The sequence below is a fragment of the Pseudomonas sp. SWRI111 genome, from assembly GCF_014268555.1.
GTDB classification, from domain to species: Bacteria; Pseudomonadota; Gammaproteobacteria; order Pseudomonadales; family Pseudomonadaceae; genus Aquipseudomonas; species Aquipseudomonas hamedanensis.
In genome coordinates this window covers 57,672-169,059 of sequence record NZ_JABWQQ010000010.1, presented here as the reverse complement: position 1 = coordinate 169,059, position 111,388 = coordinate 57,672, and the positions used below count along the sequence as shown (strand labels likewise).

120 protein-coding genes, 1 tRNA gene and 1 pseudogene (2 of these 122 only partly in view) are annotated in these 111,388 nt (G+C 58.7%); 75 read left to right on the top strand and 47 right to left on the bottom strand.

Translation table 11 applies throughout. The features are described from left to right. The 4 genes from HU755_RS14315 to puuE form a co-directional block, all read right to left on the bottom strand. On the bottom strand, positions 1-391 hold the 5' portion of the coding sequence (locus HU755_RS14315) for an ureidoglycolate lyase (RefSeq protein ID WP_007913973.1). Its footprint begins 113 nt before the window's first position; the window shows 391 of its 504 coding nt (coding positions 1-391); it begins with the start codon at positions 389-391; the stop codon falls past the left edge of the window. Positions 392-510: 119 nt separating this feature from the next. Further along, entirely contained in the window at positions 511-1,506 is a 996-nt protein-coding gene (gene alc, locus HU755_RS14310) for an allantoicase (RefSeq protein ID WP_186551910.1), read from the bottom strand. A gap of 87 nt (positions 1,507-1,593) precedes the next feature. Beyond that, a complete protein-coding gene (gene uraD, locus HU755_RS14305; protein ID WP_186633636.1) occupies positions 1,594-2,109 on the bottom strand; it encodes a 2-oxo-4-hydroxy-4-carboxy-5-ureidoimidazoline decarboxylase in 516 nt (171 codons plus the stop codon). Continuing rightward, positions 2,106-3,032, bottom strand: coding sequence for an allantoinase PuuE (puuE, locus tag HU755_RS14300; protein ID WP_101157499.1), 927 nt, complete (start codon positions 3,030-3,032; stop codon positions 2,106-2,108). Before puuE ends, uraD begins: the two co-directional genes overlap by 4 nt. A 420-nt stretch (positions 3,033-3,452) precedes the next feature. On the opposite strand from puuE, the gene uraH reads away from it, so the two are divergent. After that, positions 3,453-3,806, top strand: a complete 354-nt coding sequence (gene uraH, locus HU755_RS14295) for a hydroxyisourate hydrolase (protein WP_186633633.1) — start codon at positions 3,453-3,455, stop codon at positions 3,804-3,806. A gap of 133 nt (positions 3,807-3,939) precedes the next feature. On the opposite strand, the gene HU755_RS14290 is transcribed toward uraH, so the two are convergent. The 5 genes from HU755_RS14290 to HU755_RS14270 all read right to left on the bottom strand — a co-directional run bounded on the left by HU755_RS14290 (position 3,940) and on the right by HU755_RS14270 (position 12,455). Next, positions 3,940-5,787 (bottom strand): hypothetical protein, encoded by a 1,848-nt coding sequence (locus HU755_RS14290; protein ID WP_186633630.1) that lies wholly within the window; start codon positions 5,785-5,787, stop codon positions 3,940-3,942. Positions 5,788-5,861: 74 nt separating this feature from the next. Continuing rightward, the gene (locus HU755_RS14285; protein ID WP_186633628.1) at positions 5,862-9,449 is read right to left on the bottom strand and encodes a calcium-binding protein; all 3,588 of its coding nucleotides are present in this window, start codon (positions 9,447-9,449) and stop codon (positions 5,862-5,864) included. A gap of 201 nt (positions 9,450-9,650) precedes the next feature. After that, the gene (locus tag HU755_RS14280; RefSeq protein WP_186633625.1) at positions 9,651-10,280 is read right to left on the bottom strand and encodes a LysE family translocator; all 630 of its coding nucleotides are present in this window, start codon (positions 10,278-10,280) and stop codon (positions 9,651-9,653) included. Positions 10,281-10,368: 88 nt separating this feature from the next. Beyond that, entirely contained in the window at positions 10,369-11,718 is a 1,350-nt protein-coding gene (locus HU755_RS14275) for an NCS2 family permease (RefSeq protein WP_186551904.1), read from the bottom strand. 290 nt (positions 11,719-12,008) lie between these two features. Beyond that, on the bottom strand, positions 12,009-12,455 hold the full coding sequence (locus HU755_RS14270; protein ID WP_186633622.1) for a MarR family winged helix-turn-helix transcriptional regulator: 447 nt from the start codon (positions 12,453-12,455) through the stop codon (positions 12,009-12,011). Between the two features lie 81 nt (positions 12,456-12,536). Here HU755_RS14270 and HU755_RS14265 point away from each other — a divergent pair, with 81 nt between their 5' ends. Further along, the gene (locus HU755_RS14265) at positions 12,537-13,703 is read left to right on the top strand and encodes a PLP-dependent aminotransferase family protein (RefSeq protein WP_186633619.1); all 1,167 of its coding nucleotides are present in this window, start codon (positions 12,537-12,539) and stop codon (positions 13,701-13,703) included. A 156-nt stretch (positions 13,704-13,859) separates the two neighbouring features. Here the strand turns inward: HU755_RS14265 and HU755_RS14260 are convergent, their stop codons facing one another. The 8 genes from HU755_RS14260 to HU755_RS14225 all read right to left on the bottom strand — a co-directional run bounded on the left by HU755_RS14260 (position 13,860) and on the right by HU755_RS14225 (position 18,857). Beyond that, positions 13,860-14,231 (bottom strand): glutathione S-transferase N-terminal domain-containing protein, encoded by a 372-nt coding sequence (locus HU755_RS14260; protein ID WP_186551901.1) that lies wholly within the window; start codon positions 14,229-14,231, stop codon positions 13,860-13,862. Between the two features lie 103 nt (positions 14,232-14,334). Then, positions 14,335-14,880, bottom strand: a complete 546-nt coding sequence (gene folE / locus HU755_RS14255) for a GTP cyclohydrolase I FolE (protein WP_205970537.1) — start codon at positions 14,878-14,880, stop codon at positions 14,335-14,337. 22 nt (positions 14,881-14,902) lie between these two features. After that, positions 14,903-16,111 (bottom strand): site-specific integrase, encoded by a 1,209-nt coding sequence (locus HU755_RS14250; protein WP_186633617.1) that lies wholly within the window; start codon positions 16,109-16,111, stop codon positions 14,903-14,905. Between the two features lie 301 nt (positions 16,112-16,412). Then, positions 16,413-17,021, bottom strand: a complete 609-nt coding sequence (locus tag HU755_RS27470) for a hypothetical protein (RefSeq protein ID WP_238349998.1) — start codon at positions 17,019-17,021, stop codon at positions 16,413-16,415. Continuing rightward, on the bottom strand, positions 17,018-17,437 hold the full coding sequence (locus tag HU755_RS14240) for a hypothetical protein (protein ID WP_186633614.1): 420 nt from the start codon (positions 17,435-17,437) through the stop codon (positions 17,018-17,020). The genes HU755_RS27470 and HU755_RS14240 overlap by 4 nt, the downstream gene beginning before the upstream one ends. A 58-nt stretch (positions 17,438-17,495) precedes the next feature. Next, positions 17,496-17,813 carry a pyocin activator PrtN family protein gene (locus HU755_RS14235; RefSeq protein WP_186633611.1) on the bottom strand — a complete coding sequence of 106 codons (318 nt, stop codon included), beginning with the start codon at positions 17,811-17,813 and terminating at the stop codon, positions 17,496-17,498. A gap of 158 nt (positions 17,814-17,971) precedes the next feature. Next, positions 17,972-18,256 (bottom strand): phage antirepressor KilAC domain-containing protein, encoded by a 285-nt coding sequence (locus HU755_RS14230; RefSeq protein ID WP_186633608.1) that lies wholly within the window; start codon positions 18,254-18,256, stop codon positions 17,972-17,974. Positions 18,257-18,266: 10 nt separating this feature from the next. Continuing rightward, positions 18,267-18,857, bottom strand: coding sequence for a hypothetical protein (locus tag HU755_RS14225; RefSeq protein WP_186633605.1), 591 nt, complete (start codon positions 18,855-18,857; stop codon positions 18,267-18,269). Between the two features lie 326 nt (positions 18,858-19,183). On the opposite strand from HU755_RS14225, the gene HU755_RS14220 reads away from it, so the two are divergent. Both HU755_RS14220 and HU755_RS14215 read left to right on the top strand, forming a co-directional pair. After that, entirely contained in the window at positions 19,184-19,699 is a 516-nt protein-coding gene (locus HU755_RS14220; protein ID WP_238349997.1) for a hypothetical protein, read from the top strand. Then, the gene (locus HU755_RS14215; RefSeq protein ID WP_186633602.1) at positions 19,696-20,064 is read left to right on the top strand and encodes a hypothetical protein; all 369 of its coding nucleotides are present in this window, start codon (positions 19,696-19,698) and stop codon (positions 20,062-20,064) included. The genes HU755_RS14220 and HU755_RS14215 overlap by 4 nt, the downstream gene beginning before the upstream one ends. A gap of 7 nt (positions 20,065-20,071) precedes the next feature. Here the strand turns inward: HU755_RS14215 and HU755_RS14210 are convergent, their stop codons facing one another. After that, positions 20,072-20,803: a LexA family transcriptional regulator gene (locus HU755_RS14210; RefSeq protein WP_186633600.1), complete on the bottom strand. Its 732-nt coding sequence runs from the start codon at positions 20,801-20,803 to the stop codon at positions 20,072-20,074. Positions 20,804-20,882: 79 nt separating this feature from the next. On the opposite strand from HU755_RS14210, the gene HU755_RS14205 reads away from it, so the two are divergent. The 34 genes from HU755_RS14205 to HU755_RS14040 all read left to right on the top strand — a co-directional run bounded on the left by HU755_RS14205 (position 20,883) and on the right by HU755_RS14040 (position 49,386). Continuing rightward, positions 20,883-21,143 (top strand): hypothetical protein, encoded by a 261-nt coding sequence (locus HU755_RS14205; protein WP_103520664.1) that lies wholly within the window; start codon positions 20,883-20,885, stop codon positions 21,141-21,143. A gap of 331 nt (positions 21,144-21,474) precedes the next feature. Beyond that, positions 21,475-21,993 (top strand): phage regulatory CII family protein, encoded by a 519-nt coding sequence (locus HU755_RS14200; protein ID WP_186633597.1) that lies wholly within the window; start codon positions 21,475-21,477, stop codon positions 21,991-21,993. Continuing rightward, positions 21,986-22,216, top strand: coding sequence for a TraR/DksA family transcriptional regulator (locus HU755_RS14195; protein ID WP_186633594.1), 231 nt, complete (start codon positions 21,986-21,988; stop codon positions 22,214-22,216). Before HU755_RS14200 ends, HU755_RS14195 begins: the two co-directional genes overlap by 8 nt. Further along, a complete protein-coding gene (locus tag HU755_RS14190) occupies positions 22,206-24,422 on the top strand; it encodes a VapE domain-containing protein (protein ID WP_186633592.1) in 2,217 nt (738 codons plus the stop codon). The genes HU755_RS14195 and HU755_RS14190 overlap by 11 nt, the downstream gene beginning before the upstream one ends. Beyond that, positions 24,415-24,774, top strand: a complete 360-nt coding sequence (locus tag HU755_RS14185; protein WP_102902284.1) for a hypothetical protein — start codon at positions 24,415-24,417, stop codon at positions 24,772-24,774. The genes HU755_RS14190 and HU755_RS14185 overlap by 8 nt, the downstream gene beginning before the upstream one ends. A gap of 527 nt (positions 24,775-25,301) precedes the next feature. Beyond that, positions 25,302-25,646, top strand: coding sequence for a phage holin family protein (locus tag HU755_RS14180; protein ID WP_186633590.1), 345 nt, complete (start codon positions 25,302-25,304; stop codon positions 25,644-25,646). Positions 25,647-25,792: 146 nt separating this feature from the next. After that, a complete protein-coding gene (locus HU755_RS14175; protein ID WP_142579929.1) occupies positions 25,793-26,395 on the top strand; it encodes a terminase small subunit in 603 nt (200 codons plus the stop codon). A 4-nt stretch (positions 26,396-26,399) separates the two neighbouring features. Then, a complete protein-coding gene (locus tag HU755_RS14170; RefSeq protein ID WP_186633587.1) occupies positions 26,400-28,424 on the top strand; it encodes a phage terminase large subunit family protein in 2,025 nt (674 codons plus the stop codon). A 1-nt stretch (position 28,425) separates the two neighbouring features. Next, on the top strand, positions 28,426-28,632 hold the full coding sequence (locus HU755_RS14165) for a phage head-tail joining protein (protein WP_186633584.1): 207 nt from the start codon (positions 28,426-28,428) through the stop codon (positions 28,630-28,632). Next, entirely contained in the window at positions 28,632-30,113 is a 1,482-nt protein-coding gene (locus HU755_RS14160; protein ID WP_186633582.1) for a phage portal protein, read from the top strand. The genes HU755_RS14165 and HU755_RS14160 overlap by 1 nt, the downstream gene beginning before the upstream one ends. Continuing rightward, a complete protein-coding gene (locus tag HU755_RS14155) occupies positions 30,110-31,264 on the top strand; it encodes a head maturation protease, ClpP-related (RefSeq protein WP_186633579.1) in 1,155 nt (384 codons plus the stop codon). Before HU755_RS14160 ends, HU755_RS14155 begins: the two co-directional genes overlap by 4 nt. Then, positions 31,261-31,605 carry a head decoration protein gene (locus tag HU755_RS14150; protein WP_186633576.1) on the top strand — a complete coding sequence of 115 codons (345 nt, stop codon included), beginning with the start codon at positions 31,261-31,263 and terminating at the stop codon, positions 31,603-31,605. The genes HU755_RS14155 and HU755_RS14150 overlap by 4 nt, the downstream gene beginning before the upstream one ends. 64 nt (positions 31,606-31,669) lie before the next feature. After that, complete coding sequence (locus HU755_RS14145; protein WP_101158498.1) at positions 31,670-32,665, top strand: major capsid protein; 996 nt, start codon at positions 31,670-31,672, stop codon at positions 32,663-32,665. Positions 32,666-32,667: 2 nt separating this feature from the next. Further along, the gene (locus HU755_RS14140; protein WP_186622938.1) at positions 32,668-32,988 is read left to right on the top strand and encodes a hypothetical protein; all 321 of its coding nucleotides are present in this window, start codon (positions 32,668-32,670) and stop codon (positions 32,986-32,988) included. After that, a complete protein-coding gene (locus HU755_RS14135; RefSeq protein ID WP_186633573.1) occupies positions 32,985-33,650 on the top strand; it encodes a hypothetical protein in 666 nt (221 codons plus the stop codon). Before HU755_RS14140 ends, HU755_RS14135 begins: the two co-directional genes overlap by 4 nt. Continuing rightward, complete coding sequence (locus HU755_RS14130) at positions 33,643-34,155, top strand: hypothetical protein (protein WP_186633570.1); 513 nt, start codon at positions 33,643-33,645, stop codon at positions 34,153-34,155. Before HU755_RS14135 ends, HU755_RS14130 begins: the two co-directional genes overlap by 8 nt. Beyond that, positions 34,152-34,718, top strand: a complete 567-nt coding sequence (locus tag HU755_RS14125; RefSeq protein WP_186633567.1) for a phage baseplate assembly protein V — start codon at positions 34,152-34,154, stop codon at positions 34,716-34,718. Before HU755_RS14130 ends, HU755_RS14125 begins: the two co-directional genes overlap by 4 nt. 52 nt (positions 34,719-34,770) lie before the next feature. Beyond that, complete coding sequence (locus tag HU755_RS14120; protein WP_238349996.1) at positions 34,771-35,019, top strand: hypothetical protein; 249 nt, start codon at positions 34,771-34,773, stop codon at positions 35,017-35,019. A 5-nt stretch (positions 35,020-35,024) separates the two neighbouring features. Continuing rightward, positions 35,025-35,351 (top strand): GPW/gp25 family protein, encoded by a 327-nt coding sequence (locus HU755_RS14115; protein ID WP_186633565.1) that lies wholly within the window; start codon positions 35,025-35,027, stop codon positions 35,349-35,351. Then, on the top strand, positions 35,348-36,229 hold the full coding sequence (locus tag HU755_RS14110) for a baseplate J/gp47 family protein (RefSeq protein ID WP_186633562.1): 882 nt from the start codon (positions 35,348-35,350) through the stop codon (positions 36,227-36,229). The genes HU755_RS14115 and HU755_RS14110 overlap by 4 nt, the downstream gene beginning before the upstream one ends. 1 nt (position 36,230) lies before the next feature. Further along, positions 36,231-36,839 (top strand): phage tail protein I, encoded by a 609-nt coding sequence (locus HU755_RS14105; protein ID WP_137215306.1) that lies wholly within the window; start codon positions 36,231-36,233, stop codon positions 36,837-36,839. After that, entirely contained in the window at positions 36,832-38,787 is a 1,956-nt protein-coding gene (locus tag HU755_RS14100; protein WP_186633559.1) for a phage tail protein, read from the top strand. Before HU755_RS14105 ends, HU755_RS14100 begins: the two co-directional genes overlap by 8 nt. Positions 38,788-38,796: 9 nt before the next feature. Beyond that, on the top strand, positions 38,797-39,186 hold the full coding sequence (locus HU755_RS14095; RefSeq protein ID WP_238349995.1) for a phage tail assembly chaperone: 390 nt from the start codon (positions 38,797-38,799) through the stop codon (positions 39,184-39,186). A gap of 103 nt (positions 39,187-39,289) precedes the next feature. Continuing rightward, positions 39,290-40,456 carry a phage tail sheath family protein gene (locus HU755_RS14090; RefSeq protein ID WP_186633556.1) on the top strand — a complete coding sequence of 389 codons (1,167 nt, stop codon included), beginning with the start codon at positions 39,290-39,292 and terminating at the stop codon, positions 40,454-40,456. Positions 40,457-40,469: 13 nt separating this feature from the next. Beyond that, on the top strand, positions 40,470-40,973 hold the full coding sequence (locus HU755_RS14085; protein WP_186633553.1) for a phage major tail tube protein: 504 nt from the start codon (positions 40,470-40,472) through the stop codon (positions 40,971-40,973). A gap of 13 nt (positions 40,974-40,986) precedes the next feature. Next, positions 40,987-41,586 (top strand): phage tail assembly protein, encoded by a 600-nt coding sequence (locus tag HU755_RS27790; protein ID WP_186633550.1) that lies wholly within the window; start codon positions 40,987-40,989, stop codon positions 41,584-41,586. A 150-nt stretch (positions 41,587-41,736) separates the two neighbouring features. Next, entirely contained in the window at positions 41,737-44,391 is a 2,655-nt protein-coding gene (locus HU755_RS14075; RefSeq protein ID WP_186633547.1) for a phage tail tape measure protein, read from the top strand. 9 nt (positions 44,392-44,400) lie between these two features. Continuing rightward, on the top strand, positions 44,401-45,246 hold the full coding sequence (locus HU755_RS14070) for a phage tail protein (RefSeq protein ID WP_186633544.1): 846 nt from the start codon (positions 44,401-44,403) through the stop codon (positions 45,244-45,246). Then, positions 45,221-45,427: a tail protein X gene (locus HU755_RS14065; protein ID WP_064596196.1), complete on the top strand. Its 207-nt coding sequence runs from the start codon at positions 45,221-45,223 to the stop codon at positions 45,425-45,427. The genes HU755_RS14070 and HU755_RS14065 overlap by 26 nt, the downstream gene beginning before the upstream one ends. 98 nt (positions 45,428-45,525) lie before the next feature. Continuing rightward, complete coding sequence (locus HU755_RS14060) at positions 45,526-46,575, top strand: phage late control D family protein (RefSeq protein WP_186633541.1); 1,050 nt, start codon at positions 45,526-45,528, stop codon at positions 46,573-46,575. 49 nt (positions 46,576-46,624) lie between these two features. Then, positions 46,625-47,188 carry a glycoside hydrolase family 19 protein gene (locus tag HU755_RS14055; protein ID WP_186633538.1) on the top strand — a complete coding sequence of 188 codons (564 nt, stop codon included), beginning with the start codon at positions 46,625-46,627 and terminating at the stop codon, positions 47,186-47,188. Further along, positions 47,170-47,709, top strand: coding sequence for a lysis system i-spanin subunit Rz (locus HU755_RS14050; RefSeq protein ID WP_186633535.1), 540 nt, complete (start codon positions 47,170-47,172; stop codon positions 47,707-47,709). Before HU755_RS14055 ends, HU755_RS14050 begins: the two co-directional genes overlap by 19 nt. A gap of 150 nt (positions 47,710-47,859) precedes the next feature. Then, positions 47,860-48,654: a DNA adenine methylase gene (locus tag HU755_RS14045; RefSeq protein ID WP_186633532.1), complete on the top strand. Its 795-nt coding sequence runs from the start codon at positions 47,860-47,862 to the stop codon at positions 48,652-48,654. Between the two features lie 486 nt (positions 48,655-49,140). Further along, the gene (locus HU755_RS14040; RefSeq protein WP_186633529.1) at positions 49,141-49,386 is read left to right on the top strand and encodes a hypothetical protein; all 246 of its coding nucleotides are present in this window, start codon (positions 49,141-49,143) and stop codon (positions 49,384-49,386) included. A 19-nt stretch (positions 49,387-49,405) separates the two neighbouring features. Here HU755_RS14040 and HU755_RS14035 read toward each other — a convergent pair whose 3' ends face one another. From HU755_RS14035 to HU755_RS14010, 6 genes are all read right to left on the bottom strand, one after another. Then, positions 49,406-49,660 (bottom strand): DUF6555 family protein, encoded by a 255-nt coding sequence (locus HU755_RS14035; RefSeq protein WP_186633525.1) that lies wholly within the window; start codon positions 49,658-49,660, stop codon positions 49,406-49,408. A 127-nt stretch (positions 49,661-49,787) separates the two neighbouring features. After that, positions 49,788-50,411 (bottom strand): chemotaxis protein CheB, encoded by a 624-nt coding sequence (locus HU755_RS14030; protein WP_186633522.1) that lies wholly within the window; start codon positions 50,409-50,411, stop codon positions 49,788-49,790. Positions 50,412-50,612: 201 nt separating this feature from the next. Further along, positions 50,613-50,861: a hypothetical protein gene (locus HU755_RS14025; RefSeq protein WP_186633519.1), complete on the bottom strand. Its 249-nt coding sequence runs from the start codon at positions 50,859-50,861 to the stop codon at positions 50,613-50,615. Beyond that, the gene (locus HU755_RS14020; RefSeq protein ID WP_186633516.1) at positions 50,858-51,121 is read right to left on the bottom strand and encodes a hypothetical protein; all 264 of its coding nucleotides are present in this window, start codon (positions 51,119-51,121) and stop codon (positions 50,858-50,860) included. The genes HU755_RS14025 and HU755_RS14020 overlap by 4 nt, the downstream gene beginning before the upstream one ends. Then, positions 51,118-51,435 (bottom strand): hypothetical protein, encoded by a 318-nt coding sequence (locus HU755_RS14015; protein WP_186633513.1) that lies wholly within the window; start codon positions 51,433-51,435, stop codon positions 51,118-51,120. Before HU755_RS14015 ends, HU755_RS14020 begins: the two co-directional genes overlap by 4 nt. Before the next feature lie 682 nt (positions 51,436-52,117). After that, the gene (locus tag HU755_RS14010) at positions 52,118-52,336 is read right to left on the bottom strand and encodes a hypothetical protein (RefSeq protein ID WP_186633686.1); all 219 of its coding nucleotides are present in this window, start codon (positions 52,334-52,336) and stop codon (positions 52,118-52,120) included. A gap of 614 nt (positions 52,337-52,950) precedes the next feature. Between HU755_RS14010 and HU755_RS14005 the strand changes: the two genes are divergently transcribed. Next, positions 52,951-56,553: an SIR2 family protein gene (locus HU755_RS14005; protein WP_186633510.1), complete on the top strand. Its 3,603-nt coding sequence runs from the start codon at positions 52,951-52,953 to the stop codon at positions 56,551-56,553. 285 nt (positions 56,554-56,838) lie between these two features. Here HU755_RS14005 and HU755_RS14000 read toward each other — a convergent pair whose 3' ends face one another. The 5 genes from HU755_RS14000 to HU755_RS13980 form a co-directional block, all read right to left on the bottom strand. Beyond that, a complete protein-coding gene (locus tag HU755_RS14000) occupies positions 56,839-57,222 on the bottom strand; it encodes a hypothetical protein (protein WP_186633507.1) in 384 nt (127 codons plus the stop codon). Between the two features lie 670 nt (positions 57,223-57,892). Then, on the bottom strand, positions 57,893-58,411 hold the full coding sequence (locus tag HU755_RS13995) for a DUF2846 domain-containing protein (RefSeq protein WP_186633504.1): 519 nt from the start codon (positions 58,409-58,411) through the stop codon (positions 57,893-57,895). Between the two features lie 346 nt (positions 58,412-58,757). Further along, positions 58,758-59,315: a Smr/MutS family protein gene (locus tag HU755_RS13990; protein WP_071171525.1), complete on the bottom strand. Its 558-nt coding sequence runs from the start codon at positions 59,313-59,315 to the stop codon at positions 58,758-58,760. A 74-nt stretch (positions 59,316-59,389) separates the two neighbouring features. Next, positions 59,390-59,710, bottom strand: a complete 321-nt coding sequence (locus HU755_RS13985; RefSeq protein ID WP_186551899.1) for a hypothetical protein — start codon at positions 59,708-59,710, stop codon at positions 59,390-59,392. Positions 59,711-59,841: 131 nt separating this feature from the next. After that, positions 59,842-60,432, bottom strand: a complete 591-nt coding sequence (locus HU755_RS13980; RefSeq protein ID WP_186534065.1) for a cysteine hydrolase family protein — start codon at positions 60,430-60,432, stop codon at positions 59,842-59,844. A 240-nt stretch (positions 60,433-60,672) separates the two neighbouring features. Here HU755_RS13980 and prmB point away from each other — a divergent pair, with 240 nt between their 5' ends. Then, positions 60,673-61,581 carry a 50S ribosomal protein L3 N(5)-glutamine methyltransferase gene (prmB, locus tag HU755_RS13975; RefSeq protein ID WP_186622804.1) on the top strand — a complete coding sequence of 303 codons (909 nt, stop codon included), beginning with the start codon at positions 60,673-60,675 and terminating at the stop codon, positions 61,579-61,581. A 134-nt stretch (positions 61,582-61,715) separates the two neighbouring features. On the opposite strand, the gene HU755_RS13970 is transcribed toward prmB, so the two are convergent. Further along, positions 61,716-62,507, bottom strand: a complete 792-nt coding sequence (locus tag HU755_RS13970; RefSeq protein ID WP_186622805.1) for a hypothetical protein — start codon at positions 62,505-62,507, stop codon at positions 61,716-61,718. Between the two features lie 99 nt (positions 62,508-62,606). Beyond that, entirely contained in the window at positions 62,607-63,560 is a 954-nt protein-coding gene (locus HU755_RS13965) for an alpha/beta hydrolase (protein WP_186633501.1), read from the bottom strand. A gap of 130 nt (positions 63,561-63,690) precedes the next feature. Here HU755_RS13965 and aroC point away from each other — a divergent pair, with 130 nt between their 5' ends. The 5 genes from aroC (at position 63,691) to mtnC (ending at position 67,910) form a co-directional block, all read left to right on the top strand. Next, entirely contained in the window at positions 63,691-64,782 is a 1,092-nt protein-coding gene (aroC, locus tag HU755_RS13960; protein ID WP_186633498.1) for a chorismate synthase, read from the top strand. Between the two features lie 34 nt (positions 64,783-64,816). Further along, positions 64,817-65,962, top strand: a complete 1,146-nt coding sequence (locus HU755_RS13955) for an MFS transporter (protein ID WP_186633495.1) — start codon at positions 64,817-64,819, stop codon at positions 65,960-65,962. Next, complete coding sequence (locus tag HU755_RS13950) at positions 65,959-66,585, top strand: methylthioribulose 1-phosphate dehydratase (RefSeq protein WP_186633492.1); 627 nt, start codon at positions 65,959-65,961, stop codon at positions 66,583-66,585. The genes HU755_RS13955 and HU755_RS13950 overlap by 4 nt, the downstream gene beginning before the upstream one ends. A 91-nt stretch (positions 66,586-66,676) precedes the next feature. Then, positions 66,677-67,222, top strand: a complete 546-nt coding sequence (locus HU755_RS13945; RefSeq protein WP_186622808.1) for an acireductone dioxygenase — start codon at positions 66,677-66,679, stop codon at positions 67,220-67,222. 4 nt (positions 67,223-67,226) lie between these two features. Beyond that, on the top strand, positions 67,227-67,910 hold the full coding sequence (gene mtnC / locus HU755_RS13940; RefSeq protein WP_186633489.1) for an acireductone synthase: 684 nt from the start codon (positions 67,227-67,229) through the stop codon (positions 67,908-67,910). Positions 67,911-68,034: 124 nt separating this feature from the next. On the opposite strand, the gene HU755_RS13935 is transcribed toward mtnC, so the two are convergent. Then, entirely contained in the window at positions 68,035-68,313 is a 279-nt protein-coding gene (locus tag HU755_RS13935) for a DUF3509 domain-containing protein (protein WP_016773780.1), read from the bottom strand. 389 nt (positions 68,314-68,702) lie between these two features. On the opposite strand from HU755_RS13935, the gene HU755_RS13930 reads away from it, so the two are divergent. From HU755_RS13930 to HU755_RS13885, 10 genes are all read left to right on the top strand, one after another. Continuing rightward, positions 68,703-70,541, top strand: a complete 1,839-nt coding sequence (locus HU755_RS13930) for a long-chain-acyl-CoA synthetase (protein WP_186633486.1) — start codon at positions 68,703-68,705, stop codon at positions 70,539-70,541. A gap of 95 nt (positions 70,542-70,636) precedes the next feature. Continuing rightward, positions 70,637-71,155 carry an ankyrin repeat domain-containing protein gene (locus tag HU755_RS13925; RefSeq protein ID WP_186622811.1) on the top strand — a complete coding sequence of 173 codons (519 nt, stop codon included), beginning with the start codon at positions 70,637-70,639 and terminating at the stop codon, positions 71,153-71,155. Positions 71,156-71,345: 190 nt separating this feature from the next. Beyond that, positions 71,346-71,876 (top strand): hypothetical protein, encoded by a 531-nt coding sequence (locus tag HU755_RS13920; protein WP_186633483.1) that lies wholly within the window; start codon positions 71,346-71,348, stop codon positions 71,874-71,876. A gap of 71 nt (positions 71,877-71,947) precedes the next feature. Then, positions 71,948-72,139, top strand: coding sequence for a PLDc N-terminal domain-containing protein (locus HU755_RS13915; RefSeq protein WP_016773784.1), 192 nt, complete (start codon positions 71,948-71,950; stop codon positions 72,137-72,139). Positions 72,140-72,369: 230 nt separating this feature from the next. Further along, on the top strand, positions 72,370-73,245 hold the full coding sequence (speE, locus tag HU755_RS13910; protein WP_186551887.1) for a polyamine aminopropyltransferase: 876 nt from the start codon (positions 72,370-72,372) through the stop codon (positions 73,243-73,245). Between the two features lie 206 nt (positions 73,246-73,451). Further along, positions 73,452-73,685: a hypothetical protein gene (locus HU755_RS13905; RefSeq protein WP_186622600.1), complete on the top strand. Its 234-nt coding sequence runs from the start codon at positions 73,452-73,454 to the stop codon at positions 73,683-73,685. A 209-nt stretch (positions 73,686-73,894) separates the two neighbouring features. After that, positions 73,895-74,242 carry a ribonuclease E inhibitor RraB gene (locus HU755_RS13900; RefSeq protein WP_186633480.1) on the top strand — a complete coding sequence of 116 codons (348 nt, stop codon included), beginning with the start codon at positions 73,895-73,897 and terminating at the stop codon, positions 74,240-74,242. A gap of 486 nt (positions 74,243-74,728) precedes the next feature. Continuing rightward, positions 74,729-76,138, top strand: a complete 1,410-nt coding sequence (locus HU755_RS13895) for a circularly permuted type 2 ATP-grasp protein (protein WP_186633477.1) — start codon at positions 74,729-74,731, stop codon at positions 76,136-76,138. A gap of 12 nt (positions 76,139-76,150) precedes the next feature. After that, complete coding sequence (locus tag HU755_RS13890; protein ID WP_007914063.1) at positions 76,151-77,101, top strand: alpha-E domain-containing protein; 951 nt, start codon at positions 76,151-76,153, stop codon at positions 77,099-77,101. Next, positions 77,098-77,901, top strand: coding sequence for a transglutaminase family protein (locus HU755_RS13885; protein WP_186622603.1), 804 nt, complete (start codon positions 77,098-77,100; stop codon positions 77,899-77,901). The genes HU755_RS13890 and HU755_RS13885 overlap by 4 nt, the downstream gene beginning before the upstream one ends. A 118-nt stretch (positions 77,902-78,019) precedes the next feature. On the opposite strand, the pseudogene HU755_RS13880 reads toward HU755_RS13885, so the two are convergent. Together HU755_RS13880 and HU755_RS13875 are read right to left on the bottom strand one after the other, a co-directional pair. Next, a pseudogene (locus HU755_RS13880) lies at positions 78,020-78,842 on the bottom strand (cytochrome c). Positions 78,843-78,937: 95 nt separating this feature from the next. Beyond that, positions 78,938-79,090 (bottom strand): hypothetical protein, encoded by a 153-nt coding sequence (locus tag HU755_RS13875; protein ID WP_186551608.1) that lies wholly within the window; start codon positions 79,088-79,090, stop codon positions 78,938-78,940. 334 nt (positions 79,091-79,424) lie between these two features. On the opposite strand from HU755_RS13875, the gene HU755_RS13870 reads away from it, so the two are divergent. The 3 genes from HU755_RS13870 to HU755_RS13860 all read left to right on the top strand — a co-directional run bounded on the left by HU755_RS13870 (position 79,425) and on the right by HU755_RS13860 (position 83,614). After that, a complete protein-coding gene (locus tag HU755_RS13870; protein ID WP_186633474.1) occupies positions 79,425-80,630 on the top strand; it encodes an acetyl-CoA C-acetyltransferase in 1,206 nt (401 codons plus the stop codon). 24 nt (positions 80,631-80,654) lie between these two features. Next, entirely contained in the window at positions 80,655-82,799 is a 2,145-nt protein-coding gene (locus HU755_RS13865; protein ID WP_186633471.1) for a 3-hydroxyacyl-CoA dehydrogenase NAD-binding domain-containing protein, read from the top strand. A 92-nt stretch (positions 82,800-82,891) separates the two neighbouring features. After that, positions 82,892-83,614: an amidotransferase gene (locus HU755_RS13860; protein WP_186633468.1), complete on the top strand. Its 723-nt coding sequence runs from the start codon at positions 82,892-82,894 to the stop codon at positions 83,612-83,614. Between the two features lie 90 nt (positions 83,615-83,704). Here the strand turns inward: HU755_RS13860 and HU755_RS13855 are convergent, their stop codons facing one another. The 3 genes from HU755_RS13855 to HU755_RS13845 form a co-directional block, all read right to left on the bottom strand. After that, positions 83,705-84,676 carry a magnesium and cobalt transport protein CorA gene (locus HU755_RS13855; RefSeq protein ID WP_186551602.1) on the bottom strand — a complete coding sequence of 324 codons (972 nt, stop codon included), beginning with the start codon at positions 84,674-84,676 and terminating at the stop codon, positions 83,705-83,707. A 133-nt stretch (positions 84,677-84,809) separates the two neighbouring features. Continuing rightward, positions 84,810-85,532, bottom strand: a complete 723-nt coding sequence (locus tag HU755_RS13850; RefSeq protein WP_186633465.1) for a 1-acyl-sn-glycerol-3-phosphate acyltransferase — start codon at positions 85,530-85,532, stop codon at positions 84,810-84,812. 215 nt (positions 85,533-85,747) lie between these two features. Next, positions 85,748-86,437: a crotonase/enoyl-CoA hydratase family protein gene (locus tag HU755_RS13845; RefSeq protein ID WP_186633462.1), complete on the bottom strand. Its 690-nt coding sequence runs from the start codon at positions 86,435-86,437 to the stop codon at positions 85,748-85,750. A 296-nt stretch (positions 86,438-86,733) separates the two neighbouring features. Between HU755_RS13845 and HU755_RS13840 the strand changes: the two genes are divergently transcribed. The 4 genes from HU755_RS13840 (at position 86,734) to HU755_RS13825 (ending at position 88,344) form a co-directional block, all read left to right on the top strand. Next, positions 86,734-86,823, top strand: a tRNA-Ser gene (locus HU755_RS13840). A gap of 504 nt (positions 86,824-87,327) precedes the next feature. Further along, positions 87,328-87,582: a type II toxin-antitoxin system HicA family toxin gene (locus tag HU755_RS13835; protein ID WP_186633459.1), complete on the top strand. Its 255-nt coding sequence runs from the start codon at positions 87,328-87,330 to the stop codon at positions 87,580-87,582. Then, positions 87,579-87,911 carry a toxin-antitoxin system HicB family antitoxin gene (locus HU755_RS13830; RefSeq protein ID WP_186633456.1) on the top strand — a complete coding sequence of 111 codons (333 nt, stop codon included), beginning with the start codon at positions 87,579-87,581 and terminating at the stop codon, positions 87,909-87,911. The genes HU755_RS13835 and HU755_RS13830 overlap by 4 nt, the downstream gene beginning before the upstream one ends. A gap of 112 nt (positions 87,912-88,023) precedes the next feature. Continuing rightward, positions 88,024-88,344 (top strand): YbjQ family protein, encoded by a 321-nt coding sequence (locus HU755_RS13825; protein WP_186551599.1) that lies wholly within the window; start codon positions 88,024-88,026, stop codon positions 88,342-88,344. On the opposite strand, the gene HU755_RS13820 is transcribed toward HU755_RS13825, so the two are convergent. Continuing rightward, a complete protein-coding gene (locus tag HU755_RS13820; protein ID WP_186633453.1) occupies positions 88,345-88,695 on the bottom strand; it encodes a YceK/YidQ family lipoprotein in 351 nt (116 codons plus the stop codon). Positions 88,696-88,805: 110 nt separating this feature from the next. Next, positions 88,806-89,084: a hypothetical protein gene (locus tag HU755_RS13815; RefSeq protein ID WP_186633451.1), complete on the bottom strand. Its 279-nt coding sequence runs from the start codon at positions 89,082-89,084 to the stop codon at positions 88,806-88,808. A gap of 242 nt (positions 89,085-89,326) precedes the next feature. On the opposite strand from HU755_RS13815, the gene HU755_RS13810 reads away from it, so the two are divergent. The 5 genes from HU755_RS13810 (at position 89,327) to HU755_RS13790 (ending at position 91,936) form a co-directional block, all read left to right on the top strand. Next, positions 89,327-89,515, top strand: coding sequence for a hypothetical protein (locus HU755_RS13810; protein ID WP_186551596.1), 189 nt, complete (start codon positions 89,327-89,329; stop codon positions 89,513-89,515). A gap of 329 nt (positions 89,516-89,844) precedes the next feature. Beyond that, the gene (locus HU755_RS13805; RefSeq protein WP_186622613.1) at positions 89,845-90,216 is read left to right on the top strand and encodes a bacteriocin; all 372 of its coding nucleotides are present in this window, start codon (positions 89,845-89,847) and stop codon (positions 90,214-90,216) included. A gap of 135 nt (positions 90,217-90,351) precedes the next feature. Continuing rightward, the gene (locus HU755_RS13800) at positions 90,352-90,774 is read left to right on the top strand and encodes a YMGG-like glycine zipper-containing protein (RefSeq protein ID WP_186551594.1); all 423 of its coding nucleotides are present in this window, start codon (positions 90,352-90,354) and stop codon (positions 90,772-90,774) included. Positions 90,775-90,898: 124 nt separating this feature from the next. Continuing rightward, complete coding sequence (locus HU755_RS13795; RefSeq protein ID WP_186551593.1) at positions 90,899-91,066, top strand: hypothetical protein; 168 nt, start codon at positions 90,899-90,901, stop codon at positions 91,064-91,066. 174 nt (positions 91,067-91,240) lie between these two features. Continuing rightward, positions 91,241-91,936, top strand: coding sequence for an HAD-IA family hydrolase (locus HU755_RS13790; RefSeq protein ID WP_186633448.1), 696 nt, complete (start codon positions 91,241-91,243; stop codon positions 91,934-91,936). 71 nt (positions 91,937-92,007) lie between these two features. On the opposite strand, the gene HU755_RS13785 is transcribed toward HU755_RS13790, so the two are convergent. Beyond that, complete coding sequence (locus tag HU755_RS13785; RefSeq protein ID WP_186551591.1) at positions 92,008-92,754, bottom strand: 3-oxoacyl-ACP reductase family protein; 747 nt, start codon at positions 92,752-92,754, stop codon at positions 92,008-92,010. 125 nt (positions 92,755-92,879) lie between these two features. Between HU755_RS13785 and HU755_RS13780 the strand changes: the two genes are divergently transcribed. Then, complete coding sequence (locus HU755_RS13780; RefSeq protein WP_186633445.1) at positions 92,880-93,803, top strand: LysR family transcriptional regulator; 924 nt, start codon at positions 92,880-92,882, stop codon at positions 93,801-93,803. A gap of 106 nt (positions 93,804-93,909) precedes the next feature. On the opposite strand, the gene HU755_RS13775 is transcribed toward HU755_RS13780, so the two are convergent. The 3 genes from HU755_RS13775 to HU755_RS13765 all read right to left on the bottom strand — a co-directional run bounded on the left by HU755_RS13775 (position 93,910) and on the right by HU755_RS13765 (position 97,539). After that, complete coding sequence (locus tag HU755_RS13775; RefSeq protein WP_186551589.1) at positions 93,910-94,638, bottom strand: aspartate/glutamate racemase family protein; 729 nt, start codon at positions 94,636-94,638, stop codon at positions 93,910-93,912. A 53-nt stretch (positions 94,639-94,691) separates the two neighbouring features. Further along, positions 94,692-96,224 (bottom strand): NCS1 family nucleobase:cation symporter-1, encoded by a 1,533-nt coding sequence (locus HU755_RS13770; protein ID WP_186633442.1) that lies wholly within the window; start codon positions 96,222-96,224, stop codon positions 94,692-94,694. 574 nt (positions 96,225-96,798) lie between these two features. Continuing rightward, the gene (locus HU755_RS13765) at positions 96,799-97,539 is read right to left on the bottom strand and encodes a phosphoadenylyl-sulfate reductase (RefSeq protein WP_186633439.1); all 741 of its coding nucleotides are present in this window, start codon (positions 97,537-97,539) and stop codon (positions 96,799-96,801) included. Between the two features lie 164 nt (positions 97,540-97,703). Between HU755_RS13765 and thrH the strand changes: the two genes are divergently transcribed. Then, on the top strand, positions 97,704-98,321 hold the full coding sequence (thrH, locus tag HU755_RS13760) for a bifunctional phosphoserine phosphatase/homoserine phosphotransferase ThrH (protein WP_150594587.1): 618 nt from the start codon (positions 97,704-97,706) through the stop codon (positions 98,319-98,321). Between the two features lie 86 nt (positions 98,322-98,407). Here the strand turns inward: thrH and pabB are convergent, their stop codons facing one another. The 4 genes from pabB to HU755_RS13740 form a co-directional block, all read right to left on the bottom strand. Next, entirely contained in the window at positions 98,408-99,751 is a 1,344-nt protein-coding gene (gene pabB, locus HU755_RS13755; RefSeq protein ID WP_186633436.1) for an aminodeoxychorismate synthase component I, read from the bottom strand. Positions 99,752-99,965: 214 nt separating this feature from the next. Continuing rightward, a complete protein-coding gene (locus HU755_RS13750; protein WP_186551584.1) occupies positions 99,966-100,952 on the bottom strand; it encodes an alpha-L-glutamate ligase-like protein in 987 nt (328 codons plus the stop codon). After that, entirely contained in the window at positions 100,952-102,487 is a 1,536-nt protein-coding gene (locus HU755_RS13745; protein ID WP_186551583.1) for an inactive transglutaminase family protein, read from the bottom strand. Before HU755_RS13745 ends, HU755_RS13750 begins: the two co-directional genes overlap by 1 nt. Before the next feature lie 5 nt (positions 102,488-102,492). Then, complete coding sequence (locus HU755_RS13740; protein ID WP_016983749.1) at positions 102,493-103,029, bottom strand: ATP-dependent zinc protease; 537 nt, start codon at positions 103,027-103,029, stop codon at positions 102,493-102,495. Between the two features lie 402 nt (positions 103,030-103,431). Here HU755_RS13740 and HU755_RS13735 point away from each other — a divergent pair, with 402 nt between their 5' ends. From HU755_RS13735 to prpD, 6 genes are all read left to right on the top strand, one after another. Further along, positions 103,432-104,154 (top strand): GntR family transcriptional regulator, encoded by a 723-nt coding sequence (locus HU755_RS13735; RefSeq protein WP_186551606.1) that lies wholly within the window; start codon positions 103,432-103,434, stop codon positions 104,152-104,154. Continuing rightward, positions 104,151-105,044, top strand: coding sequence for a methylisocitrate lyase (gene prpB / locus HU755_RS13730; RefSeq protein ID WP_186633434.1), 894 nt, complete (start codon positions 104,151-104,153; stop codon positions 105,042-105,044). Before HU755_RS13735 ends, prpB begins: the two co-directional genes overlap by 4 nt. Before the next feature lie 131 nt (positions 105,045-105,175). Continuing rightward, positions 105,176-106,303 carry a 2-methylcitrate synthase gene (gene prpC / locus HU755_RS13725; protein ID WP_186633430.1) on the top strand — a complete coding sequence of 376 codons (1,128 nt, stop codon included), beginning with the start codon at positions 105,176-105,178 and terminating at the stop codon, positions 106,301-106,303. Positions 106,304-106,498: 195 nt separating this feature from the next. Next, positions 106,499-109,093: a Fe/S-dependent 2-methylisocitrate dehydratase AcnD gene (gene acnD / locus HU755_RS13720; RefSeq protein WP_186633427.1), complete on the top strand. Its 2,595-nt coding sequence runs from the start codon at positions 106,499-106,501 to the stop codon at positions 109,091-109,093. Between the two features lie 55 nt (positions 109,094-109,148). Next, positions 109,149-110,351, top strand: coding sequence for a 2-methylaconitate cis-trans isomerase PrpF (gene prpF / locus HU755_RS13715; RefSeq protein ID WP_186633424.1), 1,203 nt, complete (start codon positions 109,149-109,151; stop codon positions 110,349-110,351). A 186-nt stretch (positions 110,352-110,537) separates the two neighbouring features. Next, positions 110,538-111,388 carry the 5' portion of a 2-methylcitrate dehydratase gene (prpD, locus tag HU755_RS13710; protein WP_186633421.1) on the top strand. 634 nt of this gene lie beyond the right edge of the window, so 851 of the gene's 1,485 nt are visible here — the first part of the coding sequence; the start codon lies at positions 110,538-110,540; its stop codon lies off the right edge, out of view.

Here is a 111,388-nt window from a genome sequence, read left to right as displayed (position 1 = left end):
TCAGCACCGGGTGGTGCCAGACGCCGCGATGGTAATTGATGCCCTGCCTGCCGTTGGTGACGAAGGCGCGGACCAAGCCTGATACAGGTTCATCGCCAAGTGGCGCGACCACGATCAGAAAGGGGTTGCCGAGCAGCGGAATGAAAGCCTGGCTGCCCAGCGGATGGCGTTCCAGCATGCAAACGGTCAGCGGCATGTCCTGCGCGTCGGCGCGGAAAATGCTGATGATCGCGTTGTCCTCAGGCTGTGCGGTTTCGACCGTCGCCAGTTTGTGGAAGCGCATGGTCGAACCGTTGTTGATCATGAAGTGATCGCTGCCGTCGGTTTCGATCACGTCACCGAAAGGGGCGAAGGCTTCTTTGGTCAGCGGTTCAATCTGTAGTGTGCGCATGCTGTTCTTCTTATCCAGATCTGTGTTGACTGTTCTGACGCCTTCGCGAGCAAGCTCGCTCCCACAGGGGAATGCATTCCAAATGTGGGAGCGAGCTTGCTCGCGAATGGCTTCACTGCTTATTTAGCGACCTTGCCCAGTACTCGCAGGCGACTCACGCCGCCGTCCGGGAACACGTTCAGGCGGATGTGGGTGATCGGGCCGAGTGCCTTGATCTGCTCGACGAAGGTGTGTTCGGCGTGCATTTCCAGCTTCTGGCTTGGCAGCAATTCGCGCCAGAACAGCGACTGCGTTTCGATCTGGCTGTCAGTGCCGCCCTTGACGAACGCGCCCTGGATCGAGCAAGTGTCCGGGTAGTTGCCTTTGAAGTGCAGGGTGTCGACGACGATCTTTTCGATCTCGCCCGGATGGCCCAGCGCGACGATGACCCAGTCATTGCCCGGCGTGCGACGACGCGCGGTTTCCCAGCCGTCGCCCATGTTGATGCCACGGCCCGGGTTGAGGATGTTGCTCATGCGGCCGAAGTGTTCGTCGGAGCAGGCGAGGGCGCGACCGCCGTTCAGGGCAGCAGCCAGATCCACTTGTTCGTTATCGCCAACCGCCGACCAGTCGCGGAACGGAACGCCGTACACGCGCAGACGCGCAACACCGCCGTCCGGGTAGATGTTGAAACGCAGGTGGCTGAACGCCTCGGTGTTGCTGATTTCATGGTAGTGGTGGCTGTTGCCTTGCAGCTCGACGGCCGACAGCACTTCAGTCCACTGGGTGTTTTCATCAGGCTCGCCCGAAGCCAGGAAGCAGGCTTCCAGCGAGGCCGACGGCGGGTAGTTGCCGGTGAAGAATGAAGTGTCGATGTCCACGCCTTTGATCGAGCCCGGTACGCCCAGACGGATCACCGCGCTGTCGAAACCTTCGAAGCGCTTGCGGCGCGATTCCCAGCCGTCCATCCACTTGCCGTTGTCATCGAACACGCCCTCCTTCCACACGGCCGGAGTCGGTTGAAACAGACGATTGGCGTCTGCGAACCAGTCATCGGTGACCGAAATGATCTTGGTGCCCAGACGGGCATCGGCCAGGTTGACGTATTTTTCGAAAGGTACGGCGTAAGCTTTCATTCTTCTTGTCTGCCTTTGATAAGTTGGCTGGGGATGCTTGCAGGGCCCTGGGCGATTACGCGTTCATTCACGCTCGGGCCAGGCTTGCTAAAGGGTCAGTAAACGGAACAGGGCAATCTTGTTGATCTCCGCCAGCGCGCACTTGAACTCGGCTTCCACCGAATGGTTGATGCGCGTTTCGAACGCCGCGAGGATCTGATGCCGGTTGCTGCCTTTTACCGCCATGATGAAGGGAAACTTGAACTTGGCTTTGTAGGCGTCGTTCAGCTCGGTGAAGCGCTGGAACTCTTCGGCCGTGCATTGGTGAATACCGGCGCCAGCCTGTTCATGGGTGCTGGCTTCGGTCAACTGGCCCTGGACGGCGGCTTTGCCGGCCAGGTCCGGGTGAGCGTTGATCAGTGCCAGCTGGCTGGCATGATCGGCGCTCAACAGGATGTCGCTCATGCGCTGGTGCAGGGTTTCGATCTCGTCGATCGAAGCGTCCGTACCGAGGTCGTAGGCCTTTTCGGCCACCCATGGCGAATGTTCGTAGATGTCGGCGAAGGCTTTGACGAAAGCGTCGCGGCTCAGGGTCGACGGTTGCAGGGTTTGAAAACGGCTCATTTTGCAGTCCCTTGGTACGGGTGGGTTTCGTGCCAGTGGCGTGCGATGTCGACGCGACGGCTGAACCACACCTGTTCATGACTTTTGGCGTATTCGATAAAGCGCTTGAGCGAAGCGAGGCGACCGGGGCGACCGATCAGGCGGCAGTGCAGACCGATCGAAAGCATTTTCGGCGCCTCGGCGCCTTCGGCGTAAAGTACGTCGAAGGCATCTTTGAGGTATTCGAAGAAATCGTCACCCTTGTTAAAACCCTGCACCTGGGTGAAGCGCATGTCGTTGGTATCGAGGGTGTACGGAATCACCAGGTGCGGCTTGCCGGTCGGGTTGTTCGGCTCCCAGTACGGCAGGTCGTCGTCGTAGGTGTCGCAGTCGTAGAGGAAACCGCCTTCTTCCATCACCAGGCGACGGGTGTTCGGGCCGGTGCGGCCGGTGTACCAGCCCAATGGGCGCTCACCGGTGAGTTCGGTGAGGATGCGGATCGCTTCGAGCATGTGCTCGCGTTCCTGCGCTTCGTCCATGTACTGGTAGTCGATCCAGCGATAGCCGTGGCTGCAGATCTCGTGACCGGCCTCGACCATCGCACGGATCACGTCCGGGTGACGCTGGGCGGCCATGGCCACGGCGAAGATGGTCAGCGGGATGTCGAATTCCTTGAACAGTTTCAGAATCCGCCAGACGCCGGCGCGGCTGCCATACTCATAAAGCGATTCCATGCTCATGTTGCGCGCGCCTTGCAGCGGCTGAGCGGCCACCATCTCGGACAGAAAGGCTTCGGATTCTTTGTCACCGTGCAGGATATTGCGCTCGCCGCCTTCTTCGTAATTGAGTACGAACGACAGGGCGATGCGGGCATTGCCCGGCCAGTGTGGGTGAGGAGGGTTACTGCCGTAACCGATCAGGTCGCGAGGGTAGTCAGCGCTCACTGCAGTCTTCCTTCTTGTTCGTTGACAGGTGGGTGTGGCGGCCTGCAAGGCTGGCGTCACAGCGATGGGCTGATTGTATACAACTTTATCGCCAATTTGTAAGCCTGAATTTTCGCATTTTTCGCCGGCTGTCATCTTTTACGGTTAACGGTTCAAGCCTGCAAGAAACCTGCCTGACCAGTCAGCTAATGAACAGAAGGTTCAATGATCAGGCGCTTTGCCTGTGAATTGGCGATAAAGGCCGGGTTGGCGGGGCCGCGACGAAAAATGTCGTTTTTATTGTGTACAATTTTTTTGAAAAGTGTCTTAATCAGTCGCTCGCCGCAGCTTTTCGTGCTCCGAATCGGTGCGGTCTCCTTTTTATCTGACTTCGGGAGGCGCGAAGTCTGACTGCTCAAGGCAGGCAGGCGCGCAGAATCAATGGGACGTTTGACTACACACGTTTTGGACGCTGCACACGGTTGCCCGGGCAGCTCGATCAAGGTCGAGTTGTACCGCGTTGAAGGGTCGCAGCTGGAATTGGTGGCCAGTGCCGTCACCAACAGCGATGGCCGGGTCGATGCGCCGCTGCTGCAAGGCGAGGATTATCGTACCGGCGTTTATCAGCTTCAGTTCCACGCCGGCGATTACTACCGTGCCCGTGGCGTGCAACTGCCCGAGCCGGCCTTCCTCGATGTGGTGGTGCTGCGTTTCGGTATCTCTGCCGAACAGGAGCACTATCACGTGCCCCTGTTGATTTCGCCTTACAGCTATTCCACGTACCGGGGCAGCTGACCCCAAGCGGCTGCCCCCACCGGGAAGCGACTGCGCATATAGCTTCTTTGGTCTTTCGCCCGCTCACACTGCGGGCTTTTTTTATGGCGTAAGCCGAACCCCGCCGGCAGAGCGACGAGGGGGTGGATGCGGCTCAGCGTTCCTTGAGGATGAACACCGAATCGGGCGCGGAATTGACCTTCAGCACGCCGCCGATCAGCCAGACCACTTTGTTCTGTGCCGCCGCAGCGCTCAGGGCATTGAATGCGTCCTTGCCTATTCTGTCCGGCAATTGCGGATCGGCCAGCTCGTTACCGGGCTGGTGGACAAGTCCGACCTTCTCGACTGCACCCAGCTTCAGGAAGAACATCTGGTCATGGCTCGCCCGTTTGAACACCAGCGTGGGCTTGCGATGGTCATGGGTCAGGGGATAGAGGTCGTAGCCGCTGCGGACCAGTAAAGCGCCCAGCAGTCGTCTCAGGTTCAAATCCGAGGGGTAGGTTTTGTAGTGATTCCATTCGATCGCAAAACGCTTTGGATCAAAGATGAGCTGTTGCAACTCACCGGTGCGGCCAGGTGGCAGCACAATGATTTTCCCCTCAGGACGGTCAATCGCTTGCGCAACCGGCAGCATGATCAATGGATCGGCGTAGGCCGGTGTGACCGGAAACGGCTTCTGTTTCCACTGGTGCAGCACCGCCTGAATATTCAGCAGTCCGGTGGCCGTGGCGAGGGGCGAGTTGTCGGCCAGTTCGAAGAGTTTTTTGGCGATGGCTTGTGCGCTGACCTGCGACAGATCCGGAAAGGCCTTAGCGACCGATTGCGTTATGGGTTCATCGAAAAAACGCGTGCCGGGATTGATTTCGCCGGGGTCGTGCCCGATGCGAAAGGTCGCCACTGGCTGCAGGGAAGGGGCTGTGCGCAGCATGTGTTCAAAGGCATCAAAACCGGCTGGGTCGAAGTCAGGGTGCTTCACAAAAAAAGTCGTGAGCGTGCGCGCGGAACCGATCGGCACAACGGGGTAATGAAGCCAGCCCAACTGCACGGTTTCGATTGATGCAGGTTTGTTCAGGTGGCCCCACGGTAGCCAGGAATAGGCCGCGGGTGTAGCGGGTTCTGTAGCTGAGGACGCCGGTGTCGGCTCGTCCAGACGCGGTCGCTTGCTCGGCCCCGCAGAGGGGGCGGATTCATCGACATCGCGCAGGCGCTGCTGATGAGCCGGCTCATGGGATGTCGGATCTGAGGTTTTTTGACGCCACAGCAGGCTGTCGGGAATTCGCTCGAAAAAAATCTCCGGGGCCTCATGGGTGGTCGCAAAGGCTTGCTGATATTGCCCTTCTGGGTTTTTGCGAACCCTGACCGTGCCTTCGGCGGTGTCGACAAAGGTTTGCTTGAGTTTGTTGTAGCGCAGGCCATCCGTTGACGCCTCTGCCTTGGTCAACGATCGGGCATCGTCGGGTAGCAGATAAGTTGGCGCCTGCGCCGTTCCCGAAGTGCTTGCCGGCGTCTGCGTCGCATGCCCGCCCGGTCGCTCAATGCGCCAACTGGCCAGGCCTTCATTCTTCACCAGCAGCGGTCCGGCGACGCCGGGGGCGAAGGTCAGGGGGACGTGATAGTTGCCTTGCGCATTGCGCTCAACCACGAAGCGGCCCTCGGTGCCGAGCTGAGCGTAAGTGCGTTGATCCGGCCCGATAAACAGTCCCGTCTGATCGCCAATGGGTTCCAGTTCGTACAAACGGTGCTGTGGCCAGGCGATTTCATTGCGGGCAGTGCTGAAGCTATCCGCAGCGCGTCCAGGCATCTCGTGGACAACGATAGCGGCAGGGCGAGTCGTTGGCAGCGCAGCGGGGTTTGACAGATCCGAACCCGTCAACGGCTGGCCGCCAGGCGAAGGCAGGTCAGCGGTCGTGACGCGATGGCTGGAAGAGGGATCCGTCGTTCGTGTCGTTACGGAGGCATCGGTGGTTGTTGTCACAGCTGTTCTTTTTGGCGGTTTGGCCATGGGGGAATTCTCGTTCGGATAGGCGTTTTCAAGGCGCGAAGTGGCGCCTCGACACATGTTTCGGGTGCGCGCGTTCAGTGCGCGAAGCCGCTCTCTGAGTACGTGCATGATCGGTCTTGAGCGGGGCGCGACAGGGGAGGCTCGGCCACGTCCAGCAATGACGCTGGCATCACCGTCTGAGGTAGCTGATGGCTGCAACGATTGATGACGTTGAGCTGCGAATGATCAATGCACAGGGTTTCAACGTCCAAGCGCCAGCTGCGCTCGGGGAAGCTGTAACTCAATATCCCCGGGCGGTTATCTGCCACGACGATATTTCGTACATTCAGCACCTTGTCTGCCAGTGCGGTGAAGGGGGGTGGCAGCGGATCTTTCGACGGCGTTGGTGCTTTGAAGAATCGGCCGTCCAGGCCGTCCGGATAGACTCGATCGAAAGACAGGTCGACGGTATGGACCAGCCCTTCTGTGGTGATGACACGGATCTGATCGATGAGATCTTCGCTGTCGTAAACGGGCAGATGAATGGTGCAGGTGCCGATGTGCAGCTTGTTGTTTTCCAGTTTGATCGCTACGGCGCCCAGCGCCGTGGCATCAAGTTCCCAGGTCGACGAGTAGGGCAGTCTGATGGCGGCATTGGCCAAAGCCCCCGGGGTCGAGAGTTTTATCGTCATGTCGGCAACCAGATGCACCAGGTAGGTCGAGCCCTGACCTTCCAGACTCTCCATTGCGGTTTGTGCCGGTAGCGAAGCGAGTTTGGCACAGGCCCGACGTGTACCCAGCCTGTAGGCTTCGTTCTCAGGCAGGTCAAAGGTGAACCGGCCTGTACGCAATGGCATCGGCAGGTTCATTCGGGTGGTCCAGTGCTTCAGCGCGTGCATCTCGTAGTGGTTGTCCGCCGGGGCAACATCGGTTTCGGCTGTCAGTTTTGCATTGAAGGCGACACCGTCATTGAATATCAGAACGATTCTCTGGAGCGGCTTCGCGGCCATGGTTCTGAGGATTTTCGTCATGTTCATCGGGTCGGTGCCGCCACGGGCAAATGCAAAGTGGCGAAGCGTCAGTGTTTTTTCGCCAACCCGATATTGCAGATCACACCCGGCCATCAGGTCGTGGTCCTTGTCGGATTTTCTTGCGGTGAAGTGGGCGTCGGCCTGTTTCAGTTCATCGCTGGCGTAGTCCAGGTAAATTCGCGTAACCGCGTCCCGGCGCTCGACGAATTCAAAGGCGGTGTCCTGCGGCGATCGCGGCAGGTAGTAGCCCGCATCTTGTTGATGCCTGATTGAGTACGTCGGGGTGTAGAGAATGATCGGTTTTTCTGCTTGCCCCTGTTTAACGACGATGATTTCCAGCTCGACGGTCCTGCCATTTTCGAGAGTTTCCGGAAAGTCCGGCATCAGCACGAAACCGTCGCGGGTCATAAACGTCAGTTTGTTGTTCTTCAGAACGGATTGCGTATCGTTGCGGATGTACACGTTTTGCAGGGCAACCACGCTTTTGGGCGAATCCTGAAAATCGAATCGGGACGTAATGATCAGTGCTGTGTTTTCGATGACCCAACTTTCAATCAGGTCCATCCGCCAGTTCAAGACGACAACGCTCTGCTGATCGCCGTCTTCGGTGATCGATATCCGGCCTGCCTGGTGGGCAACGAAATATTCGTCAACGCCTGCCTCGCCCGAGGCTGAAGAACCGCCGTGCAAGAGATGGATCTGGTCGTTGCCCGCGCCTGCCTTTATCGTGTCCCGGCCACGGGACTTAATGATGTTGCGCTGTTCGGTGCCCGTGACAATGGATTGCCCATTGGTCACGGTTTCGATGTTTTCGACACTGTCCAGACGACTGTGGAGGGCGCGTTTTTTTTCACCTGCGACTGTCGGGTCGGCCACCGTTGTATGAAGCGTGCCGGCCGGCAGGTTGACGTCATAGCCTGAACCCTTGGCGCTGGCGCTGTAATCTGCCCCGCCCAGGACCAGAGTGTCGCTGCCTGCGCCACCCTGCAATGTCGAAGCGTCGAGAACGCTACCCCCTTGCCTGAGCAAATCGGCCGCGCCTTCAAAGACGAAACGGTCATCTTTTTCGCCCCCCGTCAGGTGTTTTTTCCCTGACTTGTAGTGGAACGTGTTGGTTTTTTTCTCAACGCCGACGATCGAATCCCGGCCATCGCCGATCAACCACAACACGCCCTTGTTTTCCGCCGCCTTACCCAGTTCTGCACCTGGTGTGCTGGCGGTAACGCCCGCGCGGGCATCGATGGTGTCATCGCCACCTTTTATCTGCGGCACGTTGACGGTTTCCCAGCCATCCTGCTTGGTCCACCAATTGCGCGTCCAGACCTGCTTTTGTGTGAGATATACTTCAAATGTGCCGTTCACGACGGCTTCGGTAGCGTCCTGCAGTTCTCCATCCAGCAACTTCCGGGCGGTCGCTTTTAGCTGTTTCAGGTGTTCGGTCCTGGCTTTTGCCAGGCTATAGCGGTTCTGCACGTCCTGGTCTGGGTTCATGAAACAGAATGAGAACCAGCCGGTACGCCAACGCTCTTCGGTGGTGAGCTCGATGTAATCATCAATGTCATCGACGATTCTCACCGCGCCGTACACCTGTGATCCGATTGCCAGGATTGCTCCCGCCGCGAGACCCACCGGGCCGGCAAAAGAGAATCCGGCCATCGCTGCGCCGCCAAGGATGACGGTCATGGCGGCACTGGTGATACTCAAGCCGGCGCTGACGTAATGATCCAGGGCTTCCTTGCCGGCCGCATTGTCAGCGGCGTTGAGGGACCTGATTGCGGTGTAGATATCGAAAGGAAGCGTCAACGCACCGCCAATCAGGCCTCCGGAGCGGCCCAATCTGACGGCGAATCGGGTTTTGGCAAAATCCTTGTAGGCGGTCTGCCCGGCCGTAATCATCTCGCTGGCCACTTTGTTGACCGCGACATCGGCGGCAATGGACCCAAACTCCGAAGCAATGCCGGCGGTATTAATGACGATCTCGGCGCTGTTATTGCTTTTGATTGCATCGACCACTCCGCGCAATCCCATGAATATGCCAAACCCCTGAATACCCACACTTGAGCCAAGCGTTGCATTGCTCTTGAGTACACCGACCCAGCGCGGGTTGTTCTCGGGAAGATGTGCATGGCGCAAGTCGAGTTTGTGCGCGCTGGTTAGAAGTTTTGAAAGTTTGCGGCGATATTGGCCGGGATCGGCTTGTGTCTCGTCGCTTGACCAGAGGATCGGCGGGGAAGTCAGCGGGCGTCGGCTGGCCAGCTCGAACAAAAGTGTCGTTAACAGATAACTGTCCGGTGCGCTGGCTGTGCGGATCTGTTTGTCTACTTCGTTGGCATTGAACTGCAAGGCGTTGGTGAATGAGCGCCTGGGCGTGCGAAAAAAGGTGTTCTGTCCGGTCAGGGGCTGACCACCAAGGGTGGCGCCCAAAGCGTCGAGTGACACGCGGGTGATTGAAATGGACCCCATCTGCAGGGGGCCGAAGAGGCCATCGGTGATGGTCAGTTGGTCGGTTTTATGTTTGTTTCCGGAATGGCCGGTGGGCTTGTTTTTTGACAGGTCGAGCGTCGATGCATCATGTTCATTAACGCCAATGTCCATGTCGGTAATGATGACGGAGTCGTCGTGTATTAATGCGTCGCTGATAAGCGTGGCCATTTGAACATCCTTGTTCAGGCAGTTTTATTGAAAGTCAGCGCGATAATAAGGGGGGGATTTAGCGAAAGTATATCGATGGGTTGTTGCGGTGTATTGCGTGTAATACCAGGCAAACTTCGTCCGCGCAGAGGCCATCCTGATGAGCATATTTACATCAGGATGGTGGGCGTTGACGGCCAATCAAGTTGCACTTTGAAACGCTCAGTGGCTGCTGAGTAGCGAGGCTGCCCCGGCGCCGCCAAACAGACCGGCACTGATCCGGTTGAACCAGCTCTGACCTTTGCCACTGCGCAAATAACGTGCGGCGCCGTGCGCGCCAAGTCCGTAGGCCAGCTTGCACAGCAGATCGAGCACGGTCCAGGTCGCGATCATAAGCAGCAACTGCGGCAGGAAGGGCTGTTCGGCACTGAGAAACTGCGGCAGAAACGCGGCGAAAAACAGGATGTCTTTCGGATTGCTGGCGCCCAGCACAAACGCGCGGCCGAACAAGGCGCGAAAACGCGGTACGGCTGCTGCCTTCGGTACTTCGGCGCCCACCGCGGGCTGGCGCGATTGCTGCCAGCTCTGCCAGGCGAGGTAGAACAGATACAGGGCACCGACGATCTTCAGCGCGCTGAACAACTGCTCCGACGCCAGCAATAACGCGCCCAGCCCCAGGGCCGATGCACTGAGCAGGCAGATCGAGGCAATCACGCCGCCGAGGAACGCCGGGTAAGAGCGTCGCAACCCGTAATTCAGACTGTTGCTGATCATCAGCAACGACAGCGGCCCCGGAATCAGGATCACCACCAGTGCAGCACCGCTGAACAGCAGCCAGGTTTCCAGACTCATCACTTTGCTCCTTTCTCTTGTTGTCGAAATGCACAAAAGCCCCACCGGTGAGGGTGGGGCTGGTGGAAACCTGAACCGCGCAGTGTGCTTACAGGTAGATGAACTTGGCGATGAAGATCGCGCAAAGTACCCACAGGCTGACGGAAATTTCCTTGTACTTGCCGGTCCCGGCCTTCAGCGCCACATAGGTGATGAAGCCCAGCGCGATGCCGTCGGCGACCGAGAAGGTCAGCGGCATCATGATTGCGGTGACGATGGCAGGAATCGCATCGGTGGCTTCGTCCCACTCGATATGGGCCATGCCGCCCATCATCAGCATTGCAACGTATATCAGCGCACCGGCGGTGGCATAGGCAGGAATCATGCCGGCCAGCGGGGCGAAAAACATTGCCGCTATAAATAGCACACCTACGGTGACGGCGGTAAGACCAGTCCGACCGCCAGCGGCCACGCCAGCGGCACTTTCCACATAGCTGGTGACGGGCGGAACACCGACCACCGCACCGAACACGCTGGAGGCACTGTCGGCCTTCATCGCCCGCGAGAGGTTTTCGATTCGCCCGTCAGCGGCGACCAGATTGGCCCGTTGGGCAACGCCCATCAGGGTTCCGGCGGTGTCGAACATGTGCACAAAGAGGAAGGCCAGCACCACGCTGATCATGCTGATGTTGAACACGCCAGCGACATTCATCGCCATCCAGGTGGGTGCCAGGCTTGGCGGGGCGGACATGATCCCGGCGTAGTGCACCACGCCCAGGCCCCAACCGGCCAGCGTCACGGTAATGATGCTGATGAGAATCGCACCGAAGACTTTGTGGTAGCTGAGGATCGCAATCATCAGAAAGCAGATGGCCGCGAGCAGCGGGCCGGGTTCGCGCAGGGAGCCAAGCTTGATCAGCGTGGCCGGGCTGTCGACGACGATGCCGGCGGTTTTCAGACCGATCAGGCCGAGGAACAGGCCGACACCGGCGCCCATCGCATAGCGCAGGCTGACCGGAATGCTGTTGAGCAGCCATTCGCGAATGCGCGAGAAGGTCAAAATCATGAACAGCACGCCCGAGACAAACACCGCACCGAGTGCGGTTTCCCAGTTGTAGCCCATGGTGCCGACCACGGTGTAAGTGAAGAAGGCGTTGAGGCCCATGCCCGGCGCGAGGCCCACCGGCCAGTTCGCGTAGAGGCCCATCAACAGGCAGCCCAGCGCGGCGGCGATGCAAGTGGCGACGAACGCCGCCCCGTGGTCAATCCCGGCATCGGCCATGATGTTCGGGTTGACGAAAATGATGTAGGCCATGGTGATGAAGGTTGTCAGACCGGCAATCAGCTCGGTCTTCACCGTGGTGCCATGCAAGCTGAGTTTGAACAGACGCTCCAGCAGGCCATTGCGTAATGGCGGCGTGAGCTCGAGCGGCGGTGCTTCGGATTTGCGGCTTTCCACAGCGAGTACTCCTCAAGAGTTTTATTGTTATTTCCAGGGCCGGACCCATGAGGGGTGGCAGCGGCCCTTTGAGGCATACGCGAATTTGTTGACTGTATGGTCAGGAACTCGCACGCAGTGGATTATGCTTTTGTGTACAAAGAAAGCAAATATTGTTTTTTGTTTTGTCTGCAGTTTTTTTGCTGATAGGGATATATGGCTATCAAGTTCGATTCGCGAGCAGGCTCGCTCCCACAGGAGAATGCGGTTCCAATGTGGGAGCGAGCCTGCTCGCGAAGGCGCCGGTTGATTCACTCGAGAGTTGACAGACTGCCACCCAACGCCAGATTCACCGCCAGCCACCCATTCACCGCCGCTTCTCCAGCCTCGGCAAACACCCGCTCCAGCAATTTGACCTGCTCACGCCGCAACGCCTGCTCGAACTTCGCGCCTTCCACCGTCAGCTCCAACAGGCGCTTACGCTTGTCCGTTTCAGAGGCCACGCTGTCGACCAGATGCATTTCCTGCAACTGGCGCAGCGGCATGTTCAAGGCTTGCTTGCTGACGCCGAGCAAGGCCAGCAACTCCTTCACGCTCAGGTTCGGATAGCGTGCGATGAAAAACACAATGCGCTGATGCACCCGCGACAGGCCGCGACGCTCAAGCATTTCGTCAGCCTTGGCGGTAAACGCCTGATAGCCGAAGAAGAAAGCTTCCATGGCCTGCTGCTGGCTGGTAGGGTTTTTAAGGTCAAGCATATTGACGTACTCGCTCAAGCTGGCGTAATTTCAGTCAATGAGTTTGACTCATTTCTTGTACGCCTCGCTACGGTGACTTCCATGGCTTTTTCCGAACGTGTCTCGCGCCTTAAAAGTTCTTTGATCCGAGAAATCCTTGCCGCCGCGCAGCGTCCCGAGGTGATGTCGTTTGCCGGTGGCTTGCCCGCCGAAGCCATGCTGCCCAAGGTCGACTGGACCGACATGCCGCTGCCGCTCGGCCAGTACGGCATGAGCGAAGGCGAGCCAGCGTTGCGCGAGGCCCTGGCGGCAGAGGCGAGGGCGCTTGGTCTCGATTGTGAGGCGAGTCAGGTGCTGGTGGTCAGTGGCTCGCAGCAAACCCTGGATCTGGCGGCCAAACTGTATATCGATAACGGCACGGAAATTCTGCTGGAAGCGCCGACATATCTGGCAGCGCTGCAGATTTTTCAGCTGTTCGGCGCCGATTGCCTGACTGTCGCGCAGGAGTCCGATGGCCCGAACCTGGTGCAATTGCGCGAGCGTCTGGAGCAACACCGTCCGGCATTCATCTACCTGATCCCGACCTTTCAGAATCCGTCCGCGGTGCGTTACAGCGAGGCCAAGCGCGCCGCGGTTGCCGCGTTGCTCGACGAATTTGGCGTCACCTTGATCGAAGACGAGCCCTACCGCGAACTGACTTTCGACGGCGGCAGTGCGAAACCGATTGCCGCACGCCTGAAGCGGTCCAGTTGGATCTACACCGGCACCGTGTCAAAAACCCTGTTGCCGGGCTTGCGTGTCGGCTACTTGATCGCCAGCCCCGACCTGTTCCCGCATCTGCTCAAACTCAAGCAATCGGCCGATCTGCATACCAATCGCATAGGTCAATGGCAGGCGCTGCAATGGATCGGCACGGAAAAATATCAGCAACATTTAAGCGCATTGCGCGATTTCTATCGGCAGCGGCGCGATGCGTTTCAGTTGGCGCTGCAAACGCATTTTGCCGATCTGGCGGACTGGAACATGCCGCAGGGCGGGCTGTTTTTCTGGCTGACGCTCAAGCAGCCGCTGGATACGCGGACCTTGCTCGATGAGGCGTTGGCCAATGACGTGGCGTTTATGCCGGGCGAGCCGTTTTTTCCTCAGCCGGACAAGCATCATGGGCACTTGCGCTTGAACTTCAGCCACATTGATCCGGCGCGGCTGGATGAAGGGCTGAAGCGGCTGGCGGCGGTGGTGCGGCGGGCGCAGATGGAGAGGGCGGCATGAAAACAATAAACCGGCTGAGGGCCGGTTTATTTTTGTCTGAGATTGTGGCGGCCTGTAATGGCCTCATCGCGAGCAGGCTCACTCCTACAGTTGGAATGGGTTGCACTGTAGGAGTGAGCCTGCTCGCGATAACGCATTTGGCTTCACCCCAAAACATCAGACCGCAGCAAACCGCTTATCCAGATAATCAATAATCGCCTTGGACTCATACATCCAGGTCGTCTGCCCATTCTCTTCAATGCGCAGGCAAGGCACCTTGATCCGGCCGCCTTGCTCCAGCAACGTCTGACGATCCTGCTCGTTGTTCTTCGCATCCTTGAGCGCCACGGGCACATTCAGGCGATGCAAGGCACGACGGGTCTTCACGCAGAACGGGCAGGCGTGAAACTGATACAGGGTCAGGCCTTTGGCGGCGGCGTCGACTTGCGCCTGAGCCGCGGCGGGGCGTTTTTTCTTGCCCGGGCGGGTCAGGAAGTCGATGAAGATGACCAGTTGGCCGAGGCCGACACGAAGCGCTTTGACGAACACGTTACAAGCCTCACAGGGACAGAGAAGAAGGCGCGCAGCTTACCCGATTTTTCACGGGCGAAAAAAAACCGGCGATGACTGCCGGTTTTCTTCGTGCCGCGAGTTACTTGATGAGGCTGAGGAACTCGCTGCGGGTCGCGGCGTTTTCCCGGAACTCGCCGAGCATCACCGAAGTGATCATCGAGGAATTCTGCTTCTCGACACCGCGCATCATCATGCACATGTGCTTGGCCTCGATCACCACCGCCACGCCCAGGGCGCCGGTGACTTGCTGGACCGCGTCGGCGATCTGGCGGCTGAGGTTTTCCTGAATCTGCAGGCGGCGCGCATACATGTCGACAATTCGCGCAACCTTCGACAGGCCCAGCACCTTGCCGCTCGGGATATAGGCGACATGCGCCTTGCCGATGAACGGCAGCAGGTGGTGTTCGCACAACGAGTACAGCTCGATGTCCTTGACCAGCACCATTTCGCTGTTGTCGGAGCTGAACAAGGCACCATTGGTGACCTCTTCGAGCGTCTGTGCATAACCGCGGCAGAGGTACTGCATGGCTTTGGCGGCACGCTTTGGCGTGTCGAGCAGGCCCTCGCGGGAGACGTCCTCGCCCAATTGGCCGAGAATCGCGGTGTAGTTCTGTTCCAGTGTCACAGGGGCTGATTCCATAAGGGTTTCAGAGGGGTACTGTTTCTGCCTGTACCAATTTTGTACCAATCAAGCTGTTTTCAAGCTTCCCGAGCTCACCCCAGTCGGTACTGGAGTTTATCCATCGGGCGTATGTCGATAGCAACATCTGAACGCTATGACCGAGCTGAGTGGCAATAAACGCAGGGTTCATACCCGCCATGAGGCACATGGTAGCGTATGTGTGTCGGCAGTTGTATTGCCGGCGGGCGCGAATGCCCAATTCAGTCAATGCAGCCTGGAAGTGTTTGTCGGTCACGCTCGATTGTTGGATGAACTCGAAGTTCTTGGTGGGCGGGAACACATAGGTCGATTCGGTGCGTTTGCGCCGGCTTGGCAAAGCACGTTGCTTCGCCAGCAGTTCGGCCTGCTCGATGGCGTGCAGTGCTCTGCTGTTGAGCATGACCTGGCGTCCGTTGCGGGTTTTGGTTCGCTCCTCGATCTTGTAGTCCGCAACGATCCGACACACGTTCACCAGCCGCTTTTCCTTGTCGACCTCTTCCCAGCGCAGCGCCGCGATCTCGCTGGGGCGCATGCCGGTGTAGAAGGCGAACTCGAAGTAAGCCGCGTAGATCCGCATCGAATGGTTCAGCGTCTTATATAAGTGCTCGATAATTTGGTTTGCTTCACCCACCGTGAACGGATCGATGGGTTTCTTGGCTTTCACCGGCAGCTCGATTGACTCCACCGGGTTACGGTCGATCAGGCCATCTTTCACTGCGGTACCGAACACAGTGGTCAGACGCTGGATCGCCGCGCGTTTCACGCCCGGCGTCGGCCATTCAGTGTTCGCTACCACTTTGCGCAGCATCACCGACGTGATGCTGTCCATGGGTAGCATCGCCAGATAGGGCATCCAGTACAGATTGAGCGAGCCAAGATAGTTCTTTCGAGTTCCGGCCACGATCTCGCGGCTGTTGAGCCACTCCTGGGCGTACTCCCCGAAACGGAGAGTCGCTGAGTAAGTGGTATAAGTTGAATTGGGGAACAGCTCGGCGTAGCGCTGATCATCCAGCACGCCATGCTTAATCAGACTGGTTACGTTAGCGCGTAAGTCGGCGGCAGCCTTAATCCCCTTCGGCGTTTGGGGATAGGGGAGGGTTTCGCAACGGCGTTGCCCGTTCCAGGTGAAGCGAATGCGGACGGACTGTCCAGCAAATTCAACTCCGGTGGGCAATCCCATTGGCTTTCGAGCCATGCCTCGTATCTCCTGATGCTGTAGTAAATGCGGCTGTCGATGGTGTTCCAGACACCCTTGGGGATGACGCCTCTTGCGCGTTTTCCTTGTAACGCCCGGCGGCTAGTCCCGACGAGTTCGGCCATCTTTTCTTCTGGAACCTTGTCCAGGTGATAGGTGGGTAGTGATGCCTCGGCAGCATCTTCAAAGTGGGAAGGGCTTTTGCTGAGCTGCGCGGAGTGGAGTTTCTGTGCAGTCAAAGTTGCATTGGCGCCGCTCCCGTGGCCGCAGCACATGTGGAACTGCTGGTATGTATGCTCCATCACGGCTGCACTCCTTGTGCGTGCTCGCCAACGAGCACGGCATGCTTCCAAGCTCTGCGACTCCACGCGGCGAAGCCGGCCCGATACGCATAATGCTCACGGGCGAATGAGTCGGATGTCTTCGCGCCTAGTGCGGTGATGTACGTGCCTCGCTGTCTGCAGTACTGCAGACCTTCGGGCACTGGGAACTCTTTCTCAAACTCGGCGCGCTCATCGATCTGCACCTTGTTGGCTGCAATTTCCGCGGAGTGTTCGGACACGCAAGCGGGGTGCTTATACCCCTCTGCAAGCTGCGCGGGCGGGCGATTCTGAGCGTTTAGCGTGGCATTGGGTGTCGCTGCCTCGCGCAGCTTTTCGTGGGGTATAAGTGCCTCGGTGGAGCTGCTGTAAGGAGCAATAATGCTTGCTGCTGCGCAGCAGAGACTGTTTGTTTCTAGTGTGTCGACGCTGGTTTCCTTGCGGAGCAAAGCGGTCGTGGTTTGGGTGTCGTGCTGGTCCATTTGCATGCCGCTTTCCTCCGAAATTTGAGTGCGCGTTGGTGCATTAATCGCTGATGGGGCGTTAGCCGGGTTGCGGTGGGTGCTGGATTGGGGACGGATTTCGCTCATGCGGCGTCTCCCACATCAAAGGGAGCCAGTTGCTCAGCCATGTCGAGAGCTCGGTCGCGCAGTCCGCGAGTGTCGCGCTCCAGTTTTTTGCCAGTGCGGAATGCACCGAATGTGTCGGCGGCAATGCGAAGTTTCTCGGCGATTTCCAGCAGTGCCAAGCGCTCGGGGCCTCCGAATGGCATCGCTATCTGCAGACGTTTGCAGTGTTGCAACAAGCGGGTGTGGTCGGCCTTGATGAAGTCGAGAGATGCCCTTAATTCGCGAACCGTCTTGGCGCTTTCGGCGCGCTGGATCTCGTCGCTTTCCTTCATTCCGGCGGATATGCCGTCGCTGTGTCCCATGAAGTAACCTGCCCAGACGAGTAGTCCGGCGAATACGATTAGGGCGATGAGTGCGCAGATCTGAATTGCAGTCATGTGGTGTGCTCCTGGTGATGTCATCGGCCGGTGGTGGCAGCCGCTCGGTTTGTGGCTGTTACTCGTTGGTGTCGTCCTGCTGTCGCTGCATGTCTTCGTCGGCCTTGTAGGCGCGGATGTCGATCAGGGAAGCGACGTGGCGGATGTGTGCGTACTTCGGAGCCTTGCGGCTGGTGTCCAGCGTGGTGATAGGGAGCTGGATGCGGCCGCTGCTGATCTCGGCCACGAACGATTGCTCGTTGAGGTTGCGGAAGTACTGCTCGCGCACTTTGTCGAGCGGGATCAGGACGTCGCCGAATATGCGGTAAAGCAATTCGACGGTGGCTGATTCCGGCGCCGGGTGCAGGCGCAGCGGGTTTTGTGCTGCGTTACTCATGGTTTTGTTGGGCCTCCTTGCGTTGTTTTCTGGCCGGGTGGTTCCAGGCGTTCAGGCAATGCGTTCTGGTCAGCTCGCGCAGATGTTCGGGCACTTCGAGGAGCGCGGCGTTGCGCTCCTCTCGTGTCCGCATGGCGATGATCTGGCGGGCGTATTCCCTAGGCCACGTCACGGCTGTCTGCCGGAATGACGGGTAGGTCGATTCCCAACTGTTCAGCCAGCCAACGGATACCGGGCTGTTTGATCCGCGTCGATTGGCTGTACTGCATACCGAGCTGATCGTGGTACCACTGGCCGTCCTTGATGCGCAGATAGTCACGATCACGGTTGGGGTAGGCCGGTAGGTTCCGATCGTTGAGCAGACCTTTTTCACGCATGCGTGAAATGAGTTTCGGGCGAGTCAGGCCGAGGTGGGTTGCGGCTTGGGCAAGGGTGCGTTCCATGGTGTGCCCCTCATGCCGCGTGCGCAGCTGGTGTTGCCGCTGCAGCAAGGTGGTTGATGGACTCGCTGACTTTGCCGTAGATCTCGACATCGCTGCCGTACACGGTGAAGCAACGGGTGTGGGGGCTTTTGTTACCGATGCTAAGGATGGTGGTGACACCTGATCGAGTGTGAGTGCGGTGGAGCGCGACGATTAGCGGGTAGTCGAAACCCATGTCGAGGTTCAGCACGCCGCCGGTGCGCACCAGCTCAAACACTCGCTGCTTGTCCGAGACTTCAAAGCGGCCGTATTCGCGGCTGGCGTGGGGGCGATGCAGCAGGTCGCTGGTATTGCTCGCGTCGAACGGGCCGTTGGCAATCTCTTCGATGAAGTCGGCCAGCTTGAGATGCATTTTCTTTTCGTTCGGCAGGGTCAACGTGTGGCGTTCGCTGCCCAGCTCCACGACGAAGGTGCTTGCTGATATGCCACGTTCAACCTTAAGTCGAAACGCCAGGCACTCGCGCCTAGGCGCGGTTCGTAGAACGTGGTTGAAAGTCTCGGTCAGGTTGACCTGAGCATTGAGCAACTGCAGGGTGCGGTTGTCGATCTTGTACTTGATCATGCTACATGCCCTCCGCCGTTCGGATTGACTGGGGCAGGAGTAGTGCGTGCTGTCAGCTTCGGTTTGCTGATGGCGAACGCGCAGCCGCACTCACGGGCTAGGCGACGGATCTCAAAGATTTGGAAGGGGTTGGCAGCGGCCGGGTGGACGTGCAGGGTTGCTGTGGTGTGCATGGTGTTGCCTCGCTCTGTGGTGGAAGAGTGAGTGGAATATCAACCTATAATTGATAATTGTCAACCGTAGGTTGATCTTATGCTGGTGGCGCTGAACGGTGTCATTTCCTTCAATTTGCACATTGACTTGGTGCGTTTGGGGATAGCATTCTGATGGCTATCGCAATGATCGAGCGCACTCTGATCCAAGGGTTTTCATTTGGGCGTGTATTGGGGGAAAGGAGGTTGAATTTACTAACGGATACTATCGGTGTGATGGCTGATATTTTCACCATTGGCGCTTCGGGAATCGCGATCTACCTGTTCGTTTTTAAGAGAAAAGCTATCGCCTCAGTGTTCTCTCTCTTACTGAATTATTCCTATCAGCTTTCCTTAACGGAGCTGAAAGAAAAACTAGATCGCTTGAACGAATATAGCGCGAATGATGATGGCGAAAACGAAGTTATCATTAATATATTTCATGAATTTCTAGGGCAGGTTAGAGGTAACGATAAGCTGAAGTTAATTATGGCGGATCAGGTCGTTTCAATAGAAGCCGTCATTTCCAAAAGCGAGCGGGGTCGAAAAATGTCTGAACCCATTAAAAGAGCTTTGGTAAGTGAAATTCGCGAGAAAATTAGGCATCTAAATGTACAGGTCATTGACGAGATCACTGGTGGTCGAACATGAGTAAGATTGTAGTTGCTGTTAACGTGATGATTGTTCAGAAAGACAAGATCACTAACGTAATCAATGGTGGCACGGAAGGGGAACTGTTTTTCTTGTATGACAAAAAACATAAGTGGTCGATGATGCCCAGTTCAGACGGGCATTCCCTTTTTTATTATCCGGGACCTGCGACATTGACAAGCCTGGCCTCTATTTCTACTGAAGAGTGGGATGATTCTATTGATATGGTTGTTTACAGAGCGAAAGATATAGGTACCATCGAAGCCAGACAAAGCTTTGCCGAGCTGTACGCGGAACTTAAGCAGAAGAAATTTGGGATGGATAGGGTTTTAGATGAGATAATCTCTTCAGATCTTCCGTTTTAAGTTGTTATTATTCCGGAATGAAAGATCCTACTACCTTGCCGCAAATGTGTGTTTCTTCCGTAATATCAATGATTGGGTATTGCGGATTAATTGGGCGCAGAAATTGGCGGCCGGCATCCTCTACTAAGATTTTGAACGTAGCCTCATTTGTTCGTGGCACTCTGGCAATAACTCGATCACCCGTTTTTGTCTCAGCCTCAGGATCGACGAAAATTATACAGCCTGTTGGATAACTTCGACCTGGTCCAGGATTAGTCATTGAGTCGCCTAAGACTTTTAATGCATAACCGTGAGCGCTGATAGGAACGGGGCACGACAACCAAGAGTCGCTGTCATAATTCTCTATGTTAGAGATCGCCTCGCACCAAGCTCCGGCCTGAACCCAAGAGATTAATGGAACCTTGCCAAAGCGCTGATTGATTTCACTAACGTTGCTCAAGTCACTGTGGGCTAGAGCGCGAACGTTGCTGTGGCCAATCTGCTCCTTCGGCAGAACCCCGTATTCAAGCCATTCCCGCCTGACACCAAGCCATGAGCAGAGCGCAGACATGCTATCCGCTTCAGCCATGGCTTCGCCATTCAGCCACTTGCTGATGGCTTGGGTTGTTTTATCAACACCCACGCTTTTCAACTGACGATGAATATCCACTCCACGACCACGGGCGCGTACGCCGGCATCGTCGAGAGCTTCGTGAAGGCGCTCACTAAAAGCTGCGCGGAGGGAATTTTTATCAACCATGAGTTGAGAGTCTCACAAAGGTTGCGCAATAGTCAGTTGATCTATAACATCAACCGCAAGTTGATAAATGGAGGTTGTCATGTTGGACCCCGCAGATTTTCCAAGCGCCATTGCGTTCGCGTTTGAAGCCGTAGGCGGCATCGGGGCCGCTGCGAAGGTATGCAATAGAAGCTATCAGGCGCTGAACAAATGGCGTCAGGCTGCATGCCTGCCGCGAACCGATTACACAGGTGAAACCAAATACGCCGAGCTGTTAGCGACTGCTGCGAAGCAGAAAGGCAACGCATTCCAAGCGGCTTGGCTGTTAAACGCTTCGGCTCCACAAAAAGCTGCAGCGTAGTCAGAAAAAAGGCGACCCAAAGGTCGCCCAGTTCCTCCCGGCACGCACCACCACAGCGCTGTCGGGTCGCGATAAAGAAAGGCGGGCACACCACATGCAACCACCTCTCTTTATCGCGCTTTTCCAAGGCTCGGAAGCCTTGGTGTTGCTGCCTCTTCCACCACAGATTTGGCAGCTGTTGCGCCAGGGGTGAGCAATGGATTGCTCGCCCCGGCACGGTGCCGGTATCGATCCCGAAGATCTAGCCGGCGTTTGGGCCCTTTCAAGCCACGCGGCAAATGTATCACCACTGCATGTCGCGCGGCACTGGCAACTTACAAGGATTAATGCCATGAGCCGTATCGCTCTGAGTTCTGTTGAGCGGGCGCAGCGGGAAGTTTTGCCGCTCGATCTCGCGCTTTACCATGCCGCTCGGGACTACCCCGGCGGCGCCGCAGCCATCGCCGCCACCACCGGCCGAAATGCGACCACGCTGCAGCACAAGTTGTCCCCAACCCACCCTAGCCACACTGTGAACATTCAAGAGTTCGGCGAGATTCTAGAGCTGACCAAGGATCGCCGCATTCTGGATGCGGTGCATGCGTTGGTGGGTGACACGACTTGGCAGGAGCTGGCTGAGGCGTACACCAACGACATGCCCGAGACGTTGACCATCGGGATTGCCGAGTACTTCCGGAAGGTCGCCGATCTGGCGGATACCTGGGCCAAGAGCATTGGCGACGGTGTGGTTTCTGATGAAGAACTGGCCGCGATTCGCCTGCAGGTGTTTCGTGGAATTCAGGGGCTGTTGGGGTTGTTCAACCGCGCCACCTACGTCAATCAGACGACGCGGGGTACTGATCGTGGTTGATATCGTCGACTTCGCTAATGACCTGGTGCAGGAGCGCATCGATCAGGCGCTGGCTGCACGTCTCCTCGCCGCCAAGCCCGCTCTGGCGGCGCATTCGTTTCTGTTCTGTGAAAGCTGTGATGGTCCGATTCCGGAAGCGCGACGTTTGGCGCAGCCCGGCTGTACCCAATGCGTCGACTGCCTTTCCCTCGCGGAATTGAAAGGGGCACGCCATGCTCGATGACGTACTGGGGCAATTTGCGGATTACGGTCTTGAGCCTGCGCAGCCATTGGTGTTCGGCAAGCTGACCCGCTGCAAGACGACGCAAGACAAGGGCAAGGAAAAGAACGGGTGGTATGTCGTACATGAGCAGCGCACTGAGAAAGGCGAGACGCTGATCTTCGGTGCGTTCGGTGACTGGCGTTCGGGCGAGTCTCAGAAGATCAAGGTCAAGGCTGGGCGGATGTCTCTTGAAGAGCGTGAGGTTATGCGCGCTCGACAGGAAGAGGCCAAGCGCCGGGCGGCCGAGATCTCGGCCAACGCGGCACGTCGAGCGGCAAAACGGGCGGCGGGTATGTTCAAGCGCATGCCGGAGAAGGGACGTAGCGACTATCTGGATCGCAAGCGGATTGTCGGCTTCGGCGTTCGGTATGCGCCGCGCACCGGCGCGTTCCTGGTACCGATGAGCAATGTGCGTGACGAGATTGTCGGCCTGCAGGTGGTGTTTCCAACCAAGCAAGAAGACACCGGTCGGGACAAGTCCTATTGGCCTTACGGCATGTCGAAGGAGGGCGCTTTCCATCTGATCGGGCCGCACCCGGATCCGGGCGAGCCGGTGCTGGTGTGTGAGGGCTACGCGACCGGCGCAAGTCTGCATATGGCCACGTCACTCACCGTGGCCGTTGCGTTTGATGCGGGCAATTTGCTGGTGGTTTGCAAAGCCATGCGCGAGCGTTTCGCCGGTTGCCCGCTCATCATCTGCCGAGACGATGACTGGAAGACCAAGAAGCCGAATGGCGATGCGTGGAACCCCGGTGAAGAGAAAGCGAACAACGCGGCGTTGATTGTCGGCGGCCAGGTGGTCGCGCCGATTTTTTCCGGCGAGCGGGAAGCTAAGTGGACCGACTTCAACGACCTGCATGTTGCGGAAGGTTTGGAAGCGGTACGCCGTCAGGTATTGGCGGTGGTCAAGCCGCCGGCTGCGGGTGGTTGGAAAGATCTGTTGGCACGCAGCGAAAGTGGCGCGCTGATTGCGCACATGCAGAACGTCGAGTTGATCCTGGCCAACGATGAGCGTTGGGCCGGTGTGATCAGCTACAGCGCGTTCAGCTCGAAGATCGTCAAGCAACGTGCGGCGCCTTATGGCGGCGGCACGGGTGATTGGGCGGACATTGACGATGTTCGGGTTATGAAGTGGCTCGCGCAGCAGTACAACTTGCGCGTCAAGGCCTCGCATGTGATCGAGGCGGTGAGTGTGGTTGCACATGACCATGCGTTCCATCCGGTGCGGCAGTACCTGCGCAAGCTGCAGTGGGATCAGGTGCCTCGGCTCGAAAGCTGGCTGACCGACGTCATGGGCGTGAAGGCGACAGATTATTCGGCCAAGGTCGGCAAGCGCTGGATGTTATCGGCGGTAGCGCGGGTGATGAAGCCCGGTTGCAAGGCTGACTCGGTGATGATTTTGGAAGGTGCGCAGGGCGCCGGTAAGTCGACCGCGATGAGCATTCTCGGCGGCGAGTGGTTCATGGACACGCCGTTTGCCCTGGGCGACAAGGACGGGTTTCAAGCGATCCGGGGCAAGTGGATCGTCGAGCTGGGCGAGCTGGACAGCTTCAACAAGGCTGAGAGCACCAAGGCCAAGCAGTTCTTTTCGGCGTCCACTGACACTTACCGCGAGAGCTACGGCCGCAGAACGATGGACGTGCCACGCCAGTGTGTTTTCGTGGGTACGACCAACCAAGACGAGTACCTGAAGGACGCCACCGGCAACCGGCGTTACTGGCCGGTCGCGTGTACCAAGGTGGATCTGGAGTTGTTGCGCTCGATGCGCGATCAGCTGTGGGCGGAGGCGGTGTTCTGCTACGACGCGGGCGACCTCTGGTGGGTGACGCTGGATGAGGCTGCAATGTTCGGGGAAGAGCAGGACGAGCGTTTCGTTGTGGATGAATGGGAAGGGCCGATTCTGACCTGGCTCGAGGAGTCGCAGATCGGCGAGACCACTACCGGCAGCGACGTGCTTACCAGTGCGTTGAAGTTGGACTTTGGGCATTGGGGCAAGCCTGAGCAGATGCGCGTCGGCGCGATCATGCACCGGTTGGGCTGGCGGCGTGTTCGGTTGCCGGCGTTGGCTAAGAGCGGCCAGCGCCCCTGGGCATACAAGAAGCCGGCTGGGTGGGGCGGTGCCTCGGCGTTGCAGCGAGTGGAGTTTGAGGAGCCTTGCTTTGATTAAGGAGATCGATTCGCTGCTTCGGTTGTGGGCGCAGGAGCTGCACTCGGGACATTCGAAAGGAGGGCTGGCAGGGGGAAACATGGTTGCCATGATGATGGAGAGCAACGGGCAACTGATCAGGGGGCGGCGTGCTTTCCGGGCGCCGCTGGAGAGTTCGTTGGACATTGAGCTGATCGTGACCAAGCATCTTGCGCCAGAGTTGGTGACGGTGGTGCGTGAGCATTACTGCACGCTCGATGTGGATATGCGCCTGCGGTATGCCCACTGCGGTTGTGGCCGCGATACGTACTACCAGCGTTTGCATGATGCGCATCTGCAGATCTACTGGGTGCTGATGGGGGCGGCTGCGTGACCCCAGGCAGCGCTACGGTTGTGGTTGTCCCACTGGCCCGTCTTGTCTCGCTGCGTTTTGATGCAGTAGGACAGGTGCGGGCCTTGTTGTTGTTGGGTTTGTCCCACCGTCCCGCCTAGTAGTGCCTCCCGCCCGTGTGAGCGTAGCGGGCGAGCACTACGCCCTTACGCGCGAACGCGTGTTCTTCAAAATTCTTCCTTTACACGAGAAAAGAGAAAGATAAGTAGGACAGTGGGGCGAAGCCCCGAATTCAGGCGCTCTCAGGCGTCCCACTTCGATTCAGAAAAGTGGGACGTATGGGACACCACCGCTACAACAGATTGCCGTGGTGGTGTATTCGCCGACATTCGCTAGGCGTTCACCCTGCGTTACCCACTTATTCACCGGGTGGCATTAAAACAGGGTTGCTGCCACCGGAATCGACCTGTAAAAAGTAGTCATCTTCGATAGGTGCGACCGCAGAGAGCGGCACGCACCAACCACCAAACCCGGCCATTGCGCCGGGTTTTTGCGTTTAGGGGTTGGCGATGACAAGCGAGCAACAAGCACTGGCAGAAATGCCGATCTGGTTAGTGATCGTCCTGGCCCTGGTCGGTGGCGTATCGGGGGAAATGTGGCGGGCCGACAAGGACGGGGCGCGAGGCTGGGCATTGTTACGAAGGCTGGCACTTCGGTCCGGCGCCTGCATTGTCTGCGGGGTGTCGGCGATGATGTTGATGATCGCCGCCGGCATGACGATCTGGACGGCGGGCGCCTTGGGTTGCCTGACGGCAATGGCCGGCGCGGACGTAGCCATTGGGTTGTACGAACGATGGGCCGCTAAGCGATTGGGCGTGTGCGAAGTTCCGCCGAATGGCGGCGGGCCAGCCTGAAATCGCCGGGGACCCTGGGGTTATTCGGTGGGTACGGGGTCGGAAACCCGCGGGAAACTGTTAGCGGCAGGTTCCCCAGCTTACTGAAATTTCAATCATTGAAATCTTGAAAGGATTCATTGAAATACGTTGAAAAAGGAGGGCTCATGACAGAACCAACCTACCTGTCGAAGAGTGCCTTCGCGGCCCGGCTCGGCAGGTCGCCGAGTTACATCACTTGGCTGAAAGACAACAACCGTTTGGTGCTTTCGCCCAACGGCAAACAGGTTGATGTACATGCCACCGAAGCGCTGATTCGCGACACCGCAGACCCGAGCAAGGTCGCCGTCGCCGAACGACACCAGCAGGACCGGATTCAGCGTGACGTTTACAGCCAACTGTCCACCCAGACCGAGCCGACTTCCACGGCTGCGCCGCCGCAGGTGCTTACCGGCGACGGCAAGCTACCGGACTTCCAAAAGGCCCGCGCTTTGCGCGAACACAACATGGCCAAGTTGGCGGAGATCGAGCTGGGCAAAGCCCAAGGCTCGCTGGTCTCCAAAGAGGCGGTCGAAACCGGTGCCTACAACGCCGGCCGTTTGCTGCGCGATCAGCTTTTCGGTCCGCTACCGCAACTCTCCCATGACCTTGCGGCCATGACCGATCCTTGGTTGATCGAAAAGCACCTGACCGCAACCTTCCGTCGAACGCTGGAGGAAGCCGAGCGCCTCTCTTCAGCGGATCTTGAACACGCCATGACAACGGATTGAACCTATGCACACGGAATTTCCTGACGGTGCAGAGGTGTACCGTGAGGCTTATTTCCGTGGACTGCGTCCCGACCCCGATCTCTGGATCGACGAATGGGCCGACGAGTACATGCGAATCCCGCGTGACACCGGTGCCCCTGAGCCCGGCCAGTACCGCACCTCACGGACGCCTTATGCCCGCGAGCCAATGCGCTGCCTGTCGCCGGCTCACCCTTGCAGACGCGTGATCACCATGGTGGCCTCACAGTTGATGAAAACCCAGATCGCCCTGAACTGGATGGGTGGTCTGATCCACATGGCACCGTCAAACATCCTGGCGCTTCTCCCCAGCCTTGGCCTGTCCAAGCGGGTTTCCGGGCGGATCAGCAAGACCATCAAGGCCACACCCGTTCTGCGCGAGCGGGTAGCGGCTACCCGCTCGCGGGACGCACGCAACACGATGGACACCAAGGAATTCGAGGGTGGCTCGCTGTACGTCACCACCGCCGGTTCTGCGGCCAACCTTTCGGAGTTGTCGGCGCGTTATATCTACGGTGACGAAGTCGACCGCTGGGAGAACGACGTCGGCCAAGAGGGTGACCCCATCAAGCTGGCAGAGACGCGGGCGACCAACTTCGGTCGCAACGCCAAGATCTACTTCTCCAGCTCGCCGACGATCAAAGGCGCCTCGCGGATCGCCGACCTGTTCGAGTCCAGCGACCAGCGCTATTACTACGTGCCATGTCCTACCTGCGGTCATATGCAGGTGTTGGAATGGGAGCGACTGCATTACAGCAAGGACCTCAGCACTGTGCATTACGAGTGCGCGGCCCCTGAATGCGACGTGCTGATCGAGGAACACCACAAGAGCGACATGCTCGCCCGAGGCGAGTGGCGCGCCCATGCGGCGGGTGACGGAAAGACCGTTGGCTTCCATCTCAACGCACTTTATTCGCCAACCGGCTGGATGGACTGGGCTTCACTTGCCATCGAGTTTGAGGACGCCAAAAAAGCCCAGGCTCAAGGTGATACGAGCCTAATGCAGGTGTTCTACAACACCCGTCTCGCGAAGGTCTGGGACAGCGCACTCGAACAGACCAAGGCGGAAGTGCTAATCGCTCGGGCGCGCCTGGAAAACTACACCCTCGGTTCGATGCCGGTCGGTGTGCTGATGCTGACCGGCGCCGTCGACGTCCAAGCCAACCGTCTGGAGTTGATGGTGATGGGCTTCGGCGTTGGCATGGAACGCTGGGTTGTTGACCACCAGATCATCTGGGGCGATCCAGCAGACGAACGCACCTGGGCGGTGCTGGATGAGAAACTCAAGGCTCGTTACCGGCATCCCTGCGGTGTGGGTCTGGCGATTCTCGCCGTGGGCGTCGACTCCGGCGGTCATCACACCGATGAGGTCTACCAGTTCTGCCGCGTTCGACGCTGGCGCAACATCTTCGCCATCAAGGGCGCAAGCAAACCTGGCAGGCCAGTGATCGCACAGCGCCCGTCCATGGTCGACGTGACGTGGAAAGGCCAGACCGAACGCAACGGCGCCGAGCTGTGGTTCGTCGGTACCGACACCGCAAAAGACTGGATCTACAACCGTTATCCATTCCCGGACGGTCCGGGATCGCTGCACTTTGCCAACGACCTGCCGGACGAATTCTTCGCCCAGTGCGTCGCCGAACGCAAAGTCGTGCGCTACGTGCGCGGCCACAAGCGCATTGAATGGGTGAAGGGCAAGGCAGAGCGCAACGAAGCGCTCGACTTGATGGTGTACTGCCTCGCCATGGCGCATTACCTCGGCATCAACCGCTACCAGGAACACGATTGGGACCGGGTGCGACAAGCCCTGGCCCAGTCCGGTTTGTTCGATGACGCCTTGAACATCAAGCCTGTTCAGGGCGAGCGACTTGATGTTGAGCAAACACCGGCGCCTGCTGCTGTACGCCAAGCCCAGCCCGCACCACCACCCGCTGCACCGGTTACGCAAGCGCGACCGGCAGCACCCCCTCAACGCCGCAGCTCTGCCAGCGGCTATCTGAAGAGACGCTGATATGTCCTTTACAAAAAAGCACCTCGACGCGGTTGAGGCGGCCATTGCTCGCGGTGAGAAAACTGTGCGCTATACCGACCGCACCGTGGAATACCGCACGGTCGATGAGCTGCTCAGGGCGCGCGAGGAAATTCGCTCGTCGCTGGCCAGCACTGCCGGGCCACGTTCGCGCGTGGTCCGGCTGTACCACGCAGGGAAGGGGGTCTGATGGCCCGACAGTTTCCAACGCTGACCCGTAACGGATTTGTGCTGCCGTCCAATATCAAGGCCAGTTACGAAGGCGCTGGAGAAGGGCGCCGCTCCACTGGCTGGGACGCTCCCGATAATGGGATCAACAGCATCAACACGCCGGCATTGCGCAACCTGCGGTCGCGCTCCCGGGCGGCGGTTCGCAATGACCCGTATGCCTTCAACGTCATCGACAAGCGCGTCAGCAACCTTATCGGCACGGGCATCACACCTCGGCCGACGACTGATGACGATGCCTTGCGCAAACTACTGCAGGAGCTGTGGGGGGATTGGGTCGATGAGTCCGATGCGGATGATCGCACCGACTTTTACGGCCAGCAGGCGCTGGTGGCGCGCACGGTTGAAACCTCGGGCGAATGCTTCGTGCGGTTGCGGCCGCGCGGTATGGATGAAGGCTTGGCCGTTCCGCTGCAGCTGCAGATCCTTGCACCGGAATTTGTGCCGCACGACAAATTCGAGACCACCAAAAACGGCAACGTCATCCGCGCCGGCATCGAGTTCACCCCCGGCGGCAAGCGGGTGGCTTACTGGATGTACCTGTCGCATCCGCGCGATGCAGCTTCGCTGAACGCCGGCTACAACCAGCTAGTCCGCGTGCCCGCCGCTCAGGTGCTGCACATCTTCGAACCGGTCGAGCCGGGCCAGTTGCGCGGTGTGCCGCGATTGTCGCCGGTACTCAAACGCCTGCGCAGTCTCGACAACTACGATGACGCGGTGCTCTTCCGTCAGGAAGTGGCCAACCTGTTCGCCGGTTTCATCAAGCGGCCAGCGCCGGAGTCGGGGCAGACACCACGCGATCCCGTCACCGGCGCCTTGTTGGATCTGGATCGCGACGGCTTCACCCCAATGGTCGCGCTCGAACCCGGCACCATGCAGGAACTTGGAGCGGGCGAAGAGGTTGAGTTCTCCAAGCCTCCAGACGCCGGCAACAACTACCCGGACTTCATGCGCCAGCAACTGATGGCTGCTGCAGCGGGGTCGGGCACGCCATACGAGATCCTCACCGGAGACATGCGCGGTATCAACGACCGGGCGCTTCGGGTGGTGCTCAACGAATTTCGGCGCCGTCTGGAACAACTGCAATTCAGCGTGTACGTGCATCAACTCTGCCGCCCGGTACGGGCGGCGTGGATGGACATGGCGGTGTTGTCTGGCGTCCTGGTGTTGGACGATTACGCGCAGAAGCGTCGCCACTACCTACGTACCCGCTGGGTGCCACAAGGCTGGGCCTACATCCAGCCGGTGCAGGACGTGCAGGCACGGCGGATGGAAGTGCAAGCCGGCTTTTCCTCGCGTAGCGAGATGGTCCTGCGCACCGGCTACGACGCCGAAACGGTCGATCTGGAAAACGCTGCTGATCTGGCACGGGCCACAAAACTGGGCCTCAATTACAACACCCTTGATGCCGTCGAAGACACCGACGACAAGGAGCAACCATGAGCAAACAAGCGCGACCGCGCATTTACAACCGCGCAGGCAAGCGTGTCGAGGTTCAGGACAAAACCTGGTACGCCCTGCACGCCAGCGGAGAGGCCACCGAGCGAGTGATCGAGGTTTTCGTCTATGGCGAGATCGGCGCGTGGGGCATTACTGCCAACCAGTTCGTGCAGGATCTGCGCGCCATGGATGATGGTGTGTCTCCGGTGATCGCCGCGTTCAACAGTATCGGCGGCGACCTGTTCGACGGACTGGCCATGCACAACGCGCTGTCGCGTCTGGGCGAGCGCTGCACCGGGCGAATCGATGCACTGGCCGCGAGTGCGGCCAGTGTGGCCGTATGCGGTGCACACCGCGTAGTAATCGCGGCGAACGCCATGTTGATGATTCACAACCCATACACCTATGCAGGCGGTGGCGCTGAGGACTTCCGCCGGGTCGCTGATGTATTGGATCAAACCTTGGAGGCGATCATCGCGGCCTATAAGGCCAAGGCGCCTGACATCGATGATGCCGAGCTGCGGCGGATGGTTGATGCCGAAACCTGGCTGACTGCTAACGAAGCGGTGGCTCTTGGTCTTGCAGACGAAGTCGGCGACGGCATCAAGGTCAAAGCATGCCTCGGTCAAGGCGCGGTGTTGCAACGGTTCCAGCACGCTCCGGTTGAGTTGGTGGCCCAGCTCGACGAGCCACCTGAACCGGATCCCGAACTTGAACCTGTCGATCCACCCCTGGTGCCGCCTGTAGTCGACTCGGCAAAGTTGGCACTGATGATCACTCAGCGCTGCGCGGCGGCGGGTATCAGCAACCTGGTCGAGCCGCTGCTCAATTCCACCCAGCTCGAAAGCGAGGACATCGTTTTAGCGGGTCTGGCACGCGCCAAGGCGGTGAACGACCTCTGCGTGGCCGCGCGTCTGCCTGAATTCAGTGCCGAGTATGTTGCGGCGGGTTTGGATGCTGCGGCGGTCCGGGCGCGTCTGTTCGACAAGATCGTCACCAGCGGCAAGGGCTTTGAAATCGACAACAGCCTGCCACTTGACGATGACCCGGCACCTAAGGTGCAAGCCAAGAAAATTGATCAGCCATCTATCTGGTCGGCTCGCCAAGCTGCCCACACAGGTAAATCCCATTCCGCTACAGGAGCAAGACGATGACCATCCAACGAGAGCCGATGCATGCAGGTGAATTTCTCCTGTCCGAAGCGGCTGGCACCATTTCCCGCGAGGCAATCAATGTCGCTGCCGGCCCTGCATTAGAGCCGGGGCAGGTCCTCGGTTTAGTCAGCCTGACCGGCGAATTCGCTCCGTACAACCCAACTGCCGAAGATGGCAGCGAAAACGCTATCGCCATTCTCTACGGTCCGCTGGGTGAATCGGATGTGGTTCGGCGCGGTCGTGCGGTGGTGCGGCTGGCCGAAGTCAGCGAAGCGCACCTGACCGGCCTGGATCCGGCAGCCGAAAAAGCGCTGGCTACCCACTTCCTGATCGTCCGCTAAAGGCGATCGCCACCAATTATCCAGCCCGCCCTATGCGGGTTTTTTGTTTTCTGGAGATAGCTTCATGGCTGACATTGAAATCTTTAACGATGATGCGTTCTCGGTCTCTTCGCTGACCGCCGCCATCAACGAACAGGAATACCTCCCGGGTCGCATCAGCAGCCTCGGTCTATTTCAGGAAGAGGGCATCACCACTCTGACGGTCCAGATCGAGAAGGACGGCGACACCCTGGCCCTGGTACCAGCCGGTGAGCGTGGTACATCCGGTTTGGTCGTCGGTGGCAGCAAGCGCAACCTGATCCCGTTCAACACCGTGCACCTGCCGCAACGCTTCGCTATCAAGGCCGATGAGATCCAAGGCATCCGCGCCTTCGGTACCCGTTCGGAGCTGCAAGCCGTGCAGGACGTGGTCAACAAGCGTTTGGGTAAAGCTCGTCGACAGCTCGACGCTACGCACGAATTCCAGCGTATGGGTGCGCTGAACGGCCAGATCCTGGACGCAGATGGCAAAACCGTGTTGCTCGACATTTACAAAACTTTCGGTGTGACCCGCAAAAAAATGTCCATGGGACTTAACAATCCTGACACGGAGTTTCGCGTTAAGTGCGGTGAAGCGTTGGATCTGCAGGAAGAACAGCTAGGCAGCATCACCAGCAGCGGTTCCAGAGCGTTCTGCGGTAAGAATTTCTGGAATCAACTCCTGACAAACGTGAAGGTGAAGGAGACTTTCCTCAACACCCAGCAAGCCGCAGCGTTGCGCGGTGATGCCCGTGAAAGCTTCGAATTCGGCGGCATTGTCTGGGAGCGTTATCGCGGCAAGATCGCTGGTGTGTCGTTTGTCCACGACGATAAAGCGTTGCTGATTCCCGAAGGCGTACCAGACCTATACATCTCGGTGTTTGCACCGGCTGACTACATGGAGACGGTCAACACCGAGGGCGTACCGTACTACAGCAAGATCGAACCGATGCCGTTCAACAAAGGCATGCTAGGCGAGGCTCAATCGAACCCGCTGCACCTGTGCACGCGACCGCTGGCGCAGATCCTGTTGGAGCTCTGACCGTGGGCTTTCGCGATCTGATCGCCGAGGTCGACGCGGTGGTGTTCGAAACGCTGGGCGATACCGCGCGGATCGAGGGTCGTGAAGAGCCAGTGTTCGGCATGTTCGCTGCACCCTGGCTGCAACCCAAGTTCGGCAAGCTCAACACCGGGTTGCGCGAGCCTCGCTTCGAGATCCGCGTCAGCGATTCGCAAGGTCTGGAACAGGGCATGCTGGTCAGCGTTGACCTGCCTGCCTTGGATGGCGGCGGTGACTACGACCTGATCCAGCTCGAACCGAGCGGCGACGGACTGGTCGCACTGATTTTGAGGTTACGGCCATGAGCGTCGGCAGCTATTTCAAACCCTCGGCCGGGGGCGGGATGATCTCTATCCAGTCCTCGGCCGCAGATTTTCAGGCGTTCCAGGACTTTGCCAAGGTGGTGCCGAAAGCGGCTGCTGCGGCGCATCGGCGCGCAATCAACAAGACGTTGGGCTGGTTGCGCACGCACATCGCCCGAGCCGTCGGCCGGTCAGAACGCATTGCCGTAGCGGCGGTGCGTCAGCGGTTGCGCAGCTATCCGGTTTCCGGTGGTGCCGCGAGCGGCAAACTGTGGTTTGGGTTGAACGCCATCGAATCCAGCCGGATCGGCCGGGCGCGGCAGACCGGGAGCGGTGTGTCGGTGGCGGGGCGGCGTTACCAAGGTGCCTTTCTCAAGAAGGTCTACGGCAACAAGCCTGACATCTGGATCCGCACAGCCAGCAAGCATTTCAACGGGGACGATTACCCAGACAGCACAGTGTCCCCCGGTCGCGGGCCGAGTTCGGGCTGGGTCGCCGAAAACGGTAGTCGTTTCCCGCTGGCCAAGGCCAAGGTATCGCTTGAGAAAGCCCGGCCGCACTTCGAAAGGTGGGTAAAAAAAGCAGATGAGCGCCTGCTGGAGATCCTCAAGCAGGAACTCAACTTTGAGCTGCAGAAATACCTCAAGAGGATCGGCAATGTCTGAGGAACCGTTCAGCCTGGATCAGCTTTATCGAGCGGTAGAACAGCATCTGCGTGCCCACTTACCTGGCGTGCAGGCCGTTACAGCCTGGCCAGACATTAAGGATCGCGTGTTGCTGCCCGCGGTGTTTCTGGAAGTGGCCGAGATCGAGCCGGGTACCGATATCGGTACCGGCGAAACCTCGCTCGTCTGCAAGTTCGAGGCTCGGATCATTGTTGATCCGATCAAGCCGCACCATCATCAGCAGGCCGTGCAGTTAGCGACGCAGTTGGCGGTGCTGCTGCGAGCGCAAACGTGGGGGTTGGCAGTTGAACCCGCCGATTTTGTGCAATCGCTGCAGGACTGGACCCAGCCGCACCTGGATGGATACACCGTGTGGCTGGTGGAGTGGACTCAGCAGGTTTATCTCGGCGTTGAGGAATGGCCGTGGCGGGACGAACCACCGGGAACGTTGGTGTTGGGCCTTGATCCGGGTGACGGACCATTCAAGCCCGAGGATCTGCCGTGAGCTACGCGAGCGCCCAGCATGACCGCATGATCGCGGGGGCGGTAAAGGCTTGCTACGTGGTCGCGGTGGACCTGTCCGCTTCGCCGCCGGTATGTCGCGTGTCGGATGGAAGTGAATGGGTTAGCGCTTGGGTGCGCTGGCATAGCATTGCCGCCGGCAAGGCCAGGCACTGGCGGGCTCCGTCGTTGGGGGAGCAGGGCAGTTTGATCAGTCCCAGCGGTGACGTGTCGCAAGGCACGTTTGTCCCGGGCCTGTATGGCAATGCCGGACCGCCGCCAGACAACCGCGACCACGTCGAGGTCTGGCGTTTCGATGATGGCGGCTCGCTGATCTACGACTGGCAGGCCAAGAGCTACACCATCACCCTGCCGAGCGGCACAGTCACCATCAAAGTGGCCAGCACGGAAGCGGTTGTAACCGATGCCGCCGTGAGTGTGACCACTGGCAACATCAACCTGAAAGCGGCGGTGATGATCGACGGCGCGCTACACGTTACCAAGGGCATCACCAGCGCCGGCGCAATCATTGACGCCACCGGCAATAGTAATCACCACACGCATTAATTCATTCACTACAGCCCGCCCAGTGCGGGCTTTTTCATGCCTGGAGAAACCCATGGCCAAGATCGATACGACCGTCACCGAGGTGCAAGCGTCCTCGGAACTGGCAATTGCATCCTCACCGTTCTCATCGCCCGAACTCTTGAAATACCGCGACAAGCTCTACACGTCGCGACTGTTGATCGTTCCCGGTACTGACCGTTCCTATCCGGTCGATAAGGCGACGGTCGTGGTGCCGGCCTCCGACACCGAAGCGGTCAAGTTCCTGAAAACCAGCGACGAATACGAGCCGTTCAAGGAGTGACATCGATGATCGGAATGGATCGCCACACCGGCCTACCCATATCCGGCATCGAGCACCTGCGCCAATCCATTGCCGACATTTTGAGCACGCCGCTGGGCAGTCGTCGGCACCGTATGGAATACGGCAGCAAGCTCCGGCGGTTTATCGATTTGCCCATCAACGAAGGGTGGAAAAGCGCCGTACAGGCTGAGGTTGCCCGCGCTCTGGGGCGCTGGGAGCCGCGTTTGAAGTTGGATCAGGTACGCGTCATTTCCGTCATTGGCGGGCAAATCAATTTGCAAATCGTCGGGAAATACCTGGGCGACAGCGTAACGTTGGAGGTGGCTGCATGAGTGCCGTAGATCTGTCATCGCTGCCAGCGCCGACCGTGCTGGAGCCTCTGGACTTTGAAGAGGTTTATCAGGACGGGTTGAGCGTGTTTCGCGGGTACATGGGCGGTAACTGGACGGCGGCGCTGGAAAGCGACCCAGTGGTCAAAGTGCTTGAGGTCGGGGCTTACAACAAGGTCGGCAACCGCGCCCGAGTCAATGACGCCGGCAAAGCCCTGTTACTGGCGCACGCCATTCGCGGCGACCTCGACCACTTGGGCGCCAACGTCAATCTGAAGCGCCTGGTCATTCAGCCTGAGGATTTGCTGGCAGTGCCACCAGTGCCCAAGGTCATGGAAGACGACGACCCGTTTCGCGAGCGCATCCAGTTGGCCTATGAGGGCTTGACCACAGCCGGCCCGCGTAACAGCTACATTTTGCATGCACGCAATGCCTCGGGGTTGGTGGCAGATGCCACGGCCGAAAGCCCGAAGCCCTGTTACGTCACGGTCACGGTGCTGGGGTTGGACGGGGAAGGCGAAGCGCCGCCAGAGCTGCTGGCAACGGTGGCCGCTGCTCTGAATGACGATGACGTCCGTCCGGTGGGTGATCGCGTGACTGTGCAGAGCGCAGAGGTGATCCGTTACGAGATTGACGCCATCTTGCACATGGCCAGCGCTGGTCCGGAAGCGGATGCCAGTTTGGCCGAGGCCAAAAACCGCTTGGCAGGCTGGATCAATCCACGCAAGCGCTTGGGCGTCGAGGTCGCCCGCTCCGCGGTTGACGCCCAGTTGCACGTTGCCGGCGTTGCCCGGGTTGAGCTGGTTGGGTGGCAAGATCTCGCCCCGACCAAGGCGCAAGCGGCGTTCTGCACGCGCTACAACGTGAGGCTGGCGAGTTGATATGAAAAGTCTCCTACCGCTCAACAGCACGCAACTGGAACGGGCCATGGAGGCCGCGTTTTTCGAAAAGACGATTGTCCCTCTGCGCGACCTCTACAACGCTGATACCTGCCCGGTTCATCTGCTGCCGCATCTGGCATGGGCGTGGTCGGTGGATCGCTGGGATTACCGGTGGACTGAGGCGACTAAGCGCGCGGCCATCAAGGCGTCGTACTACATCCACAAACACAAGGGCACCATCGGCGCTCTGCGCCGTGTGGTCGAGCCGCTGGGCTATCTGATCGAGATTGTCGAGTGGTTCAACACGGTACCCGAGGGCGTGCCGGGTACCTTCGCGCTGAAGGTTGGCGTGCTCGATACCGGCATTACCGAGGAGATGTACCAGGAACTGGAGCGCCTGATTGATGACGCCAAACCCGTTACCCGGCAACTGACCGGGCTGGCGATCAGCTTGGAAACTCAAGGTGATTTGAATATCGCCGTGTCCCTCTACGAAGGCGACGAAATCGACGTTTACCCGCCCGTCATGCGTGACATTGAGGTCACTGGCAGCTTTGGCGTGGTCGGTCGCGAACACACCATTGATACCCTGGACGTTTATTATGATTGATGCGAATTCGCAGTTTTTCGCGATCCTTACGAATGTGGGGATGGCCAAGCAGGCGAACGCCGACGCGCTCGGCATTCCCTGGCTGATCACGCAAATGGGCGTGGGGGATGCCAACCCGAACGGTCTGACCGATCCGCCCAACCCGGTGCCGTCCGTCACTCAAACCAAGCTGCTCAACGAGTGGCGCAGAAAGCCGCTGAACCAACTGAAGATCGACCCGGTCAACCCGGCGGTAATCATCGCCGAGCAAATCATCCCGGCGGACGAGGGCGGTAAGTGGATTCGCGAAATCGGACTTTACGACGCGGACGGCGATCTGGTGGCGGTGGCCAACTGCGCGCCAAGCTTCAAGCCGCTGCTGTCGCAAGGCTCGGGCCGCACACAAATCGTGCGCATGAATTTCATCGTCACCAGTACCGGGAACATTCAGCTCAAGATTGACCCGGCGATTGTGCTGGCCTCGCGGGCCTACGTCGACGCGGCCATTCTGGAGGTGTTGCCGAAGAACAAGGCGGAGGGCCAATACACCCGCGTCAAGGTCAACGATCGCGGCGTTTTTGTCTCCGGTGATAACCCGGAAACGCTCGCCGGGATGGGCATCAAGGACACTTACACCAAGACCGAAATCGAGGCGATGATTGCGCAGGCCTCGGCTTTGCCGGTCGGTGCCACGGTGGCCTTTCCGCTGAACAAGGTTGCACCGGGCTTTCTGGAGCTGGACGGCAGTGTAAAGAGCATTGCGGTCTATCCCGATCTGGCCGCTTTCCTCGGCACGGCCTTCAACAAGGGTGACGAGGGTGTCGGCAATTTCCGCTTGCCGGAATCGCGCGGCGAGTTCCTGCGTGGCTGGGATCACGGGCGCGGGGTTGATGCAGGCCGCACGGTTGGCAGTTGGCAGAAGGGGTCTGAACATATATTCGACACTGGCACGTCGATAGCGAATGTTTCGGACAGGAACACCGCTTCATCGCCAGTCACGGCCCTGTCTAACATGGGCTACGACACTGTCAATGTAGCGGATTATCCAGGTGCCGAATACACGGTATCGACCCCTAACACAAACGCCGCTGTCTCCAACAACGATCAGACAGCGTTCGGCGCAACACGCCCCCGCAACTTGGCGGTTGTGTGGTGCATCAAGGCATGGAACGCGCCAATCAATCAGGGAAATATCGACATTGCCGCCCTGGCTGAGCGTGTTTCGTTCATCGGCGAAAATGGCCCGGTGGCGGGCGCTATGCGCAACCTCAAGGCAACGGTGCCCACGCCATCGACGAATATCACCTTTGCGATTGAAGAGGTGGTGCTGCGAGACGCGGCAGGAAATGGCGTGCGTCTGAATAACTTCAACAAGTCAGCGGTAACGACTGCGGTGGGGGTTGGCGGCATGGACGCAGGACCGGCGCCCGCTTCGGCGGTATTGTCGATCTACGCAATATTCAATCCAGCTACGAAAGTTTCGGGGCTGCTGCTATGCAATCAAGCAGTATCGAGTAGTAATACCTACGCCGGCCCGAACTTGCCTGCTGGTTTTACGTTCTCCGCGCTGGTCAGTGGTTGGGGGGTTGATGCCAGCGGAATGTTCCGCGTCGCAAATCAGGTTGATCGGCAGGTCAACGTCGCGCTGACCACCATTATCAACATGGTGACCGCGCAGACGGCGCGGCCTGTCGATATCTCTACCATCGTGCCGCTGTGTGCGCGAGAGATTGACGGCATCTTTCAGGTGGCGGCCTCAACAGCTGGCAATGCGCTAACGCTTTCTATTTCTGGCTCGCCGTTGGGGCATGGTGCTCGATCGTGCGGTGGGGTTTCTTCATCCGTAAATGCCAGTATGCAAAGTGCTTTTTCCCGGCTCTCGTTGCTGACGCCGGGGATGATTTACGCCACAACAACCGGGCCGACAATTGCGCAGGCGTCGGCTTATTTATACTCGTATACCATCTGAGGGGTTTCTATGTACGTTCAGTTTCTCGATGAATCGCGGTCGCGAATCATCGCGCATTTCTGCGGACCTCAACCTTCTTTTGAGGGCGATGTTATGGGGGAGGTGGACGAAATCGACCCGCGTTTTGTGGCTTATGTGGCCGGAACTACGTTTGCGGTTTTTCCCGAATCCGATGCGGCGCGTGCTTGGCGTGACGCGGAAGTTATCCGCGTTACCTGGTTGCGCGATCGTCATCGTGATGAGAATGAAATCGGTAGCGATACAACGCTTACCGCTGAGCAATACGCCGAGCTACTGGCCTATATCAAAGCGCTGCGAGATTGGCCGGCAGCGCTTGAGTTTCCCGCCGAAGAGTCCCGGCCGGTCGTTCCAGAATGGGTGGCCAGCCAAACCCAATAAACGCCCCGCACTGACGGGGCGTTTTCTTTCCCCTTACGCGTAACACGAACACCCCCACAGCCTCGCTTATGCGGGGCTTTTTCGTTTCCGGAGACTGACCCTTATGAGTTTTTTCCACGGCGTCACGACCACGTCGGTCGACACTGGCGCGCGCACCATCTCGCTGCCGTCGTCGTCGATTATCGGTCTGTGCGACACCTTCACACCTGGCGTTCTCGGCGGTGGTGCCGCCAAGGCGGGCGAGCTGAAGTTGATCACCACCGAGCGCGAAGCCATTGCTGCCTTCGGCGCCGATTCGGCAATCACCAAGGCCTGTCAGGCGATCTACGTCAAAGCCAAGGCGGTGATCGTCGCCATCGGCGTGGCCAAGCTGGAAGACCCTGCACTGCAAACCTCGGCGATCATCGGCGGCGTGCTGGAGTCGGGGCAGCGTACTGGCTTACAGGCGCTGCTCGACGGCAAGAGCCTGTTCAATGCTCAGCCGCGATTGCTGATCGCCCCAGGCCACACCGCGACTCAGGCGGTGGCCACGGCGCTCGACAGCGTGGCGCAGAAGCTGCGCGCTATCGGCATCATCGACGGCCCGGGTACGACCGACGAGGCCGCTATTGCCTACGCCGAGAACTTCGGTAGTCGCAACCTGTTCATGGTCGACCCGGGCGTCAAGTATTGGGACACCATCACCAGCAAGACCGTCGACGCGCCCGGTTCGGCTTGGGCGGCGGGGCTGTTTGCCTGGACGGATGCTGAATACGGCTTCTGGGCTTCGCCATCGAACAAGGAATTGACTGGCATCACCGGCACCGGCCGCGCGGTCGAGTACCTGGACGGCGACGAGACCTGCCGGGCAAACCTGCTCAACAACGCCAATATCACCACGATCATTCGCGACGACGGTTACCGCCTGTGGGGCAACCGCACGCTGTCGAGCGATCCGAAGTGGGCGTTCGTTACCCGCGTTCGCACGTTGTTCATTCTCATGGACGCGGTGCAGGCCGGGCACAAGTGGGCGGTTGACCGCTCAATCACCAAGACCTACGTGACCGATGTCACCAACGGTCTGGATGCATTCATGCGCGATCTGAAAGCCCAGGGCGCAATCATCAACTTTGAAGTGTTCCCCGACACCGAACTGAATACGGCCAGCCAGATCGCCCAGGGCAAGGTGTATTGGCGCATCCGTTTCACCGACGTGCCACCGGCAGAAAACCCGAATTTCCTTTTCGAAGTCACCGATCAGTGGATGACCGAAGTGCTTGAAGCAGCCTAAGGGGGCGTAACCAATGATTCCTCAGACTTTGTACAACACCAACCTGTTCGTCGACGGCGTGAACTTCTCCGGCGACGTGCCGAGCCTGACGCTGCCCAAGCTGACCACCAAGACCGACGAATACCGTGGCGGCGGCATGGCCGGCCCCATCGAGATGGATCAGGGGCTTGAGAAAATGGAAGCCTCGTTTGTCACCAAGGGCGTGCGCCGCGAGTCGCTCAAATACTTCGGCCTGGCTGACGGCACGGCGTTCAACGCCACGTTCCGAGGTGCCTTCAAGGGCCAAAAGGGCGCGGTGACAGCGGTCGTTGCCACCCTGCGCGGTCGCCTCAAAGAGGTCGATCTCGGTGACTGGAAAGCCGGTGATGCTGCCGAGATCAAACACGCCGTTGCGGTCACGTACTACAAGCTCGAAATCGACGGGCGCCTGATGTACGAGATCGACATGGTCGCCGGCATTCAGGTGATCGACGGCAAAGACCAACTCCTCGAAGTGCGCAACGCGCTCGGCATGTAAGGAATAGATTCAGATGACTCAAGCAATTGCTAAAAACCTGCCGGCCTGGTTGTCACTCAGTGCGCTCGGTGCCGTCGTAACGCTGACCCGCCCAAGCCAAGCTAATAGCATCGACGTCGAGACGTTGAACCTGCGTAACCCGACCGTGCGTGAAGTGCGCGCGGCTGATCGTGCTGCCAACGGCGACGACGAACAGCGTGAACTGATGCTGTTCGCAGGTCTGGCCGAGGTCGGACTGAAAGATCTGGAAGGCCTCAAGCTGACCGACTATCGCCGCGTGCAGACGGCGTATTCGCACCTGGTGCCGAAAACCGATTATTCGGACTCGATGCCGGCATGGTTGTCGCTAACCACCGATCAGGTGCTGGTGACGCTGTCGTGCCCGAGCGAAATCAACGGCGTGACCGTCGACAAGCTTGCCCTGCGTTCACCGACCGTGGGCGACGTGCGAGCGGCCAACCGTGAGGTGGGTGGCGACGATGAGCAGCGCGAGCTGGTGTTGTTTGCGGCGTTGTCCGGCGCGTCCGTGGCGGATCTGGAGGGGCTGAAGCTGGTGGATTTTAACCGCTTGCAGGCCGGCTATTTTCGCATGGACAACGACGACGGGCTTTAACCCCAGCGTGATCAAGTCGGCGGCGAAACGTCTGGCGGCGGAAACCGGATTTTCCGCCGCCGAGATCCAATCGATGCCGTTCGCGGACATGGTGTGGTGGCTCACGGATTGAGCCGCCACCGGTAGTGCTGGGCACATGAGGGCCATGACATGGCAAACAAACTCGCCCTCGGGCTGGTGATCGGTGGCGCCGTCAGTTCCACGGTCGGCGCCGCGTTCAAGGACGTGACCGGGCGCATCAAGCGCCTCGAGGCAGAAGGCAACAAAGCGCGGGTGCTGCAGCGCACGATTGGCGACACCATCCGTCTGCGCGAAGAATGGAAAAAAGCCCACGACACCGGCGCTGCCGGCGCGTCCAAATTACTCAACCGTTTGAACTCGAACCTCGACAGCCTGAAAAAGCAGGGGGTCGAGGTCGGCCGGCTGGAAAAAGCCTATCGCTCGATGGGGCAGACGGCCAACAAAGCCGAGCTGAAAGCCAAGGGGCATCAGCAAATCGATTCTGGCGTGAAGGGCATGAAGGGCGCTGTCGGTGCTGCGGTTGTAGGTGTCGGTGCCATGGCGGTACCGGCCAAGGTCAGCGCTGATTATGGCGCCATTGTGCGAGACATCGCGATCAAGGCCGGCATTGCCAACAAGCCGCAAGAGCAGGAGATGTCGCGCAAGATCATCGACACTTCACGCGACACCGGCATGGCGCGCAACGATGTGGCCGACGTGGTCAATCAGTTGGTCGGCGCCGGTATGGACCTGAGCAAGGCGCTGGAATATGCACCCGTCGCGGCCAAGTTTGTCGTGGGGCAGGGATCCAGCGGTGTCGACACGGCGAAGATGATCAACGCCCTGGGGCAGAACGCCAAGATCACCGACCCCAAACAGATGCAGCAGGCGCTGGAGGCGATTGCGTACCAAGGGCAGGCGGGCAGTTTTGAAGCGGCCGACATGGCCAAGTGGTTTCCCGAACTGCTGGCCAACATGGCCAGCAACGGCATCACCGGCTTGGACGCGGTGACGCAACTGGGCGCCATGCTGCAGGTGCAGATGAAGCAGGCTGGCAGTTCGGACGAAGCGGCCAACAACTCGAAAAACTGGATGGGCAAAATCGGTTCGACCGATACGGTCAAGGCCTACGAAAAAGCCGGGATTGATTACAAGGGATCGATGCAGACCGGTTTGCAAAACGGTATGTCGACGCTTGAAACCAGCATGGCGCTGGCTCAGAAATACATTCAGGCGACCGATCCGAAGCGTGCGACGGCCATGGCCGAAGCGACGTCGAAAATCAGCAAGGAAGCCAATCCAGAAAAGGCCAAGGCCATGATGGCCTCGCTGGAAGAATCCCTGCGCACTGGCGACCTGTTCGCTGACATGCAGGTCAAGGCCGCGCTGTCGGCCTACATGCAGAACAAGGCGCTGTACAGCCAGCTCAAAAACGATTCGCGTGAGGCGAGCGGGATCCTCGACAAGAACCTCGCCGAGCGGCGCGAGTCGTCCTCGCAGAAATGGGCGGAAATGGCCCAGTCGATGGATGACGCCATGCGCAGCATCGGCGATGCCCTGCGGCCGGTGACGGACACCGTGGCCGAGTCGTTGACCAAGGTGACTAAAGGCATTACGTCGCTGACTGATAGCGCGCCCGGGGTAGTTGCCGGTATCGCCACGGTCGGGGCTGGGCTGATCGCTTTAAAAGGCATCTTCAGCACGGTCAAGATCGGCAAGGGGCTGTTAAACCTTGCGCGTGGGTCGCGCGGTGGCCGGGGTGGGAGCGAAACCCGCAATAAAAATTCCGGGGAGCTTGATCTGGTAGCGACTGGCCTGGATGTTGTTTCGCGGGTGAAGGAAGCGGCTACAGGCGGTGGCCTTGGTGCTGCAAATGATGCAGGTAACGACGGCGTCCAAAAGGTGTTCGTCGTCAATGCCGGCGCTATGGGTGGCGGTGTGGATGCATCGGGCGAATCGCGCCGACGTGGGCGTGGGTCAAGGCGCAGCGCTCGGCGCCGGACGTTGCCGAGTTCGAGAGGTCCTCGCCCGTCTGTGCCTCGTCCGCCTGTACCGGTTTCACGGTCATCTGTTCCGGCTCCGCGTCCCCCTGTTTCGGTCCCATCAGTCCCTTCCGTTGCAGGTGGGCCATTGTCCAAGCTTGGCGTCGTCGCAGGAGCCGTCGGTAAGGTCGGCAAGGCGGCCAAGGTTATTCCTGGCGGCACGCTGCTGGAGTCCGGCGCGATGGCTTTTGAAACCTTTCAAAACGCCAAGACCAAGGACGAAAAAGCCGAAGGATACGGTTCGGCTGCGGGCAACCTGGCCGGCACCATGGCCGGTGCTGCAGCAGGCGCCGCCATTGGTTCGGTTGTGCCGATCATCGGCACCGCTATCGGCGGCATGATCGGTGCTTACTTGGGCAGTCAGGGCGGTGCGGCGCTGGGCGGGTCGTTGGGTAAGTCGTTGTTCGGTGGTGAGGATGAAAAGCCCGAGCAAACGGCAAAGGCGCCGGTGCCGACCACGCCGCTCATGATGGCATCAGCGGCGCAGCAAGGCCCTGTGCTGGGGGATGTCGCGCGTTCGATGGCGGTGACGGCGCCGCTCAAGTCGGCGGCGCTCGCCATTCAACCCAAGGAGCCAGAAAAACCGGTACCGGCCAAGGTGGATCAGCAGTTCCAGTATTCGTTGAGCATGCCTGTCACGGTGCAGGGGGATGTCAAAGACCCGCAAACCTTGGCGCAGGATCTGCTGCCGCACATGCAGCGAATGATGGAAGGCGCTGCGAAGCAGAATGCCGCCAAGCTGTACGACGAACCCCATGTGTAAGGAGGCCTCATGGCTTATATGGAGAGCATGCAATCGAGCCTGAAGTATTTGGTCGAGGCAGCTGAAACCGGGCGGCGTAGTGCTGACGGCATGCTGACCCCGGTCAACGGCGCGATCCGCGAACTGACCGGAGCCGCGTCCGAGCTGGAAAACATCCCATTTGTTGGTCCGGCCATCGGCGCCAAACTTCAGCGGGTGATGCGCGGCGTCGACGCGGCTCAGGCCAAAGTTGGTCAGGTGGTGGCGGTGTACGGCCGCGCCACCCGGGCGGCGGCTGAAGTGCAGGATCGGCTGGGCACGTTGAAGGAGCAGGCAGGCAAGGCGGCCACGGCAATCAACAACGTCGCCGGCAAGGTCAGTCCGTCGCTGGCCAATATCGTGCCCACCAGTTCCTTTGCCGTGGAGGCCACGCCGGCGCCGGAGGCGGTGAAGCCGTTCCCGCATCTGATGATCATTCAGCCGCGCGATCCGAAGATTGAGCCGTACTACTTCAACCTGGACACGGCGGCGTTTGATGAGCTGAGCCGTTCGACCGAATTCCGCTGGGCTTCGCAGGAGCGGCTGACGCGCCGCCCGGCGAAGCAAGCCATCGGCATGGGTGATGAAAAGCTGACGCTCAAAGGCACGATCTACCCAGGCTTCAAAGGCGGTTTAAAGCAGCTCGACACGCTGCGTTCCATCGGGGCCAGGCTGCAACCGCTGACCCTGACCACGGGCTATGGCGAAGTGATCGGGACGTGGTGCCTGAAAAACATCAACGAGGAACAGTCCGCGCTGCTGCACGGCGGGATTGCTCGCAAACAGGGGTTCACTTTGGAGTTTGAGCGTTATGGCGACGACATGCAGGACGTCTGACGGCGACATGCTCGATGTCATTTGCAACAACGTTTACGGCCATCTGAATGGCAGCGTCGAGGCGGTGCTCGATGCCAATCAGGGGCTGGCCGATGAACCTCAACCGTTCCGGTCGGGCGTGATTATCGTCCTTCCGGATCTGCCCAGTCCGACCAGTGAGGGCGTGAGCTTGTGGGATTGACCCTGGGCGATGCCGTCGCCGGCGCAGCGCCGCATCACGCATAAAGACACGTTGTTTATCTGACCCGCCTTGTGCGGGTTTTTTATTGGAAAAAATCAATGACTCCGATGTTTCGCATTGTCGCCGATGGCGCTGATGTCACGGCCAAGATCAATGATCGGCTGTTGTTGCTGCGTACCTCTGACAAGCCGGGCATGGAGTCCGACGAGTTTGAGTTGCGTATCGACGACCGTGATGGGCAAGTGCAATTGCCACGGCGCGGCAGCTCAATCGAGATTTACCTGGGTTACGCCGAAACGACCTTGGCGCGCATGGGCAGCTACACCGTGGACACGGTCGAGGTGTCAGGCCCGCCGGACACGATCGTGATCAAGGGCAAGGCCAGCGACGTGCGTGGCAGTGGCAAAACCATCCGTAGCGGAAGCTGGGAAGACGTGCCGCTGTCGAAGATCGTGGCTAACGTTGCCGCGCGCAATGGCTGGACGCCGGTGTGCCCGGTGTCGACCAAGGTCGCCCGGGTCGACCAGCTCAACGAATCCGATTTTAATTTCATCACCCGGCTGGCCAAGCAGTACGACTGCACGGCCAAGGTCGCCGACGGCAAGTTGTTGGTGATGCCGCGCCAAGGTGGCCAGACCGCCAGCGGCAAAGCGTTCGGCGCCATCACCCTGACCCGCAGCGACCTTAGCCGTTGGCAATTCAGTCTCGGTGATCGCAATTCGCACAAGGCGGTGGCCACCAAGCATCAGGACAAAAAGAACGGCAAGCTCGCAGTGGTTACCATCGACAACGATGACGCTCCGGACGGATTGCCGGCAGTGCATACCGACCGCCATATCTACCCAGACAAGGGTGCTGCTGAAGCGGCGGCCAAGGCACGTCTGTCGGCGTTCAACCGCTCGACCGCCGATGTGCGGCTTGAAATGCCCGGCCGGACGGACATCTTCGCCGAGCGTCCCATCATCGCTGAGGGGTTCAAGGTCGGGCTTGATGGCAAATACCTGTCGGATTCGGTCGAGCAGGTGTTCACTCAGTCCGGCTGGTCCACGACGGTCGAATGCAATGCCGGCAAAGCTGGTAAATCCAAGGGCAAGAAAAAGAAAGGACCGAAACCACCGCTCAAGGTGGTGAACATCGAGAAGCAGTAACCGCACCCCATCGCCGCCTGAGTGCGGTTTTTTTACGTCTGGAGTTTGTATGTCCATCACTGAACAACAGCTGCAAAGCATTATGCCCAACGCCCGCCGCCAAGCGGGCGTTTTCGTTTCCGCCCTCAACGCAGCGATGGCCCATCGGCAGATCGACACGCCGAAGCGCCAAGCCGCGTTTCTGGCGCAAGTCGGTCACGAGTCGGGCCAACTGCATTACGTCCGGGAGCTGGGCGGCGACCAGTACCTGAGCAAATACGACACCGGCAACCTGGCTGCGAAACTGGGCAATACCCCGGCAGCGGATGGTGATGGCCAGCGCTATCGTGGTCGCGGCCTGATCCAGGTCACCGGCCACGACAACTACCTGCGCTGCAGCTTGGCGCTGTTCAGTGATGAGCGATTGCTGCGCACGCCTGAGCTCCTGGAGCTGCCGCAGTGGGCCGCCGAGTCGGCCGCATGGTTCTGGTCAGTGAATGGGCTGAACGCGCTGGCCGATCAAAATGAATTCAACACGATCACCCGCAGGATCAATGGCGGTCTCAACGGCCTGCAGGATCGGCTGGAGTTGTGGGGGCGGGCGAGGGCGGTGCTATGCGTCTCGGCGAACTGATCCCGGCGCCGTATCGGCTGCTGGCAAAAGGCGTGCTGCTGGCCGTTTTAGCCGGTGCTTCCGCCGCCATCGCCTGGCAATTACAGGATTGGCGCTACGGCAAACAGCTCGCAGAGCAGGCCCGACTCCACACCGAAACCCTCAGCCAACTGAATCAGGCCTCGGCTGCGCAGCAGCGTGCCGAACAGGACAAACGCCTTGCGCTCGAACAGCGCCTGGCAACCAGTGAACAAACCCATTACCGAGCCTTGAGTGATGCCCAACGTGATCAAGGTCGCCTGCGCGACCGTCTTGCCACTGCTGATCTGCGCCTGTCAGTCCTACTCGACGCCACCGGCGCCGGCAACGGATCGGTGTCAGCCACCACCGCCGCCGGCGGCGTGGTTCATGGCCCCACAAGAGCCGAACTTGACCCAGCGCATGCTCAACGAATTATCGGCGTCACCGATGACGGCGACCGGGGCCTAATTGCCCTCGCGGCCTGTCAGGCATACGCCAAAGAAGTCTCAACACCGAAGTGAAAAAGAGCGGCCGGTCCAGATGCGTCAACATCCGGATCGACCGCCGTCCCTGCAGATGGTCCCTGCAAGTCCAGCCAAGGCTCTTGCTCCGTGCACAAAGCGCGGCGAGCCTAGCACCTGTTTATCCATACAGTAAAGGTCTTGCTCTCAATGTCTACACCCATCATCCCTTGGATGGGCGGCAAACGCCGCCTGGCCGACCGCCTCATTCCGCTTTTTCCGCCACACGAATGCTACGTCGAAGTCTTTGCCGGCGGTGCCGCGCTCTACTTCATGAAGCCCCAGCCTTCGCCGGTCGAAGTCCTCAACGACATCAACGGTGACCTGGTCACGCTTTACCGCGTCGTGCAGAACCACCTCGAAGAATTTGTGCGCCAGTTCAAATGGGCGCTCAGTTCGCGCCAGGTGTTCGAATGGCAGAAGATGACCCGCCCCGAAACCCTCACCGACATCCAGCGCGCCGCCCGTTTCTTCTACCTGCAGCACCACGCCTTCGCCGGCAAGGTCTCGGGTCAGACTTTCGGGACGGCGACGACTGCCCCGGCCATCAACCTGCTGCGGATCGAGGAAAACCTCTCGGCCGCGTGGCAGCGCCTGTCCGGCACCTACGTCGAAAACCTCCCTTGGCTTGAATGTGCTGAACGCTACGACCGTGCTCACACCTTCCACTACATGGATCCGCCTTATTGGCAGACCGCCGGCTATGGCGTGGACTTTCCGTTCGAGAACTACGAACGGATGGCCGACTTCATGCGCCGCTGCAAAGGTAAAGTGATGGTCAGCATCAACGACCATCCAGACATCCGCCGCGTGTTTGAAGGCTTCCACTTCGAGACACTGGATATCCGTTACTCCAATACCAACCAGCGGCAAGGCAAAGCCGAGGTCAGCGGTGAGCTGGTGATCATGAACTGGTCGCCAGAATCGTTGGGAGGCTTGTTTTGATGAGCCTTGTGCGTAGTTTCATTCGCCCTGAGCTGAGTGAACTGGCACTCTCCGTTCGGATAGCGAACCGCTACGATAGTGCTGCTAGCTGAATTGCGTAAAACTTGAACGTAATTGATCAAACGACAGCAGGTTCGATACATGTCCCACGGCTTAGACATTCCGATCACGAGTATCGCGGCCATAAGCTGGTGGTGAAATTTGATTGGGACAGGCCCAACGATCAATCGCCGACAGCAGCGCATGCGCTGGCGGAGAGCCGGGTGCACGGTCTTGCGGACACGGTGGCCGAACTGCCAGGCCCGTGGCCGGATTACCCGGGTGCGCTGGCGGAGGCCATGGCGGCCGCTGACGTTGGATTGATAGTCAGCTACCCTAACAGCCGATCATCTGACCGAACAACTATGTCCTTTGGGTGCTGTCATAATGATGTCATGTGGATAGCAGGGATGCACTGTTCCCACTCACACCAAGAAGTATGACCTCATGTCCGCGAATGATGATTTTCGATTCAATGCTCACCACCTGCTGGTCGACCTTGACGCAACCACTAATCATTTCATGATGCTGGTTGTCTCGAACGAGGTGAGCGGCGTTCGATGGGACGAGGCTGTCTCTAGACAGCAGCGAGCTTATGCCGCGTGGGTCTCCATGCTCTCAGGCATTCAGATCGACCCGATGCCTGTGCTCGATGGCCGAGCGGCAGTCACGGACAATCCTACTGCCGAGTAGGATTTTCGATATTGAGTATCTACGCGTGATCCTCTTCCCAGACGACCGCGACGGATTCCCGCCATTTCACATCGGTCACGCCGAAGCGTTCGGCCATCGGTTTGGAAAAGCGCTTCAGTGGCGGACGGCCCGGCCTGGGTATGGGCGCCAAGCCCGCGTCACAGCTTGCCCACTGCCGGGCTTCGGCATTGTCCATCAACTTCGTTCTGATGATGAAGCTCTTCGGCTTACCGTGGAGTTGATAATCGATGACATACAAATCAGCTTGCTTCACGAGACCTCCTATTGCTCATGAATAACTGATATTGCATGCCCCCGAAAATTCAGAGAATTTGTCCGACAACCATTAACGCCATCGGCGCTCCATTAATCCATGCTTGCAATAAGCAAGACAGCAGCAATTAGCGTTCCACAAGGGAGCATCCATCGCCCGCGTCTGGTTTCGTTAGCTCAAATGGCATCACCGAATCAATTAGCGCTGCCAATAACGCATCCGTTCGCACCAGACTGTCCGGATGATCTTTCTCGATTGCCGTGACCGGCATGCTGGATACCAGAGCATCGCTTGGGTCTTGCACCAGACTGAGTCCGCCGGCCGCGTGCACAGCTGCCGCACCGGCGGCACCATCTCCGTCATTGCCGGAAAGCACCATGCTGACGACTCGGCCGCCAAAAACCACGGCGGCTGTAGCAAACAACCGATCCACGGCAGGTTTGGCGAAATGGAGTTTCGGTCCATCGCTGAGGTGCAAGATTCCCGGTTCAACCACTTCAAGATGTCTTCCAGGCGGAGCAAGGTAAACACGGCCCGCTTCGACGGGGACGCCCTCGTCTCCATATGCAACCGGCAAGATGGACCAGGAATCGAATATCGACGCGAGCAATCTTGGGCTCGAAGAGCCTGTATGCACCACAATCAATACGGCAGCGGGGAAGTCTGCAGGTAATCCTGAAAGAATCTGACGAAGAGGGCCGAAGCTTCCCTCCGATCCACCGATCACTACGATGTCTCTCACTGTATCCATGTCACTCGCACGCTCTGTCTTTATGAGTGGATCAAAAGCGGCGGCCAAATGTTCAATACTGCGGTGAGAAAGTGCGCCTGAATGACGTGGGGGCAGTCGGTGGATCGACAGTGCCTGGGAAAATGCTTAAGCGGGAGGCTCGCGGAGCCGTTGTCCGCTGGTCGCACGTCACCGATGGGGCCGTTAACAAATGCGCACCGCTTATAACTCGACGGAAAAACCTTTGAGGCCGATGCTGTCGGCAAAACGGCCCACCGCCGTCAAGCTGGCCCAGGTACGCAAGCGTTCACGCCGCGAGCGCACCGGCACCCAGCGTGCGCCGCTGCTCCCCAATCGAATCGACAGGCCCCAGTCAGTGCCGCCTTCGATCTTTGCCACCAGGCAATCGCGCACCGCGTGTTGTTCGACCAAGGCGCGCAACACCTCTTCATGAATCCCTTCGCCGATCATTTCTTCAGCTCCTGTTGACGCACCTGCGAGGCGCGATCAAACACCAGGTACAAACCTTCGATGGCCCCAAGGTTGAGTGCTTTCACTGTTTCAATACCCAAGGTGAAACCCTCGGCGCGATCAGCCGCATGCAGCGTATCGGCCAGGGTCTTCGCCTGAGCAATGCCGGCGAGCAGTCTGGACGCCTGTTTGTACACTGAACTGGGGAGCTTCAGCACGACGAGTGGGTCGGATGTTTCATCACCGCCGCGACCGCTCATGACCAAATCCCCGATGCTTGAGCTGTCACCGCCGCAGCGTGCTCAGGACTCAGGGTGCGGTCTTCGACAAACTGACGCAACCCTCCCTCAAATCTAGGCAAACCGTCATGCCCTTCGCGGGAGAAGGTATAGCCCAAGGCAATCACCATATTCCGCGCCTGTAACTCGTTTCGGATTACGGTTTTTCGATAGTCCAGTACTTGCAGCAGGTTGGCCGAGAGCGTCCCATCGCGTGGATGGGTGTCCTGTAGATCCGCCAAGCGCCGCTTGAGAAAGTCGGTTTCAAGTTCAGGGTCAATGTCGTCGCGGTTCATGTCAACGGCTCCACGGGTGAGCAAAGCGGCAGGACCAGCCTGCCGGCGTCTGGTCATCCAGTGTAGGCAGGTTTGGTTGCCGCGCCCGAGAAAAAAGGCCCCCACACCTGGGCCAGGTGTGGGGGCCTATTGAACATAAACGGCGCTCTATTCATTCCGTGGCAAAAGATGCAATCGGCCATAAGCGGTGGTCCGCTTATATGCGCTGTATCGACCGACAGGCGGTTACTCCAGTCGCCACTCTGCGTTGAACCTGCTTTTTTTTCGCGCAATCCATTGGTCATTGAGGAGCGACTTTATGAAGTGTATGTGCTGGATATGTTGGGAAAATGCAGAGCGTAAAGGGATTGCGGGGGATTGGGAGATTATCGCCTGCTCGGCCTGCGGCCGGTATTTTATTAGCAGGCGATTCAAGCAAGAAAACGTAGGTAACGCACCCGATGTGAAAGCGATGAGACAACTCATCGCCGACGCAGTGTTCGCGCGCGTAACGCCGGCCATAGGCGAAGGAACGGCTCGTTTTTCGTCGTCACGTAAGCACTTGGTATGGCCCTTCCGGTGCTCAAGTCAGTTAAGTCGGCTCTGAGCGTCGAGATCGCCACGGTAAGCACTGATCTATAGATCCTTCCGGTTAAGCTCGAACTTCTCTTTTCTTCTTTGTGTTGCCAGCTACGGCAATCCGCTAACACTGCCGTAATCGCATAATCGAGTCTGTAATGGCCGCTGCGTTTGTATCCAGCGTTGCCAAGGCTGCGATGGCGTTATCGGCAACATAATCTGCACCAGCCCCTGAGATCCAATGGGTGATCTCTTCTATTGCTGCACCCAGAGCATGCTGGTTGTGTAACAACAGGGTCAGCGCATCGGCAGTAGTGATATCGGAATCTGCGTTACTGGGCATTGGGATCGTCCTTGAGCGAAAGTTCGGAAAGCCTGATCGTGCAACTAAATCAGGATAGCCCATGCACTCATTCCCTGAGCTCCATTTCCGCACCAGAATGGCGCATCTGTCCCAGATCTGTCCCATATGGCCATTTTCGAGATGCCAAAAACCGCAAACCCCCGATTTTCTCTAGGAAAATCAGGGGCTTGCGTTTACTGAATGTGGCGGTGAAGGAGAGATTCGAACTCTGAACATTATTAGCCTATAGCCCAAGGAACAAGGCGCTTCGTCCTCTGAATACCGGAGTGCCATTATCCTCCGCGATTTGGGCCAAGAGTAGGCATTCTGGTGTGTTAGACCATGCGGGGTTTCATTGTTTAGATCCGTGTTCCGTAATGATCATAACAAGATGACTCTGGTCACTCTATGCAGGAATTCGTTTTTGAGTCACGATGGGTTTTTGCAAGTCACGTCAGGTAACGGTGGCATGGGATGAATTTCTTGCTCACTTGAAAGCAGGATAAGAATGCTGGCAAGCCCCCCGAGCGTTCAGCAATCAAGGAAGTACTGACTGCTGAGTGACAATAACCACTAAGCCTTAGGTTGGTCTTACGGTCAACACAGGCTAGAAAATGATGATGATTAACATCATGATAAACCTGAAAAACATACTAGCTCAACCAGATACCATTATCTTCGTTGGATCTGGAATATCGCTTTGGTCTGGTCTGCCAACGTGGTCGGGGATGATTGAAGAACTTGCGAAATTTTTGGAGCGGGGTACAGGTGGCGCGGAATTAGTTAGAGCTGAAGCAAAAAGGGGTGATTTGTTACAAGCGGCGAGCTATGGCTTCGACAAACTGACAAAGCAACAAATTGGCGAGTTTATACGTGAAACATGCCGATATGGCAGAGCCATGCCACATGAAATTCACCGTAAAATAGTATCATTAGGTCCGCGATGCTTTATCACTACAAATTATGATAATCTCATCGAGCAGAGTCTTAGAGAGTGGCAGCCAGATAGATTCTATCGCCCTCCCGTCACTAATAGACAATTGACTGAAACAGCAGAAATTGTACATGCTAGAGCAACAGATTTTATATTTAAACCGCATGGGGATGCGGCAGATAGTGAAAGTATAATTTTAACAAGAGAGCAATATAGACGGTTGTTGCCGCAGGGTGAATATCAGTCTGCATTAGAATCCGTGAAGCTTCTTCTAGCGAGCAGGCCTGTCTTGTATTTAGGATTTGGTCTTCGTGATCCTGATTTTGTATATGTTAGGGATTTGCTGGCCAATACGTACAAGGGTGGGGTTCGCGACCACTATGCAATCATGGCTGATGTGCAAGAGCAAGAGATTGACTATTGGAGACGCAATTATGGAATTCATCTTTTAGGCTATGCCACAGTTGAAAAGGCGGACAGTTCAAGAGACCACGCGGAATTACTTTCTTTGCTGGATACGTATTTAGAAAATTCTGATACTCAAGTCAGTTCGACATTCAATCCAGATTCTGCTGATGTGCTCCTCGCTTTAGCTCGACATGCAGCAGTTTTAGCTAGGTACGCTGAATGTGATCCTGAGTTTCCAATTCGTGTAAATCTTGATGGTGGACGAAAAAAATGGGCTGCAACTGGCGCCCAGCGTTTTGACTATAGTTTGGTTGAAAAACTCCTGGACGCTGGACCTGAACGCTTAGTGTTGACTGGACTACCTGGTGCTGGAAAAACGTACTCTCTACGTCGGGCGGCGGCTAGGTTGGCAGATCAGCTCAATGATATCTGTCTTTCAAATTCATTTCGGAAAGAAAGTATTCTTGTACCTATTTTCGTAGATTTGAAGTTTTATAAGGGTGATTTAAATGCTTTGATCAATCAGGTACTGCCAGAAAGCTTGCCTTTTAAAGAGCTGGTCAATTCATACAGGGTCAGAATATTTATTGATTCTTTTAACGAAATGCCGCGGGAGTATTTAGAGAGCGGTTCGTATGAGGCTGATTTTTTAGCTTTCATAGCGGGGGTGGGCCAGTCTTCAGTAATAATTGGATCGCGAACAACTGATGGCTTGTCACGGTTAGAACTACCATGCTTCCGACTTGATTACATCGAAAGGAAGGCCGTGGAAAGGGAGCTTTGGCGTTTAGGGATTAACTTTGAAGGAAGGTTTAGCGGTGAGGTGCTTCGATTAATTCAAAGGCCTTTCTATTTTCAATACATCCTTTCGGGGCAAATAGATTTACCTGATGATGCCCACCCTAGGGATTTCTATAAATGTTTGTTTGAAAATCTAAGTCGTTCATTTTTTGTACGATTTGAATTGCATTTTAATCTCGAGAAAGTTCTTTCAAGTGCGGCTTACTCAGCGCTCGATAGAGGCACAGAAGCATTTCCAATTTCGATTCTCGTAGGCGAGCTTAGCTCGCAGTTACCAGCGGCTGGCGAGATTGCTCCACAAGAGATCATCAATTGGCTAGTGTCAGAGACTATATTAATACCGTATTCGAAAGGTAGGATTGGCTTTATTCATCAATCTGTCACAGAGTATTTAGCTGCTATAGAGCTAGCCGAGCGTTACCTGAAAGACTCCCGAGCGCTAAAAGAGAAGCTGGCGCTAAGAAGATGGGATCAAAGTTTATTCCTAGCATTGAGCTTTCTTCCTGCGCCTGAGGCAAAGGATTTTATAGGTGATGTTGTGAGGGCTGATATGTCTCTCGCAATCAATGCATCCAAATATATAGAGGGTGGGCGTGACGAAGTTGTTCTGGCGATGCTTAATAATCTGTATGACTTAAAATGTAATGGAAGTGAGTTGGGTGATAGGGTTGAGTATGCGCTCGACTATGGACTTCAGGTTTCAAAGGTGCATGAGTCTGTAGTTCGCGATTTTATTACCTTTGGCGATTCCTTAGGAGGTGCCGCTGTTTCCTTGCTCGTATCAATAAGAGGGATGGACGTAAAGCAGGAAGTATTGGAGATGCTTTACGAGAGGAGAGAAGATTTTAATTTTTGCATGAGAGCTGCGGAAGCACTCTCTCCGTATATCACTGAAGAAGATATTCATGTCATAACAGTTTTTTCCGATTTGATTCAAAGCGAGATCGATTCAAATCCAGGGCTTGATGAAGAAAGTTATGGCGGTTTCAGTATTGCCGTTGGAGATTTGTTCGCGCAGTTGGAATTTCCTGTTTTAATTGGGTGTTTTCATGTAGAGAGTGATAATCTCGGAGCAAATCGACTTCGGACGAAGTTGTTGTGCAACATGCTCGGCGAACATGTTTCTACAGAAGCTTTAATGATTGCTGGGGATTTGCTACTCAAAGGTGTTGATGAAGCTGCTTCGGTCATAGCTAAAATCGCAGTATATTCTGATGGGGGTACTAAGGTCTCTTGGGACGGATTCAATTATAATCATGTTGCTCGACTTCAGGAGTTGATAGATGACCTCTGGGTGGTCGAAGCTATAAAAGCACTATGCTGTGCGCGCCCAGATATTGTGGATTTTGTTAAAAAAGAAGCATTGCGCAAGGAAGGATTATTAAAGGCTACACTTCTTTACTGCGCCAATCCAGGGAATATGGAACCAGTTTTTTTTGAGTTGGAGCGGATCTCTAGACTTGATTGTGCAGAGCGCGGGAAATTGTCATTTGAACTTATCAAGAAAATGGATATAGATTGGCTCGGACGAGAGTCGCTATTTGTCAAACTTCTTCAATTAAAAGATCTAAATCTAACTAACGCTCTTCTTGGTGACTCCATTCCTGTGCATGCTATCAATCTAGGGCTTCTGGACTTAGGGGATGTCACTTGGTGGCTAGAGTGGATGCAGGATGCATCTCGTGAGGAAGACGGTTTTTGGTTTTTGGCCAAGCTCGGTGACGTTCTAGGTAATCATATTAACAGTCAAGCTCGGTCTGCTATTTTGAGAGAGTTCAATAGCGGTTCTGAGTTTCGTTCGTTAATTCTTAAGTATATTATCCAGAGAATGGATGTAACGACGGATGAGTTTGAACGTGAGGCTATTTCATTTCTGTTGGCAGAGCTGTCTCGTGAAAGGCGCGGTTACTGGTTAGGCAGTAATTTACTTGGGGCTGCAGCTACCGAAAGCTTCATTACGGAACGGTTGTTGCCACTGTTAGTAAATGCGCAGGAACCGCTAAGAGGCAATCTCTTGAGCGTGGTAGAGCAAGCGGGTGCGAGGCACGGACGTCGTTATCTCTTAGAGAGCTGACGCGTATTGGAGTTATGTTGATAATAGCGAGTGTGCTTTATCTAAGTATTATTATTGAGTCTTAAAAAGTGGTTTTATTCTTGATAGGTTGGGTTGTTAATTCGCATTTGGGCAATTGTCGTAGGCCACAATGACTGCCCTGCCCGAGAACCGACATGGTCATTTAGGGAAAAATTAGGGCATATGGGAGGCCGCTTGGGCCCGCTTAATGCCGGCGGCGAAGGGGGGGAATGCCGTTTTGTATGGACCGGCCTACATAGATCAGAGAGGGGGGCGAATCCCTATCTAATCAACTGGATCACACATATAAGGATAAGATAGTCTGGCCTGCTGTCCATCGACCTCTGCATAGGTCACAATTAGCTGACAGTTATTAGCGAAACCATGAATTCTTTTAAGCGCGGTTGCTCGGTAGGATTCAACAACTCCTGGAATCAAGCTTCCATTTGATGCTTTGATTTCATAGGACTTTCCCGGCTCCAGCACTTTTCCATCAGACGCAGTTTTAACAAACCAAGTGCCAGTAAGTTCTGCCTTCGTTTTTCCTGCTATTTCAACATTAACGAGGGTGGCCGCTCTCGCGCCGAGATTGGTTAACGTGAAGTTAATTTGGCGGAAGTCCCCACCAATAATTGCGGGTCGTAAATCAGCACGGGGAGGGGTTAACACGTACTTGATGGGTTCTAATCCCCCGACAGAAAGTATGGTTACGATAGAACTACAGATTAGAACGGGCGTGGTGAAGATCCGCCTCCACCCTTGAGTTGAAGAGCAGTGCGGACACCTTGTGGCGTTTGTTCTTATCTCTTCTCTGCATGCACAGCATTGCTGCATTGTCTAACCTGATCCATTCGAAAGTAGACGCGCTAACGAGTACAGCTCAGCGCTGAGTGGGATGTAGAGGACTGTCCATTAAGCGCAGGCGATGGAAGGTAACGGGACAAAAATGGGGCAATCCCTACGCCAATCCATGGTCAGCGCCCATCATACCTTCGCGTTATAGTGCTTGGAAACGCCAAACCTCAGTGAGGGCCAGTTGACTGATGTACATCCTCTCCAGCACATCGGACAGCGAATATTCATCCGGCATGGCATCGACATCTTTCGAGAAAAAGTACAAGCATAGTACCGGTAGTGCCTTTGTCAGGCAGTAATGGCGTCTTGCTTAGAAATTGCTAAAAAGCGAAGAGACTACGTCGGGTTAGCCGAGCTGGCTGGTGCGTTGGAGGAGGGCTACGCCCAATCCATCATGGGAATGCTTGAAGGAATCGAATCCCTAGCCGCGAGGGAGAGGGATTTTCCGAGGAGCATGGTCATGCGAGTGGCGATAGATAGAGTATTAGATCGGCGAGGGGGGAACGAGACGGCAAAAACTCATCCTCATTTCAGCCGTCTGTTTCGGAACCATGGCCCAGCGGAAAAAAAGCCGCTCACCACCAAATAGCCCATCCTTAACAACCCCCAGAGTCTGATTGTCAGTAGGGCGCGTTTCAAGGATCTCACCGGCGATGAAATATACGTTCCCTTTCTTGACGGTGAGATTGAAGCGGTCTCCGATGAAAGGGCCACCAAGCGGCGGAGTTTTGGCCTCAAAAGTGTGGGAGCCCTCAGGCACCTGGAGTTTCAGATAGCCGCCAGAAGGCAGCTCTGCCACTTGCTGATCATCTAGTTTGATATACAGGGTCACTCGGCGAGCAGCGCTGTGTAATGGACGAAACACGTAGACTGTAGCGCTATCAGAGTTTACTTCTGCCGGCCCTTGATAATTAGGCCGATTGTCTAATGATGGACCGCTAGAGCAACCTTGCAGCAAGCTTAGGATGCCCATCAGGCAGCTAAAAAAAACAATACGGTACATCAGAAAGATTCCTTTCTCTTTGGGAATGCAGAAAAGCGTTAGTGGTGGGATCAGCCGTTGCCTGATCTCACCCGGGAGAATTTGGCTATGCGCTAATTTGCAGAGTTGCAAAGCTGGAGAAGGATATCCCGTACCAATTTCTGTACCAGTGACCGTGTTTTGGCATGGGTTTCCCGGGTGTTGGGTGGAGCTAAGCCCTTGATTTCATTGACCCTGCGAACCTACCGAATACCCCGAAACATGGCGGTGTAATTCTGTTCCAGGGACATGAAACTACCTGTGGGGATTTTCGCAAAGGGCAAGGGTACGGTGGCGGACACAACCCTGCAAGTTCGGTGTAACGCGATTATTCGTCGCGTCCTTCCATCATGGTGCGTTTGAGCATCACGTAAACCGCGCCGGCACCGCCATGTTTCGCCTGGCACGAGCAGAAACCGAGCACTTGCGCATGCTGGCGCAACCAAGTGTTGACGTGGCTTTTGATCATCGGCCGCTTGCCATCGAGGCGCACGGCTTTGCCGTGAGTCACGCGCACGCAGCGGATTTCGAATTTGGTCGCTTCGGCGAGAAAGGCCCAGAGCGTTTCCCGGGCCTTTTCCACGCTCATGCCGTGCAGGTCGAGGCTGCCTTCGAACGGAATCTGCCCGACCTTGAGTTTGCGCATCTGGCTTTCCTGCACGCCGTCGCGGGACCACATCAACTCGTCTTCGGGGCCGACGTCAATCACGAACTGATCAGACAGGCCGTCAATGATGGTGGTGTCGCTGCGCACGGTGGCGGACTGGCGCAATTTGGCGATCTGCGCGCGGTCAGCCTTGGGTTTGCCAGTGTCGGCGCGGTCGTGCTTGATCGGCTTGACGCCTTGGATCGCACTTTTGAACAGGGAAAAATCGTCGTCTTGCATGTCAGCCTCCGCGAAGGGCGGCCAGTTTACCCAAGTCGAAACAAAACGGCCCGGCAAAAAGCCAGGCCGGTGGTTCAGTCGTGTTTTTTCATCAGGTGCGGGGACATGTTCAGCTCCCGCGATTGCCGTGCGCGACGGCGGCAGCGACGCCACAGGGCGACACCGAAATACAGAAACAGCAAACCGACCGCGAGCATGATCGCCGAGCCCATCGGCGAAGCATTCAAGTCACCCAGCGCCGGCGGGCGGCCGAGCAGGCTGGCGGCGCCGGCCATGGCCAGCAGCACGCCAAAGGTTGCCAGCAATGCGGCGAACGCAGCGCCAAATCGAAAACGCCAGTTGCTTTGGCCTTTGGGCCGCAAACGGCGTGCGTCAAATCCATCGGATAACTTCATTCCGACCTTCCTCAATGGGTATCGGCCCTTCGACCGGGAGTTGACCGGGTTGTTCCTGAGGCTATGGCATTTGCGGCAAATCAGCGGAGATTGCGGATGAGCGGCGGTCTGCGCCGCTCATGAGGGCAGGCTCAGACCAGATCCTGGGTCTTGGCCAGTGTCGCGAAGTTGTCGGCCATGATTGCCATTTCCGCTTCCTGCACGCGTTCGGCGCTGAGCACGCCGCCCTTGAACGGCAGGTCACGGGTGGCGCAGGCGTCTTCGACCAGGGTGCAGCGGAAACCGAGGTTCTTCGCCGCGCGTACGGTGGTGCTGACGCTGGAATGGCTCATGAAGCCGCACACGATCAGGTCCAGCGAACCGAGGTTTTGCAGGCGATCGAGCAGCTCGGTGCCATGGAACGCGCTCGGCAGCAATTTGCCGATGATGGTTTCATCGCCCTGCGGTTCGAGACCGGGGATGAATTCACCGCGCTCGCCCTGCGGGTCGAACAGGCCACCGACGGTGCCGAGATGACGCACGTGCACGATCGGCCGACCGGCGGCACGGGCTGCGGCAACCACTTGTTTGATGTTCGCGACGGCCGCGTCCATGCCGCTCAGGGCCAGCGGGCCACTGAGGTATTCTTTCTGGGCATCGATGATGACCACGGTGGCATGGCTCAGTGTGGCCGCTGCGTAACCGCGACCGCTGAGTTGAAACATCGTTTTTGGAACGGACATTCTGGGGCTCCTCGGGGTGGGGCTTTTGCGACATTGTCCTCTGGCTGAGCGGTTCTGTGAATCGCTACCATCGTAGACACCGTCGTTGCTGGCCTGCAGCCTTGTCAAGTTACACGTTCTGTTCAATAGCTGGTGCAAAAAACAGAAAGCTCCTACCCGTCGCGCGATGTTTTTCCTGCGTCGTCGTCGCCGGTTTTGGCTGTTAGAATCGCCAGTCGTTTTTTTCTGGAGTTGCACGCCGTGATCACTTCCCGCCTTCGTACCCTGCGCGACCACATCCGTTGGGCCGTCAGCCGCTTCCATGGGGAGGATCTGTTTTTCGGCCATGGCACCGACAATGCCTGGGACGAGGCCCGGCAACTGGTACTCGGTGCGCTGCACCTGCCGTGGGAAATCGCCGACAGCTATCTCGATTGCGCGTTGGAGGATGACGAACTGGTCAACTTGCAGCGCCTGCTCAAGCGCCGCATCGAAGAACGCATTCCCACCGCTTACCTGTTGGGCGAGGCATGGTTCTGCGGCATGTCGTTCATCGTTGATCAGCGCGTGTTGATTCCGCGTTCGCCGATTGGCGAACTGATCGAAAACCGCTTCGCCCCGTGGATCGGTGATGAGCCGGCGCGGATTCTCGACCTGTGCACCGGCTCCGGCTGCATCGGCATTGCCTGCGCCTACGAGTTCCAGAACGCCGAAGTGGTGCTGGCGGATCTGTCGTTCGAAGCGCTGGAAGTGGCCAACCAGAACATTGAGCGCCATGGCGTCGATGAGCGGGTTTACACGGTGCAGGGCGATGGTTTCGATGGTTTGCCGGGGCAGCGTTTCGACCTGATCGTGTCGAACCCGCCTTACGTCGACGCGGAAGATTTCGCTGACATGCCGGATGAGTATCAGCACGAACCGGAGCTGGGCCTGGCCTGTGGCGATGATGGTTTGAATCTGGTGCGGCGGATGCTCGCAGAAGCGGCGGATCACTTGACCGAGAAGGGCTTGCTGATTGTCGAAGTGGGCAACAGCCAGGTGCACGTTGAAGCGTTGTACCCGGAAGTCGACTTCGCCTGGCTTGAATTTGCGCGCGGCGGGCATGGCGTGTTCATGCTGACGGCGGAGCAGTGCCGCGCGCATCAGGCCTTGTTCGCGTCCCGCGTCTAAGGTTGTGACAGATCGTTCCCACGCTCCGCGTGGGAATGCATCAATGGACGCTCTGCGTCCGCTTTTGGGACGCGGAGCGTCCCGGGCTGCATTCCCACGCGGAGCATGGGAACGATCAGTACGCGCTCAAACCATCAGCGGTGTGTCGCAATCCAGATCAACAATCCCGCCTGAAACACCGCAAACGCCACCAGACAAGTAATGGTGAAACGCAGCCCGGCGTCTTCACGCTTGAACTTGCTGACTTTCTCCTCCTGTTTTTTCAGCTTCACTTCCTGTTCGGCCAGGTTCTGCTCGGCCTGCTGCAGCATCTGCGCCGCTTCCAGAATCTCGACCACCTGCAACTTTTCGCTGTTCCAGTCACCGAGCAAGTCGCCGACCTGCGCGGCCTTGACGCTGCCCTTCAAATGCTGAGCATCGGCGTAAGCGACATCGAAACCGTGCACGCGCAGGAAATGATCGCGACGCAGGCGCGTGTCTTCGTTGAGCGCGTCCTTGTTGTTCAGGTCCATGCCGTCGACGGTGTAGGCGGGCCAGCGCTTTTTCGCCCAGTTGATGCCTTGCGCGGCCATGAAGCGGCCAATGCCGCGATTCAGCGGTTCGATCTGCAAGCCGCTGTCCGGGCCGAAGCTCACGCGTTTGCTGGCGTGGTCGACCCACACGTCGAGGTGGTTTTGTTCTTTGCGCACGCGCTGGTTCGGCAGTTTGATCGCCATGCGCATCAGGCTGCGCTCTTTGCTGTTGCGCTCGGCGTAACCGAATTCGACAAAACGCAACGGCCGGCCACCCGTGTTGCGATCGGTCTGCAACGGCGCCAGGCGGAGCATCTTGTGGTGCTCGGCCTGAACGTCCGCCCACGGCAGTTCGACCACTGGCGGTGCGTCTTTTTCAGCGGTGGTGTCGGGTGAAGTCGGGGTATCAGTCATAACGGCGAGATCCTGTCCAAGCCCTGCTTGTCGCCAGCCGATACGCTGGCGACAAAGGCTTATCGGCCGTTTTCTGCGGGACTGGAGGGCAAAAAGCAGTTAACGGGTGCGAAGTCCGCCAATAAATTCAATGATCGCCGAACCAAGTTCCGCTGCCAGCGGCAAATTTGGATCCTTGTACGAGGCCAACTGCCGCTTCATGTCGTTGTGCACGATGCGCAACACATGATTCATGCCTTCGATGATCACCAGTTGCGCGTCCGGTTTCACAGCCTTGAGCCGCTGCGCATCTTGCGTACCGACCTGCATGTCGTTGCTGCCCTGAACGATCAGCGCCGGCATGTCCAACTGCGCGAAGGCGTTGGCCGGGTCCTGGCGGAACAGCGAAATCAGGTACGGCTGCACGCTCGGGCGGAAAATCACCTGCAGCGGTGACGGCACGTTGTCATCGGTGCGGCCGGCCTTGAGGCTGTCGAGCAGTTCATTGCTGCGCAGCATCAGCGGCGGCGGCAGGCTGCGCGCCAGTTGCTCGCGAATCACTTGATCGACCGGCCGGGCGCTGCCGGACAGGGAAATCACCGCTGCCGCCTGCAATGTCGGCGCGGCGAGGCTGGCGATCAGTGCGCCTTCGCTGTGACCGAGCAGAATCAGCGGGCCAAATCGCGGATCGGCCTGGAGCTTGTGCCCCCACGCCACGGCGTCCGCCGCATAGGCTTCGACCGACAAATTTCGCTCATCCGGTGTTGCCGCCAGGCTCGCGGCGACCCCGCGTTTGTCGTAGCGCACGCTGGCGATATTGTGTTTGGCCAGCACCCAGGCCAGGCGTTTCAGGCTGTCATTGCGCCCACCGTCGGGGTTGTTTCCGTCACGGTCGGTAGGACCCGAGCCAGAAATGATCAGAACAATCGGCACCGGACTGTCGGACTTGGGTAGCAATAGCGAGCCGAAAAGCTCGCCTGTACCGGTATCCAGAGATACCGGGCGTTGTAGGACGGTTGCCTGGGCAAAGCCCGTTAAGAGGGTAAGACTCAAGATCAAAACTCGCAGCATCATCACGCCATCATTCGCCAAGGTGCCGGTTGGACTCACCCACACCGCTAAGGTTCGAGGATGAACTACTCGGTTAGCCTGCGTATACTGGCGCGCATCACGAATTCGGGTTTGATTTCACGGAGCGTCCTGCATGTCCGGCAATACCTACGGCAAGTTGTTCACTGTCACCACCGCTGGCGAAAGCCATGGTCCGGCGTTGGTCGCCATTGTCGACGGCTGCCCGCCGGGCCTGGAGATTTCCCTCGAAGACTTGCAGCGCGACCTCGATCGCCGCAAGCCCGGCACCAGCCGCCACACCACCCAGCGCCAGGAAGCCGACGAAGTCGAAATCCTTTCCGGCGTGTTCGAAGGGCGCACCACCGGCTGCGCGATCGGCCTGCTGATCCGCAACACCGATCAGAAATCCAAGGACTACTCGGCGATCAAGGACCTGTTCCGCCCGGCCCACGCCGACTACACCTACCACCACAAATACGGCGAGCGCGATTATCGCGGTGGCGGTCGCAGTTCGGCGCGGGAAACCGCCATGCGTGTAGCAGCCGGTGCGATTGCGAAAAAGTATCTGGCGAGCCAGGGCATCGTCATTCGCGGCTACATGAGCCAGCTCGGCCCGATCGAAATCCCCTTCAAGACCTGGGATTCGGTGGAAGACAATGCCTTCTTCAGCCCCGATCCGGACAAAGTGCCGGAGCTGGAAGCCTACATGGACCAGCTGCGGCGCGATCAAGACTCGGTCGGCGCGAAGATCACCGTGGTCGCCGAAGGGGTGATGCCGGGCCTGGGCGAGCCGATTTTCGATCGCCTCGATGCCGAACTGGCCCATGCGCTGATGAGCATCAACGCGGTCAAGGGCGTGGAAATCGGCGCCGGTTTTGCCTGTGTCGCCCAGCGCGGCACCGAACACCGCGATGAGATGACCCCGGACGGTTTTCTCAGCAACAACGCTGGCGGCATCCTCGGTGGCATCTCGTCCGGGCAGCCGATTGTTGCGCATCTGGCATTGAAACCGACATCGAGCATCACCACCCCGGGCCGTTCGATCGATGTGCATGGCAACCCGGTCGACGTGATTACCAAGGGCCGTCACGACCCTTGCGTCGGCATCCGTGCCACACCGATCGCCGAAGCGATGATGGCCATCGTGCTGATGGACCACCTGCTGCGTCATCGTGGGCAGAACGCCGATGTGCGCGTCAGCACGCCGGTGCTGGGCCAGCTCTGATGGCTGGCTTTGACGCTGTCGCGGCATAACCGGCGTGGCGGCGGTTCCGTACTGGCGGCTGTCCAGTTTCTATCTGTTCTATTTCGCCTTGCTCGGTTCGACAGCGCCGTTTCTGGCGCTGTACTTCGATCACCTAGGCTTCAGCGCCGCACGTATCGGCGAACTGGTGGCGATTCCGATGTTGATGCGCTGCGTCGCGCCGAATATCTGGGGCTGGCTTGGCGATTACACCGGCAGGCGGCTGGCGATCGTGCGCTTCGGCGCGGTGTGTACGCTGCTGACCTTTTCGCTGATTTTCGTCAGCAAGAGTTACGCCTGGCTGGCGCTGGTGATGGCGTTGCATGCATTCTTCTGGCACGCGGTGTTGCCGCAGTTCGAGGTCATTACCCTGGCGCACTTACAGGGGCAGACCTCGCGGTACAGCCAGATCCGTTTGTGGGGCTCGATCGGTTTCATCATCACCGTGGTTGCGCTGGGGCGGTTGTTCGAATGGCTCAGCCTGGACATCTACCCGGCAGCGCTGGTGCTGATCATGGCCGGCATCGTCCTCAGCAGTCTATGGGTGCCGAACGCTCAGCCACCACAAGGCAATCGACCTGGCGGCGAAGGGTTTCTCAAGCAGTTGCGCAGTCCCGGGGTGCTGGCGTTTTACGCTTGCGTCGCGCTGATGCAAATGAGCCACGGGCCGTATTACACGTTTTTGACCTTGCACCTTGAGCGGCTCGGCTACAGTCGTGGCGTGATCGGCATGCTCTGGGCGGTTGGCGTGGTCGCCGAAGTATTGATGTTTATGGCGATGAGCAGAATTCTGGCGCGGTTTTCCCTGCGCCGGGTGCTGCTGGCGAGTTTTCTGCTGGCGGCGTTGCGCTGGGTCTTGCTGGGCTCGTTCGCCGAATTTCTCTGGATATTGCTGTTTGCGCAGATTCTGCACGCGGCGACGTTCGGCAGCTTTCATGCCGCTGCCATCGCCTTCGTGCAACGTAGCTTCGGCGCACGCCAGCAAGGCCAGGGTCAGGCGCTGTACGCGGCGCTGGCCGGCACCGGCGGGGCGCTCGGCGCGCTGTATGCCGGTTACAGCTGGAATGCCCTCGGCGCGCCATTGACCTTTAGTATTGCCAGTCTCGCGGCGTTCGCTGCTGCGGTTATCATTGCCACACGTATGCAAGAGGACAGGCCATGAGCCTTACCCGTGAACAGCTCGCCCGGCAGATCGTCGACGCCGGGCGCTTTCTTTATGGCCGCGGCTGGTCGCCGGCCACCAGCAGTAATTATTCGACACGCCTGTCGCCAACCGAAGCGCTGCTGACCGTCTCCGGCAAGCACAAGGGCCAGTTGGGTCTGGATGATGTGCTCGCCACTGACTTGTCCGGTAACAGCCTGGAACCGGGCAAGAAGCCGTCCGCCGAAACCCTGCTGCACACCCAGCTCTACGCATGGCGCGCGGAGATCGGCGCGGTGCTGCACACCCATTCGGTGAATGCCACGGTGCTGTCGCGCCTGACCCCGCAAGACTTCATCGAGTTCGAAGACTACGAACTGCAAAAAGCCTTCAGCGGTATTTCCACCCACGAATCACGGGTGCGCGTGCCGATCTTCGACAACGACCAGGACATCGCGCGCCTCGCCGCCAAGGTGCAGCCGTGGCTCGACGCCCACCCTGATTGCGTCGGCTATCTGATTCGCGGCCACGGCCTCTACACCTGGGGCGCGCAAATGAGCGACGCACTGCGGCAGATCGAGGCCTTTGAATTTCTGTTTGAATGCGAGTTGAAAACCCGCAGCGTCATGAACCGTCACGGCTGACTTCAGCAGAAGTCGCCGTTTGCCTGATTGAAGGTTGTGCCCGACCGGTCTGCAAGAGCCGGACGGCAAGGCCGATACGAGGAATTGCCCCATGAGCAGCCTGTCCGTTTATCACGTTTCCAACCCTGAAATTCCCAACAAGGTGCTGACCCATTTCGAAGACATCGCCTCGACCCTGGCCGAGCAGGGCGTGCGCTTCGACCGCTGGCAAGCCGCCGCGAAGATTCAGCCCGGCGCCAGCCAGGACGAAGTGATCAGCGCGTACAAAGAGCAGATCGACAAATTGATGACCGAGCGCGGTTACATCACCGTCGATGTGATCAGCCTGAACAGCGATCACCCGCAAAAGGCCGAATTGCGTGCCAGGTTTCTGGAAGAGCACCGCCATGGTGAAGACGAAGTCAGATTTTTCGTCGCCGGCCGTGGGCTGTTTACCTTGCACATCGACGATTATGTTTACGCCGTGCTCTGTGAGAAAAACGATCTGATCTCGGTTCCCGCCGGTACCAAACACTGGTTCGACATGGGCGAGCATCCGCACTTTGTCGCGATCCGTCTGTTCAATAACCCGGAAGGCTGGGTGGCCAACTTCACTGGCGAAGACATCGCCGGCCGCTTCCCGCGTCTGGAGGACTGAGCCGATGTCGATCAAAGTCATTCTCACCGACATCGAAGGCACCACCAGCGCCGTCAGCTTCGTATTCGACGTACTGTTTCCGTATGCGGCCAAACACCTGCCGGACTTCGTGCGCCAGAACGCTTCGCGCGCCGATGTCGCCGAACAGCTTGACGCGGTACGCCGTGACAGCAGCGAACCGGCAGCCGATGTTGAACGGGTGGTTGAAATCCTGTTGAGCTGGATCGCCGAAGACCGCAAAGCGACACCACTCAAGGCTTTGCAAGGGATGGTCTGGGCGCAGGGTTATCAGGCCGGGCAGTTGAAGGGACACGTTTATCCGGATGCCGTTGAGGCGCTGCGGCGCTGGCATGCTGTGGGCTATCAACTGTTTGTTTACTCGTCCGGCTCGATCCAGGCGCAGAAGCTGATTTTCGGTTGCTCGGAGGCGGGAGACCTGACGCCGCTGTTCAGCGGATATTTCGACACCACCTCGGGACCGAAGCGTGAGGCGCAGTCCTATCGCAATATCCAGCAGGCGGTGGCTGTTGAACCGGAAGAAATCCTGTTTCTCTCGGACATCGTCGAAGAACTCGACGCTGCCCAGTCAGCCGGCTTGCAGACCTGTGGCCTGGCCCGCGAAGGTGGGGAATTGGCGGGGCATGTAACAGTCGACAGCTTTACCGGGATTGAACCGGAAGCGTTCTGACTCACCTCAAACAAAAATGTGGGAGTGGGCTTGCTCACGAAAGCGGTGTATCAGTCAGCATCTCTGGCGACTGACACACCGTTTCGCGAGCAGGCTCGCTCCCACACGTTTTGTTTAAAGGCAATTACAGCGAATGATACGTCGGCAGTGCAAAACGCTGCTGGCTCTGCAGCATGGCGATTTGCGGCAGCTCGCTGGCCTGTTCGGCCAGGTCTCGGCGGATAGCGCTGATCGCCCACGACAGCTGGTCACCGGCGTGCAGTTGTTGATACGAGAGTGCACGTTTGAAGACTTTGCCGTCGCTGCTACGCAGGGTCAACAGAATGCCACCGTCAGGACGTGGCGCAGTGCTGACTTCGTAGTTGGAGAACAGCGATGTAAATTTTTCTTGGATCAGGCTCATGTCATCAGCTCCGTGTGTACTTGAATGGCAAGCATGCGGAGGTAGTTGCAGCGATTGTGCCAGCATCGATAAGTTTAAATTCCCTTTGATATCAATGAGTTACAAGTAGTGCATTTTGCAGGCGTCGTGCAAACTGCATGAATGGCCATCGTGCATCCTGCATTTTGCGTGATTCTTGCCAGCGTTACGGAACCAAACGCTCGTACCAGAATCTCCGGCGTTGGCAGCGCGCCAGCAGATACAAAACATTGCAAAAACCGCATGTACAGGCCGAGAAGGGCTGACGTATTTTCATTCTCGAACCGCGCTGCGACTGCACCGGTTGCCTCAAGCCTTTGCCCGAAAAAATAAGAACACCGGCCCGAGATAAGGCCGACCGGGGAGCATTCATGCGTCACGTGCCAAGCGACACGATTACCTGGGGCATGATGCTCCGCAAGCTGCCGATGATTGCCAAGGCCCTGCCGCGGGTGGTCAAGGGCATGAAGGTGGCGAATGTCACGGACCCGACCCAAAGCTGTGGCCTTGGCTGGACCTTTGAGCAAGCGACCCTGCGCAATCCCGATGGCCCGGCGTTAATGCAGGGGGAGGTGCTGCTGACCTACGCGCAGGTTAATCAGTGGGCCAACCGTATCGCCCATTATCTGAGCGGGCAGGGCATCGGCAAGGGCGATGTGGTCGCGGTGTTTATCGAAAACCGTCCCGAACTGCTGGTGACGATTCTGGCGCTGGCCAAGGTCGGCGCGGTCAGCGCGTTGCTCAATACCTCTCAGACGCGCGACACGCTGATCCACAGTGTGAATCTGGTGGCGCCGGTCGCCCTGATCGTCGGCGGGGAGCTGGTGCCGGCATTTGCTGCTGTGCGCGAGCAGGTGTCGATTGCGCCGCAGCGCACCTGGTTCGTTGCCGATCAGGACACCTACAGCCACCCGGGCATTGCGCCCGAGGGCTACGTCAACCTGATCAGTGCCAGTGCCGACGCACCGAGCGATAACCCGCCGAGCAGCCGCCAAGTGTTTTGCGATGATCCGTGTTTCTATATTTACACCTCTGGCACCACCGGGCTGCCGAAAGCCGGGGTATTCAAGCATGGCCGCTGGATGCGCAGTTCGGCGAGCTTCGGCATGATCGCCCTCGATATGCGCCCTGACGACGTGGTCTATTGCACCTTGCCGCTGTACCACGCCACCGGGCTTTGTGTGTGTTGGGGCTCGGCGATCAATGGCGCGTCGGGTTTCGCGATTCGCCGCAAATTCAGCGCCAGCCAGTTCTGGAGCGACGTGCGCCGCTACCGCGCGACGACCCTCGGCTATGTCGGCGAGTTGTGTCGTTATCTGGTCGATCAGCCGGTCAGCGCCGACGACAACCGGCATGACGTGCGCAAGATGATTGGCAACGGCTTGCGCCCCGGTGCCTGGGCCGAGTTCAAGACGCGCTTCGGCGTCGACCACATTTGTGAGCTGTATGCGGCCAGCGACGGCAACATCGGATTCACCAACATCCTCAACTTCGATAACACCGTCGGCTTCTCGCTGATGGCCTGGGAGCTGGTCGCGTACGACCATGACAGTGGCGAGCCACTGCGCAGCGACGACGGCTTCATGCGCAAGGTTGGCAAGGGCGAGCAGGGTCTGCTGCTGGCCCGGATCGACGAAAAGGCGCCGCTCGATGGCTACACCGATCCGCAGAAGACCGCCCGCGTCGTACTGCACGACGTGTTCAACAAAGGTGACCGGTTTTTCAACACCGGCGACCTGTTACGCAACATTGGCTTTGGTCATGCGCAATTTGTCGATCGGCTGGGCGACACCTATCGCTGGAAGGGCGAGAACGTTTCCACCACCGAAGTCGAAAACCTGCTGCTGCAACACCCGCAGATCTCCGAGGCGGTGGCGTATGGCGTAGAAATTTGCAACACCAATGGACGCGCCGGCATGGCGGCGATTACCCCGGCCGAATCTCTGGCGACCCTGGATTTCGCCGAGCTGCTGAGCTTCGTCCGCCAGCGAATGCCGGCCTACGCCGTGCCGCTGTTCCTGCGCGTCAAGGTGAAGATGGAAACCACCGGCACCTTCAAATACCAGAAAACCCGTTTGAAAAAAGAAGGCTTCGACCCCGGCCAGACCGGGGGCGATCCGATTTTTGCCTGGTTGCCCGGCAGCGAAACCTACGTTCAGCTCAATGAGCAGTTGTTAACGGAAATCCAGCAAGGCCAATACCGTTATTGAATCTGGCTATTGCCCGTGATGAGAAAAAGGGGGTGACAGCTATCGCCGCGCTCGGGAAACTGTCGCCTTTCCGATTGACCGAAGTGGAGTTGCCCATGTCCGACCAAAGCCGCCAGATGACCCCTGAAGAAGCTGCCGAATTCACCGAGCAGGTTTTCAACAAGGCGCGCGACGGTGATGCCGAAATGCTCGATCGCCTGGTGACCGCCGGTTTGCCGGTGAACCTGAAAAACAGCAAGGGCGACACGTTGCTGATGCTTGCCAGCTACTACGGCCATGTTGATGCCGTGAAGGTCTTGCTTAAACACAAGGCCGATCCTGAGATGCGCAATGGCAACGGCCAGAGTCCGATTGCCGGTGCAGCATTCAAAGGCGATCTGGCGGTGGTCAAAACGCTGGTCGAAGCGGGCGCTGACCTTGAAGGCTCGTCGTTCGATGGCCGCACGGCGTTGATGATGGCGGCGATGTTCAACCGCGTTGAAATCGTTGATTACCTGATCAGCAAAGGCGCCGATCCGAAAGCCAAGGACGCCAATGGCGTCACGGCGCTGGACGCGGCCCGCACCATGGGTGCAGTGGACACCACGGCGCAGCTGGAAAAACTCCTGGCCTGAAGGCCTGTGGCGAGGGAGCTTGCTCCCGCTTCAGTGCGAAGCGCTGGCAAAAGAGTGGGCCCTCTGATTTTTTTTGGGCCGCTACGCAGCCCAGCGGGAGCAAGCTCCCTCGCCACAGGTGTCGGGTGCGCTGAAGAATGCGTTATCCTTCGCGCCCTCGAAATCCATCTCCGCCACAGGATCCGCCCTCATGAAAGCCGCACTCGTCGAACTCATCAGCAAAATCAGCTCCGGCTGCATGGGCGAGGACGAGATCCTGACAGTGGCCGATGAAGCGGCGCAAGCTTACGCCGATGCCGACGCCTTTCTGGCCGCCAACCCGGATATCAACTACGACGACACCTTCCCGATTCCGCTGGGCGAGTGGGTGGTGGTTGGCAGCCTGCCAGAAACCGTGCTGTTTCAGGCCGACACTTACGTCGATCTGTTCGCGCAAATCGTCGCCTCGTTTGGCCCGGGCGTGGATTTCAACCTCAAGCCCAAGCAACTGGCCAGGACCGAAGCGCTGACCGCACTCAACCGCATTCAGGTGCAGATGAGCAGCCTGAGCAAGGAAAACGGCGGTTACACGCTGATGAACTTCAGCCAGTTGCTCGACGATGAGCTGCAAATGGTGCTGGTCTACGGCAACGACGTGCCTCGCGTACTTGAATTGTGTGCCGAGGTCGGCATCGCCGCTGCGCCAGCGCTGGAAGCCTTGAAGGTCGCCGTTCACGTCTGAACGCAATAAAAGGGAACCCTGCGCGCGACCGTCTATCCTAAAAGTGCATGCCACTATTCTGGAGCGACACCATGGGTTCCACCTTCAATGGTCTGATCGGCCTGATCATCCTCGCCCTCGACATCTGGGCCATCATCAACGTGCTGAAAAGCGGCGCCTCCACCGGGATGAAAATCGTCTGGGTGTTGCTGATCATCCTCTTGCCGGTGCTGGGCCTGATCATCTGGGCGATCGCCGGGCCGCGGGGCAACGTGCGAATCTGATAGCGCCGCGTTCCCCCTGTAGGAGTGAGCCTGCTCGCGATAGCTATTTCTCAGTCAACGTCTCTGTGACTGATAGACGGCAATCGCGAGCAGGCTCACTCCTACAAGGGTTATGTGTGTAGCCGATCAAGTGACGTTCGACCTGTCATCTTCGGCGACGTAGAATGCGCGCCTTTCCCGGGCAATCGTCCCCACGTTTGACGCCCGCGCATTTATCGGAGCACTCGACCATGACCGTCACCAAGACCAGCGAATACCTGGAAACCCTCTACGAAGGCTACGGCCAGCGTTTTCGCATGGAAAAACTGCTGCACGAAGTGCGCACCGAACACCAGCACCTGGTGATCTTCCAGAACCCGCGCATGGGCCGGGTAATGGCGCTGGACGGCGTGATCCAGACCACCGAAGCCGACGAATTCATCTACCACGAAATGCTCACCCACGTGCCGATCCTCGCCCACGGCACTGCCAAGCGCGTGCTGATCATCGGCGGCGGCGACGGCGGCATGTTGCGTGAAGTGACCAAGCACGCGGGTGTCGAACACATCACCATGGTCGAGATCGACGGCACCGTGGTCGACATGTGCAAAGAATTCCTGCCGAACCATTCCGCCGGTGCTTACGACGATCCGCGTCTGAACCTGGTGATCGACGACGGCATGCGTTTCGTTGCCACCACGACAGAAAAATTCGACGTGATCATCTCCGACTCCACCGACCCGATCGGTCCGGGCGAAGTGCTGTTCTCGGAGAACTTCTATCAGGCCTGCCACCGTTGCCTGAACGAGGGCGGTATTCTCGTGACGCAGAACGGCACGCCGTTCATGCAGATCGACGAAGTCAAAACCACGGCCGGTCGGCTCAACAGCCTGTTCCCGGACTGGCACTTCTATCAGGCCGCCGTGCCGACCTACATCGGCGGTTCGATGACCTTCGCCTGGGGTTCGACCAACCCGGCCTACCGCAAGCTGAGCCGTGAAACCCTGCAACAGCGGTTTATCGGCAGCGGCATCGTCACCCGCTACTACAACCCGGAAATCCACATCGGCGCATTCGCCTTGCCGCAATACGTACTGCGTGCGATCAACAAGCCAAGCAACGACTGACCTTCACCGCATAACCCCTGTAGGAGTGAGCCTGCACGCGATAGCGGTGGGTCAGCTGCCAATGACGTCGGCTGACCCACCGCTATCGCGAGCAGGCTCACTCCTACAGCTTCATGATCGCCGCCTGTAATCCTTTTGAACCAACTATCGCCGAAAAAAGTCGAGATAGAGGTAAGCCCATTTACGGGTTGATCGAGGAGGCACTGATGCAAAAGTGGAAAGTCACTTTCGTGGATGATCACGGTGAAATTGTTGATGAAGTCTTCGAACGTGAGGAATGCCCGTCCGACGATGAGGCCGCACGGCTGATCAAGGAGCGGCTTCTTCCGGTCGCCGCCAAATTGGATCTGAACGATCTGGAAGGGCGCACCGCCGATGCCGGGGTGAAAAACCTCAAGACGCAGAACGGCATCGAAATCCGCAGCATCACCCCCATCTGAATACTTCCTGTCATCTTGTAAACCAGGCCTTGGCAGCAGCGCTCTCTTGGGGCTACTCTGCAAGCGAGATCAGCGAATGGATCGCTAAGGTCTGGTCTTGTCAGCTACATGCTTGCTTCCCGCGCGCAACCACGTTGCCGTAGTACTTTGGCCAAAAGGCCCGGGGCGGGAATACGGAAAGTCTATCCATCAATCGAGGGGGACGATTCATGAGCACAGCCTATCAAGAAGACATCAGCAGCAATGTTCTGCGCCGCATGAAAGAAGGCGGTTTCGATTTTTCCCGTTTCCATCCCATCGAGTTCTACGCGATTTTCCCGGACGAGGAACGGGCGCGCAGGGCAGCAGGCAAATTTCGCGGTGAATCGATCAATGCCCAGGTCAGTGCGCGCGACGATGGCGCCTGGTCGCTGGAATTGAGCAAAGTGATGTATGCGACCTACGACGATATTGGTGATTTCGAGCTGGGCTTTTCCGCAGTGGTCGAGCCCTTGGGCGGCATTATCGAGGGCTGGGGCGTGAAGCAGGAGGTGCGCAATCGCTATCGGTTGAATTGATCTTGCGCAGCGTTTGTCGAGCAACGGCTGACCTTCGGGTCGGCCGTTGTTGTTTTCGGAGTACCAAATTGCCGTGGAAAAACTCTGAAACAAGAATCCCGGGCAAAAAAAAGCCACCGGAGAGGGTGGCTAAAAGGGAAGACCAATAAGGAGAGGAAACCGGTCAGGGTTACGGCGGGGCGGGCTGCCGAGGCAGTCCAGAGCGGTTGAGCGGCAAGCTTTCGGCGTCTCTGCCGAGGAGGTTTTGCAGCGAATGCGCGGATTATCCGCAGTCACGCTCAGGCAGTGAAATCAACTCTGACTATGCTGGTGATAGACGCCGCAGTGCGTCGCAATGAAGCGGGGGCAATCGGGCCGGGGCATTTGCCGCACAGGAATGGTGCGCTGCCCGCGGCGTGGATATACAACCGATTGAAATCAAAGCGTTTATGCCGATGGCACGGGCCTTGCGAAGGCCTGTATGTCCGGAGTGACAAGGAGTACGGCATGATCCGCACCTATTTTGACGAGATGTACGATGCCGGCGGCCTGGTTCGCCCGCATTATCGAGAGTTCGCCCGTTGGCTGGCGGATACGCCTGACGAGTTGCTTGCCCAGCGGCGGCGCGAGGCCGATCTGTTGTTCCATCGTGCCGGGATCACTTTCACGCTCTACGGGGACGAGCAGGGCACCGAGCGCCTGATTCCGTTCGACACCATCCCACGCAGCATTCCTGCCAGTGAATGGCGGATTGTCGAGCGCGGTTGCATCCAGCGGGTCAAGGCGTTGAACATGTTTCTCGCCGATCTCTACCACGAGCAGCGCATCATCAAGGCCGGGATCATTCCCGCCGAACAGGTGCTGGCCAACGAGCAATACCAGTTGGCGATGCAAGGCCTGGATCTGCACCGCGATATCTATTCGCACATTTCCGGCGTCGATCTGGTGCGTGATGGCGACGGTACCTATTACGTACTCGAAGACAACCTGCGCACTCCGAGCGGCGTGAGCTACATGCTCGAAGACCGCAAAATGATGATGCGCTTGTTTCCCGAGCTGTTCGCCGCCCAGCGCATCGCGCCCATCGACCACTACCCGAACCTGTTGCTCGACACCCTGAAAAGCTCTAGCCCGCTGGACGACCCGAGCGTGGTGGTGTTGACGCCGGGGCGCTTCAACAGTGCGTTTTTCGAACACGCGTTTCTCGCGCGGGAGATGGGCGTCGAACTGGTCGAAGGCGCGGACCTGTTCGTGCGCGACGACAAAGTGTTCATGCGCACCACCGATGGGCCAAAAGCGGTGGATGTGATCTACCGCCGTCTCGACGATGCGTTCCTCGATCCGCTGGCCTTCAATCCGGACTCGATGCTCGGTGTACCGGGGCTGCTGTCATCCTATCGCTCCGGCAATGTGGTGTTGGCCAATGCCATCGGCACCGGCGTGGCGGACGACAAATCGGTGTATCCGTTTGTCACCGACATGATCCGCTTCTACCTCGACGAAGAACCGATCCTGAAGAACGTACCGACCTGGCAATGCCGCAATCCGTCTGAACTGTCCCATGTGCTGGCCAATCTACCGGAGCTGGTGGTCAAGGAAACCCAAGGCTCCGGCGGTTACGGAATGCTGGTAGGGCCGGCGGCCACGACGGCTGAGATAGACGCGTTTCGCGAGCGCATCAAGGCCAAGCCCCATGCCTATATCGCGCAACCGACGCTGTCGCTGTCGACCTGTCCGACCTTTGTCGAAAACGGCATTGCGCCGCGCCACATCGACCTGCGCCCGTTCGTGCTGTCCGGTCGCGAAACCCGGGTTGTGCCCGGCGGTTTGACCCGTGTCGCCTTGCGCGAAGGCTCTCTGGTGGTGAATTCCTCGCAGGGTGGCGGAACCAAGGACACCTGGGTGGTCGAGGATTGAAGGAAGCTTGCCATGTTAAGTAGAACTGCCTCGGATCTGTACTGGATGTCGCGTTATCTGGAGCGAGCGGAAAACCTCGCGCGGATGCTCGACATCAGCTATTCGCTGTCGCTGATGCCGCAAGACGGTCGCGGCGACGGTCTGCACGAACTCGCCATGCCGCTACTCATCACCGGCACGCTGGACGATTATCTGGAACGCCACGGCGCATTGCATGCCGAACGCTTGCTGCATTTTTTCGCCCTCGATGCCGCCAACCCGGCGAGCATCTACAGTTGCCTGGGGGCGGCGCGAGCCAGCGCCCATGCGGTGCGCGGGCGTATCACCGCGGACATGTGGGAGAACATCAACGCCACCTGGCTGGAGATTCGCGGGATCGCCGAACAAGGCCTCAGCCGCTATGGCATGAGCCGTTTCTGCGAATGGATCAAGGAGCGTTCGCACCTGTTTCGCGGCGCCTCCTACGGCACGATCATGCGCAACGATGCCTTTCGCTTCATTCGACTCGGCACGTTTATCGAACGCGCGGACAACACACTGCGCCTGCTCGATGCTCGTTATGAAATGGCCGGCGATCAGGCCGAGGCGGTCAGTGACGGTACGGCCCACGCGTATTACCAGTGGAGTGCGCTGTTACGGGCCCTGTCGTCATTCGAGGCCTACACGGAAATTTACCGTGATGCCCCCGGCGCCCGACATGTCGCCGAGCTGTTGCTGTTGCGCGCCGATGTGCCGCGGTCACTGCGCGCCTGCACCGAAGAAATCGACCAGATTCTTGCGCAATTGCCCGGCGCCAACGGTCGTCCGGCCCAACGTCTGGCTGCCGAAATGGACGCACGCCTGCGCTATACCGGCATCAACGAAATCCTCGAGGAAGGCCTGCACGCCTGGCTGACCGAATTCATCCCGCTGGTGCGCCAGTTGGGCAACGCCATTCACAGTTCCTACCTGGAGGCTGCATGAGACTTTCCATTAGCCACGAGACCACCTATCACTACGAAGATCAGGTGCGGGCGAGCATCCAGTATCTGCGCCTGACGCCTCACGACAGCGAGCGTCAGCACGTCCTCAGTTGGCAGCTCGACCTGCCGCGTCCGGTGCGTGCGCAGCTCGATCCGTTCGGCAACATCCTGCATGTGCTGACCATGGACGAGCCCCACGAAGCGATCATTATCGGCGCTCGCGGCCAAGTCGATATCGACGAGCTGCGCGAAGCCGAGCATGAAAGCCAGTCGGCGTTGCCGTTCCTGCGCTTCACTCGTTTGACCGAAGCCGATGAAGCCCTTCGCGCGTTTGCCGAGCACGCCTGCAAGCAGCGCCGTGACCGCACGGCCCTGATCGATCTGATGCACGGTCTGAATCAGCACATGAGCTACACGCCGGGTTCGACCGAAGTTGACACCAGCGCCGCCGAAGCCTTCGCCGGGCGGGCCGGGGTCTGTCAGGATCACACCCACGCGTTTCTGGCCTGCGCCCGCAGCCTCGGCGTGCCATCGCGTTATGTGTCGGGCTATCTGTACAGCGAGGACTGCGAACATCTGGCCAGTCACGCCTGGGCAGAAGCATGGTTGGATGACGCCTGGTACAGCTTCGACGTGACCAATCAACTGGCGCGGCCTGAGCGTCATTTGAAACTGGCGGTGGGCCTGGATTACCTGGATGCCTGCCCGGTACGCGGCATGCGCCGGGGTGGCGGCTGCGAGCAGATGCATGCGAAGGTGTTTGTCTCGCCGACGCCGGTCATTTCCGTCCAGCAGCAGTAGGGATTCGCACCATCCCCTGTAGGAGTGAGCCTGCTCGCGATAGCGGCATATCAGGCGATACCGTTGTGACTGACCCACCGCTATCGCGAGCAGGCTCACTCCTACAAGGGGATCGGTGTCAGGGCTTGGCTTTGCGCCCGGCCATGTGCTTGAGATAGCTGATCAACATTTCCAGATCAGCGTCCGGCAACGCCTCCACCGAAAACCCGGGCATCTTCGCCTGCGGCCACTGACGCAAGCTCTGCGGATCACGAATGTAACGCTTCAAAAAGTTTGCACCGAAATACTCGGTCGGGTTGTACGGAATATTCAGATCCGGGCCGAATTGCGCATCCCCGGCACCGTTCAAACGATGACAGGCCAGGCAGTTTTTCTGAAACAGCGCAAAACCCATGTTTACCGGATCATCGGCCTTCAGCGCGGGATCGGGGAGCAGGGCAGGGAAGCGCTGGGCCACCGGGGCCATCAGCTTGATGCTGGCGACTTGAAACGGCCACTGCTCGGGGCTGATATTGCCCACCTGCGGATCCGTCCACACCAGATAGAACGGCCCGGCGCCGTGTTTGCCCGCGCCCAGCGGCGGCCACGGCTGAGCGGGATCTTCAATGGCCAGCCAGGCTCGCGCGCCTGTGGTGTCGAGCAGCGGCGCCGCCGCCAGTTCGGCAGCAAACCCGTCCAGCGCCACCGCTTGCAGGTGATCTTCGGGCTTGATCCCGGTCAGCAATGCAGCCATGGGCACCGCACGGTAGGTCATGTCTTTTTTATAAGAGACATCGTTCTTGACCGTGAGCGTGCGTATTTGGGGGAGCTTGAGCAGCTCCTCGGTCTGCCAGGTGCGGCTGTTCGCGCCAAGCTGCAACTCCAGCTGTGCGGCAGACAAGGGCATGCTGAGCAGCAAGACCCCGAACGCAATGAGGGTTTTCAAAATGATCGCCGTCCATGTCGTGAAAGTGCACAAAGGTTGGCACAGCCACGCTGGCCCGGGTAGCGGGCCAGTCACATTTTCTGTGGCGATAGTCAGCGCCTGGCGCTTGAGTCAGCCGATGACCTTGGTCAGATTCGGCAAAATCAACAACAGCGTCGTGGCAAAAAGAATGAGCCCTGCTTGACGAACTTTCGGTTGTTTGAACATGGCTTGACCGCCTTTATTGTTATTTCCTGATGCCTGCCTGCATATCCATGACGGCATGCGTTGCACTTCCTGTTGAGGGACGACCGTCTCGGCAAAACCCGACAACGATGACGTACATGTTCACCTTAGGGCCGGTGCGCGCCGTGGCTTAGATCCATTTCACATGGAGGTCTCGGAAAATGCGATTAAAAAGCTATGAGGCGTATTGCCAGCTTCTGTAACGCCCGCTGGCTAGACAACTCGGCGACCTGAACCGGTTCACCTGATCGTCGATGACCGTCCGTCTGAGCGTGTACGTCAAGCGCATTGAGCGCTGTGGTCATTGAATCCTGACGCGCTGCGGCCAAGAGTGACGGACCCGCCATCATCACCGCACAGGTTCGAGGACGTCATGACCCAAGCTTTGATATTCGACGCATTACGCACGCCCCGGGGCAAAGGCAAGGTCGACGGCGCCTTGCACAGTGTCAAACCAGTGAACCTGGTGGCCGGATTGCTGACCGCGCTGCAACTGCGCACCTCACTGGACACCAGCCAGGTCGATGACGTGGTACTCGGCTGCGTGACGCCGATCGGCGATCAGGGCTCGGACATCGCCAAGACCGCCGTGCAGGTGGCCGATTGGGACGTCAGCGTGGCGGGCGTGCAAATCAACCGTTTCTGCGCCTCGGGGCTGGAAGCGGTCAACCTCGGCGCGATGAAAGTGCGTTCCGGTTTCGAAGACCTGGTGGTGGTTGGCGGCGTCGAGTCGATGTCGCGGGTGCCGATGGGCAGCGATGGCGGCGCCTGGGCGCTGGACCCGCAGACCAACCTGCACAGCCATTTCACCCCGCAAGGCGTTGGCGCCGACCTGATCGCTACCCTTGAAGGCTTCAGCCGCCAGGACGTCGATGCCTACGCCCTGCATTCGCAACAGAAAGCCGCGCGGTCCCGGGCCGGCGGTGCGTTCAGCAAGTCGCTGGTGCCAGTGCAGGATCAGAACGGCATCATCCTGCTCGATCATGATGAATTCATTCGTGCCGATTGCACGCTGGAGGGCTTAGGCAAACTCAAGCCGAGTTTTGAAATGATCGGCCAGATGGGCTTCGATGCCACGGCGCTGCGGGTCTACAGCCATGTCGAGCGGATCAACCACGTGCACACCCCCGGCAACAGCTCTGGCATCGTTGACGGCGCCGCGCTGATGCTGATCGGCTCCGAAGCCAAGGGCCGCGCGCTGGGTCTGCAACCCCGGGCGCGGATTGTCGCTACGGCAGTCACCAGCACTGATCCGACGATCATGCTCACCGGCCCGGCGCCGGCCACCCGCAAAGCGTTGGCCAAGGCCGGGCTGCGGGTGGAAGACATTGACCTGTTCGAGGTCAACGAAGCGTTTGCCTCGGTCGTGCTGAAGTTCATCAAGGACATGGCCGTCGACCCGGACAAGGTCAACGTCAATGGCGGCTCCATCGCCATGGGCCACCCGCTGGGCGCCACCGGTTGCGCCATCCTCGGCACTCTGCTCGACGAGTTGGAGACCCGACGCCTGCGCTATGGCCTGGCGACCCTGTGCGTCGGCGGTGGCATGGGCATTGCCACCATCATCGAACGCCTCTGAGCCCCGCATTCAAGGAATCCTGCTATGAGCGAAGCCATTCGTTACGAAAAAGGCCAGGACGGTATCGTCGTGCTGACCATCGACCTGCCGGGCCAGAGCGCCAACACCATGAACGCCGTGTACCGCGAGGCCATGGCGGCCAGCGTTGCCCGTCTGCTCACAGAAAAAGACAGCCTGGCCGGAGTCATCATCACCTCGGCAAAGAAAACCTTCTTTGCCGGCGGCGACCTCAACGAACTGATCAAGGTCGGCAAGCCGCAGGCCAAAGCGTTCTACGACATGGTGCTCGCCCTCAAAGGCCAACTGCGCACGCTGGAAACACTGGGCAAGCCGGTGGTCGCTGCTATTAATGGCGCGGCACTGGGGGGCGGTTGGGAAATCTGTCTGGCTTGTCATCACCGCGTGGCGCTGGACGATGCTTCGGTGCAACTTGGCCTGCCGGAAGTGACCCTCGGCCTGCTGCCGGGCGGTGGCGGCGTGGTGCGCATGGTGCGCCTGCTCGGCATCGAGAAAGCGCTGCCGTACTTGCTCGAAGGCAAGAAAATCCGCCCGCAGCAGGCTTTGCAGGCGGGTTTGATCGACGCGCTGGCGTCAGATCGCGACGACTTGCTGGTCAAGGCCCGTGCCTGGATCGTCGCCAACCCAGCGGCCGTGCAGCGTTGGGACGTCAAGGGTTATCAAATCCCCGGCGGCACACCGTCCAACCCGAAAGTTGCGCAAATGCTGGCAATCGCACCGTCGATCCTGCGCGCGAAAACCCAAGGCACGCTGCCGGCACCGGAGAAGATCCTGTGTGCGGCGGTGGAGGGCGCGCAGGTGGATTTCGACACAGCGCATCTGATCGAAACCCGCTATTTCACTGAGCTGACCACCGGGCAGATCGCGAAAAACCTGATCGGCACATTCTGGTTTCAGCTCAATGAAATCAATGCCGGCGGTTCGCGACCACAGGGCTTCGCGCCACATAAAACGCAAAAGGTCGGCGTGCTGGGCGCCGGCATGATGGGCGCGGGGATCGCTTTTGTCAGCGCCTCGGCCGGTATCAACGTGGTGCTCAAGGACATCAACCTCGCTGCGGCCGATAAAGGCAAGGCGCATTCAGCGGCACTGCTGGACAAGAAGGTTGCACGGGGGCAGATGACGATTGCGCAGCGTGATGAGGTGCTGGCGCGGATCCACACCACTGAGGACGATGCCGATCTGGCCGGGTGCGATCTGGTCATCGAGGCGGTGTTCGAAGACCGCGAACTGAAAGCGACGGTCTCGGCGGCGGCGCAAAAAGTCGTTGGTGGCGAGGCGGTGATTGCGTCCAACACCTCGACGTTGCCGATCACTGGTCTGGCGCGCGCTGTGCCGGATCCAAGCAAGTTCATCGGCCTGCATTTCTTCAGCCCGGTGGAAAAAATGCCGCTGGTGGAAATCATCAAGGGCGCGCAAACCAGCGACGCCACCCTGGCGCGCGGTTTTGATTTCGTCCTGCAAATCAGGAAGACCCCGATCGTGGTCAACGACAGCCGCGGCTTCTTCACCTCGCGAGTGTTTGGCACGTTCACTAATGAAGGCATCGCCATGCTCGGCGAAGGCGTCAGCGCGCCGATGATCGAGACCGAAGCACGCAAGGCCGGGATGCCGGTAGGCCCGCTGGCCATCTCCGACGAAGTTTCCCTCAGCTTGATGAGCCACATCCGCACGCAGACGGCCAAAGACCTGCAGGCTGAAGGGAAACCGCTGATTGAGCACCCGGCGTTTGCCGTGATTGACTTGCTGCTCAACGAATACAAACGGCCCGGCAAGGCGGCGGGCGCTGGCTTTTATGATTACCCGGTCGGCGCTCAGAAGCATTTGTGGCCCGAGCTGAAAAGCCGTTTCGAGAAGGCCGACGGGCAGATCTCGCCACAGGATGTGCGTGATCGTTTGCTGTTTATTCAAGCCATCGAAACCGTGCGCTGCGTCGAGGAGGGTGTGCTGACCTCGACGGCCGATGCCAACGTCGGCTCGATCTTCGGCATCGGTTTCGCCGCATGGACGGGGGGCGCGCTGCAATTCATCAACCAATACGGGGTGAAGGACTTTGTTGCCCGGGCGCAGTATCTGACGGAGCAATACGGCGAACGTTTCGCACCGCCGGCACTGCTGCTGGATAAAGCCGCCAACGGTGAGATGTTCTAGGGGCCAAGGGCACTGCGGGGCTTGCCTTGCCAGGGTGTTTCAGGGCAGGCTCTGAGGTGTTCATTATTCCCATCACGTGTCAGGTATTTTTTATGTCGCTACGCATCTGCATACTCGAAACCGACATCCTGCGTCCGGAACTGGTCGACCAATATCAGGGTTACGGGCAGATGTTTCAGCGCCTGTTCTCGCAGCAACCGATTGCCGCCGAGTTCACCGTCTACAACGTGATGCAGGGCCACTACCCGAGCGACGACCTGAGCTTCGACGCGTACCTGGTCACCGGCAGCAAGGCCGATTCATTCGGCACGGATCCGTGGATTCAGACCCTCAAGCAATACCTGCTGGCGCGTTACGAGCGTGGCGACAAACTGCTCGGTGTGTGCTTCGGCCATCAGTTGCTGGCGCTGCTGCTCGGTGGCAAGAGCGAACGTGCGACGCAGGGCTGGGGCGTCGGTACCCACAACTACAAACTCGCAGCCAAGGCGCCTTGGATGAGTCCGGTGCGTGAAGAGTTGACGCTGCTGATCAGCCATCAGGACCAAGTCACGGCGCTGCCGGAGAACGCCACGGTGATTGCGTCCAGTGACTTCTGCCCGTTCGCCGCGTATCACATCAACGATCAGGTGCTGTGTTTCCAGGGGCACCCGGAATTCATTCATGACTATTCGCGGGCGCTGCTGGATTTGCGTCAGGAAGCGCTGGGTGCGCAGATCTATAGCAAGGGCGTCGCCAGCCTGGAGCAGGAGCATCATGGCGCTACGGTTGCGGAATGGATGATGCGGTTTGTGGCGCACAAGCCAGAAACGGTTTGAGACCAAAAGCTTCGCGAGCAGGCTCGCTCCTACATTGATCCTCTGTGGGAGCGAGCCTGCTCGCGAATCGCCCAGGCAACGCGGTCACTGCTACAACCATCCAGACCGCTTGAAACTCGCCCAAAGACTCACACAGCCCACCGCAATAAACCCCAGCACGCCGAAATAGCCGTAATGCCAGGTCAGCTCCGGCATGTTCTCGAAGTTCATCCCGTAAATCCCCGCCACCGCCGTGGGAAACGCCAGAATCGCCGCCCACGCCGCGAACTTGCGCTGCACCACGCTTTGCCGTGAGGCCTCGAGCAACACGCCAATCTCGATGGTCTGGCTGGCGATGTCGGCCAGCGTACTGAGGTCCTCCATCTGCCGCGTCACATGGATCTGCACGTCGCGGAAATAGGGGCGCATGTTCTTGTCGATGAACGGGAAGCTGAGTTTCTGCAGTTCTTCGCCAATCTCTACCATCGGCGCTGCGTACCGGCGCAGGCGCACGACATCGCGGCGCAGGCCATGGAGCTTTTGAATGTCACGCTCGTTGAGCGCGCTGCACAGTACGTTGCGCTCCAGTTCATCAATCTCGGCATGAATGGCTTCGCCCACGGGCTGATAGTTCTCGATGACGAAATCGAGCAGCGCATAGAGCACGAAATCTTCCCCATGCTCCAGCAGCAACGGACGTGCCTCACAACGTTGGCGGACTTGCGCGTATGAGGCAGAGTGGCCGTTGCGTGCGGTAATGATGTAGCCCTTACCGGCGAAGATATGCGTTTCGATGAACTGCAAAACGCCGTTTTCACGAACGGGCGAGTAGGTAACGATAAACAAAGCGTCGCCAAAGGTTTCCAGCTTTGGCCGGCTGTGTTTCTCCAGCGCATCTTCGATGGCCAGTTCATGCAGATTGAACTGACGTTGCAGGTTGAACAGTTCCTGGGCGTCCGGCTCTTCCAGACCGATCCAGACGAAGTGGCCGGGTTTGGCGGCCCAGGCAGCGCCTTCGTCCAGCGTGATATTGGTGACTTTCTTTCCCGCGCTGTAGACCGCAGCAGCAACAACTCGACCCATGGTGGTGATTCACTTCTTCTTGGCAGGTGACAGGAATACAAGGCTTCAGCTTAGCCGTGTCGCTGCTTGAGAGTCAGTGAAATCTGTACAGTTCAGTGGGCAAAAGAAAACCCGCACAGGGCGGGTTTGGTTTTCAGGCGGCTTGCAGTTGGCGATCCATCGATTCGATGCATTCGCGCATCTGTTCGCGGCAACGCTCTATCAGCATCGGCATGTCATCCATGGTCAATCCGACTGTAGGAATCGCCGGCAGCGAACGTATGAGAACGTCGCCGCTGCGCCAGCGATTCAGGCGCATGTGTTTGATGTAGCTGCTGACGCACACCGGAACGATCGGCACACCGGCGGCGATCGCCATCTGGAACGCGCCTTTCTTGAATGGCAGCAGCTCCTCGCCGAGGTTACGCGTCCCTTCCGGGAATACCCAAATGGAAGTCTCTTCGTTTTGCAGGGTATGGGTGGTGGTGAGCATCGACTGCCGCGCCTTGTGCGCATTGCCGCGGTCGATCAATACATTGCCCGCCAGCCAGAACAACTGCCCGAACAGCGGCACCCACTTCAGGCTCTTTTTGCCGATGCACACGGTGCGCCGCGGCACCACGTTGCCGAACACAAACAGATCGTAGTTGGATTGATGATTGGCGATGATCACGCAGCTGTCGGGTTTGTCCAGCAAACCACCGACGTCGGATTTCACCCGCAGACGCAAAATGCACATCGCCGGAAGCGCGTAGAGGCGAGCGCAGAGTCGACTGTTGTCAGGATTGAACGGGCGGCACACGCCGAGGATCACTCCTAGCACTCCAGCCAGAACAAAGTGCAGGCCCATCAATAACATACGAAACACGAACAGCATTTTCAGGCCCCACCGGGACAAAAGGTGGCGCAGTGTACGGATGTGCACTGTTTTCGGCAATTGCCGCTATAGACTCCGGAGATGGCCGATGTTTAAGCGCATGTTTCTAAATGAAGGGCAGACCTGTCCTAGAGCTGTCGCTGCCTTTTAACCCGGCGGGCAAGAAAAAGCCCGAGACGACGGTCGGGCTTTTCTTCTGCGCATGGGCAACAGGCTTAACCCAGATGCTCCTGGTCGAGGATGATCGCATTATCCAGCGTGTCCAGCAGCGCCTTGCGCACTTTCAGCTTGGTGTTTTTGTGCGCTGTCATGTTGATTTTTTTCAACTGACGAGCCGCGGCGAGGGCGGCGCCTTGCAGTTCCTCGGCCGACACCACCTTATCGAGGAAGCCGGCATCTACCGCGCTGTGCGGATCGAACATCTCACCATTGATCACCGCGCGATGGAAGGCCGAGCGACGCAGACGATCACGCGCCAGCTCGATGCCGGCGTGGTGCATGGTCATGCCGATCTGCACTTCGTTCAGACCGATGCTGAACGGACCTTCGACGCCAATGCGGTAGTCAGCGGACAGCAGAATAAACGCGCCTTTGGCCACGGCGTGACCAGGGCAGGCCACAATCACCGGGAATGGGTGAGACAACAGACGACGTGCCAAGGTCGAACCGGCGGTCACTAGCGATACCGCTTCCTTAGGGCCGGCGGTCATCACCTTGAGATCGTAGCCGCCAGATAAAATACCGGGCTGACCGGTGATGATCACCACGGCGCGATCCGTCACCGCCTGATCCAGCGCCGCGTTGAACGCCGCAATCACGTCCGGGGAGATGGCATTGACCTTACCGTTGTTCAGGGTCAGGGTCGCGATACCGTCTTCGAGGTGGTAGGAAATCAACTCACTCATGACGCCATTCCTTGTAAGAAAGATGGGCAGACGTTACCCACCGCCGCCAGTCAGGTAAAGCGCCGTGACTGACCCTGCGGTCACCCTTTTTCCGGCTGAGCCGGCGTGGCGCGCCATTGCACTCATCAATAGCGGCGCAGCGCTCACCGAAGAATGGCCGGTTTGCCATGGCCCTCGGTGGCGACCCTCCGGGTATTCTCTTAAGCGCATGAAAATTCTGAAAAAAAGTTTGCCATCGGAAAAGCTTTCGACTACATTAGCGCGCCTCGACAGACAGAACATGTTTGCAGAGATACGGTGAAGTGTCCGAGTGGCTTAAGGAGCACGCCTGGAAAGTGTGTATACAGGAAACTGTATCGAGAGTTCGAATCTCTCCTTCACCGCCACATTCAGTAAACACAAACCCCTGATTTTCCTCGAGAAAGTCGGGGGTTTGTGGTTTTTGGTGTCTTGAAAAAATACGATGTAAGCCCCTAAACATGCTGAGAGGGCTTGCAGTGCAAATCGTTGTGCAGCTTGTCGCTCGCTCGGTCGGGGACTATTTCATGCTGCTGGCTCTTTTCTCGTCGGTATTCCCGTCAGCTCAGCGAAGCCTGGTCGCTGAGTTGTAACGGCGTCCTGACAAAAAATTCGCCAAATTGAGGGCTGGCAGGCGCTTGCCTGCTCACGACACAGAAGTCGTACTTCCTTACGTAGCTCGCAGATTCTGCCTACAACTCCGTCCCGAGACACTCGTTATTCTAACTGCCGTGTCAGACAGGTAGTAGGGCTTCGGCCGCAAAAAGCCGCCCGCTCGATAGAGCCGCGACAGTTTTTTGTGCGAAGGCCAGCTTTTAGTAACTGCGGCTTGACCGCGTTACCCAATCATTGCGGTATCATGATTCAATACCATGAACAACAAACAGCTCAGTACGCTCAAAGCCATCTTTTCCAGGCCGGTACCAAATACATTGGAATGGATTCGAATCGAGTCCCTCTTTGGCGCAGTAGGCGCCCAAACGATCGAGGGCAACGGCTCCAGGGTGCGTTTTGAACTGAACGGTGTGGTCGCCACCTTCCACCGGCCCCACCCGGACAAAGAAGCAAAGCCCTATCAACTGCGTGACGCACGGGCTTTTCTTGAGCAAGCAGGAGTCATTCCGTGAATGTAATGAACTATAACGGCTATGCCGCCCGAATTGACTACAGTGATGAAGATGGCCTTTTTGTCGGCCATATCGCCGGGATCAAAGACGTCGTGGGATTCCACGGTGAGTCAGTCGCAGAGCTGCGCAAAGCCTTCCAGGATGCTGTGACTGACTACCTCGAAACCTGTGCAAAGCTGGGGCGCGCACCACAGAAACCTTATTCGGGGAATCTCAGCCTGCGCTTGGCGCCGGCACTTCACGCAACAGTCGCCGTAAAAGCACAGCTAGCGCATAAGAGTATTAATCAATGGGTTGCGGACGTCCTTGATCGGGAGGCGCATGCGTAGCGGATCAGCCAGTTTCAAGCGCAGAGTCGAATAAATGCTTTTTCCGGGAGAGCGGCGAGAGCTTTCCGATACGGCTGTATCGGCTTCACATTTTTGTAAAAGGACGACTTCCATGATCATCTCCACCACTCACTCCGTTGAAGGACGTGAGATCACCGCCTATCTGGACATTGTCAGCGCCGAATCGGTGCAAGGCGTCAATGTGATCCGTGATCTGTTCGCCGGCATGCGCGACTTTTTTGGTGGCCGGTCGCAAACGCTCGAACGGGCCTTGAAGGAGGCGCGCGTGCAGGCGACCGACGAACTCAAGGAGCGCGCGCGCGCGTTGCAGGCGGATGCAGTGGTCGGGGTGGATTTCGAGATCAGCATGCCGGCGGGCAAGGGCGGCATGGTGGTGGTGTTTGTGACCGGTACGGCGGTGAAGTTGCGCTGATCACCGGGCGGTCGTTTGCGCCTGATAGATTTCGATGTTGCCGTGTTTCACCTGTTGATAGGCGGTGTACGGCAGAACCAGCGTATCGGCCAGGCCGGAGACTGCCAGATCAAGCAGAATCAGCGGCGCTGCGGGGCGACCGGCGAAACCTTTCTGCGGTAACTCAGGCGCGTGCAGCGTGCAGAAGTCGTAACCGATACCGCTGTAGATCCGGGAAATCGAATCGCAGTGGGTCTGGCGCTTTTTCAGGTCTTCGCCCGCGATGGAGTCTTCCTGGAAAACGCTGCTGATCGTTCCGCATCCACTGATCGTGAGAGCCATGCAGAGCAAGGCAGCGGTTTTTAGCATCATGTTGGCAATCCTTGGCAGCGAGACGAGGATGCCAGATTAGCTGACTCGGGAATGTCTTCGCCATAAGCGGCGAAGCCCATCCGTTCAAAGGATGGGCTTATTGCCGACGATCAGCCTTGTGGTTTGAGAATGACCGTGCCTCTGGAGTCGTAGGTCAACGGTGTATCGATAGCGACGAGGGTCGGCGTGCCGCCAGATTGAGCCGGTTGCGCGGGTTCGCTCGGATGATAGATGACGCCTGGCTGCAAAATCGGTTTATCCGGGTACTTGATGGTGATTTCACCCGAGGCGATCTTGTCCTTGAGTTTTTCCGCGGCGGCTTTGCCAGCGGCGATCTGCTCATCCGTGAGCTTGACGACTGGCAAGTTGGGGAATCCGTTGATTTGCATGTTCTCTCCTTGAGATTCATTTGTAGGAAAAAGGGCAGCGGCCATTTGCTGAAAATCTTTAGCGGAGAAAGACCAGCGGTTGTAAGGGTGCGTGTTGAATGGCGGCACATCCATTCGTCGGGATCAGTCAGCATGAACAACAAGTCCAGGAATGACCGGCTAGTCTCAAAAGCCTTGGAGGTCGATATTTTTTCAGGCAAAGCGGTTTGCCGGTGTCGGCCCCATTGCGGAGGGGAGAGGCTATGACAGGTCCGTATATCGAAGACGATGGCGCTGAGTTTTCATTCAACAACTGCGTGCGCTGCGGGCAGACGGAGTATCAGTCGGGTTTTGGCGAAGATCCGGTGAGCAATGGAAAAATTCGCTCTACAGCCCCGAAAGGGCCGAAAGCGAAGTTTCTGCCCAAGGTCACGGCAAGGAAAGGAAAGTGATTTCGCCCGGTAACCCCGTCATTGAACGGGGTTTTTTATGGACGCAAGCCTATGGGTGGAAACGCCTGGCAACCGTTGACATTTATATGGGTTTTTTTTCACAAACTTTTCACGTGGGTCAACGTAGGGTGAAGCCATCCGTTAGAAAGCAAGTCTCCAGCCCGTCTCCCCAGCGGGCTTTTTTTTGCCTGGCATAAAACCTTCTCCATAATCGCTGTCCAACCCGGCGCCAAGTGCACGCGGATCTTTCGACTTCGTCTGGACTTTTGTGTGTCGAGAGCATTAAATCCCGGCCCGTTTTGTCATCCCATTTTTTTGAGGTTTTCGTCATGCGTTTAACACTGCCCGCTGTGGTTCTTGGCCTTCTGGTTGCTCAAGGTGCGATGGCCGCCGGCGATGGCACCGCGGCGCTGGGTGGCGGCCTGGGCGGCGCGCTGGGTAATGTCGTCGGCCAGAAAATGGGCGGCAGCACCGGTGCTGCGATTGGTGCCGGTGTCGCGGGCGCTGCGGGCAGCGCGGTCGCTGCACGCAAAGGCAGCCGCACCAAGGCAGCCATCGGTGGTGGCGTCGGCGCGGCCGGCGGCTCGGTGATTGGCCACAGCCTCGGTGGCAAGAATGGCGCGACCATTGGCGCGGGCCTGGGCGGTGCAGCCGGCGGCGCGGTGGGCAGCAATCTGGGCAAAGGCCACAAGGGCCACTGAGACGGATTTTCTGTCAGAAAAAGCCCGACTCGATGTCGGGCTTTTTCATGGGTGAACGTTTCTTCATAAATCATCTCCAATTCACATACGCCCCGCTTGGGCGGACTGTCCCGATTCGGGAACTGAGAGGTTCATATGCGATTGTCATTATCTGCACTGTTTTTCGGCTTGTTCGTGGCGCAGGGCGCGATGGCTGCCGGAGACGGCACTGCTGCCGTAGGCGGTGGTCTCGGTGGTGCGCTGGGTAATGTGGTTGGCGGACAGCTCGGCGGAAGCACGGGCGCGGCGGTCGGCGCAGGTGTCGGCGGCGCGGCGGGCGGTGCCCTTGGCGCGAATAAACGCAATCGCACGGAAGCCGCGATTGGTGGCGGCCTCGGCGCCGCGGGCGGCTCGGTCGTCGGCAACAGCCTCGGTGGCTCTACCGGTTCGACCATCGGCGCAGGCCTGGGTGGTGCTGCGGGTGGTGCGGTCGGGAACAACCTGGGTGACGACGACGGCGGATCCCACTCCGGTGGACACAAGCACAAGCATAAGTACAAAAACAAACACAAGAACTGACGTTATTGAATCAACGGAAACCCGGCCTGGTGCCGGGTTTTTCGTGTCTGGCCGTCGGATTGAGGAACGATTGGCAGTAGGGCTTTTCGAACGTCATACATCCCACGTGATCGAGAGGTTTGCCATGACTCCTGAAACCGAAGGCAAGGAAGAAAAAGGCCCGAGCGGCGTGCCGTTTATCAACGATCCGGAAAAGATCAACGATCCGGGAAATGAAGACCCGGGTTCGCTGATGGATGACGCGACGGTGCCGTTGATCGAGGAGGATGAAGATGACGAGGATGAACAGTAAGCCTTTTCCGGTGGCAATGTTTAGCTGAGTTCTGCCGATCGGATAACGCGGATAGAGGGGCATTGCCCGTTGCCCTAGGTCCATCCTCCTCGCTATGCTGCTGAACCCATTAATCAGATCCGAGTTGCGGCACTTTGCATGCCGCCCGGGATGTCTTTGATAACGGATCCGATGATGAATGCACCGCTGAAGGCGTTCGGCCCGATCAAGGCCGTGATTTTCGATATGGACGGGTTGTTGCTGGACACGGAGGGCATTTACACCGAGGTCACCTCCATCATCGCCGGGCGTTACGGGCGAACGTTCGACTGGAGCGTCAAGCAGAACATCATTGGTCGCGGTGCCAGCGACCTGGCCAATTACGTGGTTCAAGCGCTTGAGCTACCAATCACCCCGGAAGAATTCCTGACGATCCGCGAGCCGCTGATGCGCGAGCGTTTTCCAAAGGCTCAGGCAATGCCGGGTGCCGAGGCGCTGGTGCGTCACCTCAAGGCGCACAACATTCCGATCGCAGTCGGCACCAGTTCGTCACGCCAGTCGTTCGGCCAGAAAACCACCTTGCACCGCGACTGGTTTGCGCTGTTCGATTTCATCGTCACGGCGGACGATCCGGAAGTCGGCGCGGCCAAACCGGCGCCGGATATCTTCCTTACCGCTGCCCGGCGTCTGGGTGTTGCGCCCGGGGATTGTCTGGTATTTGAGGATTCGCCGTTTGGTGTCACCGCAGCAAAAGCGGCAGGCATGACCGCGATCGCCATCCCCGACGCGGCGATGGCCGATGAAAAATACGCCCACGCTGACGGCATTCTTCGCTCGCTGAAAGCCTTCACCCCCAGCGCTTTTGGCCTGCCGGCGCTGGAATGGGCTTGACCCCCTCAACGGAAAAAACGCCGCCCTTCGTAGCACGAAGGGCGGCGTTTTTTTTGCGGTTTAAAAAGTAATCAGGCGCCGAAACCACCGTCGATGGTCAGGCTGGCACCAGTGATGTAACCAGCCTCCGGCCCGGCCAGATACGCCACGAAACTGGCAATTTCATCGGCGGTGCCGTAACGGCCCACGGCCATAAGGGGAATCAGGCTTTCGGCGAAGTCACCGTGTGCCGGGTTCATGTCGGTGTCGACCGGGCCGGGCTGCACATTGTTGATGGTGATGCCCCGTGGGCCGAGATCGCGAGCCAGGCCCTTGGTCAGACCGACCAGTGCCGATTTGCTCATCGCATATACGCCGCCACCGCCGAATGGCATGCGGTCGGCGTTGGTGCTGCCGATGTTGATGATCCGCGACCCTTCGCCCATGTGTTTCGCCGCTTCCTGCGAAGCGATGAACACGCTGCGCACGTTGATCGCCAGCGTCTGATCGAAGTCTTCCAGTTTGAACTCTTCCAGCGGTGCGATGGCCAGTACGCCGGCGTTGTTGACCAGAATATCCAGGCGGCCAAACGCTTCGACCGTGGCGCTGACGGCGTGGCGGATGGCGTCGGCATCGGCGCTGTCGGCCTTGATCGCCAAGGCTTTGCCACCATTGCCAGTGATGCTGTTTTGCAGTTCTTCAGCTTTTGCAGCCGAGCTGACGTAGGTGAAGGCTACCGCGGCGCCTTCAGCAGCAAGGCGTTTGACGATGGCCGCGCCGATACCGCGCGAACCGCCTTGAATCAGAGCGACTTTGCCGCTGAAGTTTTGAGTGGTCATCTTCGATCTCCAAATGTTCAAGGCGGGACGCCCTGTTGTTGCAGCCGAGTATCGACCTGTTACCGACAACCGTGTAGACCCTGATTGCTATAGTCTGTGTAAACCAGAAGTTTATAGTGGCGCTCATGGAAACCTTCAGCAGTATCGAATGCTTCGTGCGCAGTGCCGAAGTCGGCAGTTTTGCCGAAGCGGCGCGACGCCTGAGCCTGACGCCGGCCGCGGTCGGCAAAAGCGTGGCGAAGCTGGAAGCCCGACTGGGTGTGCGACTGTTTCAGCGCAGTACCCGCAGCCTGACACTGACCGAAGCCGGGCAGCGCTTTTTGACGGAGGTCAGCGCGAGCCTGACTACGATCCAGAATGCCGTGGCCAATCTGGCCAGCGCCGAAGGGCAACCTGCCGGGTCGTTAAAAGTCAGCATGGGCACGGTGTTCGGACGTTTGTATATCGTGCCGCTGCTCGGTGAGTTTTTGCGTCGCTACCCGGCGATCAACCCGGACTGGCACTTCGATAATCGCCAGGTCGATCTGATCGGGCAGGGCTTCGACGCAGCCATTGGCGGCGGCTTCGAACTGCCACCGGGTGTGGTGGCGCGCAGGCTGACCGCGGCCCATCGTGTACTGGTGGCGTCAAAGGATTATCTGCACAGCCATGCGCCGATCAACCATCCCGATGATCTCGCCCGGCACGATGGGATTCTGATTCGCTCACCGCAAACCGGGCGCGTACGCTCCTGGCAACTGACCCACCGCGATCAGCAGCACAACCCGTTGACGTTAAAGCTGCGGATGACCATGAGCGATTCCGACGCCGCCTGCGCGACGGCAGCGCAGGGTTTGGGGATTGCTCTGGTGAGTATGCCGTTCGCCGTTGGGTATCTGGAGGCGGGGACGTTGCAGCGGGTGTTGCCGGACTGGTTTGTCGATGATGGCAACATCTCGATCTATTACGCCGAGCACAAACTCCTGCCGGGCAAGACCCGCGCGTTTGTCGATTTCGTTATCGAGCAGTTTGCCGAGCAGGGCTTGGCGCGGCGGTTTAGTGCTGTTTGAGCAAGGCTTGGGAACTGGTTGCGGCCATCGCGAGCAGGCTCACTCCTACACTTGGAATGCGTTCCCCTGTAGGAGTGAGCCTGCTCGCGATGAACGATGACACGGTCTATCGAGCAAACCGCCCCGGCCAGCCAACAATGTTCTTCGGCCGTGGCGTCGCATAGGTGCGCACCTTGGACGTCGACAAGTTCAAGCGCACCAGCGCTTCGGCAATCGTCACCGCCGCCGTCACGCCATCCACCACCGGCACTCCGGTGCGCCGACGAATCTGCTCGTCCAGCCCGGCCATGCCGCCGCAACCCAGGCAAATCACTTCTGCCTTGTCCTGCGTTACCGCCAGTTCGGCCTGGTGCACAATCGCCTCCAGCGCACGCTGCGGCTCGTGTTCCAGCTCCAGCACGGCCAGGCCGCTGGCCCGCACCGAGGCACAGCGATCCCACAGGCCGGAGAGTTTCAGACGATCCTCGATCAGCGGCACGGTGCGGTCCAGCGTGGTCACCACTGAATAGGCATGGCCGAGGAACATTGCCGTGCTGGCGGCGGCGTCGGTGATGTCCACCACCGGCACGTTGAGCAATTCCTGCAGGCCTTCGCGGCCGTGTTCGCCGTAGCCAGCCTGAATCACGGCATCGAATGGCTGATCGTAGGACATCACGCGATCCATCACGGCGATGGCGGCCAGGTAGCTTTCGAAATTGCCTTCGATCGACTCGGCGCCGAAGTGTGGCGTCAGGCCGACGATTTCCGTACCGGGTGAGGCGACGGCCTGCGCCGAACGGGCGATGGCATCGGTGATGGATTCGGTGGTGTTGACGTTGACCACGAGAATGCGCATGGAAAATCCTTATTGCGGGCAGTTTTGCGGCCCGAAACCGGGCCGCGAGGGAATTAATGGCAGACGTTATCGACCGCGATGGCTTCGCCGCTGACATCGGCGTAGTGCGGCTGACGTTTGGCAATGATCAGATACAGCATGCCGGCGATTCCGGCGCCGATCAGCCAGGAAAACGGCGAAACGCTGTGGAAGCCCGGCACCAATGCCAGAACGATGGCGATCAACGCAGCAGGAATAAACGCCGCCACCGCGCGGAAATTGACGCCGCGGCTGTAGTAATAAGCACCGTGTGGCGCTTCGCTGTAGAGCTGTGGCACATGGATCCGGCCTTTGCGGATCAGCCAGTAGTCAACCATGATCACCCCGTACAGCGGGCCGAGCAGAGCGCCCAGGCCGGACAGGAAATACACGATCACCAACGGACTGTTGTAGAGATTCCACGGCAGGATCAACACGGCGATGGTTGCGCTGATCAGCCCGGCGCGGCGGAAGGTCAGGTATCTCGGCGCCAGGTTGCTGAGCACGAACGCCGGGGCGACGAAGTTGGCCATGATGTTCACCGCGACGGTGACGATCAGGAACGCCAGGCAACCGAGTACCAGAAAAAACGTGTTAGGAATCGAAGCGATGATCTCGGTCGGACTTTCGATGATGCGGCCATTGATCTGGAATTGCGCGCCGCACAGCACGACGGTAATCGCTGCAAACAGCAGAATATTCACCGGCAAACCCCAGAAATTTCCCACCTGGATGGTTTTGCGGCAGGGCGAGGAGCGGGCGAAGTCGCAGAAGTTGAGGATCAGCGTGCCGTAGATCGCCAGCCATAAAGCGCCGCCGGCAAAGATGTTGCGCCACATCTCACCGCCCGTCAGCGGTTCGCGGATCGACCAGGCGATGGTTGCGTTGGCCTGGAAGTACATCCACGCGGCAAGGGCGGCAACCGTCAGCAAAATCACCGGGCCGGCAAAAGCTTCATAGCGGCGGACCATTTCCATGCCGTAGGCGAGGATGACCAGTTGCACCAGCCAGATTGCCACGAAGCACACCCAACCCAATGTCGACAGACCGAGGATCGAGTTGTGGTCGTATTCAGCGAAGCCGGGATGCACGGCGGTCAGCAACACACGAAACACCACCGAGGCCAGATAGGTCTGAATGCCGAACCAGGCGATGGCGATAACCGCCCGGATCAGTGCAGGAATCTGCGCGCCGTGGATGCCGAAACTGATGCGGCTGATCACTGGAAACGGCACGCCGGTCTTCTGGCCCATGTACCCGGACAGGTTCATGAAGAAGTACACCAGCGCCGCGCCGATCCCCAACGACAGCAGAATCTGCCAGCCGCCCAGGCCCAGCGCATACAGGCCGATGGCGAACGAATAATTGGCGATGTTGTGCACATCGTTGGTCCACAGGGCAAAGATGCTGTATTTGCCCCAGCGTCGACCTTCGGCCTTGGTCGGCGCCAGGTCGCTGTTGTGCAGGCGCGGGCTCAGCGGCTCGTCCACCCCGTCATGGGGCAACGGTTGGTCAAGTGTGGAGGGCGGCAGATTCAGCGCGATGTTGTTCGAAAGACTTGTACGCATTCCGGCAGGCTCCTGATGCTCAGGGCCGCGATGACTGTGCATGAGCCGCCAGGCTCGACAAATCTTCGTCGCGGCAATGAAACATCGCAGGTTAGGGGCATCTGCAGCCTGTACGGGATAGGGCGCTTCAGGCGTGCGGATCGAAAGTGTGTGCATGTTTTGCGGTTTTGTATACAAAACATGTGTGCATTAAAGCCAGATCTGTGCCAGTTGCGAATCTATGGGCAGCCGTACTCATTTCTAAAAGTTATCGAGTCGCGATAAGTCGCTGAAAAAATGGCGATTAAAATTGACCGAATGAACAGGTTAATTTTTTCGGGGAAAGATTTCGAGGGCAGGCGAGGGCGGGGATCATTTAAAAGGCGTGTAACTTTTCAGGGCGCGAAAACAAAAAGTGCACACATAAATGGCACCGATGGTGACATTTGTGTGTACACATTCTTCGCGTCGCTCGAGATTACTGTAGGAGTGAGCCTGCTCGCGATAGCGGTGTATCAGCAAGACCCATCTCAGCTGACACAGCGCTATCGCGAGCAGGCTCACTCCTACACAGGGAAATCAGCGCGGCTGAGGACTAGACCTTGCTTTTGCTGATGATGTTCCCAGCATGCAACCCGCACTCTTTCTGCGTCGCTTCTTCCCACCACCAGCGGCCTTCGCGCTCATGCTGGTTCGGCAGGACCGGGCGGGTGCAGGGTTCGCAGCCGATGCTGATGAAGCCGCGCTCATGCAGGCTGTTGTACGGCAATTCCAGCATACGGATGTAGCCCCAGATCTCTTCGCTGGTCATCTGCGCCAGTGGGTTGAACTTGTACAGGGTGCGTTCCGGCGTCGAGAACGCGGTGTCGATTTCCAGCACGGCTACAGCGCTACGGGTGCCCGGGCTCTGGTCGCGGCGCTGGCCGGTGGCCCAGGCTTTGACGCCGGACAGTTTGCGCCGCAGCGGTTCGATCTTGCGGATGCCGCAGCATTCGCCGTGGCCGTCGCGGTAGAAACTGAAAAGGCCTTTTTCCTTCACGAACGGTTCCAGTTTCGCGTGGTCCGGCGAGACGATTTCGATGTCGATCTTGTAGTGCTCGCGTACCTGCTCGATAAACCGGTAGGTTTCCGGGTGCAGACGCCCGGTGTCGAGGCTGAACACTTTGACGTTTTTGTTGAGCTTCCAGGCCATGTCCACCAGCACCACATCCTCGGCGCCGCTGAAAGAGATCCACAGGTCATCGCCGAACTCGGCAAACGCCAGTTTGAGGATGTCTTGGGCGGATTTATTGGCATAGGTCGTGGCGAGTTCCACGACGTCGAACGTTCGGCTCATCAGGGCGGCTTCCTACAGGTCGGTGGCGCTGGGCGCTCTATATGGCGCCGATGGTAACAAAAAGCTGCCGCGCCCGGGGCGTCCCGTGCGTTGCGCCCGTCAGGTGCAGGCGCTAGAGTTCGGCCTCGCTCGACTCAAATAATCACTACAAACGGGAGTGTCTTGTGGAAATTGCTTGCCTGGATCTTGAAGGGGTACTGGTACCGGAAATCTGGATCGCCTTCGCCGAAAAAACCGGAATCGAATCCCTCAAGGCCACCACCCGGGACATTCCCGATTACGACGTGCTGATGAAGCAGCGTCTGCGCATTCTCGATGAACACGGCCTGAAACTGTCGGACATCCAGGAAGTGATCGCCACGCTGCAACCGCTGGACGGCGCCGTGGAATTCGTCAACTGGCTGCGCGAGCGCTTCCAGGTGGTGATTCTCTCGGACACCTTCTATGAGTTCTCGCAGCCGCTGATGCGCCAACTGGGCTTCCCGACCTTGCTCTGCCATCGGTTGATCACTGACGAAACCGGGCGGGTGACCAGCTATCAGTTACGCCAGAAAGATCCCAAGCGCCAGTCGGTGCTGGCGTTCAAGAGCCTGTATTACCGGGTGATTGCAGCGGGCGATTCGTACAACGACACGACGATGCTGGGTGAGGCGGACGCGGGGATTCTGTTTCATGCGCCGGACAATGTGATTCGCGAGTTTCCTCAGTTTCCGGCGGTGCATACGTTTGCCGAGCTGAAGCAGGAGTTCCTCAAAGCCTCGAATCGTGATTTGAGTTTGTAGTCGTCTGGAAGGATGCCTTCGCGAGCAGGCTCGCTCCCACAGGGAAATGCATTCCAAATGTGGGAGCGAGCCTGCTCGCGAAGCTTTTAAAGGTTCTGCAGGGTGTCGAGGAGAATCCGCACTTTGGTAATCGATTCCTGATACTCGGCCTGCCACTGCGAATCGGCAACGATCCCGCCGCCGCCCCAGCAGCACACCTGCGCATCCTTGACCAACAGGCTGCGAATCGCGATGGAGCTGTCCATTTCGCCGCGCACGTCGAGATACAGCAACGAACCGCAATACAAACCGCGCCGGGTTGGCTCCAGCTCATCAATGATCTGCATGGCGCGAATTTTCGGCGCGCCGGTGATCGAGCCGCCGGGGAAGCTGCCGGCAATCAAATCCAGTGCGTCGCGATCATCCGCCAATTCTCCGGTCACGCTGCTGACCAAGTGATGCACATTCGGATAGCTTTCCAGACTGAACAATTCCGGCACCCGTACGGAGCCGATGCGGCACGTGCGCCCGAGGTCGTTGCGCAACAGATCGACGATCATCAGGTTCTCCGCGCGATCCTTGGGGCTTGCCAGCAGTTCGTCGGCGTTGGCCGCGTCTTCGCCGGGCGTCAGGCCGCGTGGGCGAGTGCCTTTGATCGGGCGGGTTTCCACCTGGCGCTGGCTGACCTTGACGAAGCGTTCCGGCGACAGGCTCAGCACTGCGCCGCCGTCGGGCAGACTCTGGAAACCGGAAAAAGGGGTCGGGCAGGCTTGGCGCAGGGCGCAATAAGCCAGCCATGGATCGCCCTCGCACGGCGCGCGGAAGCGCTGGGCAAAGTTGACCTGATAGCAGTCACCGGCCTGAATGTATTGCTGAATGCGTTCGAACGCCTGACGGTACTCGTCGGCCGAGAGATCGGCGCTCATCGGTTTGTTCAGTTTGAACGGCGTCAGTGCGTCAGCCCGTGGTTGGGTGAACAGCGTCGTCAGTCGCTGCTGGTCACCGGCGGAGACCGACGGATGAAAGACCAACTGGCTGGTTTGAGTCTGGTGATCGCTGATCAACGCCCAGTCGTACAGGCCAAAACGCGCATCGGGCAATTGCAGATCATCCAGTGCCTGGCTTGGCAGGTGTTCCAGATGACGGCCGAAGTCGTAGCTCAGATATCCGATCAGTCCGCCGGCGAACGGCAGCTCGTATTTAACCGGCAATTGCGCTTCGCCCAAGCGGCTGAGGTTGTCGCGCAGGCGTTGCAGAAAATGCGCGCCGCCCTCGTCCGGCAGCACGGCCAGTTGTTTCAGCGGCCAGGCGCTAAGCAGGTCATAACGGCCCCGGTCGGCACTCGGCCGACCGCTGTCGAGCAGCACGGCGCCAGGGGCGTTGCGAATGGCCGCGAAGTAGTCAGCGGGATTGGCGCGGTAGGGCAGCGGGAATACGGAACAGGTCAACATGGGCGGGGCAGATCGGCCATCGAGGCGGGGTGGGGATTGTAGTCTTCTGTAGGAATTGCTCCTAGAGGGGATGTCGGTGATTGGCAGATTCGGGGCAGGCGTCACGCTATGTGTTGCAGGGAGACAGCCTTCGCGAGCAGGCTCGCTCCCACATTTGGAGTGCGTGTCCCTGTGGGAGTGAGCCTGCTCGCGAAGGGTGCGGCTCGGTTTTGGATCAGCCCTCGACCGCAGGAATATGCCCAAACATCTCCTGCGTAAACGCCACGCGCTCGTCAACCGACTCCTTCACGCCGCGCGCTTTCAGCTCTTCCAGCCGTGCTTCAACCGCATGGGTACGCAAGGTCAGCCCACAATCGTTGGCAATCTGGATATTCAGCCCCGGTCGCGCATTCAGCTCCAGAATCAGCGGACCTTTCTCCTGATCGAGCACCATGTCGACGCCGATGTAACCCAGTCCGCACAGCTCATAGCAGCCGGCCGCGAGTTTCATGAACCCGTCCCAGTAGGGCAGTTGCACACCATCGACTGCGTTGGTGGTGTCGGGGTGTTTGGTGATGATGTTGTTCAGCCAGGTGCCGCGCAGGGTCAGGCCGGTGGCCAGATCGACACCGACGCCGATGGCGCCCTGGTGCAGGTTGGCCTTGCCGCCGGACTGGCGGGTCGGCAGACGCAGCATCGCCATCACCGGATAACCCATCAGCACGATGATGCGGATGTCCGGCACACCTTCGTAACTGATGCTTTTGAAGATCTGGTCCGGGGTGACGCGGTATTCGATCAGTGCGCGGTCGCGGTGGCCGCCCAGCGAATACAGGCCGGTGAGGATGCTGGAAATGTGATGCTCCAGCTCTTCATGGGCGAGGATCTTGCCTGACACAGTGCGGTAGCGGCCTTCGAAACGGTCGGCGATGACGATGATGCCGTCACCGCCGGCGCCCTGGGCCGGTTTGATCACGAAGTCGCTGCGCCCGCCGATGATCTCGCCGAGCTTGTCGATTTCCTTCTCGGTGGAGATCACCCCGTACAGCTCCGGCACGTGAATGCCGGCGGCGATCGCGCGTTCCTTGGTGATGATCTTGTCGTCGACAATCGGGTACAGACTGCGCTTGTTGTACTTGAGCACGTAGTCGGCGTTACGTCGATTGATGCCCATGATGCCCCGGGCTTCCAGGGCCTTCCAGGTCTTCCAGAAACCGAACATCAGGCGTCAGCCTTCTTCAGGAAAGCCTTGAACCGCACCAGTTCGGTCAGGCGGTAGCCGCGGTAGCGACCCATCGCCAGCATGAAGCCGACCAGAATCAGCAGGATCGCCGGGAACGTGAAGACGAAATACACCAGCTCCGGCACGGTCATGATCAAGTGCGCCAGGGACGCGGCGAACAGCGTGCCGATCGCCACTTTCATTGCATGGCTGGCGCCGCGCTCTTCCCAGGTAATCGACAGGCGTTCGATGGTCATGGTCAGAATCACCATCGGGAACAGTGCCACCGACAAGCCGCGTTCCAGGCCGAGCTTGTGGCTGAACAGGCTGATCGCGGCGATCAACACCACGACAAACGTCAACACCACCGACAGGCGCGGCAGCATTTGCAGCTTCAGATGCTCAAGATAGGAGCGTAACGACAGGCCCAGCGCGGTGATTACGGTGAACAGCAGAATGCCGAAGCCCAGTTGCGTTTCACGGAAGGCCAGGGCGATCAGTACCGGGGTGAACGTGCCGAGGGTCTGCAGGCCGATCAGGTTGCGCAGGATCAGGATCACCAGTACGCCGATCGGGATCATCACCATGATCATGAACGTTTGCTGGGTCTGCAGCGGCAAGCCGTATAGAGAGTATTCGAGGAAGTTGGCGTCGGTATTTTCATCGGTCAGCTTGGCCAGACGAATCGCGTTCATCTCGCTGTTATTAAGGCTGAACGTTACGTTGGCCTTCTTGCCGCCATCGACAGTGATCAGGTTTTCATCGCCGGTCCACCACAGCAGGCGGTCGGTCGGCAGGCCCTGTTCGCCGGTTTCCGGGTTGAAGTACAGCCAGTCAGTGCCATTGAAGCTGCGCAGCCACAGTTCCGGCATTTGCGGCTGATCGGCGACGAGGCGGATGGTGTGGACTTTTTCTACTGGTACGTGAGCGATGGACAGCAGCAGTTCGACGATTTTCGCTTTGTGCGCGGTGGACGGGTCGCCGGCCAGCAGCAGTTTCACGTTGTCATCGTTGAGGTTGTTGACCCGCTTGATCGCTTCGCCAATGAAGGTTTCGACGTCGGCCGAATGCTGGCGAATCGGCGCGAGCAGCGCTTCGGCGGCGATTTTTTCCGGGCCTTCGATGACCATGCTGTCGCGGAAGGTCGGGCCTTTGACCTTGGATTTTTCGGCGGTGTAGCGCTTGGTCAGCACCAGACGGTAGTAGAGCGTCTGGTTGCCTTTGGCGCGACGGGCCGACCAGGTCACCTTGCGGTTGCCGTCGACGCGGTTGACCGCGACGCCGTAGTTATTGGAGATGAAGCTTTCGTTGAGGCTGACGTAGTCGCGGCTCAGCGGCGGCACGAACATCTGAATCTTGACCGGGTCCTTGGTGCTGGCGACGAACTCGACCTTGGCGTCGATGTTCCACAGGTCGTCGGTGGCGTCTTCGGTCACCGGGATGCCGAGCACGAAAATCTGATAGGCCGTAACCGAAACGCCCAGCAGCACCAGCACGGCGATCAGGATTTTCAGGTGGAAGGTTAGAGAACGCATGGAAATTACTCGGCGGTATGAGCGGCGATGGTGCAGGCAGGTTTGCCGGCAGCGTATTTAAGACTGGGGTCGACCAGCGCGTCGAAGCGTTTCAGCGCCTCGGAGCCAATCAAAAGCGGGTATTGGAACGCACTTCGGTCGGTCAGGTTCACTTCGATGCTGCGCATGGCCGAACCCATGCAGATATCCAGCTCGATCACCGGACGGGCGGTGTATTTCTTGCCTTCTTCCGGATCGTAGTCGCCGGCGCGGCGCTTGATCTTGCTGACGCGGGCCAGTGGCCGTTCGATCGGATGCGAATGCGCGGCATCGATGGCCAGGTAGAAGCGCACCCAGGACTCACCGTTGCGTTTGAAGCGTTTGATGTCGCGGGCGCTCAGCGAGGCGGTTTTCGCCCCGGTGTCGAGTTTGGCCGCGACTTCCAGATTAATGCCATCGAGCGAAGCGTATTCGTTGAGGCCATACACGGTTTTTTCCCCCGCGGCGGCGAGGCCGGGCAGGCAAAACAGTGCGAAAAATGTCGGGAAAGGCTTGAGTCTCATAAATCCTGGTGCGCAGCGTTCCGTGGTCGGTTGGGGCACCTGACACAGCGTGCGCAGGTCCCTTCGTGTGCCTTTCAGCTTTTTATGACAAGCCTGTAAATGGCCAGCAAATGCGGGCGGCATTCTAGCACGGTGGTTTTATGGCGCCAGCGCTTGCGCCGACCTGTCACCCTTGAGCAGATACCCCTGTGGGAGCGAGCCTGCTCGCGAAGGCGGTGTGTCATTCGAAACAGATGCTGACTGATATTGCGCCTTCGCGAGCAGGCTCGCTCCCACATGGGTCAAGCGAACAGTTGGCTGCGGTTATTAGACGATTGTCGACAATACCTATTTATCCTTTGACGTATGCGGGCTAATTAGCTAGTTTTTGCCACATTGGATATCAAGGTGTCGACAATCATGCTGGATCAACTCGATCCCCCGGTCATCAGCGGCGAAGATACCGAGACGCTTTCGGAAAACGTCTTCCGGCGCATTCAGGCCGCTATCGTCAAAGGTGAAATCGCCCCGGGCAGCAAGATTTCCGAGCCGGAGCTGGCGCGCACCTACGGCATCAGCCGCGGACCGTTGCGTGAGGCGATTCATCGCCTGGAGGGCCAGCGCCTGCTGGTGCGTGTGCCGCATGTCGGCGCGCGGGTGGTGTCGCTCAACCATGCCGAATTGATCGAACTCTACGAAATCCGCGAATCCCTCGAAGGCATGGCCTGCCGCCTGGCGGCCGAACGCATGAGCGTAGAAGAAATCGATGAGCTGCGCCGGGTGCTGGAAACCCACGAGCGCGACGCAGCGTTTCAGGCCGGTGTCGGCTACTACCAGCAGGAAGGCGATTTCGACTTCCACTATCGGATCATCCAGGGCAGCGGTAATCGCACGCTGACGCAGATGCTTTGCGGTGAGCTGTACCAACTGGTGCGCATGTACCGCATTCAGTTTTCCACCACGCCGAACCGCCCGCGTCAGGCGTTCGCTGAACATCACCGGATTCTCGATGCCATCGCCGACCGTGACGGCGAACTCGCCGAATTGCTGATGCGCCGCCATATCGGCGCCTCGAAACGCAACATCGCCCGTCATTACCAGGACGGCGCCCACAATAAGACAGCCACTGAACGAGGTGAGTCATGAGTTCCAGACTGAACACGCCAGGCCAGCGTTTCCGCGATGCGGTCGCCAGCGAGCATCCATTGCAAGTGGTTGGTGCGATCAACGCCAACCACGCGCTGCTGGCCAAGCGCGCCGGTTTCAAGGCGATTTACCTGTCCGGTGGCGGGGTGGCCGCAGGTTCGCTCGGCGTGCCGGATCTGGGGATTACCGGTCTCGATGACGTCTTGACGGACGTGCGGCGCATCACCGATGTCTGCGACCTGCCGCTGCTGGTGGACGTCGACACCGGTTTCGGCTCGTCAGCGTTCAACGTCGCGCGCACCGTCAAATCGATGATCAAGTTCGGCGCGGCGGCGATTCATATTGAAGATCAGGTCGGCGCCAAGCGCTGTGGCCATCGCCCGAACAAAGAGATCGTCAGCCAGCAGGAAATGGTCGATCGCATCAAGGCCGCGGTCGATGCGCGCACCGACGACAGCTTTGTGATCATGGCGCGCACCGACGCGCTGGCGGTGGAAGGCCTGGAATCGGCGCTGGATCGCGCTGCGGCGTGCATCGAAGCGGGCGCTGACATGATCTTTCCTGAGGCGATTACCGAGCTTGAGATGTACAAGCTGTTCGCCAACCGGGTGAAAGCGCCGATCCTGGCCAACATCACCGAATTCGGCGCGACGCCGCTGTACACCACCGAGCAACTGGCCGGTGCTGATGTGTCGTTGGTGCTGTATCCGCTGTCGGCGTTTCGCGCGATGAACAAGGCCGCGGAAAACGTCTACACCGCGATCCGCCGCGACGGCACGCAACAGAATGTCATCGACACCATGCAGACTCGCATGGAGCTTTACGATCGTATTGATTACCACACGTTCGAGCAAAAGCTCGATGCGTTGTTTGCACAGAAGAAAGGCTGAACAAACCCCTGTGGGAGCGAGCCTGCTCGCGAATGGGCGCCAACGATAACGCGGTGTCCCTGATGCACTCTTCGCGAGCAGGCTCGCTCCCACCTGTTTCCCCTACAAATTCAAGAAAACTGGAGACAACAATGGCCGAAGCAAAAGTACTCAGTGGCGCCGGACTCCGGGGCCAGGTGGCCGGGCAAACCGCATTGTCCACCGTGGGCCAGGCCGGTGCCGGGCTGACTTACCGCGGCTACGATGTGCGCGAACTGGCCGCCGACGCGCAATTTGAAGAAGTAGCGTACCTGTTGCTGTACGGCGAACTGCCGACCCAGGCGCAACTCGCCGCCTATCAAGACAAACTGAGCAAGCTGCGCGACTTGCCGCAAGCGCTCAAGGAAGTGCTGGAGCGCATCCCCGCCGATGCCCATCCGATGGACGTGATGCGCACCGGCTGTTCGTTTCTTGGCAACATCGAGCCGGAGAAAGACTTCTCCGAGCAGCGCGACAAGACCGATCGCCTGCTCGCCGCGTTCCCGGCGATCATGTGCTATTGGTACCGCTTCAGCCACGACGGCAAGCGCATCGATTGCGTGAGCGACGAGCCGAGCATCGGCGGCCACTTTCTGCACTTGCTGCATGGCAAGAAGCCGAGCGAACTGCACGTCAAAGTCATGAACGTGTCGCTGATCCTTTACGCCGAACACGAATTCAACGCCTCGACGTTTACCGCACGCGTTTGCGCATCGACCCTGTCGGACCTGTATTCGTGCGTCACCGCAGCTATCGGCTCGCTGCGCGGTCCGTTGCATGGCGGCGCCAACGAAGCGGCAATGGACATGATCGAGCGCTTCTCTTCGCCCGAGGAGGCGATCAAGGGCACCCTCGGCATGCTCGAGCGCAAGGACAAGATCATGGGCTTCGGCCACGCGATCTATAAGGACAGCGACCCGCGCAACGAGGTGATCAAGGGCTGGTCGAAAAAACTCGCCGACGAGGTCGGTGACGAGGTGCTGTTCGCGGTTTCCGAAGCGATCGACAAGACCATGTGGGAGCAGAAGAAACTGTTCCCCAACGCCGACTTCTACCATGCCTCGGCGTACCACTTCATGGGCATCCCGACCAAGCTGTTCACGCCGATCTTCGTCTGCTCGCGCCTGACCGGCTGGGCCGCGCACGTTTTCGAACAGCGCGCCAACAACCGCATCATCCGCCCAAGCGCCGAATACACCGGCGTCGACCAGCGCAAGTTCGTGCCAATCGAACGTCGCTGAATGGTGAGCTGACCCGAGGACACCGCAACCCCCTGTAGGAGTGAGCCTGCTCGCGATGGCGGCTTTTCAGTTGATATCAATGTTGACTGACACACCGCTATCGCGAGCAGGCTCACTCCTACAAGGGACGGTGTGAATCCTGAGTCTGGTGTTTGCTCACCCTTTGAAATCACCGTGACCCCGAGTCCTGACCCGATGAACACAAAATTTCGCAAGAACCTGCCCGGTACGCCGCTGGATTACTTCGACACCCGCGCGGCGGTCGAGGCGATCCGGCCCGGCAGCTACGACACCCTGCCGTACACCTCCCGCGTGCTGGCGGAAAACCTTGTGCGTCGCTGCGATCCGGCGACGCTCACCGACTCGCTCAAGCAATTGATCGAACGCAAACGCGACCTCGACTTCCCGTGGTTCCCGGCACGTGTGGTGTGCCACGACATTCTCGGCCAGACCGCGCTGGTCGACCTCGCCGGCCTGCGTGACGCCATTGCCTTGCAGGGCGGCGACCCCGCGCAGGTCAATCCGGTAGTGCCCACGCAACTGATCGTCGACCATTCGCTGGCGGTCGAGGCGGGCGGTTTCGATGCCCAGGCGTTCGATAAAAACCGCGCCATCGAAGATCGGCGCAACGAAGACCGTTTCCACTTCATCAACTGGACCAAAAAGGCCTTCAAGAACGTTGATGTGATTCCGCCGGGCAACGGCATCATGCACCAGATCAATCTGGAGAAAATGTCGCCGGTGATCCAGGTGCGCGACGGTGTGGCGTTCCCGGATACCTGCGTCGGCACTGACAGCCACACGCCGCATGTCGATGCGCTGGGCGTCATTGCCATCGGTGTCGGCGGCCTTGAAGCCGAGAGCGTGATGCTCGGTCGCGCATCGTGGATGCGTCTGCCAGAAAGCGTTGGCGTCGAGCTGACCGGCAAGCTGCAACCGGGCATCACCGCCACCGACATGGTGCTGGCGCTGACCGAATACCTGCGCAAACAGAAAGTTGTCGGCGCCTGGCTGGAGTTCTTCGGCGAAGGCGCGGCGGCGCTGACCCTCGGCGATCGCGCGACCATCTCCAACATGGCCCCGGAATACGGCGCCACGGCGGCGATGTTCTACATCGACCAGCAAACCATCGATTACCTGAAACTCACCGGTCGTGAAGATCAGCAGGTTCAACTGGTCGAGCAATACGCCAAGCTCACCGGCCTGTGGGCCGACAGCCTGAAGGGCGCGCAATACGAGCGCGGCCTGACCTTCGACCTGTCTTCGGTAGTGCGTAACATGGCCGGCCCGAGCAATCCGCATGCGCGCGTCGCGGTGTCTGATCTGGCCGCCAAAGGCATCTCCGGCCAGTGGGATGACGTGCCGGGGCAAATGCCCGACGGTGCGGTGATCATCGCGGCGATCACCAGTTGCACCAACACCAGCAACCCGCGCAACGTCATCGCCGCCGGCCTGCTGGCGCGCAATGCCAACAAACTCGGCCTGACGCGCAAGCCGTGGGTGAAATCCTCGCTGGCACCGGGCTCGAAAACCGTGGCGCTGTACCTTGACGAAGCGGGGCTGACCACGGAGCTGGAACAGCTCGGTTTCGGTGTCGTGGCGTTTGCCTGCACCACCTGCAATGGCATGTCCGGCGCACTCGACCCGGTGATCCAGCAAGAAATCATCGACCGCGACCTGTACGCCACCGCCGTGCTCTCGGGCAACCGCAACTTCGACGGCCGCATCCATCCGTACGCCAAGCAGGCGTTCCTCGCGTCGCCGCCGCTGGTGGTCGCCTACGCGATTGCCGGGACCATCCGTTTCGATATCGAGAAGGATGTGTTGGGCGTGGTCGATGGCCGCGAAATCCGCCTGAAAGACATCTGGCCGAGCGACGAAGAAATCGATGCGGTGGTCAAGTCTTCGGTCAAGCCTGAGCAGTTTCGTCAGGTCTACATTCCGATGTTCGCCGTGCATGAAGACACCGGGCCGAAAGTCGCGCCGCTGTATGAGTGGCGCGAGATGAGTACTTATATTCGCCGTCCGCCGTACTGGGAAGGTGCGCTGGCCGGCGCGCGTCCGCTCAAGGGCATGCGTCCGCTGGCGGTGCTGCCGGACAACATCACCACCGACCACCTGTCGCCGTCGAACGCGATCATGCTCGACAGCGCCGCCGGCGAATACCTGGCGAAGATGGGCTTGCCGGAAGAAGACTTCAACTCCTACGCCACCCACCGTGGCGACCACTTGACTGCACAACGCGCGACGTTCGCCAATCCGAAACTGTTCAACGAAATGGTCGTGGAAAACGGCAAGGTCAAGCAGGGTTCGCTGGCCCGCGTCGAGCCTGAAGGCCAGGTCATGCGCATGTGGGAAGCCATCGAAACCTACATGGAACGCAAGCAGCCGCTGATCATCATTGCCGGCGCCGACTACGGTCAGGGTTCGTCCCGTGACTGGGCGGCCAAGGGCGTGCGCCTGGCCGGTGTCGAGGCGATTGCCGCCGAAGGTTTCGAGCGCATTCACCGCACCAACCTGGTGGGCATGGGCGTGTTGCCGCTGGAATTCAAACCGGGCACCGACCGCCATACGCTGGCCATCGATGGCAGCGAAACCTACGACGTGGTCGGCGAGCGCAAGCCGCGCGCGGACCTGACGCTGGTGATTCATCGCAAGAATGGCGAGCGGGTAGACGTGCCGGTGACTTGCCGTCTCGATACCGCTGAAGAAGTGTCGATCTACGAGGCCGGCGGCGTGTTGCAGCGCTTTGCCCAGGACTTCCTCGAGGGTTCGGCGGTGGCTGTTTAAATAGGTTCAGTGGCCAAGGGATGATGAGTCCTCTGGCCGCTTTGAAGGAGCAATCATGGCTCACGCAGCTAATTTCGCACCGCAGATCAAAATTCCCGCCACTTACATGCGCGGCGGCACCAGCAAAGGTGTGTTCTTCAGCCTCAAAGATCTGCCCGAGGCGGCGCAGGTTCCAGGTCCCGCCCGCGACGCGCTGCTGCTGCGGGTGATCGGCAGTCCCGACCCGTACGACAAGCAGATCGACGGCATGGGCGGCGCAACATCGAGCACCAGCAAAACCGTAATCCTGTCGAAAAGTACCCGCGCCGATCACGACGTCGATTACTTGTTCGGCCAGGTCTCTATCGACAAGCCGTTCGTCGACTGGAGCGGCAACTGCGGCAACCTCTCGGCGGCGGTCGGTTCGTTTGCCATCAGCAACGGTCTGGTCGATGCCAGCCGCATTCCGCACAACGGTGTCGCCGTGGTGCGCGTGTGGCAGGCCAACATCGGCAAAACGATTATTGCCCACGTGCCGATCACCCACGGCGAAGTGCAGGAAACCGGTGATTTCGAACTCGACGGCGTGACCTTCCCGGCAGCCGAAGTACAGGTTGAGTTCATGGATCCGGCGGCGGAAGAAGAGGGCGGCGGTGGCTCGATGTTCCCTACCGGCAATCTGGTCGATGAGCTGGAAGTGCCGGGGGTGGGTACGTTCAAGGCGACCATGATCAACGCCGGGATCCCGACAATTTTCGTCAACGCCGAAGACATCGGTTACACCGGCACCGAGTTGCAAGGCGCGATCAACGGCGATCCGAAAGCGCTGCTGATGTTCGAGACCATCCGCGCCTATGGTGCGTTGCGCATGGGCCTGATCTCCCACCTGGAAGAAGCAGCGAAGCGTCAACACACGCCGAAAGTCGCGTTCGTGGCCAAGCCTGCGGATTACGTAGCGTCGAGCGGTAAAGCGATTGCCGCGGGTGATGTCGATCTGCTGGTGCGCGCGTTGTCGATGGGCAAACTGCACCACGCGATGATGGGCACGGCGGCGGTGGCGATCGGCACGGCGGCGGCAATTTCCGGAACCCTGGTGAACCTGGCGGCTGGTGGCGTTGAACGCAATGCCGTGCGTTTCGGCCATCCGTCCGGAACGTTGCGCGTGGGTGCAGAAGCGACGCTGGAAAACGGCGAGTGGGTGGTGAAAAAAGCCATCATGAGCCGTAGCGCGCGTGTTCTGATGGAAGGGTACGTACGCGTGCCCGGCGATTGTTTCTGATACAACACCGAACAAACTGTAGGAGTGAGCCTGCTCGCGATAGCGGACTGACATTCAGCATCAGTGTTGTCTGACACGCCGCCATCGCGAGCAGGCTCACTCCTACAGTCGATTGCATTTCAACCATAAAAAAATTAGCCCTGAACCGAGGTCCCATCAACGAACCACTTCACGAGTGAATCGAACATGAGCGCCAACGTCGACCTGAACAACCGCCCCGACTACGACCGTGTCCTGCAGGACATCGCCGATTACGTTCTGACTTTTAAACCCGAATCCAGCGAAGCGCTGACCACCGCCCGCCACTGCCTGATGGACACGCTGGGCTGCGGCCTGCTGGCGCTGCGTTTTCCAGAATGCACCAAACTGCTGGGCCCGATCGTTGAAGGCACCGTCGTGCCTCACGGCGCACGGGTTCCCGGCACGCCGTATCGTCTGGATCCGGTGAAGGCCGCATGGGACATCGGCTGCATCGTCCGCTGGCTCGACTACAACGACACGTGGCTCGCCGCCGAGTGGGGGCATCCTTCGGACAACCTCGGTGCAATTCTTGCGGTGGCCGATCACCTGTCGCAAAAACGCCTGGCCAATGGTGAAGCGCCGCTGACGGTGCGCGATGTGCTGGAAGCGATGATCATGGCGCACGAGATTCAGGGCGTGATTGCCTTGGAAAACTCCTTCAATCGCGTAGGACTCGACCACGTCATTCTGGTGAAAGTCGCCTCGACCGCCGTCACTGCCAAACTGATGGGCGCCAATCGCGAGCAGCTTTTATCGGCCTTGTCCCACGCGTTCGCCGACGGGCAGGCACTGCGTACCTATCGCCACGCGCCAAACGCTGGCTCGCGAAAATCCTGGGCGGCGGGCGATGCGACCAGTCGTGGAGTGCGTCTGGCCGACATTGCGATGCGTGGCGAGATGGGCATTCCCGGTGTGCTGAGCGCCAGGCAGTGGGGCTTCTATGACGTGTCGTTCAGTCACACCAACAACGATCTGGCGCTGAAGCCGGACGACAAACGCGCCTTCGGTTTCTCGCG

Excerpts from the sequence above, each read along its gene's own strand:
- alc (WP_186551910.1), bottom strand. The coding sequence starts at position 1,506 with ATGAAAGCTTACGCCGTACCTTTCGAAAAATACGTCAACCTGGCCGAT.
- uraD (WP_186633636.1), bottom strand. The coding sequence starts at position 2,109 with ATGAGCCGTTTTCAAACCCTGCAACCGTCGACCCTGAGCCGCGACGCT.
- uraH (WP_186633633.1), top strand. The coding sequence starts at position 3,453 with ATGGGACGTTTGACTACACACGTTTTGGACGCTGCACACGGTTGCCCG.
- HU755_RS14290 (WP_186633630.1), bottom strand. The coding sequence starts at position 5,787 with ATGGCCAAACCGCCAAAAAGAACAGCTGTGACAACAACCACCGATGCC.
- HU755_RS14285 (WP_186633628.1), bottom strand. The coding sequence starts at position 9,449 with ATGGCCACGCTTATCAGCGACGCATTAATACACGACGACTCCGTCATC.
- HU755_RS14280 (WP_186633625.1), bottom strand. The coding sequence starts at position 10,280 with ATGAGTCTGGAAACCTGGCTGCTGTTCAGCGGTGCTGCACTGGTGGTG.
- HU755_RS14270 (WP_186633622.1), bottom strand. The coding sequence starts at position 12,455 with ATGCTTGACCTTAAAAACCCTACCAGCCAGCAGCAGGCCATGGAAGCT.
- HU755_RS14265 (WP_186633619.1), top strand. The coding sequence starts at position 12,537 with ATGGCTTTTTCCGAACGTGTCTCGCGCCTTAAAAGTTCTTTGATCCGA.
- HU755_RS14250 (WP_186633617.1), bottom strand. The coding sequence starts at position 16,111 with ATGGCTCGAAAGCCAATGGGATTGCCCACCGGAGTTGAATTTGCTGGA.
- HU755_RS27470 (WP_238349998.1), bottom strand. The coding sequence starts at position 17,021 with ATGAGCGAAATCCGTCCCCAATCCAGCACCCACCGCAACCCGGCTAAC.
- HU755_RS14240 (WP_186633614.1), bottom strand. The coding sequence starts at position 17,437 with ATGACTGCAATTCAGATCTGCGCACTCATCGCCCTAATCGTATTCGCC.
- HU755_RS14235 (WP_186633611.1), bottom strand. The coding sequence starts at position 17,813 with ATGAGTAACGCAGCACAAAACCCGCTGCGCCTGCACCCGGCGCCGGAA.
- HU755_RS14230 (WP_186633608.1), bottom strand. The coding sequence starts at position 18,256 with ATGGAACGCACCCTTGCCCAAGCCGCAACCCACCTCGGCCTGACTCGC.
- HU755_RS14225 (WP_186633605.1), bottom strand. The coding sequence starts at position 18,857 with ATGATCAAGTACAAGATCGACAACCGCACCCTGCAGTTGCTCAATGCT.
- HU755_RS14220 (WP_238349997.1), top strand. The coding sequence starts at position 19,184 with ATGGCTATCGCAATGATCGAGCGCACTCTGATCCAAGGGTTTTCATTT.
- HU755_RS14215 (WP_186633602.1), top strand. The coding sequence starts at position 19,696 with ATGAGTAAGATTGTAGTTGCTGTTAACGTGATGATTGTTCAGAAAGAC.
- HU755_RS14210 (WP_186633600.1), bottom strand. The coding sequence starts at position 20,803 with ATGGTTGATAAAAATTCCCTCCGCGCAGCTTTTAGTGAGCGCCTTCAC.
- HU755_RS14205 (WP_103520664.1), top strand. The coding sequence starts at position 20,883 with ATGTTGGACCCCGCAGATTTTCCAAGCGCCATTGCGTTCGCGTTTGAA.
- HU755_RS14200 (WP_186633597.1), top strand. The coding sequence starts at position 21,475 with ATGAGCCGTATCGCTCTGAGTTCTGTTGAGCGGGCGCAGCGGGAAGTT.
- HU755_RS14190 (WP_186633592.1), top strand. The coding sequence starts at position 22,206 with ATGCTCGATGACGTACTGGGGCAATTTGCGGATTACGGTCTTGAGCCT.
- HU755_RS14180 (WP_186633590.1), top strand. The coding sequence starts at position 25,302 with ATGACAAGCGAGCAACAAGCACTGGCAGAAATGCCGATCTGGTTAGTG.
- HU755_RS14175 (WP_142579929.1), top strand. The coding sequence starts at position 25,793 with ATGACAGAACCAACCTACCTGTCGAAGAGTGCCTTCGCGGCCCGGCTC.
- HU755_RS14170 (WP_186633587.1), top strand. The coding sequence starts at position 26,400 with ATGCACACGGAATTTCCTGACGGTGCAGAGGTGTACCGTGAGGCTTAT.
- HU755_RS14165 (WP_186633584.1), top strand. The coding sequence starts at position 28,426 with ATGTCCTTTACAAAAAAGCACCTCGACGCGGTTGAGGCGGCCATTGCT.
- HU755_RS14160 (WP_186633582.1), top strand. The coding sequence starts at position 28,632 with ATGGCCCGACAGTTTCCAACGCTGACCCGTAACGGATTTGTGCTGCCG.
- HU755_RS14155 (WP_186633579.1), top strand. The coding sequence starts at position 30,110 with ATGAGCAAACAAGCGCGACCGCGCATTTACAACCGCGCAGGCAAGCGT.
- HU755_RS14150 (WP_186633576.1), top strand. The coding sequence starts at position 31,261 with ATGACCATCCAACGAGAGCCGATGCATGCAGGTGAATTTCTCCTGTCC.
- HU755_RS14145 (WP_101158498.1), top strand. The coding sequence starts at position 31,670 with ATGGCTGACATTGAAATCTTTAACGATGATGCGTTCTCGGTCTCTTCG.
- HU755_RS14135 (WP_186633573.1), top strand. The coding sequence starts at position 32,985 with ATGAGCGTCGGCAGCTATTTCAAACCCTCGGCCGGGGGCGGGATGATC.
- HU755_RS14130 (WP_186633570.1), top strand. The coding sequence starts at position 33,643 with ATGTCTGAGGAACCGTTCAGCCTGGATCAGCTTTATCGAGCGGTAGAA.
- HU755_RS14120 (WP_238349996.1), top strand. The coding sequence starts at position 34,771 with ATGGCCAAGATCGATACGACCGTCACCGAGGTGCAAGCGTCCTCGGAA.
- HU755_RS14115 (WP_186633565.1), top strand. The coding sequence starts at position 35,025 with ATGATCGGAATGGATCGCCACACCGGCCTACCCATATCCGGCATCGAG.
- HU755_RS14110 (WP_186633562.1), top strand. The coding sequence starts at position 35,348 with ATGAGTGCCGTAGATCTGTCATCGCTGCCAGCGCCGACCGTGCTGGAG.
- HU755_RS14105 (WP_137215306.1), top strand. The coding sequence starts at position 36,231 with ATGAAAAGTCTCCTACCGCTCAACAGCACGCAACTGGAACGGGCCATG.
- HU755_RS14100 (WP_186633559.1), top strand. The coding sequence starts at position 36,832 with ATGATTGATGCGAATTCGCAGTTTTTCGCGATCCTTACGAATGTGGGG.
- HU755_RS14095 (WP_238349995.1), top strand. The coding sequence starts at position 38,797 with ATGTACGTTCAGTTTCTCGATGAATCGCGGTCGCGAATCATCGCGCAT.
- HU755_RS14090 (WP_186633556.1), top strand. The coding sequence starts at position 39,290 with ATGAGTTTTTTCCACGGCGTCACGACCACGTCGGTCGACACTGGCGCG.
- HU755_RS14085 (WP_186633553.1), top strand. The coding sequence starts at position 40,470 with ATGATTCCTCAGACTTTGTACAACACCAACCTGTTCGTCGACGGCGTG.
- HU755_RS27790 (WP_186633550.1), top strand. The coding sequence starts at position 40,987 with ATGACTCAAGCAATTGCTAAAAACCTGCCGGCCTGGTTGTCACTCAGT.
- HU755_RS14075 (WP_186633547.1), top strand. The coding sequence starts at position 41,737 with ATGGCAAACAAACTCGCCCTCGGGCTGGTGATCGGTGGCGCCGTCAGT.
- HU755_RS14070 (WP_186633544.1), top strand. The coding sequence starts at position 44,401 with ATGGCTTATATGGAGAGCATGCAATCGAGCCTGAAGTATTTGGTCGAG.
- HU755_RS14065 (WP_064596196.1), top strand. The coding sequence starts at position 45,221 with ATGGCGACGACATGCAGGACGTCTGACGGCGACATGCTCGATGTCATT.
- HU755_RS14060 (WP_186633541.1), top strand. The coding sequence starts at position 45,526 with ATGACTCCGATGTTTCGCATTGTCGCCGATGGCGCTGATGTCACGGCC.
- HU755_RS14055 (WP_186633538.1), top strand. The coding sequence starts at position 46,625 with ATGTCCATCACTGAACAACAGCTGCAAAGCATTATGCCCAACGCCCGC.
- HU755_RS14050 (WP_186633535.1), top strand. The coding sequence starts at position 47,170 with ATGCGTCTCGGCGAACTGATCCCGGCGCCGTATCGGCTGCTGGCAAAA.
- HU755_RS14045 (WP_186633532.1), top strand. The coding sequence starts at position 47,860 with ATGTCTACACCCATCATCCCTTGGATGGGCGGCAAACGCCGCCTGGCC.
- HU755_RS14040 (WP_186633529.1), top strand. The coding sequence starts at position 49,141 with ATGTCCGCGAATGATGATTTTCGATTCAATGCTCACCACCTGCTGGTC.
- HU755_RS14030 (WP_186633522.1), bottom strand. The coding sequence starts at position 50,411 with ATGGATACAGTGAGAGACATCGTAGTGATCGGTGGATCGGAGGGAAGC.
- HU755_RS14025 (WP_186633519.1), bottom strand. The coding sequence starts at position 50,861 with ATGATCGGCGAAGGGATTCATGAAGAGGTGTTGCGCGCCTTGGTCGAA.
- HU755_RS14020 (WP_186633516.1), bottom strand. The coding sequence starts at position 51,121 with ATGAGCGGTCGCGGCGGTGATGAAACATCCGACCCACTCGTCGTGCTG.
- HU755_RS14015 (WP_186633513.1), bottom strand. The coding sequence starts at position 51,435 with ATGAACCGCGACGACATTGACCCTGAACTTGAAACCGACTTTCTCAAG.
- HU755_RS14010 (WP_186633686.1), bottom strand. The coding sequence starts at position 52,336 with ATGCCCAGTAACGCAGATTCCGATATCACTACTGCCGATGCGCTGACC.
- HU755_RS14005 (WP_186633510.1), top strand. The coding sequence starts at position 52,951 with ATGATGATGATTAACATCATGATAAACCTGAAAAACATACTAGCTCAA.
- HU755_RS13995 (WP_186633504.1), bottom strand. The coding sequence starts at position 58,411 with ATGTACCGTATTGTTTTTTTTAGCTGCCTGATGGGCATCCTAAGCTTG.
- HU755_RS13990 (WP_071171525.1), bottom strand. The coding sequence starts at position 59,315 with ATGCAAGACGACGATTTTTCCCTGTTCAAAAGTGCGATCCAAGGCGTC.
- HU755_RS13985 (WP_186551899.1), bottom strand. The coding sequence starts at position 59,710 with ATGAAGTTATCCGATGGATTTGACGCACGCCGTTTGCGGCCCAAAGGC.
- HU755_RS13980 (WP_186534065.1), bottom strand. The coding sequence starts at position 60,432 with ATGTCCGTTCCAAAAACGATGTTTCAACTCAGCGGTCGCGGTTACGCA.
- HU755_RS13970 (WP_186622805.1), bottom strand. The coding sequence starts at position 62,507 with ATGACTGATACCCCGACTTCACCCGACACCACCGCTGAAAAAGACGCA.
- HU755_RS13965 (WP_186633501.1), bottom strand. The coding sequence starts at position 63,560 with ATGATGCTGCGAGTTTTGATCTTGAGTCTTACCCTCTTAACGGGCTTT.
- aroC (WP_186633498.1), top strand. The coding sequence starts at position 63,691 with ATGTCCGGCAATACCTACGGCAAGTTGTTCACTGTCACCACCGCTGGC.
- HU755_RS13950 (WP_186633492.1), top strand. The coding sequence starts at position 65,959 with ATGAGCCTTACCCGTGAACAGCTCGCCCGGCAGATCGTCGACGCCGGG.
- HU755_RS13945 (WP_186622808.1), top strand. The coding sequence starts at position 66,677 with ATGAGCAGCCTGTCCGTTTATCACGTTTCCAACCCTGAAATTCCCAAC.
- mtnC (WP_186633489.1), top strand. The coding sequence starts at position 67,227 with ATGTCGATCAAAGTCATTCTCACCGACATCGAAGGCACCACCAGCGCC.
- HU755_RS13935 (WP_016773780.1), bottom strand. The coding sequence starts at position 68,313 with ATGAGCCTGATCCAAGAAAAATTTACATCGCTGTTCTCCAACTACGAA.
- HU755_RS13930 (WP_186633486.1), top strand. The coding sequence starts at position 68,703 with ATGCGTCACGTGCCAAGCGACACGATTACCTGGGGCATGATGCTCCGC.
- HU755_RS13925 (WP_186622811.1), top strand. The coding sequence starts at position 70,637 with ATGTCCGACCAAAGCCGCCAGATGACCCCTGAAGAAGCTGCCGAATTC.
- HU755_RS13920 (WP_186633483.1), top strand. The coding sequence starts at position 71,346 with ATGAAAGCCGCACTCGTCGAACTCATCAGCAAAATCAGCTCCGGCTGC.
- HU755_RS13915 (WP_016773784.1), top strand. The coding sequence starts at position 71,948 with ATGGGTTCCACCTTCAATGGTCTGATCGGCCTGATCATCCTCGCCCTC.
- speE (WP_186551887.1), top strand. The coding sequence starts at position 72,370 with ATGACCGTCACCAAGACCAGCGAATACCTGGAAACCCTCTACGAAGGC.
- HU755_RS13905 (WP_186622600.1), top strand. The coding sequence starts at position 73,452 with ATGCAAAAGTGGAAAGTCACTTTCGTGGATGATCACGGTGAAATTGTT.
- HU755_RS13900 (WP_186633480.1), top strand. The coding sequence starts at position 73,895 with ATGAGCACAGCCTATCAAGAAGACATCAGCAGCAATGTTCTGCGCCGC.
- HU755_RS13895 (WP_186633477.1), top strand. The coding sequence starts at position 74,729 with ATGATCCGCACCTATTTTGACGAGATGTACGATGCCGGCGGCCTGGTT.
- HU755_RS13890 (WP_007914063.1), top strand. The coding sequence starts at position 76,151 with ATGTTAAGTAGAACTGCCTCGGATCTGTACTGGATGTCGCGTTATCTG.
- HU755_RS13885 (WP_186622603.1), top strand. The coding sequence starts at position 77,098 with ATGAGACTTTCCATTAGCCACGAGACCACCTATCACTACGAAGATCAG.
- HU755_RS13875 (WP_186551608.1), bottom strand. The coding sequence starts at position 79,090 with ATGCCGTCATGGATATGCAGGCAGGCATCAGGAAATAACAATAAAGGC.
- HU755_RS13870 (WP_186633474.1), top strand. The coding sequence starts at position 79,425 with ATGACCCAAGCTTTGATATTCGACGCATTACGCACGCCCCGGGGCAAA.
- HU755_RS13865 (WP_186633471.1), top strand. The coding sequence starts at position 80,655 with ATGAGCGAAGCCATTCGTTACGAAAAAGGCCAGGACGGTATCGTCGTG.
- HU755_RS13860 (WP_186633468.1), top strand. The coding sequence starts at position 82,892 with ATGTCGCTACGCATCTGCATACTCGAAACCGACATCCTGCGTCCGGAA.
- HU755_RS13855 (WP_186551602.1), bottom strand. The coding sequence starts at position 84,676 with ATGGGTCGAGTTGTTGCTGCTGCGGTCTACAGCGCGGGAAAGAAAGTC.
- HU755_RS13850 (WP_186633465.1), bottom strand. The coding sequence starts at position 85,532 with ATGCTGTTCGTGTTTCGTATGTTATTGATGGGCCTGCACTTTGTTCTG.
- HU755_RS13845 (WP_186633462.1), bottom strand. The coding sequence starts at position 86,437 with ATGAGTGAGTTGATTTCCTACCACCTCGAAGACGGTATCGCGACCCTG.
- HU755_RS13835 (WP_186633459.1), top strand. The coding sequence starts at position 87,328 with ATGAACAACAAACAGCTCAGTACGCTCAAAGCCATCTTTTCCAGGCCG.
- HU755_RS13825 (WP_186551599.1), top strand. The coding sequence starts at position 88,024 with ATGATCATCTCCACCACTCACTCCGTTGAAGGACGTGAGATCACCGCC.
- HU755_RS13820 (WP_186633453.1), bottom strand. The coding sequence starts at position 88,695 with ATGATGCTAAAAACCGCTGCCTTGCTCTGCATGGCTCTCACGATCAGT.
- HU755_RS13815 (WP_186633451.1), bottom strand. The coding sequence starts at position 89,084 with ATGCAAATCAACGGATTCCCCAACTTGCCAGTCGTCAAGCTCACGGAT.
- HU755_RS13810 (WP_186551596.1), top strand. The coding sequence starts at position 89,327 with ATGACAGGTCCGTATATCGAAGACGATGGCGCTGAGTTTTCATTCAAC.
- HU755_RS13805 (WP_186622613.1), top strand. The coding sequence starts at position 89,845 with ATGCGTTTAACACTGCCCGCTGTGGTTCTTGGCCTTCTGGTTGCTCAA.
- HU755_RS13800 (WP_186551594.1), top strand. The coding sequence starts at position 90,352 with ATGCGATTGTCATTATCTGCACTGTTTTTCGGCTTGTTCGTGGCGCAG.
- HU755_RS13795 (WP_186551593.1), top strand. The coding sequence starts at position 90,899 with ATGACTCCTGAAACCGAAGGCAAGGAAGAAAAAGGCCCGAGCGGCGTG.
- HU755_RS13790 (WP_186633448.1), top strand. The coding sequence starts at position 91,241 with ATGAATGCACCGCTGAAGGCGTTCGGCCCGATCAAGGCCGTGATTTTC.
- HU755_RS13785 (WP_186551591.1), bottom strand. The coding sequence starts at position 92,754 with ATGACCACTCAAAACTTCAGCGGCAAAGTCGCTCTGATTCAAGGCGGT.
- HU755_RS13780 (WP_186633445.1), top strand. The coding sequence starts at position 92,880 with ATGGAAACCTTCAGCAGTATCGAATGCTTCGTGCGCAGTGCCGAAGTC.
- HU755_RS13775 (WP_186551589.1), bottom strand. The coding sequence starts at position 94,638 with ATGCGCATTCTCGTGGTCAACGTCAACACCACCGAATCCATCACCGAT.
- HU755_RS13770 (WP_186633442.1), bottom strand. The coding sequence starts at position 96,224 with ATGCGTACAAGTCTTTCGAACAACATCGCGCTGAATCTGCCGCCCTCC.
- HU755_RS13765 (WP_186633439.1), bottom strand. The coding sequence starts at position 97,539 with ATGAGCCGAACGTTCGACGTCGTGGAACTCGCCACGACCTATGCCAAT.
- pabB (WP_186633436.1), bottom strand. The coding sequence starts at position 99,751 with ATGTTGACCTGTTCCGTATTCCCGCTGCCCTACCGCGCCAATCCCGCT.
- HU755_RS13750 (WP_186551584.1), bottom strand. The coding sequence starts at position 100,952 with ATGTTCGGTTTCTGGAAGACCTGGAAGGCCCTGGAAGCCCGGGGCATC.
- HU755_RS13745 (WP_186551583.1), bottom strand. The coding sequence starts at position 102,487 with ATGCGTTCTCTAACCTTCCACCTGAAAATCCTGATCGCCGTGCTGGTG.
- HU755_RS13740 (WP_016983749.1), bottom strand. The coding sequence starts at position 103,029 with ATGAGACTCAAGCCTTTCCCGACATTTTTCGCACTGTTTTGCCTGCCC.
- prpB (WP_186633434.1), top strand. The coding sequence starts at position 104,151 with ATGAGTTCCAGACTGAACACGCCAGGCCAGCGTTTCCGCGATGCGGTC.
- prpC (WP_186633430.1), top strand. The coding sequence starts at position 105,176 with ATGGCCGAAGCAAAAGTACTCAGTGGCGCCGGACTCCGGGGCCAGGTG.
- acnD (WP_186633427.1), top strand. The coding sequence starts at position 106,499 with ATGAACACAAAATTTCGCAAGAACCTGCCCGGTACGCCGCTGGATTAC.
- prpF (WP_186633424.1), top strand. The coding sequence starts at position 109,149 with ATGGCTCACGCAGCTAATTTCGCACCGCAGATCAAAATTCCCGCCACT.